Here is a 115343-nt window from a genome sequence, read left to right on the forward strand (position 1 = left end):
TCAACACGACCGGTAACAACGGTACCACGACCGGAGATGGAGAATACGTCTTCGATTGGCAGCAGGAACGGCTTGTCGATCGCACGCTCTGGTTCTGGGATGTAAGAATCCAGGAAGCCAGCCAGTTCGATGATTTTCGCTTCCCACTCAGCGTCGCCTTCCAGCGCTTTCAGCGCGGAACCACGAACGATTGGGGTGTCGTCGCCTGGGAAATCGTACTGAGACAGCAGTTCACGAACTTCCATCTCTACCAGTTCCAGCAGCTCTTCGTCATCAACCATGTCACATTTGTTCAGGAACACGATGATGTAAGGAACGCCTACCTGACGACCCAGCAGGATGTGCTCACGAGTCTGAGGCATTGGGCCGTCAGTCGCAGCAACAACCAGGATCGCGCCGTCCATCTGCGCAGCACCGGTGATCATGTTTTTAACATAGTCGGCGTGGCCTGGGCAGTCTACGTGTGCGTAGTGGCGAGTCGGGGTGTCGTACTCAACGTGAGAGGTGTTGATGGTGATACCACGAGCTTTTTCTTCTGGTGCGTTATCGATCTGGTCGAATGCACGAGCAGAACCACCGTAGGTTTTAGCCAGAACGGTAGTGATTGCAGCGGTCAGCGTTGTTTTACCATGGTCAACGTGGCCGATAGTACCGACGTTAACGTGCGGTTTTGTACGTTCAAACTTTTCTTTAGACATCGATTGTCCCTCTAAGACACGGATAAATCGGTGATATCACCACATCAACCAGGCGAAATGCCTGAATTGTTGAATACAGTAAAATTGAAACAGAGAGAAACGGGAAGGAGAAGTGAAGTGGTGCTGATACCCAGAGTCGAACTGGGGACCTCACCCTTACCAAGGGTGCGCTCTACCAACTGAGCCATATCAGCACGTATTGGAGCGGGCAGCGGGAATCGAACCCGCATCATCAGCTTGGAAGGCTGAGGTAATAGCCATTATACGATGCCCGCATCCTGAAACTCGGCTACCCAGTTCTTTCTGTAACAAAAAAAGAGATTTCTCTCTTTTTAGGTTCGAGCTGATTCAATTTTCAAACCAGCTCCGGCGGCTTAACGCTGCCAGAAAGTGGTGGTGGGGGAAGGATTCGAACCTTCGAAGTCTGTGACGGCAGATTTACAGTCTGCTCCCTTTGGCCGCTCGGGAACCCCACCGGACTTGATGGTGCCGACTACCGGAATCGAACTGGTGACCTACTGATTACAAGTCAGTTGCTCTACCTACTGAGCTAAGTCGGCATCAAGTAGCGCGCATTCTATGGAGACATGCGCAGTCATGCAACTAAAAAATTGCATAAAACGTTCTTTCGCTCACATTTTATTCGAAACCAGGGTTAACCGCTGTAAATTCATCCACTCAAGGTCAAAAATTCAACATCTACGCCCGATTTACACCACTTATACCGTATCGTGATGACTCCCGCGTAAAGCATCGCTTCCCCATATTTTTTCTTATTATTCCTGTCATCTGGTGTTAACCTCCTGCCCATTGTCCAAAATTAACTATGTTGAGCCCGGACGCGCTGTGTTGTGCTGGCTCACTGAAGCATGCTTATGAGCAAAAAAGAGCAAACGTTAATGACACCTTATCTTCAGTTTAACCGTAGCCAGTGGGCTGCACTGCGTGACTCCGTCCCGATGACGCTGACGGAAGGCGAAATCGCACGGTTAAAGGGGATAAACGAAGATCTGTCGCTGGAAGAAGTGGCAGAAATCTATTTACCACTCTCGCGCTTGCTTAACTTCTATATCAGCTCCAACCTGCGCCGTCAGGCGGTGCTGGAGCAGTTCCTCGGGACGAACGGCCAACGCATTCCTTATATCATCAGCATTGCAGGCAGCGTGGCCGTCGGTAAAAGCACCACCGCACGCGTATTGCAGGCGTTACTGAGCCGCTGGCCAGAACACCGCAGCGTGGAGCTCATCACCACTGACGGTTTCCTGCACCCGAATGAGGTGTTAAAGGAACGCGGGCTTATGAAGAAGAAGGGCTTCCCGCTCTCTTATGATATGCACCGTCTGGTGAAGTTTGTCTCTGACCTGAAATCGGGCGCGCCTAACGTGACGGCTCCGGTCTATTCGCACCTGATCTACGATCGCATCCCGGGTGGAGACAAAACGGTGGTTCAGCCGGATATCCTCATCCTCGAAGGGTTAAACGTCCTGCAAAGCGGGATGGATTATCCTCACGATCCCCATCATGTGTTTGTCTCTGACTTCGTCGATTTCTCTATTTATGTCGATGCGCCGGAAGACCTGCTGCAGAACTGGTATATCAACCGCTTCCTGAAGTTCCGTGAAGGGGCGTTCACCGATCCTGACTCCTATTTCCACCACTACGCCCAACTTTCTGAAGAAGAAGCCATTAATGTGGCGAGAGGGCTGTGGAATGAGATCAACTACGTGAACCTGAAAGAGAACATCCTGCCCACCCGTGAGCGCGCCAGTCTGATCCTCACCAAGAGTGAGAAACACGCTGTCGACCAGATCCGTCTGCGCAAGTAATCACGCAGACATAAAAAAACCGGCTTAGCGCCGGTTTTTTTATTGATGGATTACGCCATCGGCTTTTCGCCATTCTCATCCTGATCGACCGCGAAGCAGGCAACCAGCTGACCGCCATAATCCTTGAGCTGTGGCTGCAACTGGGTGCACGGGCCAAAGCGGCGACTGCAGCGGGCGTTGAATGCACAGCCTGGAGGCGGATTCAGCGGGCTGGGCAATTCACCCGTCAGCTTGATACGCTCACGACGATCGTCAGGGTTCAGACGCGGGGTCGCAGACAGCAGCGCCTGGGTGTACGGGTGACGAGGATGAGTAAAGATCTGCTCTTTTGTCCCCTTCTCCACGCAGCGCCCCAGATACATCACCATCACTTCGTCGGCAATGTGCTCCACAACCGACAGGTCGTGCGAAATAAACACGTACGACAGCCCCATGTCCTGCTGCAGATCCATCATCAGGTTCAACACCTGCGCACGCACAGAAACGTCGAGGGCTGATACCGGCTCATCGGCGATGACCACGTCAGGGTCGAGCATCAAACCACGCGCAATCGCGATACGCTGGCGCTGGCCGCCAGAGAACATATGCGGATAACGATCGTAATGCTCGGTCTTCAGGCCCACTTTCGCCATCATCGCCAGCGCTTTTTCACGACGCTGCTCTTTGTTCAGATTGCTGTTAATCAGCAGGGGCTCTTCCAGAATCTGTCCCACTTTTTTACGCGGGTTCAACGATCCGTACGGGTTCTGGAACACAATCTGGATTTTCTGACGGCGCAGTTTCTGCGCCTGCGGATCGTGCTTGAGCAGGTCCTGTCCCTGATAATGGAGTTCACCGCCGGTGGGGACTTCAATCATCGTCAGCAAACGACCCAGCGTCGATTTGCCACAGCCTGACTCACCGACCACCGCCAGCGTTTTGCCGCGTTCAAGGGTAAAGGATACGCCATCCAGCGCTTTCACCAGGCGTTCAGGCGCAAACAGCCCCTTCTTCACCGGATAGTATTTTTTCAGGTCGATAGCCTGCAACAGCGGTTGTTGCGTGGTGGCCTGTTGCGTACTCATAGTGTTGGCCTCCCGGCATCATCGAGTGGGTAGTGGCATTTCGACTGACGACCGTCAGCAAGCAGATTGAGCTCTGGCTCTTCTGCACGACATTTGTCTGTAGCATACGGACAACGCGGATTAAGCAGGCAGCCCTGCGGTCGGTCATATTTACCCGGTACGACGCCCGGAAGTGATGCCAGGCGCGCTTTGTCCTGGGCAAACTCCGGCAGCGCACGCAAAAGCGCCTGCGTATACGGGTGACGCGGCGCGCGGAAAATATCGTGCGAATGGCCAGTCTCGACCACCTGACCTGCATACATCACGATAATTTTGTGCGCCGCTTCGGCCACCAGCGCCAGGTCATGCGTAATCAGCACCAGCGCCATGTTCTCTTTCTGCTGCAGTTCCAGCAGCAGCTCGATGATCTGCGCCTGGATAGTCACGTCCAGTGCCGTTGTCGGTTCATCCGCGATCAGCAGTTTTGGCCGACAGGCAATCGCCATGGCGATCATCACACGCTGGCTCATCCCACCGGAGAGCTGGTGCGGGTAAACGTCCAGACGCGATGCCGGGTCAGGGATACCAACCTGATTCAGCAGATCGATCGCACGCTGACGCCGGGTCTTCTTATTCCCGCCCTGGTGCACCTTGATGGCTTCCATAATCTGGAATCCCACGGTGTAACAAGGGTTCAGGCTGGTCATTGGGTCCTGGAAGATCATCGCCACTTCCGCACCGACCAGCTGGCGGCGCTGCTTTTCGGAGATACGCTGCAGGTCCTGACCGTTAAACTCCAGACTTTCGGCCATGACGCGGCCGGGATAATCAATCAGCCCCATGATGGCCAGTGAACTGACCGACTTACCGGAACCCGACTCACCCACAATGCCGACCACTTCGCCCTGATTTACGCTGTAGCTGATGCGGTCCACGGCGCGAAACGGAGTGCCTTCGTCACCGAAGTGCACCGATAATTTATCTACATTTAATAACGCCATCTCGTGCCTCTTACTGCTTCAGTTTGGGATCAAGTGCATCACGCAGGCCATCACCCATCAGGTTAAATGCCAGCACCGTCAGCAGGATTGCCAGACCCGGGAAGGTCACAACCCACCAGGCGCTTTGGGCGAACTGCAACACATCGGAGAGCATGGTGCCCCACTCCGGTGTTGGCGGCTGCGCACCCATGCCCAGGAAGCCAAGAGCGGCCATATCAAGAATGGCGTTAGAGAAACCGAGTGACGCCTGAACAATCAGCGGCGCCAGGCAGTTCGGGAAGATGTTGACGAACATTTGACGCATCGCGCCAGCACCCGCCACGCGGGAGGCCGTTACGTAGTCGCGGTTTACTTCCACCAGCACCGCCGCACGTGTGAGTCGCACATAGTGGGGAAGCGCCACGAAGGTTAATGCCAGCGCGGCGTTACTGATAGACGGACCAAAAATCGCCACCAGTACCAGCGCCAACAGCAAGCTGGGCAGCGCCAGCATGATATCGACGATACGCATGATGATGTTATCGATAATGCCGCCGAAGTAGCCAGCAACCAGACCGAGTACGATCCCCATAACCAGCGACAACACGACCACCAGGCAGCCGACCAGCAGCGACAGACGCGCACCGTACATCAGACGCGACAGCACATCGCGGCCCACGTCATCGGTACCCAGCAGGTGCGACAGGCTACCGCCGTCCTGCCATGCTGGTGGTGCCAGCAACGCATCACGGAACTGATCCGCCGGGTTATACGGTGCAAGCACGTTGGCAAACACCGCAATCAGGATCATGACAGAGACATAAACCAGCCCCACCACCGCGCCTTTGTTGCGCTTGAAGTAGTGCCAGAATTCCTGCAGCGGCGTCATGGGAACCGGTGCAGTAACCACTTTATTTTCAGAAACGTGTGACATGATGGCCCCTTACTTCTTATGACGAATACGCGGGTTCACCACGCCGTAGAGCAAATCGACCAGCAGGTTGACGAGAATAATCATCGTCGCGACCAGCAATACCCCGCCCTGCACTACCGGATAATCACGGCGTTGCAGTGCGTCAATCAGCCAGCGTCCGAGGCCCGGCCAGGAGAAGATGGTTTCGGTCAGGATCGCACCCGCCAGCAACGTCCCCACCTGCAGACCAATAACGGTCACAACCGGCAGCATGGCGTTACGCAGGGCGTGAACGATAATGACGCGCATACGCGTCAGACCTTTGGCGCGTGCGGTGCGAATGTAATCCTCACCCAACACTTCCAGCATTGAAGAACGGGTCATACGCACGATAACCGCCAGAGGAATGGTACCGAGCACCATCGCAGGCAGGATCATATGTGCCACCGCATCAATGAAGTTACCCTCTTCGCCCCAGATAGCCGTATCGATCAGCATGAAACCGGTCAGAGGATTCGTATCATCCAGGAAGACCATATCGCTGACGCGTCCGGAGACCGGCGTCAGGTTTAGCTGCACCGAGACCAGCATGATCAGCATCATGCCCCACCAGAAGATAGGCATGGAGTAACCCGTCAGCGCCAGGCCAACAGCCGTATGGTCGAAAATAGAGCCACGTTTCACGGCAGCCAGGACCCCAACAGGGATACCCACCGCAGTGGCGAAAATCATGGCGCAGACACCAAGCTCCAGTGTCGCTTTAAAACGCGGCACGAACTCGTCCCACACCGGAAGACGGCTTTTCAGCGAAATCCCTAAATCACCGTGCAACACGCCCCAGATATAGTTGAGGTATTGCTGCCACAGTGGTTTGTTCAGGCCAAGCTCAGCCAGCAGCTGTGCATGGCGTTCAGGTGAAATACCACGCTCGCCCGCCATAATCATTACCGGGTCGCCGGGGATCATATGGACGAAGGCAAAAGTGAGAAGGGTGATACCGATAAACGTGGGGATAACAAGTCCCAGACGTCGGAGGATGAACTGCAACATAACCCGGATTCTCTCTGATGACGTACAACCAGTTGGCGTGACGTCTGTATTGCTCACAAATGTAAATTCCCTCTCTCTTCAGGAGAGGATTAGGGTGAGGGAATGCATGCACGCCCTCACCCCTGCCCTCTCCGTGAAGGAGAGGGAGAACACCCTACTTATTATTCAACAGAGACGTTTTCGAAGTGGTGTTTGCCCAGTGGATCAACCACGTAGCCCTTCACTTCTTTACGCACTGGTTCGTACACGGTGGAGTGAGCCACAATCAGAGCCGGAGCCTGATCGTGCATCACAACCTGAGCCTGTTTGTACAGCTCGATACGTTTGTTGTGATCGTCGGTCGCACGCGCCGGCTGGATCAGGTCTTCAAACGGCTTATAGCACCAGCGAGAGTAGTTAGAACCGTCTTTCGCGGCTGCACAGCTGAACAGGGTAGCGAAGAAGTTGTCCGGATCCCCATTGTCACCGGTCCAGCCCATCATCACTGCCTGATGCTCACCCGCTTTGGCACGCTTCAGATACTCGCCCCACTCGTAGGTCACAATCTTGGCCTGAACGCCCACTTTAGCCCAGTCAGCCTGAACCATTTCAGCCATACGGCGTGCGTTCGGGTTATACGGACGCTGTACTGGCATCGCCCACAGCTCAACGGTAAAGCCTTTCTCCTGGCCTGCTTCTTTCAGCAGCGCTTTCGCTTTTTCAGGATCGTAGGTGTAGTCTTTAACGTCGTCGTTATAGCCCCACATGGTTGGTGGGATCAGGTTCTTGGCGGCAACACCCGCGCCCTGATAGACCGCTTTAATGATCGCTTCTTTATTCACCGCATAGGTCAGCGCCTGACGGACTTTCACGTCATCAAACGGTTTCTTCTCGGTGTTGAAGGAGAGGTAACCCACGTTCAGACCAGCCTGCTCCAGCAGGTTGATGTTTTTATCCTGCTTCATGCGCGCGATGTCAGCCGGGTTCGGGTATGGCATGACCTGGCATTCATTTTTCTGCAGTTTTGCGTAACGCACAGAAGCATCAGGCGTGATGGAGAAGACCAGACGGTCGATCTGCGGCTTGGTGCCCCAGAAGCCCGGGAAGGCTTTATACAGAATACGGGAATCTTTCTGGTACTGCAGAAGCTGGAACGGACCGGTACCGATTGGGTTCAGGTCCACTTTCTCCGGGGTGCCGGCTTTCAGCATGTTGTCCGCGTACTCTTTAGACAGAATAGAGGCGAAGTCCATGGCCAGGTCAGCCAGGAATGGTGCTTCCGGACGCGTCAGCACGAACTGAACGGTTTTATCGTCCACTTTTTTCACTTCAGCGATCAGGTCCTGCAGGCCCATCCCTTCGAAGTATTCATAGCTGCCGCCAGACACTTTGTGATACGGGTTCTGAGCGTTTTTCTGACGGTCGAAGGAGAACACAACGTCATCGGCGTTAAAATCGCGCGTTGGTTTGAATTCTTTGTTGTCCTGCCACTTCACGCCCTGGCGCAGGTGGAAGGTATAGGTCTTACCGTCTTCGCTGACGTCCCACTTCTCCGCCAGACCTGGGATCACTTCCGTGGTACCGGTTTTGAATTCAACCAGACGGTTATAGATAGGCACAGAGCTTGCGTCGTAAGTCGTACCAGAGGTAAAGAGCTGTGGGTTAAAGCCTTCCGGCGAGCCTTCAGAACAGTAAACCAGGGTTTTTGCCTGTACGCTTGCTGCCACGGTCATAGCCACCAGGCTCAGACCAAGCTTCAGCATCCCTGACTTCTTCAAGGAAATACTCATTATTCTGCTCCAATGTGATGTTTTGCTTTGTTGTGTTACGCCGCCAGACCTTTATTTATTTTTTACCCGGTCCGGTCGGTGATGCCCGAAGGCGTTTAAGGGATGGAGAATCCTTTCAGAAGAGCGTTTGAGTTGCAGCGCAGATCGTCCCTGAAATGCCCCTCATGCCCTACAATCTGTCAACAGAATGTGAAAACGTCAATACAGGTGACGGGGATTTACGCTGAGTGTGAGAAACCGCAAACAAAGATTAAAAAAACTATGTATGCCAGTTTTCAGCAGGGAAATTTATGCTACTCGCTATGTTGCAGCACAATTATCTTCATATTTCGCAACAATCAGTGATTAACTTTTATTCAGATCGGGTAAATTTTCTTGCAGAACGGTGATTATCTGAGCACTAAATACCGCGAACGTTAAAACGCACAGCGAAAAATGCTGAGGTTATCCATAAGCAACGCGAAAAAAGATCAATCTATATATAAAAAAATACAATGGATTATGTCACAAAATCGTTAACAGACAGGAAGAAGGCGGGATAAGGTGCGTTTTGGTGAATCAGGATGAGTAAGCTGCTAATGCAAAAAGGGCTAACCTTGCGGTTAGCCCTTCTTTAAATGTGGTCGGCGAGAGAGGATTCGAACCTCCGACCCACTGGTCCCAAACCAGTTGCGCTACCAAGCTGCGCTACTCGCCGAATGCGGAGCGCATCTTACTGCTGAGGTGCGCCCCCGTCAATCCCTTAAATTAAAAAAGCCCTTCAACTGGCGATATTCTCGCCAGACGCGTTACTGCGCGGCTTTCGCCTTGCTATCAGGGAGTTTGCACCAGTTGTTATTTTCGTTGATACCGCCGTCAGGAGAGGTATAACCCAGGCAACCCAAAATGGTGTCGTACAGTTCAACGTGACGACGCGGCACCTTCATGTCTGCCTCTTTTTTCAGGTGGGCAAACATCTTCGCTTTCTCTGGGTCTTCGAGGTACTTGTCCGACATCCACATGATCATCGGTACACGGAATTGCTCAGGCGGTGCCAGCTTGCGCGGCGTACCGTGCAAATGCTCTTTCTCGTTGATTGACTCTCCGTGGTCAGCAGCATAAATAACAATCGCTTTCTTATCACGAAGCTGGTCAATCACCCGGCTCAGGAACGTATCCACATACAGAACCGAGTTATCATAGGCATTGATCAGTTCTTGCTTGCTGCAGTCTTTATTGATGCCTACACACTCCGGCTGCCACTTCGCAAAATCACGCGTGTAACGCTGGTAATAGCTGTAATGGGAGCCTTTAGTATGCAGGATAACCAGATGTTTACCCTGCGGATGGCTCTTCAGGGACTGTGACATCTCCTCAAGGAGCAACATGTCATCCACGTTCTTGCCGCGGTTACGTGGTTCGGCGCCAATCTGCTCGCGATACGAGATGTTGTCCGCCAGCGTGTTGGTGTAGAACCACATCTCACTTTGCATCGCGAATAAATCGGAGCTGAAACCGAGCTGCTTCAGTACCGCAAATACGTTCTGCTCTTTCAGGGTACGCTGTGGGTTATCACTGGCACCGCCTTCACGAACAAACATACAACGCAGCGAGAGCTTGGTTGCGGTATCGCAAGAATACCCCCGGTAAGCCACCAGGTTCTTTTCCTGCGCCAGTTTTGGCGTGGTATCCCGGTCATAACCGAGGATGCCCATATGATCCCAGCGCGTCGTTTCACCAATAACAAAGACAACATAGGTATCATCGAGTTGGTTACCCGGCGCTTCGTAACTGAATTTTTTCATTGGGTTGATGAGCGATTTCACATCACTTGATTCATCCGCCTGCGCCCAGGCATAAAGACCCAGCGCTGAAATCCAGTTTGATGGCAGGTAGGAGTTTGCTACCACGCCGCCATAGCTTGGCATATCCACGCCCGTCGCTTTTTCGATTCGTTTTTGCTGTTTTTCCATCAAGCGGATGGGTGCCCATACCAGCAAGGCCGCCAGCACAACGACGGCGATATTCCTGATTCGCTGCCCACGGGTGCGGAGCTGGCGCAGCAACGTATAGCGGCAGGTATTACTCCAGATAAAGAAGAGCGGGATCAGGCAGGTTAATACCGTCCAGACGATAAACCCTTTTCCGACCACCTCTTTCGAGAGGTCGATATCCGTTGTCATTACCGACGCGACGATGCCGTAGCCAATAACGACATTCATAAAGGTCATGTAATAACTGGCAGCGGCGGAAATAATTACCACCAGTGAGGCCAAAATTTGCCAGGTGCGTCGGCCGAAGAGTGAGAGCAGGCGTAACAGGAAGAATGTGGCGAGAACGGAACCGAACACTTCAATTGCGGCAAAAATTCCATTTCTTACGGTGAGATGTTCTAAATAACCTTCCACTCTTCTGAACAACACCGCGCCATTCAGAAATAAACCGATATAGACAGCCAGCATCAGACACAATCTTTGCTGGGTAAGAGACCTAATGTATTTCATGCAAACAACCCTGGGGAAAGGGGTATAGAGACCCGCTTAATCTCGATGAGAAAGCAGACAGAGTAAGTAAGTGCGTAAGAAACCGTTATCAGAAACGTCTACAAGCGCGTTAAGTAGACCACAGCGGGAGAGAAAAGTGGCAGCAGAGAATGTGATCGGTGCATTTTTTTACAAAATAACACGACCAGGCATACTTTGGACGACCATAAAAAAGAGGCCGTAAAGGCCTCTTAGCGATAATCAGGCATGCGCTTCGTTAAAGACTTCACGCTGCGGCTGGCGAATGGTGGTCGACAAGGCCAGCGAGATTATCAGCAAAGCAAATATCACGCAGAAGGTCACATAGAACCCACCGAACAGCGAGGCGATTAACGAGCCGCAGATACTGCCGATGCCAAAGCCCAGATAGATAACGCCATAGTTTTTCGCCAGATTGTTCAGGCCAAAGAACTCACTGACCAGCGACGGGAAGACGGTAATCGTGCCGCCGAAATTAAAGGCCACACAGGCAATTGCGGCGAAGAACGTGGCTTCGTTCAGTGGGGCAAACAACAGCGCCGCCATCCCCACCAGCGAAACAACCTGCCCGATAGTAATCACGCGGATACGGGCAATTTTGTCAGACAGAATCCCGAGCACCAGACGGCCAGAGAGGTTGGCAATGGAGATGACGGTGACCGCATTCGCCGCTGTTGCCGCATCCAGTTTCACCATTCCCTGAGCAATATCTTTCGCCACCCCAATCACATACAGACCGCTCATGCAGGCTGTCAGGAACATGACCGCCAGCATCCAGTACTGTGGTTGACGCATAGACTGCGCGAGGGTGAAATCATTCTCCACCACACCGTTAACGGTTTTCACCTCCTGCTGCGGCGCATCTTTCATCAGCGTGGCGCCGAACAGGATCATGACCAGAACGATAGCGCCCCAGATCATGAACGTTTTTTCGAGCCCCACGGAAGCAAGCAGGTGGGAATCAATAAATTTAAAACCAAGGCTCCCCAGGCCATAGGACCCGATGGCAAACGCAGAGATTAAGCCTTTACGTTCCGGGAACCACTTCACACAGTTTGACAGGGTCAGCAGATAACCTGCACCGTCGGCAAGTCCCACCAGCACCCCGGCGCTCAGCCACAGCATCATCAGGTTGCTGGAATGCGCCGTCAGGAAAAAGCCCACGCCCAGCAGGATACCGGATGCCATCGTCACCCGCTTCACGCCGAATCGCTCCTGCAATTTTCCCGCGACGGAAGATGAAAGCGCCAGCCCGAGGCTCAGCAAGCCGAAGGAGAACGCCACCTGGCTGACCGGTGCACCAAGCTTATCGGAAAGCGCACTGTTAAACAGGCTCCAGGTATAGACCGACCCCAGCGCAAACTGGGTCACGATGGTGCCAAAAAGCGTTAGCCAGCGCGTACGGTTGTAAGTTGATGTGTTCATGGCAGTTGTCCTGCAAGAGAAAGTAAGGGAATTCGCTGAGGACAACGATAAACAAAACCTTAATATGCCTGGGGTAAAACGGCATGAAATGCAGGAGGAATGGAATGAAATGCCATAAATCGGGAATGAATGACCTTGCCGGGGAATGAAGCGACAGCGTGTTAGTGAATGCTATCGCTACAACCCCTGCGGCTATTGTATTCAGGATGTTATCGGCACGTTTAAAAAAGTAACAACCTTAAAAATTAGCGCTCACGCCCAGGGTGTACATAAACTCCTCACCCGTGGTGGTGTATTCCCCTTGAGCCAACGACGCATAGGCCGCCATATGCGTGTTAAACGGAATATCCGTTCCGACGGTTACATCCATCCAGTTGCCGCTTTGTGTTGGTGCCGGCGTCTGTGGCATCCCAAACTGGGATTTCCACTGGTTTTCGCCAAACTGCTGGTTATAGCTTATCTGCGCCCACGGGCGAAGCTCGCCGTACTGTGTATCCACGCGCCAGCCGAGCGTGCTAACGCTGGCATGCCAGAGTGGGTCGGTAAGCCCCTGCGTCGTCGCGCTGTCACCAAATTCGTTGATCATCATCGGTGCCGTGCCGTCATAACGCCACGCCATCACCGGACCGGTCGTGATACGCCCTGACACCGGAATGTTCCAGCCCACGCTCATGGCCCCTGCCGGCGTGGAACCCGACGGTAAATTCAGCGCAAGCCCGGGGGCATTTTGTGATGACTGAATCCGCTCGGCGAGAATATCCTCATAACGCGGTTGGTGATCCGCATCCCATGTATAGCGTTCCGCCGTATTACTTTGGGCGTCTGAAACGATATATTCCTGTTGCCAGGCAAATGCTGTATTACAAAAAAACAGACAGGCTGAAATCCCCGCCAGGCCAGAAACAGCATGGCGACCACTGATTTTTTTTATCATCATCAAAGCGACTCCAGAGAGAGCCGAATTCGGCGATATTTGTCATTGTTTAGGAAGAGTTTTGCGGGCATATGGCCCTGTATTAACTATTGTCTTTATAGTAGACACGTCAAGCCTGACAGAATGAAAATTTTGCGATAACCGTTTCATTAAGGGAGATAACCGATGCAGCGTTGCGGTTGGGTAAGCCAGGATCAGCTTTATATCGACTATCACGATCGGGAATGGGGCGTACCGGAGACAGAAGGGAAAAAGCTTTTTGAGATGATCTGCCTGGAAGGTCAACAGGCGGGCTTGTCATGGATTACGGTGCTTAAGAAACGGGAAAACTATCGTAATGCCTTCCATCAGTTCGATCCGGTCGCCGTCGCTGCCATGACCGAGGACGATGTGGAACGGCTGGTCCAGGATGCAGGCATCATCCGCCATCGCGGTAAGATCCAGGCCATCATTGGTAACGCGCGCGCTTATCTGGCGATGGAGCAAAACGGAGAACCGTTCTCAGAATTTGTCTGGACGTTTGTAAACAATACGCCGCAAATTACCCAGGCCGCCACGCTCGCGGAGATCCCGGCTTCCACCCCGGCGTCGGATGCGCTCTCTAAAGCGCTGAAAAAACGCGGCTTTAAATTTGTCGGCTCCACCATCTGTTACGCCTTTATGCAGGCCTGTGGCCTGGTCAACGACCACGTTACCGGCTGCGTCTGTCATCCAGGGAGGCACCATGATCCGCAAATGGGAAAGTGATAATGCCGGGCCGCTCCTGAATCTGTGGCTTGAAAGCACCACGGAGGCGCACCCGTTTATCAGTGCAAGCTACTGGAAAGAGAACGAAGGTATGGTGCGGGATGTTTACCTGCCCGCCGCCGAAACCTGGGTATGGGAAGAGGATGGAATGCTGCGCGGCTTTATCAGCGTCATGCAGTCCCAGTTTGTAGGCGCGCTGTTTGTCTCAACTGATTTTATTGGTCGGGGGATTGGGCGTGCGCTGCTGAACCATGTTCAACAGCGCTTCCCGTATTTAAGCCTGGAGGTCTACCAGAAAAATATCCGGGCGGTGAATTTCTATCATGCACAGGGTTTTCGCATTGAAGACAGCGCCTGGCAGGATGACACTCAGCACCCAACGTGGATCATGAGCTGGCAGGCGGATCAAACGCCGTGAGCGTAAGCTCGGGTCCCTGATATTTCTCGACCCAGGCCAGCGCCGTGTTCCCCGCGCAGCCATTCCCCAGCTTCGAGCTGGGGAGATCTTTGGTCAGAACGTTTACTGCACCGTTTTTACAAATACCGCCTTCGCTCGGCTCCAGGTCTGGCCATGCCCCCTGGTGAATGCAGATAACGCCAGGTTTAATCCCGTCGCTCACCACCGCCCCTGCCAGCACCTGGCCACGCTGATTCCAGACGCGAACCACGTCACCGTCAACGATCCCACGCGCGCGCGCATCTGCGCTGTTCAGGGTCACGGGCTCCCGTCCGGCTACCGCATACCGCTCGCGCAGTGATGAATAGTTAAGCTGGCTGTGCAGACGATGGGCAGGATGGGCTGATAACACCTGCAGCTGCTCCGGCTGGGCATTACCGTGCCACTCGTCTGGCTCAAGCCACGTTGGATGCGCCGGACAGTCGGCATACTTAAATTGGGCGATACGCTTGCTGTAGATCACAATCTTCCCGCTCTCGGTTTTCAGCGGATGGTTCTCCGGGTCGCGGCGGAAATCGGCGAAGCGAACAAACTGCGCATTCTGTTCGCTCTCCGGCATCTCAATAATCTGGTTCGCTTCCCAGAACTGTGCAAATGGCGGCAGCGTCACGCCCTGCGGGGCCCCGCGCTGACCTGCAATCTGGTAGAACGTCTCCAGCCACTGCAAATCCGTTTTGCCCTCGGTAAAACGCTCGCGCCCCCCCGTTTCCCACAACTCGCTCAGCTCAGCAAACACCTCAAAATCATCACGCGCCTCATCACGCGGCGCCACGACGCGCTTCATCGGTACCATATGCTGATTGCTGTAGTCACCGGTCATGGTGAGGTCGTTACGCTCAAACGAGGTGGTCGCCGGCAGCACAATATCGGCATGTTTGGCTGAGGCGGTCCAGAAGCATTCTGAGATAACCACCAGTTCTGGCTTCTGCCAGGCGCGGATCAGGCGATTCGTGTCCTGGTGATGAGTAAAGTTCGCGCCGCCGGCCCACCAGACAAACCGGATATCCGGGAAGTGGCGATCCAGACCGTTATGCTGATAAAACCCGCCCGGGTTTTCCAGGGCTTCAACAATGCGCGCCACCGGGATTTTATCCACGGCATCCACACCGCCCTGAACCGAGCCCTGCAGAGAAGCCAGCACTGCCGCTTTGCGGGTTGGGTTGCCGCCATTGGCGAAGTGATAAGAGAGACCAAACCCACCGCCCGGCGTACCAATCTGCCCAAGCATCGCGGCCAGCGTCACGAGCATCCAGTGTTTCTGCTCACCGAACTGCTGGCGCTGCATCCCCCATCCGGACATTAACATCGTGGTGTTTTGGTGGAATAACGCCGCCAGTTCACGCAGTTTGGCCGCAGGAACCCCACAAATCTCTGCCGCCCACTCTGCCGTTTTGGCCATACCGTCTGTATTGCCCGTCAGATAGTCGGCGAAGTTGTCAAAACCGGTGGTACAGCGTGCGAGGAACCCGGTATCGTGCCAGCCGTTCTCCACCAGCGTATGGGCAATGCCCAGCATCATCGCCACGTCGGTGCCCATATGCGGGGCAATCCACTCGGCGCTGTCGCCAAAGAAATCCATGGTTTCCGAGCGCATCGGGTCAATGCAGATGATGCGCTTGCCGCTTTTACGCAGCGCATCGAAATACGGGATCCCCTGCTCGTCACTGGCATTCCACGCGATTTTCAGGGTGTTGAGCGGGTTGGCGCTCCACAGCACCACCACATCGGTGTGCTCCAGCACCAGCGGCCAGCTGGTCTGCTGCTGATACACTTCGTTACCGCCCACCACGTAGGGCATGATCGCCTGCGCTGCGCCGGTGGAGTAATCCCCAAGATGCCCGGTATACCCCCCGGCCAGACTCATATAGCGCTGAAGTAACGTTGAAGCCTTATGCAGCACGCCGTTTGAACGCCAGCCGTAAGATCCGGCAAAAATGGACGACGGGCCATACGTGTCGCGAATACGTTTGTGCTGCGCATGGATCAGCGCCAGCGCGTCATCCCAGCTCACCCGGACAAACTCATCCTGACCACGAATACCCTGCGGCTTGTCTGGCGACGCCAGAAATCCTTTACGCACCATCGGCCAGCGCACGCGCGTTTTGCTGTGCACCTGATCGCGAACGACGGTCTGTAAAGAGTTGGGATGTTGCGTTGGCAATGCCCCGCGAGACGACAGAACATTTTCGCCATCGGTTTCGACCAGCATCGGCCCCCAGTGGGCGGCGGTCAGAATCGTTTTTGTTGAGGTGCTCAAGCGTGCGCTCCTGGTTGCGTGCAGGTTTTACGGCCTTCTTAGTGAGGCAGTTTATGGTTTGTCACAAATTTCAGAGTTATACCCGGAATTTTCTCCGTATCTGGACGTCATAATCAACTGCCACGCGCGTCGTGGCAAAGAATAAAAAGGATTAAGGAAATAAGATGAAAAAACGCGTATTCGTTATTGCCGCTCTGGTGAGCGGTGCACTGGCTGTTTCTGGCTGCACAACAAACCCTTACACCGGTGAAAGCGAAGCTGGTAAATCCGGCATCGGTGCGGGTCTCGGCTCGCTGGTAGGGGCTGGTGTGGGCGCACTCTCCTCCTCCAAGAAAGACCGCGGCAAAGGCGCGTTAATTGGCGCAGCGGCAGGTGCAGCCCTGGGCGGCGGCGTGGGTTATTACATGGATGTGCAGGAAGCAAAACTGCGCGACAAAATGAAAGGCACCGGCGTGAGCGTAACGCGCAGCGGCGATAACATCATCCTGAATATGCCAAACAACGTCACCTTCGACAGCAGCAGCGCAACGCTGAAACCTGCAGGGGCGAACACCCTGACCGGCGTGGCAATGGTGCTGAAAGAGTACAACAAGACTGCGGTGAATGTGATCGGTTATACCGACAGCACCGGCCGCCAGGATCTGAATATGCGTCTGTCTCAGCAGCGTGCCGACTCTGTGGCCAGCTCGCTGATCACGCAGGGCGTTGCAGCAAACCGCATCCGCACCAGCGGCATGGGCCCTGCAAACCCTATCGCCAGCAACAGCACGGCGGAAGGCAAAGCGCAGAACCGTCGCGTTGAGATTACCTTAAGCCCGATTCAGTAAGGGCTGCCCCCCTCTTCCTGGGGGAGAGGGGGATAGGGCGTCATGCCGCCACGTCGGCATGAACCGCTTGCCATCGCTCATTTTCCCGCTAAGGTGTTCTCACTCACTTCAGGGAATTCAGCGATGAGCAAACCAACACGGGCCACAATCAGCGACGTGGCGAAAGCCGCAAACACCGGTAAAACCAGCATTTCACGCTACCTCAACGGCGAGAAACACCTGTTGTCCGATGCGTTGCTCGCTCGTATTGAACAGGCCATTGCCGATCTCGACTACCGCCCGAGCCTTATGGCGCGCGGGCTCAAACGGGGTCGTACCCGTCTTATCGGGCTTATCATCGCCGATATCACCAACCCCTACTCCGTCAACGTATTGAGCGGAATTGAAGCCGCCTGTCGCGAAAAGGGCTTTACGCCGCTGGTCTGTAACACCAACAACGAAGTCGATCAGGAGCTGCATTACCTGGATCTGCTGCGCAGCTATCAGGTCGAAGGGATTGTGGTAAATGCCGTGGGCATGCGTGAAGAGGGTTTAAACCGCCTGCAGCAATCCTCCCTGCCGATGGTTCTCATCGACCGCAAAATTCCGGAATTCGCCTGCGATGTCGTCGGGCTGGATAACACTCAGGCGGCGACAACCGCCACTGAGCATCTGATTGAACAGGGCTTTGAAGCCATCCTGTTTCTGAGCGAACCTCTGGGCATGGTCAACACCCGTCGTGAGCGACTGAGCGCGTTTCGTGCCACGCTGGAGCGTTACCCCGGCGTGATTGCCGAGAATGCCGAAACGCCCCTCCACGAAGCCGATCAGCTCGACAATACCCTGCGGCAGTTCCACACCCGCCATCGCGGAATGCGTAAAGCCGTTATCTCTGCCAACGGGGCGCTGACCCTGCAGGTCGCCCGCTCGCTTAAGCGCATCGGCCTGCACTGGGGAAGCGATATCGGTCTGCTGGGTTTCGACGAACTCGAGTGGGCAGAACTGGCTGGCGTCGGGATCACCACCCTCAAACAACCCACCTGGCAGATTGGCTATGCCGCTGTTGAACAAGTGGTTCGTCGTATTGAAGGCACCAGCGATGCCGTTCGCGAGCAGGTATTTTCCGGCGAGTTGATTGTTCGCGGCTCCACCGCCCGTTAATTTTCCCTTGTGATACCGATCATAAATTCAACATCCTGACCTTTTCTTTGGAACCGGTTCCATCTAGCGTAATAGTATTGATGTGTTGCGATGGAGTCCGACGATGGGCAGAAAAATCATGGTGGTCACCGCCGCGTATGGCGCGGAACAGGTGCGACAGGCAGGTGGTCAACGGGCAATGCTGCCCGTCATTGCGGGCGCGGGTGCCGACGGCGTCGAGATCCGCCGCGAGCTGTTCAACAGCGAAGAGCTGCTGGCGCTGCCCGCGCTGGGTGAATCCATTGAGCTGCTGGGCCTGCTGGCATGCTACTCCGCCCCTGCTGCCCTGTTTATGCCCGATGGCACCCTCAACCCTGACCTGCCCCGTTATCTCAGCGAAGCCAGTACCCTGAATGCGCTGTGGCTCAAGGTCTCGCTGGGTCATTTCAGCGACACCCAGCCGCTTCACGCCCTGCGTGCCCTGCTCGATGAAAGCGGTATGGCCCTGGTGGTGGAAAACGACCAGACCGACTGCGGCCAGCTTGCGCCGATGCAGCGCTTCAAAGCCGCCTGCCGGGACATGGCGCTGCCCGTCACGCTGACGTTCGACATGGGCAACTGGCTGTGGGTGGGCGACTCCCCGGAAGAAGCCGCGCGCCATCTAGCCTCCGCAGTGAGCTATATCCACGTTAAAGCCGCCGTGCCGCATAAAGAAAATTTCCGCGCCGTGGCGCCGGATCGGGCCGATGCGCGCTGGCTGGATCTGCTTTGCCAACTGCCCGCCGATGCCCCGCGTGGTATCGAGTTCCCGCTGGAAGGGGCGGATTTAACCGCCGTCACCCGTCATTACGTAAACCTGCTGCGTGAGGAGTAAACCATGCACAAGACGCTGGATGTGATCACTATCGGCGAAGCCATGGCGATGTTTGTCGCCACCGAAACGGGCGACCTGAGTACGGTGGAGCACTTTATCAAACGCGTGGCGGGGGCTGAGCTGAACGTCGCGACCGGCCTGGCGCGCCTGGGTCTGAATGTCGGCTGGGTCAGCCGCGTGGGTGATGACAGCTTTGGCCATTTCGTTCTCGATTCGCTGAAAAAAGAGGGCATTGATGCTTCCGGCGTCACCCTCGATGGACGCTTCCCGACCGGTTTCCAGCTTAAATCGAAAGTCGAAAATGGAACCGATCCCATTGTGGAGTATTTCCGTAAAGGGTCTGCGGCGAGCCACCTCTCAGTCGAGGATTACCACGCCCACTATTTCGCCTCCGCACGCCATCTGCATCTGAGCGGCGTGGCGGCTGCGCTTTCAGCCAGCTCGTATGCATTACTGGATCATGCCGCAACCACCATGAAGGCTCAGGGGAAAACGATCTCATTCGATCCTAACCTGCGCCCGGTGCTGTGGAAAAGCGAAGCGGAAATGATCGAGAAGCTGAACCGTCTGGCGTTTCAGGCTGACTGGGTTCTGCCGGGCGTGAAAGAAGGCATGATCCTGACCGGTAAAAACACCCCTGAAGGGATTGCCGATTTTTACCTCAACAAAGGGGTAAAAGCGGTGGTGCTGAAAACCGGCGCCGATGGCGCCTGGTTTAAAACGGCTAACGGCGAGCAAGGCGCAGTCGCGGCCGTGAAGGTCGATAACGTGGTTGATACCGTCGGCGCTGGCGATGGTTTTGCCGTGGGGGTCATTAGTGCCCTGCTGGAAGGCAAACCGCTGCAGCAGGCCGTCGCCCGGGGCAATAAAATTGGCTCGCTGGCAATCCAGGTGCAGGGCGACAGTGAAGGATTACCGACCCGCGCACAGCTGAACGAATAAATTCCGTTTCCCTCCCCCTCTCCTCAGGTAGGTCAGGGGGAAACAAAACAAACCACCGTGTACCCTACATACAACGGCGGTACAAACCTCAACAACAGAGGCAAGCCTATGAACAGTTCGACCAATGCAGTAAAACGCTGGTGGTACATCATGCCAATCGTGTTTATCACGTACAGCCTGGCGTACCTTGATCGTGCCAACTTCAGTTTCGCGTCCGCGGCAGGGATCACCGAAGACCTGGGGATCACCAAAGGTATCTCTTCGTTGCTGGGTGCCCTTTTCTTCCTGGGCTACTTCTTCTTCCAGATCCCCGGCGCTATCTATGCGGAGCGTCGCAGCGTCCGCAAATTGATTTTCGTTTGCCTGATCCTGTGGGGTGCCTGCGCCTCACTGACCGGCGTGGTGAATAATATTCCTGCTCTGGCAGCCATTCGCTTTATTCTTGGGGTCGTTGAGGCAGCGGTAATGCCCGCGATGCTGATTTATATCAGCAACTGGTTTACCAAATCCGAACGCTCACGAGCCAATACTTTCCTGATCCTCGGTAACCCGGTCACCGTGCTGTGGATGTCGGTGGTTTCTGGCTACCTGATCCAGTCCTTCGGCTGGCGCGAAATGTTCATTATCGAAGGGGTGCCGGCGGTTATCTGGGCATTCTGCTGGTGGATGCTGGTAAAAGATAAACCTGCGCAGGCGAAATGGCTCTCCGAAGATGAAAAAGCCGCTCTGCAGGCGCAGCTGGATAAAGAACAGCAAGGCCTGAAAGCGGTGCGTAACTACGGTGAAGCATTCCGCTCGCGTAACGTGATTCTGCTCTGCGCCCAGTATTTCACCTGGAGCATTGGCGTGTACGGTTTCGTACTGTGGCTACCATCGATTCTCCGCAATGCCGGTGAAAACCTTGGCATGGTGGAAGTGGGCTGGCTGTCATCCGTGCCTTACCTCGCAGCCACAATCGCCATGATCATTGCGTCATGGGCATCGGACAAAATGCAGAACCGTAAGCTGTTTGTCTGGCCGCTGCTGCTGATCGCTGCCTTTGCCTTCATTGGTTCCTGGGCCGTCGGCGCGAACCATTTCTGGGTCTCTTACACCCTGCTTGTGATTGCGGGTGCGGCAATGTACGCCCCTTATGGACCGTTCTTTGCGATCATCCCGGAGATGCTGCCGCGTAACGTCGCAGGCGGCGCGATGGCACTGATTAACAGTATGGGGGCGCTGGGCTCGTTCTGCGGCTCCTGGTTTGTGGGTTACCTGAACGGAGCAACCGGCAGCCCGTCCGCATCGTACATATTTATGGGGGTAGCGCTTTTCGCCTCCGTGTGGCTTACTCTGATTGTTAAGCCTGCTAATAATCAACAATTACCTGTCGGCGCACGCCACGCCTGAATCCTTAAAAATCAACGGAGATTAGCATGAAGCCGTCCGTCATTTTGTATAAAGCACTGCCGGAAGATCTGCAGAAACGCCTTGAGGAACACTTCACCGTTACCCAGGTGAAGAACCTCAGCCCGGAAACCGTGGCGCAGCACGCCGATGCGTTCGCCAGCGCCGAAGGTTTGCTGGGTTCAAGCGAAAAAGTGGATGTCGCCCTGCTGGAGAAAATGCCGAAACTTCGTGCTACCTCTACCGTTTCCGTGGGCTATGACAACTTCGACGTGGATGCCCTTAACGCCCGCAAGATCCTGTTGATGCATACGCCACATGCGCTGACGGAGACCGTGGCCGACACGCTGATGGCGCTGGTCCTCAGTACGGCGCGTCGTGTGGTCGAAGTGGCCGATCGCGTCAAAGCTGGCGAATGGACAAAAAGCATTGGTCCGGACTGGTTTGGGGTGGATGTTCATGGCAAAACGCTGGGCATCGTTGGCATGGGCCGTATTGGCCTGGCCCTGGCACAGCGCGCACATTTTGGTTTTAACATGCCGATTCTGTATAACGCGCGTCGTCATCACAGTGAAGCCGAAGAACGTTTTAACGCCCGCTACTGCGAGCTGGATACGCTGCTGCAGGAAGCCGATTTTGTCTGTTTGATCCTGCCGCTGACGGACGAAACCCGTCATCTTATCGGTAAAGAGGCGTTTGAAAAAATGAAGAAAACGGCCATTTTCATCAACGCGGGTCGTGGCCCGGTGGTGGATGAGAAGGCGTTGATTGAGGCTCTGCAACAGGGTGAGATCCATGCTGCCGGTCTTGACGTGTTTGAACAGGAACCGCTGCCGGTGGACTCACCGTTGCTTTCATTGCCCAACGTGGTGGCCCTGCCCCACATCGGCTCAGCAACCCATGAAACACGCTACAACATGGCTGCAACCGCGGTAGACAACCTGATCGCTGCCCTTAGCGGAAAGGTGAAAATCAATTGCGTTAACCCGCAGGTTCAGCGATAGAAATGAAAAAACCCGCCAGAAGGCGGGTTTTTAAAATTTGTGCTACTGGGTTGGAAGCTTACAGGCTTACAACGTTACCAGCTGCTGGGCCTTTAGCGCCGCTTTCGATGGTGAAGGAAACTTTCTGACCTTCATCCAGAGATTTGTAGCCTTCGTTCTGGATAGCAGAGAAGTGTACGAACACGTCTTTAGAGCCATCGTCAGGAGTGATGAAGCCGAAACCTTTATCAGCGTTGAACCATTTTACCAGACCAGTCATTTTAGCAGACATAGAATTACCTTAATTAACAAATATATTGTGCCTTCCGGCTTGATGGATTGTGTTACAGATTTTTAAGCGATGAAGGAAGGGTCACTACGAAGGGTATCTATGGATAACAATCTGGACTGCTTTACTAAACTGCTTTAGGTCTGTGTAACAAACCGACCTGTATAGTTATACCGATGTGGTAGAAGAATAACAAGCGTTATTTTCGCCCGGAATAAAAAACCCCGCCTGAGGCGGGGTTTTCCGATTTATTCTGTGGCAGCGACCGCTGCACTCCACGCCTGACTAAAGGCCTGGTGCTGGGAGGCCAGTGGTCCAATCAGCGCATTATACTGGCTTGCCTGCTGCGAGGTCGGGAACTGAATACCGTTGGCCACAAAGCTCACCTGAGTGCCCTGCTGGGAGATGAAGTCCCCCACCTGAACCAGCTGCTGCGTGAAAATTTGCGCGGCCGGGATCAGCGGTTGCATCGCTTCAGAAGGTTTCGACACCACTTTCTCATACACTTTGTCGAAGACCGGTTTGAGATCGTCGCCCTGCTTCAGCGCGGAACGTGACGCGTCCGCCTGCATTTTCGCATTCTGCAGCTGTTGGCTCAGCACGCCGAGCGCACCGTTGGACTGGCGCAGCGGTTCACGTTGCGTCATGTAATCCTGCGGGACGCGAATAGCGTTCACGCTATCCACAACCGGACGGATACCGGAATCCATCGCCTGGCTCACCTGCTGTGAATAACCATAAAGAATGGCGTAATCAGACACGAAGGGGCCAAACTGTTTTTTCTGATCCGCAGTCAGCGTCGGCAACCGTTCACCGCTGCGCATCACCGTATTCTGTAGAAAATCGATAAACGCTTTGCGCTGATCGCCTTCTTTATCAAAACACCCACTCAGGCTAACAACCATCAACAACGCCGCAATAGGCGCAAACCAGCGAGAGCAGGACTTTCCTGTCGCCATTTCATTACTCCTTTCACCCAAAAAAGCGCACACCGGCACATGCGTGCCCGACGCTGACAAGGATAGTCCAGGTCAGCCCTGCAAGATACTCTTTTCATGCAAAACGGCTATTGCCGTTTTATTTCTTACTATTTACAAAAAAATACCTGGCGAAGCCGACATAAGCGTAATCAGGTAATTAGTCTCACCGTGGCAACGGCTGAAACGCATAAAGCGATCGTTACCGCACGATTAATCACATCCGTGACGATCCGTCGTTTGTATTAGGGACTATTCTTAACAGGCTCTCTGATGTTCTTGATCCCGGTATGTGATTTAAGAGGAGTCCTCAATGGAATATAAAGATCCTGAGCTTGAGCTGCTGAGCAGCCTGGAACAGATTATTTTTAAAGATGTACCGCAGACGTTAACCCTGCAACAAAGATCCAATCCCTTTAAAGAATATGAGCAATTGCGCAAAGGGACTGGATTAAAAACTGAAGAATTCGCCAGAGCGATGGGTGTCAGCGTGGCTATGGTGCAGGAGTGGGAGTCAAAACGCGAAAAACCCACCCCAACCGAGCTAAAGCTGATGCGCCTGATTCAGGCCAACCCTGCACTCAGCAAGCATATAGCATGATGCAGTAAAGTGAGTTACCGCCCCCGCCTTTGCGGGGGCTTGTGTTTTAAAGGGGGGCACACCGCCAACCCGCCTCTTCCCAGACCAGTTCATGCGTCAATGCTAACCCCCGCAAAAAAGCCTCATCGTGAGAAACCACCAGCAATGCCCCGGGAAAACCGGCCAGTGCGGCTTCAATCGCCTCGACCGAGGCCAGATCCAGATGGTTGGTCGGTTCATCCAGCAGTAAAAGCTGCGTAGCGTCTTCACGCCACAAAACACAGGCCAGAGCAGCCTTAAGACGTTCCCCGCCGCTCAGCTCAGCCAGCGGAAGCGCCACTTTGTCAGCGCCCAACTGAAGCTGCGCTAAACGGGTTCGCAGCACACCCTCTTCCAGAGGTGTGTGACTTAGATTGAGATGCGCCATCACCGACTGCGAAAGATCGAGTTGCGACAGATGTTGATCGAGATAAGCGCAGTTTACCGATACCTTACACGTTCCTGAGAGCGGAGCCACTTCGCCGAGAATGGCTTTTAAAAGCGTCGATTTACCGCAGCCGTTTGGTCCTTTTAGCGCCACGCGCATCGGTCCGTCCATTCGCCAGTTGGTCGGCAGGAGAGTGACGTGTGGCAGCACCAGCCCCTCCATCACCAGCACCTGTTTCCCCTCAGCAATCTGGCTTCCAGGCAACGTGAACATCACCGGATTCTCCTCTTCAACTCGCTCCCGGGCCTTGTTCACCGCGGCATTCAGAGCTTCATGTTGATCGCCATGCTGTTTTTTCCAGGTGCCAATGCGCTCTTTGGCGGCCATTTTGTATCTGACCCGCTCGAACGAGGCGATATTAAGGTTATCGACCGTACGTAACGTCTTCGCCGAACGCCGCTGGCTTTCGTCATGCTCTTTTTGCATCCGCGCGCGGGTGCGTTTGCGTTCTGTTGCCGCATGTTCCAGTGCCGCACGGGCTGCCTGCTGTTCGGCGTCCCGCTGATGCGTATAGTCGTCGTAACTGCCACCGTAGTGGCGAAGACCCGAGGCGCTCAGTTCAAGAATACGCGGTACCTTCGCCAGCAGTTCACGGTCGTGGGAGGCCACCAGCACGCCCCCCTGATAACGGGCGAGTTGGTCGTAGAACCACTCACGTCCCTGCCGGTCGAGATGGTTGGTGGGTTCGTCCAGCAGCAGATAATCCGCATCAGCCGTAAACGCGCCACAGAGCAACGCGCGAATGCGCTCGCCGCCACTGAGTTCCATGGCTGATTTATCCGGGTCAAATGGTGGAAGTTTTGCGTGGAAAAACGCCTCGCTCAGACGTTCTGCCAAATCCCAGTGTCCGTCGAGTAACGCTAAATCATCGGGCTGGTAGTCACCGCTGTCGATGCGCTTACGCGCCGCAAAAATCGCCTCATACTCCAGCAGCTCAGCAAGCGTGGTTCGCGGGGAGATATCGGGCTGTTGTGCCACATAAGCGTGCGTTGCAAAACGTTCGATATGACCGCTGGCAGGTTCATCACACCCTGCCAGCAAACGTAGCAGACGTGTTTTACCGCTGCCGTTGCGGCCAACCAGCGCGCACAGTGACGGCGCCAGAGAAAGATTCAGCGGACCAAAAAGGGTATCGCCCGTCGCAAACTGACAGGTCACCTGATGCAAAATAAAAGAAGGGGATTGCGCAAAATGAGCCATAAGCACTCCTGAATGAAATCAAAACATCCCCTGCCGACGCGGTCGCGTTTAGCAAGGATCGAAATTCATCAGTCGTGTTTGTTCATTTTCGGGATGCGCTCCTGAGGGAGAAATATAACGAGAAACAGGATAACGGTAATTTGCTGACCATTTCAAGGTGAATTTTTAGGCGATTGCACTGCGCTTAGCTGGTCCACAAAAAAACGAGACATAAAAAACCCGCCGAAGCGGGTTTTTCTCATCTGCTGGCCCGTCACCGGGCACATGCACGTTACTGCAGCAGCGAAATATCCGCCACGCGCAGGAACAGCTCACGCAGTTTTTCGAGCATAGAGAGACGGTTGATACGCAGCTCTTTATCTTCCACGTTCACCATCACTTTCTCGAAGAAGGCATCGATGACATCACGCAGTTCCGCCAGCTCCACCAGGGCTTCCTGGTAGCGGCCTTCGGCGAAATACGGCTCCAGCTTGTCACGCAGTACCACAACCTGCATCGCCAGGGCGATCTCTTCTGGCTCTTTCAGCGTCGCAGCGTTGACACGCTCGTTCAGCGTTTCGTCGGATTTCGCCAGAATGTTAGAGACACGCTTGTTAGCCGCGGCCAGTGCAGATGCCGCTTCCAGCGTACGGAAGTGGGAAACCGCCTTCATACGCGCATCGAAATCTGCCGGACGGGTTGGACGACGTGCCAGTACCGCCTGAATCGTATCGACGGTGTAACCTTCGTCCTGATACCACGCACGGAAGCGACCAAGCATAAAGTCGATCACATCATCGACCACGTTGGCGTTGGTCAGCTTATCACCGTACAGACGTACCGCTTCTTCAGTCAGGGTCTGCAGATCCAGGTTCAGGTTCTTTTCAACGATGATACGCAGCACGCCCAGGGCAGCACGACGCAGCGCAAACGGGTCTTTGTCGCCTTTTGGATGCTGGCCGATGCCAAAGATACCTGCAAGGGTGTCCATCTTATCGGCAATCGCGACCGCACAGGCCACCGGATTAGACGGCAGCGCGTCACCCGCGAAACGCGGCTGATACTGCTCGTTCAGGGCCACGGCCACATCTTCCGCTTCACCGTCGTGACGCGCGTAGTGCATCCCCATCACACCCTGGGTGTCAGTAAATTCGAACACCATATTGGTCATCAGGTCACACTTGGACAGTAAACCCGCGCGCGTTGCGTGGTTCACATCCGCACCGATTTCACGTGCGATCCAGCCAGACAGCTCCGCAATACGGTCAGTCTTGTCGCGCAATGTACCCAGCTGTTGCTGGAACAGCACGGTCTGCAGACGTGGCAGGTGATCTTCCAGACGCTTTTTACGGTCGGTGTTGAAGAAGAACTCGGCATCCGCCAGACGTGGACGCACCACTTTCTCGTTACCGGAGATAATCTGGATCGGATCTTTTGATTCAATGTTCGCCACGAAGATGAAGTTTGGCAGCAGCTTGCCGTCGTTGGCGTAAACCGGGAAGTACTTCTGGTCACCCTTCATGGTGTACACCAGCGCTTCAGCCGGCACGGCCAGGAATTTCTCTTCGAACTTCGCGGTCAGTACCACTGGCCATTCAACCAGAGAGGTTACTTCTTCCAGCAGGCTGTCGCTCAGATCCGCTTTACCGCCAATCTTACGCGCCGCGTCTTCCGCATCCGCCTTGATTTTGGCTTTACGCTGTTCGTAGTCAGCAATAACTTTACCGCGCTCCAGCAGGATCTGCGGATACTGGTCAGCATTGTCGATGGTGAACTCAGGCTCGCCCATGAAGCGGTGCCCACGGATCACGCGATCGGACGCCACACCCAGGATGGTGGCCGGAATAACGGTATCGCCCAGCAGCAGCGTCACGGTGTGCACAGGACGCACGAAGTGCACGTCGCTTGCGCCCCAGCGCATCAGTTTTGGAATCGGCAGCCTGGCCAGCGACGTGGCAATCATGTCAGGCAGCAGCGCTTGCGCACTTTCACCTTTCACATGTGCACGGTACAGCAGCCACTCGCCTTTATCGGTGGTCAGACGCTCAGCCTGATCGACGGTGATACCACAACCACGCGCCCAGCCTTCAGCCGCTTTGCTTGGCTTGCCTTCAGCATCAAACGCCTGAGCAATCGCCGGGCCACGTTTTTCAACTTCACGATCCGGCTGAGACGCCGCCAGGTTCGCCACTTTCAGCGCCAGACGACGCGGAGCAGCAAACCATTCAATTTTACCGTGTGCCAGGCCAGCGTTATCCAGCTCAGCAGTCACGTTCGCAGCAAAAGATTCAGCCAGGCTGCGCAGGGCTTTTGGTGGCAGCTCTTCGGTGCCAATTTCCACCAGGAAAGTTTTCTCAGACATGGCCGCCTCTTATTTGTTTCGGTTGCACATCGGGAAGCCAAGGGCTTCACGGGACGCATAGTACGCTTCTGCAACGGCTTTGGTCAGGGTACGAATACGCAGAATGTAGCGCTGACGTTCAGTCACGGAGATGGCTTTGCGGGCGTCCAGCAGGTTGAAGCTGTGGGCGGCCTTCAGAATACGCTCGTAAGCAGGCAGCGGCAGCGGAGACTCCAGCGCCAGCAACTGCTGCGCTTCTTTCTCGTACTGCTCGAAGCAGGTGAACAAGAAGTCCACATCCGCGTATTCGAAGTTATAAGTGGATTGCTCCACTTCGTTCTGATGGAACACGTCGCCGTAGGTGGTTTTACCCAGCGGGCCGTCGCTCCAGACCAGGTCGTAAACGCTGTCTACGCCCTGAATATACATGGCCAGACGTTCCAGACCGTAGGTGATTTCGCCGGTAATCGGTTTACATTCCAGACCGCCAACCTGCTGGAAGTAAGTGAACTGCGTCACTTCCATACCGTTCAGCCACACTTCCCAACCCAGACCCCAGGCACCCAGCGTTGGGTTCTCCCAGTTATCTTCCACGAAACGGATGTCGTGAATGGTTGGATCCATACCCAGCTCTTTCAGTGACCCGAGGTACAGTTCCTGAATGTTGTCTGGCGATGGCTTAATCACCACCTGGAACTGATAGTAATGCTGCAGACGGTTCGGGTTTTCGCCGTAACGGCCATCGGTCGGACGACGTGAAGGTTGCACATAAGCAGTCGCCATTGGCTCCGGCCCCAACGCGCGTAAGCTGGTCATTGGGTGTGAAGTGCCTGCGCCTACTTCCATGTCCAAAGGTTGAACAATGGTACAGCCCTGACGAGCCCAGTAATCCTGTAAGGTCAGGATCAGGCCCTGGAAGGTCTTGGTATCAAACTTTTGCATAGTATGTCGTGCTGGATACGTGTGGTTTTAAATGGAAGGGACCAGTATACCCGCTGCCTGCAAGATATACAGTACGAAACGGGTTTGTTTAGGGAAAATTGGGGAAATAAGCCACCACGCCAGGCAGCTGCCGGCGTCTGGCTGTTGATTATGCGAGCGGCTTAGCGCATGGAGAGATGTAAAAACTGACCGTCTGCGTCAAACGAACAGACAAAGCCCTCTTTACGGGACGTATGGCCTTTCAGCTCATAACTCCCCTGGAATCGCTCAAATCCGGTGACATCAATGTTCTGCGCATCCGAGTTATAGCGGCGCGCAGCCTGATCCTTACAGAACTGCTCCATATTCAGGGAGCGTTCCGGGCTGATTTTTCCCTGCTGTGCTTTTTGCACGGGTGCAGAGGGTGGCGTACTGCATCCTGCCAGGATAAACAGCAGAAAGAGTGACGCCGCACGCTTCATCATCATTTTTATTACCGCCCTGTTCAGTGGCTGTTATTTTTAGTAGCAAAGCTTTTATAGATTATGCCCTGGCATTCTGCGAACCTCGCGGCTTTCAAACAAGGCTGCTCAATAAAACTCAGAATTTTCCAGAGAGAGGCTTCAATACAATCGCAGTCACACTGAATTTACAAGGGATGATGAGGAACTGATGTCGTCAAAAATTAGCTGGATTGATAATCTGCGAGGAATAGCGTGTCTGATGGTGGTCATGATCCACACGACGACCTGGTATGTCATCAATGCGCACAGTATCAGCCCTGTTAACTGGGATATAGCCAATATTCTTAACTCCGCGTCGCGGGTCAGTGTGCCGTTGTTCTTTATGATTTCCGGCTTTCTCTTTTTTGGCGAGCGTAGCGCGCAACCGCGTCATTTTATCCGCATCGCCGCCTGCCTGGGCTTCTACAGCGCCGTGGCCTTGCTCTATATCACCCTGTTCACCTCGATTAACGCCGGGCTATCTCTCAAATACCTTCTGCAAAAACCCGTCTTCTACCATCTGTGGTTTTTCTTCGCCATTATCGTTATCTATCTGGTTTCCCCACTGATTCAGGTGAAAACCGTGAGCGGGAAAATGCTGCTGGCGCTGATGGTGGTCATTGGCATCATAGCCAACCCGAATACGGTCTCGCAGAAAATTGATGGTTTTGAATGGTTACCGGTCAATCTCTATATCAACGGCGATACCTTTTACTACGTACTCTACGGCATGCTGGGGCGAGCTATCGGGATGATGGACACCCAAAAACGCGGCATGAACGGGCTATGTGCAGCGCTGTTTATCATCGGCGTGATCGTCATTTCGCGTGGGACGCTGCATGAACTGCAATGGCGCGGCAATTTTGCCGATACCTGGTACCTGTATTGCGGCCCGATGGTCTTCATCTGTGCCGTATCCCTGCTTACGCTCGCCAAAAACACCCTGAACGCACGTCCCCTTCCGGTGCTGAGCGTTATCTCCCGGCACTCGCTCGGTATATACGGTTTTCACGCGCTGGTGATCCACGCCCTGAGAACGAGAGGGGTGGAGTTCAAAAGCTGGCCGGTGCTGGATATCCTCTGGATTTTCACCGTCACGCTGATGGCGAGCCTGCTGCTGTCAATGCTGTTGCAGAAGGTCGACACCCGCCGCTTCGTCAGTTAACGCTGCGCTGTCGGGCACGATGATACTGGCGCGGGGAGGAAAACCCCGCGGCCAGTGAGGCCTGTTCCACGCCACGCCCTTGCAACAGCCACTGTTCAGCCACCGCCAGACGCAACTGCTCCAGATAGTCGCGAACGCTTATCCCTAAATGCGTCTGAAAAAGCCGCGTTAAATGGCGCGGGCTGACATGCGCCAGAGCGGCAATCTCGGGTAAAGCCCAGGCTTTGTGCGGCTCGGTGGTAAGCGCATCCTGCGCACGATGAATGGCCGGGTGAAGATGATTGCGGTAGCGTAACCATGGCGACAGCTGGGGATCGTCCCCGGAGCGACGAAACCAGACCACCATTTCACGCGCCACGGCCAGCGCTTTTTCTGCGCCACACAGGCGGTTAATCATATGCAGCGCCAGGTCGATACCCGAGGTGATGCCGGCGCTGGTCCAGATATTCTCATCCTGCACGAAGATCCGGTTTTCTTTGATGATTGCCGTCGGAGCCGCCGTACGCAAACGGCTTATAACGTCATGATGCGTTGTGCACTGCCGGTGGTTCAGCAAGCCCGATTTTGCCGCCAGCAACGCCCCTGAACAGACACACATGACGGTGATATCCTGACGATGAATGTGCGGCTGCAGGCGCATTAACCAGTGCTGGATCAGCTGCGCCTGCGGCGTTGAGAACTGAAAGCGGGAGTCGCTTACCCCCGGCAGCACCAGCAAACTGCCCTCAGGCAGGTTTTCCGGCAGCGGCTGAATACCGCCCATCATCAGACCAATCGACGTCGGAACCTCTGCCTGCGGACCAATGTAATGCAGGCGAAACGCGTCCCCGGCCAGCACAAAGGTCTCTGCCGGGCCCGCCATGTCTAATGACAGCACCCCGGGCAACATCACAAACCAGACGTCGATGCTCATTACAGTAACTCCAACGTCTCCGCAACCGTTTTAATGTCGGCAAACCGCCCGGCCAGTACCGTCTCGGTACGATGGCGCAGTTCCTCTGCGCTCAGGGTTATCCCCTTGTGCGTCATTGGAAACGTGAGCGTTGCCTCGCTAACGAAGGTCACAGCATAGCCCAGATCGGATGCCACCCGCGCAGTGGTTTCACAGCATTGCTCCGTGCGAATGCCGCACACGATGAGCTGATTAATGTCTCGCTCACGCAGCCAGCGGTCAAGCCCGGTATCCGTGAACGCATTATGGACGTGTTTCTGGAAGACCACGTCCGGCTGATGACGTAAAAAGGCCATCGGTTTGACATAGCCGCTTTGCAGTGTGAACGGACCGTCTTCATCTACATGGAAAATATCAACGACAGGAATGCCACGCGCCTGGCAGCCCTCAATCAGCCCCAGCATCGCCTGCTGAAAGGCAGGAATTTCGTCCTCCTGCCAGTAATCGCGGTGATGAAATGACTGCTGAGTATCGATGTTGATTAATGCAGTACGTGACATGTTGAATCTCCTCGCCAGTGGGTATGACACCATACTGGCAAGGAAATAAAGGCCCGCACAGACCAAAAAAGGACAACCTCATGCCTCTGACAGACAACCGTATTTACGACATCAGCGGCAACAGCTGTTGGTAGATTTTGCGAAAGACCTCGCGTCTTTGCGCATAACGCGCATGACGTGCCGCATCAGGCAGATGCGCCTGTTCCAGTTGAAGCTGCGGTAACAGCTGAGAAAGTGGCGCTTCCGGGTTCATGGCAATCTGCGCCAGTCGCGCTGCACCGAGCGCAGGCCCCACATCACCACCGGTACGAAAATCGAGCTGCAGTCCGCTGATATCAGACAGCATCTGGCGCCAGTAGCTGCTACGCGCACCGCCGCCAATCAGGGTGATACTCGCCGGCGTCACACCGCAGTCATGCACCACGTCCATTCCGTCCGCCAGGGCATATCCCACGCCTTCCAGAACGGCACGAGCCAGTTCCGCCGGGCCATGCTGATGGGTTAACCCAAAGAATACCCCTTTCGCTTCCGGGTTGTTATGCGGCGTGCGCTCGCCGGAAAGATAGGGTAAAAACCAGACGGTACCCGCACTTTCATCCGCCTGCTGTGCAGCAGCAATCAGTGCCGGAACATCAGCCATCCCGGTCATTTTCGCGGCCCAGTCAAGGCAAGAGGCGGCGCTCAACATAACCGACATCAGATGCCATTTTCCCGGCAGCGCATGGCAGAAACTGTGAACGGCACTTTCAGGATTACTGCGATAACCATCGCTGACTGCAAAATAGACGCCAGACGTTCCCAGCGAAAGCATCGCCTGCCCGGCTTCCACCATCCCGACCCCCACGGCACCCGCCGCGTTGTCACCGCCACCGGCCACCACCGGGACAGCGGGCATATTCCAGCGTTCTGCGACGGCAGGCTGTAAGGTACCCGTTATCTCACTGCCCTCATAGAGCGCTGGCATATGTTCGCGAGTCAGATGGCAGGCATCGAGCATGGCCTCGCTCCAGTCACGTTTGGCCACGTCGAGCCACATCGTGCCGGCAGCGTCGGACATGTCGCTGGCGAAATCACCCGTCATGCGAAAACGCAGATAATCTTTTGGCAGTAAAACTTTCGCCACCTGACGGAAAATTTCCGGCTCATGGCGGTGTACCCACAGTAACTTTGGTGCGGTAAAACCGGGCATCATCAGGTTGCCGGTAATACTGCGGGAGGTGGGTACTCGCTCTTCAAGGAGTGCGCACTCTTCCGCACAGCGACCATCGTTCCAGAGAATGGCCGGTCGCAGAACGTGATGCTGACTGTCCAGTAACGTCGCGCCGTGCATTTGCCCGGCAATGCCGAGGGCTTTGACGTCACGCAGACTGTGCTGTTCACCTAGCGCTTTGATTGCACGATCCGTTGCCAGCCACCACTGCTCCGGATCCTGCTCCGACCATAGCGGATGCGGACGTGAGACCTGCAGCTTTTCTGTCTGCGTTGCTAACACGTCGCCCTGCTCGCTTAACAGGATGGCTTTCACACCCGATGTGCCAAGATCAATCCCGATATACATTAGGTGACTCCTTTAACAGAAATGCCCGGTGGCGCGACGCTTACCGGGCTTACGTTATTATCTACTCGCTGTTATTTATCGAACAGGTAGTGATTAACCAGGTTTTCCAGCAGCTCCTGATGCCCGCTCTGATGCTGCGGCGCCAGTTGATGTTGTTCAGCGTACTTCGCGACGTCCGCAAGCGATAACTGGCCTTTTAAAATTTGCTGACCCAGCTCACTGTTCCAGCCGCTATAACGCTTCGCGACACGTTTATCCAGTTCACCGTCTTCAATCATGCGGGCGGCGACTTTCAGCGCCAGCGCCATGGTATCCATTGCGCCAATATGGCCGTAGAACAGGTCGTATTTGTCGGTGCTCTGACGGCGCACTTTGGCATCGAAGTTCAGCCCGCCGGTGGTGAAACCACCCGCTTTGATAATTTCATACATCACCAGCGCATTCTCTTCCACGCTGTTCGGGAACTGGTCGGTATCCCAACCCAGTTGCGCATCGCCGCGGTTAGCATCAACAGAACCGAAGATACCCAGCGCGATAGCAGACGCGATCTCGTGATGGAAAGAGTGGCCGGCCAGCGTGGCATGGTTGGCTTCAATGTTAACTTTGATCTCTTTTTCCAGGCCGAACTGTTTCAGGAAGCCGTAAACGGTAGCAACGTCGTAGTCGTACTGGTGCTTCGTAGGTTCCTGAGGCTTCGGTTCGATCAGCAGCGTACCGCGGAAACCGATTTTGTGTTTATGGTCGACCACCATCTGCATAAAGCGGCCAATCTGCTCGCGCTCCTGACGCAGGTCGGTGTTGAGCAGGGTTTCATAGCCTTCACGACCGCCCCACAGCACATAGTTTTCGCCGCCCAGCTGATGCGTGGCGTTCATTGCGGTAACCACCTGCGTTGCCGCCCAGCTAAACACTTCCGGATCAGGATTGGTTGCCGCACCCGCGCCATAGCGTGGGTTGGTAAAGCAGTTGGCCGTGCCCCACAGCAGCTTCACGCCGCTTTGCTGCTGTTTAGCCGCCAGCACATCCACCATCTGCGCGAAATTGTTCAGATACTCTTTCAGTGAGGCGCCTTCCGGCGACACATCCACATCATGGAAGCAGTAGTACGGCACGTTCAGTTTGTGGAAGAATTCAAAGGCGACATCGGCTTTACGCTTCGCCAGCTCGATGGCCTCACCCGGCTGCTGCCATGGACGGTCAAAGGAACCCACGCCGAACATATCGGCTCCGTTCCAGCAGAAGGTATGCCAGTAACAGGCGGCAAAGCGCAAATGATCTTCCATGCGCTTACCCAGCACCAGCTCATCCGGGTTGTAGTGACGAAATGCTAAAGGATTGGTTGTTTTCGGGCCTTCGTAACGAACACGATCGAGTTGGTCGAAATAAGCTTGCATATTGAGCTCCATAATCAGGGTATGCGGCGAGTCGTTGATACAGGAGTAATAGTGAATAGACATTTTGGCTTGCTCAATTACGTTATTTCACACTGCTATTGAGAGAATGCACAACTGTGCGCTGGCTCGCAAAATAATGTGCAGGCAAACTATTTTTCGGTCCCTCTTCCATAATCAAATGTAATTAAGACGTTAGTATTTTAAAATTCGATCGCGGTCATAAATTCAGAAATAAACCAAATATCATAATGCGAAGATAAAAATCTGTAATTGCCAGCCCGCCTTTCCCCGTTAAAAATTTGCTGCGTCCCAGCAGTGAATGTTTCTTTTATCTCAGCAACACATACCCCTACAAAAAGGCCCTATAATTATGAAGATAAAGAACCTGTCCCTTACTCTCTGCACTACGCTCCTCCTTGCAAGCTTTGCCGGACATGCCAAGGAAGTCAAAATTGGCATGGCGATTGACGATCTGCGCCTTGAACGCTGGCAGAAAGATCGCGATATTTTTGTGAAAAAAGCGGAATCACTTGGCGCGAATGTGTTTGTGCAATCCGCGAACGGCAACGAAGAAACGCAAATGTCGCAAATTGAGAATATGATCAACCGCGGCGTCGATGTGCTGGTCATTATCCCTTATAACGGCCAGGTATTAAGTAACGTCGTTAAAGAAGCCAAACAAGAAGGCATAAAAGTCTTAGCCTATGACCGCATGATTAATAATGCGGATATCGATTATTATATTTCGTTCGACAATGAAAAAGTGGGTGAATTACAGGCTAAAAGCCTGATCGACAAAGTACCTCAGGGCAATTATTTCCTGATGGGCGGCTCGCCGGTTGATAACAACGCCAAGCTGTTCCGCGAAGGGCAAATGAAAGTCCTGAAGCCGTATATCGACAGCGGTAAGATTAAAGTGGTCGGCGATCAGTGGGCGGATGGCTGGCTGCCAGAAAACGCGCTGAAAATCATGGAAAACGCCTTAACCGCCAACAACAACAAAATCGATGCTGTCGTCGCATCCAACGATGCCACCGCAGGGGGCGCAATCCAGGCACTCAGCGCCCAGGGGCTGGCAGGAAAAGTGGCTATTTCGGGTCAGGATGCCGACCTCGCGGGCGTCAAACGCATCATGGCAGGCACACAAACCATGACCGTCTACAAACCGATTACCCAGCTTGCGAATACAGCGGCGGAAATTGCCGTGGAGCTGGGAAATGGTAAGCAACCTAAGGCAGACGCGACGCTGAATAACGGGCTTAAAGATGTTCCGGCTCGTCTGCTCACCCCCATTGAAGTCAATAAAGAGAACATTGACGCCACCGTCATTAAAGACGGTTTCCACAAGAAGAGTGAACTGTAATCCAGCGCGCCCCTGCTCTGCGGGGGCGCATCGAGTTGTACTGTTCTTCCCTCGGGTCATGTGGAGCAGTTATGCCTTATTTACTTGAAATGAAAAGCATCACCAAGCGCTTTGGCGCGGTGAAAGCGGTCGACAACGTCAGTCTGCGGCTCAATCCCGGCGAAGTGGTCTCGCTGTGTGGCGAAAACGGATCGGGCAAATCGACGTTGATGAAAGTGTTGTGTGGGATCTACCCGCACGGCAGTTACGAAGGCGAAATTGTCTTTGCCGGTGAAGTGATTCAGGCGACACACATTCGCGATACCGAACGCAAAGGCATCGCTATCATCCACCAGGAGCTGGCGCTGGTGAAGCACCTCACCGTGCTGGAGAACATTTTTCTGGGGGCCGAAATTTCACGTCATGGCGTACTGGATTACGACACCATGACGCTACGCTGTGAAAAACTGCTGGCCCAGGTAAGTCTCGCGATCTCCCCGGATACGCGCGTCGGTGATCTTGGCCTCGGGCAACAACAGCTGGTTGAAATCGCCAAGGCGCTGAACAAACAGGTAAGGCTGCTGATCCTCGATGAGCCAACGGCCTCCCTCACCGAGCAGGAAACGGCCGTCCTGCTCAATATCATTCGCGATCTGCAAAACCACGGCATTGCGTGCATCTACATTTCGCACAAGCTCAATGAGGTAAAAGCCATTTCGGACACCATCTGTGTGATCCGCGACGGTCAGCACATCGGCACACGTGAAGCTGCCGGCATGAGTGAAGATGACATTATCACCATGATGGTGGGGCGCGAGCTCACGGCGCTCTATCCAAACGAACCGCACACCACGGGTGACGAAGTGTTACGCGTGGAAAACCTCACCGCGTGGCATCCCGTTAACCGCCACATCAAGCGCGTGAATAACGTCTCGTTTTCCCTTCACAGCGGCGAAATCCTCGGTATTGCGGGGTTAGTCGGGGCCGGGCGCACTGAAGCCGTCCAGTGCCTGTTTGGCGTGTGGCCGGGCCGCTGGGAAGGCCGTATTTTTATCGACGGACAGCCGGTAAAAATCGAGAACTGCCAGCAGGCGATTGCCCACGGTATCGCCATGGTACCGGAAGATCGCAAGAAAGATGGCATCGTCCCGGTCATGGCGGTGGGTAAAAACATCACGCTTGCCGCGCTTGACCGGTTCTCCGGTGCGCTGAGCAGCCTCGATGATGCTGCTGAGCAGCAGTGCATTCTCCAGTCGCTCGCCAGACTCAAGGTCAAAACATCCTCCCCGGAACTGGCCATTGGACGCCTGAGCGGGGGCAACCAGCAGAAGGCAATCCTGGCGCGCTGCCTGCTCCTCAACCCACGCATATTGATCCTGGACGAGCCGACGCGTGGGATCGATATCGGCGCCAAGTACGAAATCTACAAACTGATTAATCAGCTTGTACAGCAAGGGATTGCCGTCATTGTCATCTCGTCTGAGTTACCCGAAGTGCTCGGCCTGAGCGATCGCGTGCTGGTCATGCACGAGGGAAAACTGAAAGCCAATCTGATTAACCAGAACCTGACGCAGGAGCAGGTGATGGAAGCCGCTTTAAGGAGCGAACGTCATGTCGAAAAGCAATCCGTCTGATATTAAAGTCGCTGTTCCGACGCCCGGCGCGTTTGCCGGTCTAAAAGCGCTGAACCTGCAGGTTTTCGTGATGATCGCGGCGATTATTGCCATCATGTTGTTCTTTACCTGGATGACCGATGGCTCGTACTTAAGCGCGCGTAACGTCTCTAACCTGCTGCGTCAGACTGCCATTACCGGCATCCTCGCGGTGGGCATGGTATTCGTGATTATCTCGGCGGAAATCGACCTGTCGGTGGGGTCGATGATGGGTCTGCTTGGTGGCGTGGCGGCCATTTTTGACGTCTGGCTTGGCTGGCCACTGCCGCTGACCATTGCGGTTACGCTGGTGCTGGGCCTGCTGCTGGGCGCCTGGAACGGCTGGTGGGTTGCCTACCGTAAAGTCCCGTCGTTCATTGTCACGCTGGCGGGGATGCTGGCCTTCCGCGGGATCCTAATTGGCATCACCAACGGCACCACCGTCTCCCCTACCAGCGCAGCCATGTCACAAATTGGTCAGAGCTACCTCGCCGATAGCGTCGGCTTTACGTTCGGTGTGATTGGGTTGCTGGCGTTTGTGGCCTGGCAGTGGCGTGGGCGAATGCGCCGTCAGGCGTTGGGTCTGGCATCGCCAGCGTCAACGTCCACAGTTGGTCGTCAGGCACTCACTGCGGTCATTGTACTGGGCGCAATCTGGCTTCTGAACGACTATCGCGGTGTCCCGACGCCGGTATTGCTGCTGGCACTGTTGCTGCTGGCCGGGATGTTTATGGCCACGCGTACCGCGTTTGGTCGCCGTATTTATGCCATCGGCGGCAACCTTGAGGCTGCTCGCCTTTCAGGGATCAACGTCGAGCGCACCAAACTCGCCGTCTTCGCCATTAACGGCCTGATGGTTGCTATCGCCGGGTTGATCCTCAGCTCGCGTCTGGGGGCGGGTTCTCCCTCGGCCGGGAACATCGCCGAGCTGGATGCTATCGCCGCCTGCGTCATTGGCGGCACCAGCCTCGCAGGCGGTGTCGGCAGCGTGGCAGGCGCGGTGATGGGGGCATTTATCATGGCTTCGTTGGATAACGGGATGAGTATGATGGACGTCCCGACGTTTTGGCAGTATATCGTCAAGGGGGCCATTCTTTTGCTGGCAGTCTGGATGGACTCTGCAACCAAGCGACGAGCCTGATAACAATATTGTGACTTATTTGGGAAGTTAGCCATGTTTGAAAAGCGTCACCGCATCACGTTGTTATTCAATGCCAACAAAGCCTACGACCGTCAGGTGGTGGAGGGCGTTGGTGAATATTTGCAGGCGTCGCAATCCGAGTGGGATATTTTTATCGAAGAAGATTTCCGAACCCGTCTCGAAAACATCAAAGAGTGGCTGGGCGATGGGGTCATCGCTGACTACGACGACCCCGTCATTGAGCAATTGCTGACTGACGTCGACGTTCCGATTGTCGGCGTCGGCGGCTCTTACCATGCGCCCGAGCACTATCCGCCGGTCCACTATATCGCCACCGATAACCATGCGCTGGTTGAGACCGCCTTCCTGCATTTGAAAGAGAAAGGCGTCCATCGCTTCGCGTTTTATGGTTTACCGTCAACCAGCGGCAAGCGCTGGGCAGTTGAGCGCGAACATGCTTTCTGCCAGCTTGTCGCGCAGGAGAAGTACCGCGGCGTGGTTTATCAGGGGCTGGAGACCGCGCCGGAAAACTGGCAGCACGCGCAAAACCGACTGGCGGACTGGCTGCAAACTCTGCCGCCGCAAACCGGCATCATTGCCGTCACGGATGCTCGTGCCCGCCACGTTTTGCAGGTCTGCGAACATTTACACATTCCGGTGCCGGAAAAACTGTGCGTCATTGGCATCGATAACGAGGAGCTGACGCGTTACCTCTCTCGCGTGGCGCTCTCGTCCGTTGCACAGGGTACACGTCAGATGGGCTATCAGGCGGCGAAGTTACTGCATCGTCTGCTGGATAAAGAAGCGTTGCCGCTTCAGCGCTTACTGGTTCCCCCTGTCCGTGTAGTCGAACGCCGTTCAACGGATTACCGCTCCTTAAGCGACCCGGCAGTTATTCAGGCCATGCACTACATTCGCAACAACGCCTGCAAAGGGATTAAGGTCGATCAGGTGCTGGACTCGGTGGGCATTTCCCGTTCGAATCTGGAGAAGCGGTTTAAAGAGGAAGTGGGCGAAACCATTCATGCCGTCATCCACGCCGAGAAACTGGAGAAAGCGCGCAGCCTGCTGATCTCCACCTCATTGTCGATCAACGAAATCTCACAGATGTGCGGTTACCCGTCGCTGCAATATTTTTATTCGGTGTTCCGAAAGGAGTATGAAAGTACGCCAAAAGAGTACCGGGAGCGTCACAGCGAAGTGATGATGTAGAAAAAAGAGAAAAGAAAACGCCTTCCGATGGAAGGCGTTTTTTTGAATTACATATGTGCGGCGATTAATCGCTGGTTATCCTGGTACATCGCGAACAGATAGTTGTTATAGCTCTGTCCCTTGGTCGAATAACCTTTCAGCTTGTGGATCATCGTGCTGGCCGTCACTTCCTGATCCGCTTTACGCAGCTGAGCGCGCGATTTACGGAACGATGAGTAGGCCGGATGCGTGTTCAGATTCACCACGTAGGCATTCACGGAATCTTTCACCGATTCAAACTGAGAATAGCCTTTCACCTTACCTGGTGCATTGTTACAACGCCCCTTGATACATTTCATACCAAACAGGTTGTTGTTATTACGCGCCAGTTTCGAGGTGCCCCAGCCACTTTCGGCTGCAGCCATGGTCGCAACCATGCTCCCCGGGATAATGTCGACACGCTCTAAGAGAGAGTTCCACGGCACACGGCGCGTGTTACCGTTCCAGCTCACCTTGTAGCGTTTGGTGATATCTTTCAGACGCGCGCGTTCTGATGGCGACCAACGGCTATCGTACTGTTTGGCAATCAACCAGTTACGATCCGCAGTAATCGCGGCGTTTTGACTTGTGATGTAAGGCATTACCGTCCGGAGAAACGCTTTTTTCCTTGGTGTTCCGGAAGGGTATTTTCGCAAATCAGGAAGTGAACTACTCTTTGCACTATTGCGAGAATACTCTTGTTTACTGCTAACCTTACTACTTGTCGTCTTTATTACGTGGGCTTTCTTACTCGTTGTATCCGTGTGCGTCTTCGCAAGCACCTCACCCGAAAATGCCATGGTGAGTAACATGAGTATCGCGGCCCCATATCGTCGAATGGGAGTCGATATCATTAGGTCTCCTGGTCGGATATAAACATTCCAACACCTTATTTTTTTCACAAATTTGAGAGCGGAATCTCAAATCATAACAAAAATAGACTGCAAGAGCACGTATAGAAATAGTCCAATTCCGAAACTATGTCACCTGAAACCTGCTCACATAAGCATCAATTCTGAAAAATTGTGCGCGAACTCGCAGATAACTTCCTAATTTTGCGCGGGATCACTCATCCTCACGCGTCATCCTTGCAGAAAGCCCCGGGGGATGAGTTTTTACCCCACACCTGATGGCACACTGGTCAAAAATGCCGCGACAGGAAAATGGAATGAAACGCACCGCATTAGCTTTTCTGATGTTACCCGCACTGGCTCATGCTGACTGGTCATCACCGGGTTTCAACGCTTTTAGCGCCGAAGGTACCGGGATATTCACCAGCCAGGCAAAGCTTGCGAAGGGTACTCGCCCTCTTACGCTGAGTTTTGACAACACGTGCTGGCAGCCAACGGATGCAATAAAACTCAATGAGATGCTGTCGCTTAAAAAATGTGACGGCACGCCGCCGCAGTGGCGACTGTTCCGCGACGGCGAGTATCAGATGCGTGTCGATACCCGCTCCGGTACGCCCACACTGATGCTGACTATTCAGAGCGCAGCGGAACCGTCGGTTGCAAACGTTACCCGCCAGTGTCCGAAGTGGGACGGTAAGCCCCTGACGCTTGAAGTTGGCAACGATTTCCCAGAAGGATCGGTGGTCCGTGATTTCTACAGCAAACAGACTGCAACAGTGCAGAATGGAAAAATCACCCTGCAACCCGCCGCCAACAGCAACGGCCTGCTGCTGCTTGAACGCGCCGAGACCGACAAACCCGCGCCCTTTAGCTGGCAAAACGCCACCGTCTATTTCGTGCTGACTGACCGCTTTGTCAACGGCGATCCCTCTAACGATAACAGCTATGGACGCCACAAAGATGGCATGCAGGAGATCGGCACCTTCCACGGTGGCGATCTCAAGGGGCTTACAACCCGGCTCGATTATTTACAGCAGCTGGGCGTGAATGCGCTCTGGATAAGCTCCCCGCTGGAGCAGATCCACGGCTGGGTTGGCGGTGGCACCAAAGGTGACTTCCCCCACTACGCCTATCATGGCTACTACACCCAGGACTGGACCACGCTTGATGCCAACATGGGCACCGAAGATGATTTACGCCACCTTGTCGATGAAGCGCATAAACGCGGGATCCGCATCCTGTTTGATATCGTCATGAACCACACGGGTTACGCGACGCTCGCAGACATGCAGGCGTTCCAGTTCGGGGCCCTTTATCTGCAGGGTGATGAACTGAAAAAAACGCTGGGCGAGCACTGGACGGACTGGAAGCCGGGAGCAGGCCAAAGCTGGCACAGCTTCAACGATTACATCAACTTCAGCGACAAAGCCGCCTGGGAAAAATGGTGGGGTAAAAAGTGGATCCGCACCGACATTGGCGATTATGACAATCCCGGCTTCGACGATTTAACCCTGTCGCTGGCGTTCCTGCCGGACCTGAAAACGGAGTCGACGACCCCTTCCGGTTTACCTAATTTCTACCAACATAAACCTGATACCCACGCGAAGGCCATTTCGGGCTACACCCCGCGTGATTACCTGACCCACTGGCTCAGCCAGTGGGTACGTGACTATGGCATTGACGGTTTCCGTGTGGATACGGCAAAACACGTGGAACTCGAGGCCTGGCAGCAGTTGAAAGATCAGGCAAGCCAGGCGCTGGCAGCCTGGAAAGGCGCGAACCCCGACAAAAAACTCGACAATACCCCGTTCTGGATGACCGGCGAGTCATGGGGCCACGGCGTGATGCAAAGCGATTATTACCGCCACGGGTTTGACGCGATGATCAACTTTGATTATCAGGAGCAGGCAGCAAAAGCGGTCGGTTGTCTGGCGGACATCGACCTGACCTGGCAGCAGATGGCGGAAAAACTGCAAAGCTTCAATGTCCTGAGCTATCTCTCGTCGCATGACACACGCCTTTTCCGTGAAGGCGGCCAGCGTGCCGCAGAGCTGCTCCTGCTCGCCCCGGGCAGCGTACAAATTTACTACGGCGATGAATCCGAGCGGCCATTCGGACCGACAGGGTCCGATCCATTACAGGGCACCCGCTCGGATATGAACTGGCAGGACGTGACGGGCAAGCAGGCCTTAACCGTCGCCCACTGGCAGGTTCTGGGCCAGTTCCGCGCCCGTCATCCCGCAATAGGTGAAGGCAAACAAACCACGCTGTCGCTGAAAGAAGGCTACGGCTTCGTTCGCGAGCACAATGGCGATAAGGTCATGGTGGTGTGGGCAGGTAATCAATAACGACGCAAACCGGTTCCCTCTCCCCCTCCGGGAGAGGGATATTTCACCAGAACAATCCACTACCTAAATACCTTCCCACCACATAAAACAACAATCCCGACCGCATCTCTCGATTTGCACCAGCACGGTGCTAGCGTTATGGTTACCCACTTTCAAAATAAGCTCGACAGATCACCTGCTATGACGTTTTCACTTTTCGGCGACAAATTCACCCGCCATTCAGGCATTACTCGCCTGATGGAGGACCTCAACGACGGGCTGCGCACACCAGGCGCCATCATGCTCGGCGGCGGAAACCCGGCTCAAATCCCGGAGATGAACACCTATTTTCAGACGCTGCTGGCTCAGATGCTGGAAAGCGGGAAAGCAACCGATGCGCTTTGCAACTACGATGGCCCGCAGGGTAAAACCGAACTGCTGACACTGCTTGCTGAAATGCTGCGCAAAGAGCTGGGTTGGGATATCGAACCACAGAATATTGCACTGACAAACGGCAGTCAGAGCGCATTTTTCTACTTGTTTAATCTGTTCGCAGGCCGTCGCGCCGACGGCACCACCAAAAAAGTGCTGTTTCCGCTGGCGCCAGAGTACATCGGCTATGCCGATTCCGGCCTCGAAGAGGATCTGTTCGTCTCGGCGCGCCCGAATATTGAGCTGCTGCCAGAAGGCCAGTTCAAATATCACGTCGACTTTGAACATCTGCATATTGGTGAAGAGACGGGCATGATCTGCGTATCACGTCCAACCAACCCAACGGGCAACGTCATCACCGACGACGAACTGATGAAGCTGGATGCGCTGGCGAATCAGCACGACATCCCGCTGGTGATTGATAACGCTTATGGCGTGCCGTTCCCGGGGATCATCTTCAGCGAAGCACGTCCGCTGTGGAACCCTAACATCGTCCTGTGTATGAGCCTTTCCAAGCTGGGTCTGCCGGGCAGCCGTTGCGGGATCATCATCGCCAATGAAAAAATCATCACCGCCATTACCAACATGAACGGCATTATCAGCCTTTCCCCGGGGGGAATCGGCCCGGCGATGATGTGTGAAATGATCAAACGTAATGACCTGCTGCGCCTGTCGAACGAGGTTATCAAGCCGTTCTATTACCAGCGGGTACAGGAAACGATCGCCATTCTTCGCCGCTACTTACCGGAAGAACGCTGCCTGATCCACAAACCTGAAGGGGCAATTTTCCTGTGGCTGTGGTTTAAGGATCTGCCGATCACCACCGAGCTTCTCTACCAGCGCCTGAAAAAGCGCGGCGTGTTGATGGTGCCGGGTGATTACTTCTTCCCGGGTCTGGATAAGCCGTGGCCGCATACGCATCAGTGCATGCGCATGAACTACGTGCCCGATCCGGAGAAAATCGAAGCGGGCGTGAAAATTCTCGCCGAAGAGATCGAGTACGCCTGGCGCGAAGATAGCCAGTAACGCGTTACGCCAGATTATGCAGCCGTTCGGTGCGTAATCTGGCGGGGTCAACGCAGCGCAGCGCGTGGGTTGGGCACGCCTCCACACAGGCGGGTCCAGCCTCGCGATCTGCGCACAAATCACATTTCACCGCCTGAACGCGGTTCCCCACTCGCTGAACCTGCATTGCTCCAAACGGGCACGCTACCACACAACTTTTACAGCCAATACAGCGCGCCGGCTCCACCCGCCAGGCACCCGCGGTGTGGCGAATCGCCTGTGTCGGACAAACAGTGGCACAAGGGGCATCTTCACACTGATGGCAGCCCACAGCCGTAGTGAATGCACCGCCTTTGACCACCCGAATGCGGGGCGTAAACGCGCCTGCAGAAAGCATTCCCTGATGCGACACCACGCAGGCCACTTCGCAGGTACGACAGCCAATGCATTTTTCCGTATCAGCCAGGATAAATCGGTTCATCTGTCACGCTCCGCGCACGTTAAAACCCAACTCTTTTGAGATAGCCTCTGCCGTTTCCCGCAGCGGTTTCAGCAGGTTTTTTTCACCAATTTGCTTCATGCGGGACGTCGAGAGCGAAATGGAGATCGCGTACGGCACGCGGCCATGAATATCAAACACCGGTACGGCAAGACAGGAGACGCCCAGCTCGTTCTCTTCTTTATCCATCGCCATGCTGTGCTCGCGGATTTCCGCCAGCTCGTCATACATTGCGCTCAGTTCGGTAATCGTGTTGCGGGTGAGCGGCTGGATCTGCTCCTGATGGCTCTGCCAGTAGCTCGCCACATAGTCCTGATGACCAAACGCCATGTAGATTTTGCCCATCGCCGAACAATAAAGCGGCATATGCTGACCGATGTAAGCGCGCGTGCGCAGCATACCGGTTGTGGGCTCCAGCTTATAAATCAGAATGGCGTGATCGTCCTCGCGGCTTGAGAAGTTCACCGTCTCACCGGTGGCGATATTCAGCGTCTCAAGGTGCGGGGCCGCCACGTGAATGATATTCAGCGACGACAGCGCCTTTTGCCCGACGGCGATAAATTTGGTGGTCAGGCGGTAGCTGCCCGCCGCAGGCGCCGGGGTAACGTACCCGCACGACTGTAATCCCTGCAGTAAGCGGTGCACGGTGCTTTTATTCAGCCCTGCCAGTTCCGATAAATGGGCCAACGGACACCCGTTCGGGTAGTTGCTGAGGATCTCAATCAGCATCAGGCCGCGAAACAAGCTCTGGCTACCTGCTGGCCTCTCTTTTTCTTGCGTCATTTCGCTCTCTTTCGTGCTCATCCAATGGCTCCTTTTTATCGCGTCCTGATGGTAGCGCAAAGTGTGGTTCAGTTCACGATCTCAACAGAAAAAACACAACCAGTTGATTTTAATCGATTTTGAAAATCATTAATGTCGTTGATCTGGCAAAATTTGATCGCTATATTTGAAATCAGATTTCGCATAGTGAAATTTAGCGATAAAAAAGCACTCGCACTTGCCCCGACAAAAACAGGAGAACAGGGATGAAAGTGACCTTTGAAGAGTTAAAAGCGGCGTTCAGGCGGGTCCTGGTCGATCGCGGCGTAAAAGCGGACACCGCCGACGCCTGCGCGGAGATGTTTGCCCGCACCACGGAATCGGGCGTCTATTCACACGGGGTTAACCGCTTCCCTCGTTTCATTCAGCAGCTTGATGCCGGCGACATCATTCCTGATGCCCAGCCAACACGGGTGACCTCGCTAGGTGCCATCGAACAGTGGGATGCCCGACGTTCGATTGGCAACCTGACGGCGAAAAAGATGATGGATCGCGCCACCGAACTGGCCGCCGACCACGGTATCGGCCTTGTGGCACTGCGAAACGCCAACCACTGGATGCGCGGCGGCAGCTACGGCTGGCAGGCCGCAGAGAAGGGGTACATCGGGATCTGCTGGACTAACTCCATTGCCGTCATGCCAGCCTGGGGCTCAAAAGCGTGCTGCATCGGCACTAACCCTCTGATCGTGGCGATTCCGTCTACGCCGATCACAATGGTCGATATGTCGATGTCAATGTTCTCCTACGGCATGCTGGAAGTGAATCGCCTGGCCGGACGCACGTTGCCGGTGGATGGGGGCTTTGACGATGAAGGGCATCTCACCAGAGAACCTGGTGTGATCGAGAAAAACCGCCGCATTCTGCCGATGGGCTACTGGAAAGGATCGGGCTTATCCATCGTCCTCGACATGATCGCAACCCTGCTCTCCAACGGATCCTCCGTTGCGGAAGTGACCCAGGACAACAGCGACGAATATGGCGTGTCACAAATCTTTATCGCCATCGAGGTCGATCGTTTGATCGACGGACCCACCCGCGATGCCAAACTGCAGCGCATCATGGACTTTATCATCAACGCCGAGCGGGCTGATGACAACGTCGCGGTTCGACTGCCGGGTCATGAATTCACACGTCTGCTCGAAGAGAACCGCCGAAACGGCATCACCATTGACGACAGCGTGTGGGCGAAAATCCAGTCTCTGTAAGGAGTGGGCCATGATTTTAGGACATATTTCGCAGCCAAATCCGTGTCGCCTGCCGCAGGCGATAGAGAAAGCACTCGATTTTCTGCGCACCACGGATTTCACGGCGCTGGCACCTGGCGTGGTGGACATTGACGGACGTAACATCTTTGCTCAGGTGCTCGACCTCACCACCCAGACGTGGGATGAGAACCGTCCCGAAGTGCACCGTCGCTATCTGGACATTCAGTTTCTGGCATGGGGTGAAGAGAAAATCGGTGTCGCCATTGATACCGGCAATAACGAAATAAGCGAATCACTGCTGGAACAGCGGGATATTATTTTTTATCACGGCAGCGAAAATGAATTTTTTATAGAAATGACGCCCGGCAGTTATGCCATATTTTTTCCGCAGGATGTTCACCGTCCTGCCTGCATTAAAAATAAGGTATCGGCAATTCGTAAAATTGTGGTGAAAGTAGCAATCAGCGAAATAGATTAATTTTCTGAACTCTATTGGGAATGCGAAATGACTAATACCGGTTTTATAATTGGTGCGTACCCCTGCGCACCCTCGTTTCACCAGCAAGGGGAACAAGAAGAGCAGGACTTCTGGCGAGCGCTTTCCGATACGCCAGATATTCGCGGGCTGGAGCAACCGTATCTTGAGGATCTCCATCCGTTGGGTGACGAATGGCTGTTCCGCCATACGCCGGGAGACTGGCAAATGGTGGTTACCGCGGTGATGGAAACCATGCGCCGCCGCGGCACAAATGGCGCGTTTGGCCTGGCCTCTGCCGATGAAGAACAGCGCAAAGCCTGCGTTGACTATTACCGCCATCTGCTGCGAAAGATTGATGCCATCAATACTCGCTTTCCAGGCAAAATTATCGCTCTGGAGATGCAGGCCGCGCCGCAGGCGGGAAACCCGTCTGTTGAACAAGCTACCGCTGCGTTTTCCCGTTCTATACGTGAAATCACCTCATGGGACTGGTCATGCGACCTGGTGCTTGAACACTGCGATGCCATGACCGGCCCCGCGCCACGCAAGGGGTTTTTGCCCTTAGCGCAGGTGCTTGAGGTGGTGAAAGAAACGGATATCAGCGTATGCATCAACTGGGCGCGGTCGGCTATCGAAGGACGCAGTGCCTTGCTGCCGCCTGAACATGTTAAAGCCGCACTGGAGGCCGGGAAGCTGGGCGCACTGATGTTCTCCGGGACCTCCGTTCGCGGAGCGTACGGCGAATGGCAGGATCTGCACGCGCCATTTTCCCCGTTCTGCGCCGACAGTTTAATGACCACCGAACAGGTAAAAGCACTTTTTACTGCGGCGAGCGCCGCAACATTGAAATTCTCCGGTATTAAATTACTGGAAATAAATGCTAATGCTAACGTCAGCCATCGCATCGCTATTTTGCGCGACGGCATTAGTGAAATGAAAAAAGCAACGCAATAACAATAAAAATCTTATTCCGGTTACATTCACTGAGATATTAAATATGAATATTTCTACTCATGCTCTACAAGCGGATATTCCGCGTCAGCGCTGGTTAAGAATCATTCCGCCTATTCTTATCGCCTGTATTATTTCATATATGGACCGCGTGAATATCGCATTTGCGATGCCAGGCGGTATGGATGAAGAGTTAGGTATCTCTGCCACCATGGCAGGCCTGGCGGGTGGGATCTTCTTTATCGGTTATCTGTTCCTGCAGGTGCCCGGCGGCAAGATTGCCGTGCATGGCAGCGGTAAGAAGTTTATTGGCTGGTCACTGGTTGCCTGGGCGGTGATTTCGGTCCTGACCGGCGTTGTGACCAACCAGTATCAACTGCTGGCACTGCGCTTCTTACTCGGTGTGGCAGAAGGCGGGATGCTGCCTGTGGTGCTCACGATGATCAGTAACTGGTTCCCGGACGCCGAACGCGGCCGCGCCAATGCGATTGTCATCATGTTTGTTCCCATTGCGGGGATCATCACCGCACCCCTGTCGGGCTGGATTATCACCGCACTCGACTGGCGCTGGCTGTTCATCATTGAAGGGCTGATGTCCATTGTGGTGCTGGTGCTCTGGGTGTTCACCGTCTACGACCGCCCGCAGGAGGCTCGCTGGATCTCCGAGGCCGAGAAAAATTATCTGATACAAACGCTGGCCGCAGAACAGCAGGCTATTGCCGGAAAAGCGGTGAAAAATGCCTCGCTGAGTGCTGTTCTGTCCGACAAAACCATGTGGCAGCTGATTGCCCTGAACTTCTTCTACCAGACCGGGATTTACGGTTACACCCTCTGGCTGCCAACCATTCTCAAAGAGCTGACGCATACCAGCATCGGCCAGGTGGGAATGCTCGCCATCCTGCCTTATGTCGGCGCCATTGCGGGCATGTTCCTGTTCTCCTCACTGTCTGACCGTACCGGCAAGCGCAAGCTGTTCGTCTCCCTGCCGCTGATTGGCTTCGCGCTCTGCATGTTCCTCTCCGTGGCGTTGAAAGAGAACATCTGGCTGGCCTATGCCGCGCTGGTGGGCTGTGGCTTCTTCCTGCAGTCCGCTGCGGGTGTGTTCTGGACGATTCCGGCGCGCCTGTTCAGCGCAGAGATGGCCGGTGGCGCTCGCGGCGTGATTAACGCCCTGGGTAACCTCGGTGGGTTCTGCGGCCCTTACGCGGTGGGCGTGCTGATCACCCTCTACAGCAAAGATGCCGGGGTGTACTGCCTCGCGGTTTCGCTGGCGCTGGCCTCGCTGCTCGCCCTGATGCTACCGGCGAAATGCGATGCCGGAGCGGAACCCAACCCCGGCGTGAACCCGCATAAGCACGCAGCCTGATCCCCCCGCCCTCTCCTGAAGAGAGGGCGTAAGACAAGAGAGTCAACGATGAGTGAAAAAGAGCCCTTCTGGCTGGGTATCGATTGTGGCGGAACGTATCTGAAAGCCGGTCTGTACACCCGCCAGGGCCAGGAAGTCTGTATTGAGCGCCGCGCGGTTGACACACTCAGCCCACACGCAGGCCACGCTGAGCGGGATATGCACCAACTCTGGCAGCAGTGCCACGCCACCGTCGCCCTGCTGCTTAAGAAGGCTGGCATCGGCGGCGCACAAATCAAAGGCGTCGGGATATCGGCTCAGGGTAAAGGACTGTTTTTACTGGACAAGTATGACCAGCCGCTCGGCAACGCCATGCTCTCCTCTGACCGCCGGGCGCTGGAGATTGTACAGCGCTGGCAGCAGGACGGTATTCCTGAAAAGCTTTATCCGCATACGCGCCAGACGTTATGGACGGGGCATCCCGCCTCCCTCCTGCGCTGGGTGAAAGAGAATGAACCGCACCGTTATCAGCAGATTGGCTGTGTGATGATGGCGCACGACTACCTGCGCTGGTGCCTCACCGGCGTTAAAGGGTGTGAAGAGAGCAACATCTCTGAATCCAATCTCTACAACATGAACACCGGGCAGTACGACCCGCAGCTCACACGCTGGCTCGGCATCGATGAAATTGACGGCGCATTGCCGCCGATCGTCGGTTCAGCAGAAATTTGCGGGGAAATCACCGCTCAGGCCGCCGCCCTGACGGGTCTCGCAGCGGGTACACCCGTTGTGGGGGGGCTGTTTGATGTGGTTTCCACCGCGATCTGCGCCGGGTTACATGACGACAGCACGCTCAACGCCGTGATGGGCACCTGGGCTGTCACCAGCGGGATCGCCAACGGTATAGGCCATAACGAGCCGTATCCCTATGTGTATGGGCGCTACGTTCATCCGCAGCACTACATCGTTCACGAAGCCAGCCCCACCTCGTCCGGTAACCTCGAATGGCTGACCACACAGTGGGGCGACATGTCATTCGATGCGATCAACCAGGCCGTGGCCAGCCTGCCGAAAGCCGGAAGCGATCTGCTCTTCCTGCCGTTCCTCTATGGCAGCAACGCCGGGCTGGAGATGACCTGCGGGTTTTACGGCATGCAGGCCCTGCACACTCGCGCGCATCTGTTGCAGGCGGTCTATGAAGGTGTGGTCTTCAGCCACATGACCCATCTTAACCGCATGCTAGCGCGCTTCACGCACGTGCAGACATTGCGCGTAACCGGCGGCCCTGCCCATTCGGATGTGTGGATGCAAATGCTCGCGGACGTAAGCGGTCTGGCAATAGAACTGCCGCAGGTCGAAGAGACCGGCTGTTCCGGCGCGGCGCTGGCCGCGCTGGTGGGTACCGGCGTTTATCCCGATTTCCGCACCGCGCAGCAGGCTGTCAGACATCACATTCGCGTCATCACACCCGACAAGCATGCCCATGCGGCCTACCAGCGCAAGTATCAGCGCTACCAGCTACTGATTTCAGCACTACAGGGCTATCACGCCCATGTTAAGGAGCACGACCTATGAGCCGACCATTACTGCAGCTGGCGCTCGACCATACCTCACTTCAGGCCGCACAGCGCGACGTCGAGCGGCTTGCGGATCACGTCGATATTATCGAAGCAGGCACCATTTTGTGTCTCACCGAAGGGCTTAATGCCGTGCGCGCACTGCGCCAGCAGTGTCCGAAAAAAACGATCGTGGCTGACTGGAAAGTGGCCGATGCCGGAGAAACGCTGGCTGAACAGGCGTTTGGCGCAGGCGCGAACTGGATGACCATCATCTGCGCCGCGCCGCTGGCAACCGTCGAGAAGGGTCACGAGGTGGCTCTGCGCTGCGGCGGGGAAATTCAGATGGAGCTGTTTGGTCACTGGACGCTGGATGATGCGCGTGAATGGCACCGTATCGGGGTCACACAGGCCATTTATCACCGTGGGCGCGACGCACAGGCCAGCGGCCAGCAGTGGGGCGAGGCGGATCTCGACAGCATGAAAGCCCTCTCGGATATCGGCCTGCAGCTCTCGATCACCGGCGGCATTACCCCCGCCGACCTGCCGCTGTTTAAGCAGATCAATGTGAAAGCGTTTATTGCCGGACGGGCACTGACAGGCGCTGCTAACCCACCGCAGGTAGCCCATGCATTCCATTCACACATCCGCGACATCTGGGGGGAGTAACCATGCGTCAGCATCCGTTAGGTATCTACGAAAAAGCGCTGCCGAAAGCGCTCACCTGGCCAGAGCGCCTGGTGCTGGCAAAAAGCTGCGGATTTGATTTTGTCGAGATGTCGATCGATGAAACCGATGAGCGTTTGTCCCGCCTTGAATGGAACACCGCGCAGCGCGCCTCTCTGGTTGAGGCGATGCTGGAAACCGGGGTCGCGATCCCGTCGATGTGTCTGTCTGCCCACCGCCGTTTCCCGTTTGGTAGCCGGGACGAGACCGTCCGCGAGCGCGCACGCGCCATCATGACCAAAGCCATCCGTCTGGCGCGCGATCTCGGTATTCGCACCATCCAGCTTGCCGGGTATGACGTCTATTACGAAGAACATGACGAAGGCACCCGGCAACGCTTTGCCGAAGGGCTGGCATGGGCCGTGGAGCAGGCCGCCGCCGCGCAGGTCATGCTGGCAGTGGAGATCATGGATACCGCGTTTATGAACTCCATCAGCAAATGGAAAAAGTGGGACGAAATGCTCGCTTCACCATGGTTCAGCGTTTATCCGGACGTCGGCAACCTGAGCGCGTGGGGTAACGATGTGGCCGCCGAGCTGACGCTGGGCATCGATCGCATCGCCGCCATACACCTGAAAGATACCCAGCCCGTGACTGAACAAAGCCCCGGACAGTTTCGTGACGTACCGTTCGGCGAGGGGTGCGTCGATTTCGTGGGCATATTTAACACGCTGAATCAGCTCAATTATCGCGGCGCATTTCTGATTGAAATGTGGACTGAAAAAGCCAAAGAGCCGGTACTGGAAATCATCCAGGCACGCCGCTGGATTGAAGCCCGGATGCAGGAAGGAGGGATGACATGTTAGAACAACTCAAAGCCGAGGTCCTGGCGGCAAACCTGGCGCTGCCCGCCCACCAGCTGGTGACTTTCACCTGGGGCAACGTCAGTGCGGTGGATCGTGAACGCGGCCTGATGGTGATTAAACCCTCCGGCGTGGAGTATGACGTGATGTCCGCAGAGGATATGGTGGTGGTGGACATTGCCACGGGCCAGGTGGTCGAGGGGGTTAAAAAACCCTCTTCCGACACGCCAACCCACCTGGCGCTGTATCGCCGTTACCCTGAAATTGGCGGCATTGTGCATACCCATTCCCGTCATGCCACTGTCTGGGCGCAGGCAGGGCAGGATTTACCGGCATGGGGTACCACGCACGCTGACTATTTTTATGGTGCGATCCCCTGCACGCGGTTGATGACCCCGGCTGAAATTGCGGGTGAATACGAATACCAGACCGGCGAAGTCATCATCAAAACCTTTGAGGAGCGCGACGTAAACCCGATGCAGATCCCGGCGGTGCTGGTGCATTCTCACGGCCCGTTCACCTGGGGAAAAAATGCGGCCGATGCGGTACATAACGCTGTGGTGCTGGAAGAGTGCGCCTTTATGGGGCTGTTTTCACGCCAGCTTGCGCCACAGCTACCGACGATGCAGCAGGAACTGCTCGATAAACATTACCTGCGCAAGCATGGAGCAAATGCCTACTACGGGCAGTGATCACCCGGAATTAATATGCTCCTTACAGTACCGCCGTTTCCAGACGGCGGGCGTTAAGCCGGTATGCTTTGAAAATATCTGCCGGAAATACCCGACATCATTAAAACCGCAGCGGGTTGCCACTTCGGTCAGGGACGCGGAGTCGTTCAGCAACAGCTTTTCTGCCGCCCTGACGCGCTGGCGATGGATCGCCTCCGTCAGGGTTAAGTGAAAGGTCCGGCGAAATACGCGTCCCAGATAATCGGCATTGCAGTGCAAGGCTTTTGCCAGTTGCGATGTGGAAAGCGGCAGATGAAACTGCGTGCGAATAAGCTGTTTTGCCTTCCATGCCATGGCCGCGCCGGCTTCATCGGCTCTGTCTTCATAACCTGAGGAGATCGACACTTGCTGTAAAATCAGCAGCAAAATCATTTCCAGCGCCACGCTTCGCTGTAATTTTTCCTGCTCACTCAGGAATTGCCGGAATAGCGCAATCACATATTGAGCATCGCGCACGCAGCAATGTTGTTCAATGGCCACCGGAAAAGCATGTGGCAAAGGCGACGATTGTGCTTCGACCTCAAAATGCAGCCAGTAGAACCGCAGGTCCGCCGGGAAATCTTCTGTCCCCACGTGTCGACGCGCCGGCCAGAGCAGTAAGCTCTCTCCCGCTTTCACTTCAAAGAGCGTGTTTTCTTCCTGGATCGTTAATGTCCCTTTTTCGACGAAGATAATCTCCCACGAGGTTAATTTGCGCGCCGGATGCCGGCCCACGCCCCGGGAAATAAAGAGCCCACCATTTTGCACTTTAATCGGAAGCGCTATGGATAATTCAAGCATGGATATTCACCATTCCGCTCTGATTGCCATTAATATTCATCTTATGCTTTGATTATTAATGAATATCTTCCTGCCTTCCCGATCGAAATCACAAATTTATCATCAGGTCGGAATCGTCACCTTTTTATACTTTTCCCTTCCCTTGTTGGCCTGAGCGTTCGGTGCAGAATGAATGGGGTACCTTGCATAAATACGATAAAAATCGATTACCGAGGAGTTACCTCATGACTTCCACACCGATTACAGAATCACAGGTCGTACAAGGGGCAATGGATGACCGCCTGTCAGTCCGCGAAAAAATAGGCTACGGCCTGGGTGACGCGGGTGGCACGGTCATCACCTGCCTGATCATGAATTTTCTTACCTTCTTCTACACCGACGTTTTTGGTTTGACGCCAGCGCTCGTTGGCACGCTGTTTATTGCCCTGCGCGTGTTTGACGCCATTTCCGATCCGGTGATGGGGGTGATTGCCGACCGAACACAAAGCCGTTGGGGGCGTTTTCGCCCGTGGCAGCTGTGGGTGGCGCTTCCTGTCGGGGTTATCGGTGTACTGACCTTCACCGTGCCTGACGCCAGCATGGGGGTGAAAATCGCCTGGGCGTTTGGTACCTATCTGCTGTTGTCAGTGGGCTATACCGCCATCAACGTGCCCTACTGCGCGCTAATCAACACCATGACCACCCGCCACAGCGAGGTCATCTCCTGCCAGTCATGGCGCTTTGTGCTGTGCGGTGTGGCGGGTTTTTTGGTCTCTGTTGGCCTGCCGTGGCTGGTCGCAGCGCTGGGCGAGGGCAACGCCGCGCGAGGCTATCAGCTCGGCGTTGGGGTGTTGTGCGCCATCGCCGTGGTGATGTTCCTCTGCTGCTTCTTCTGGGTGCGTGAGCGCGTCCCGCTGGCGCTGATGGGCAAATTCACCCTACGCGAGCATCTGGCCGGCCTGCGCAACAACGATCAGCTCCTGCTGATGCTGGTGATGTCATTCCTGCTGATCAACGTCTTCAACATTCGTGGCGGCGGCTACATGTACTTCATCACCTACGTGCTCCAGGGCAGTACCGCTTATACCTCGCTGTTCTTCACGATGGTGACCTTTGCCGCCATTCTCGGCGCGGTGATCGTGAATCCCCTTTCTCGCCGGATTGATACCGTCAAACTCTATTACTACACCAACCTCGTGCTGGCCGCGCTCGCGGCAGGAATGTGGTTTCTGCCAGGCGGTCCGGCTCATCAGACGCTCTGGCTGATCGTTATTCTGAGTAACGGCGTCATTCTCGGTTTTACCCTGCCCCTGCACTTCTCGCTGATGGCATTTGCAGATGACTATGGTGAGTGGAAAAACGGGGTACGTTCATCTGGCATGAACTTCGCTTTCAATCTGTTTTTCATCAAGCTCGCCTGGGCGTCCAGCGCCGGGATCATCAGCCTGGTGTTTATCGCCGTCGCCTACCAGCCGGGCGCGGGCAACCAGACGCCAGCCTCGTTACAGGGAATTACTGCGATGGAGACACTGCTCCCCGCCCTTTTCCACCTGCTGCTGGCGGTCTCAATCCGCTGGTGCAGACTCAACAATCCCATGATGTCGCGCATTGCCACCGATCTGCGCCAGCGTCACGTATCGTCCTGAGGAGAATGACATGTCCATAATGGAAGCCGACCTGCACACACTGAACATCAACGACCCGTTTCTCGGCCAGTATCAGCGGCTGGTGCGTGATGTGGTGATCCCCTACCAGTGGGATGCGCTAAACGATCGCGTTATCGAAGCCGAACCGAGTCACGCCATCACCAACTTCCGCATTGCGGCAGGGCTGGAACAGGGGGAGTTCTATGGAATGGTGTTTCAGGACAGCGACGTGGCGAAATGGCTGGAAGCCGTCGCGTGGTCGTTGTGCCAGAAGCCCGACCCGGAACGTGAAAAAACCGCCGATGAGGTGATTGAGCTGATTGCGGCGGCGCAGTGTGACGATGGCTATCTCAACACCTACTTCACGGTGAAAGCACCCGGTGAGCGCTGGACGAACCTTGCCGAATGCCACGAACTGTACTGCGCCGGACATATGATTGAAGCTGGCGTGGCCTATTTTCAGGGGACCGGAAAACGCCGTCTGCTGGATGTGGTATGCAAACTGGCGGACCATATCGACCGGGTCTTTGGCCCCGGCGAGGAGCAGCTTCACGGTTATCCGGGCCATCCGGAAATTGAGCTGGCGCTTATGCGGCTTTACGACGTCACTCAGGAACCGCGTTACCTGGCCCTTGTGAAATATTTTATCGACACGCGCGGCACGCAGCCTCATTTCTACGATATCGAATATGAGAAACGGGGCCGGACATCGTACTGGAACACGTACGGCCCGGCGTGGATGGTCAAGGACAAAGCCTATAGCCAGGCGCATCAACCGCTTGCCGAACAACACACCGCCATCGGCCACGCGGTTCGATTTGTCTATCTGATGGCGGGCATGGCGCATCTTGCTCGTCTGAGTCATGACGAGGGTAAACGCCAGGACTGCCTGCGACTGTGGAATAACATGGCCCAGCGACAGCTCTATATTACCGGCGGGATCGGCTCGCAAAGCAGTGGCGAAGCCTTCAGCAGCGATTACGATTTGCCTAACGATACGGTATATGCCGAAAGCTGCGCCTCCATTGGCCTGATGATGTTTGCCCGCCGGATGCTGGAGATGGAAGCGGACAGCCAGTACGCCGACGTGATGGAGCGTGCCTTATACAACACGGTACTGGGCGGCATGGCGCTGGACGGTAAACATTTCTTCTATGTGAACCCGCTGGAGGTACACCCTAAAACACTGGCATTTAATCATGTCTACGACCACGTTAAGCCGGTTCGCCAGCGCTGGTTCGGCTGCGCCTGTTGCCCGCCCAATATCGCCCGCGTGCTCACTTCGCTGGGCCACTATCTCTATACCGTTCGTCAGAACGCGCTCTTTATCAACCTCTATGTGGGGAACGACGTCGCCATACCGGTAGATGAGGGCACCTTACAGCTACGGATTAGCGGTGATTATCCATGGCAGGAAGAGGTCAACATCGAGATCACCTCACCTGCCCCGGTGACCCACACGCTGGCACTACGTTTACCAGACTGGTGCACAAGCCCGGCCGTGTCACTGAACGGCGAAAGGGTCACGGGTGATGTCTCCCGGGGGTATCTGTACCTCACCCGCCGCTGGCAGGAGGGAGATACCCTTACGCTGACCTTACCCATGCCGGTCCGCCGCGTGTACGGTAACCCGCTGGTACGCCAGCAGGCCGGTAAAGTCGCGCTGCAGCGTGGCCCGCTGGTCTACTGCCTGGAAGAGGCCGACAATGGCGCGAACCTGCATAACCTCTCCCTGCCTGAGCAGAGCGAATTTCGGGTCTTTGAAGGAAAAGGGATCTTTGCGCACAAGATACTGATTCAGGCGGAGGGCATCGCGCGTCACGCTGATGAGGAAGGCACGCAGGGACTGTGGCAGTACGATCGCGCCCCGGTGCAGCGCCAGCCCCGGACGTTGACCTTTATTCCGTGGTTCAGTTGGGCAAACCGGGGAGAAGGGGAAATGCGGATTTGGGTGGATGAGGCCTGAAGGCATCTGTCCTGTCAGCCTCACCCCAACCCTCTCCCACAGGCGCGGGAGATAAAAACCGAGGCCAGGTAAGGCAATCGCCACCCGGCTTTAGATCAGAAACGCCAGGACATGCCGGTCATCAGCGCGAAACTGTCTTCGCGGTCGATCATCGGACTGTTCTTCACGTCGTCAGGTAACACGGTATAGACCGCGCTGGCGTTGATAAACAGATTCTGGGTTAACTGATATTTAGCCGCGAGACCCACATACGGCGTCCAGCTATCACCTGCGGTGTATTCATTGAGGCCTGAGCGGCGAGACTCATTGCCGGATACGCCGTAGTAGTAATCGTTATAGCTTTCGTCGCTGTAGAAAATACCTACCGATGGCGTCAGCGTCAGACGTTCCATCCGAACCGGACGGAAGTATGAGATTTCACCGATCACGCCGCCACTCTCATCCATCGCATCACCCGAGACCGCCACTTTCAGCGAGCCCCAGTGTTCATGGCGGTAGTACGCCCCGCCGAGAAACGCTGATGCTTTACGCTCATCGAGGTGTTTCATCTGAGCGTCGTCGTTATCTTCAGGATCAAATCGCAGTGGCATCCACGATGCGGTCATGCTGAATTCATTTTTTTCGTCTTTCCACAGGATCCATCCGCCGGTGGTCTGGCGAATATAAAACCGGTCGCCTTCATAGCTAATTAACGGTACCGCCGTGGTATTTTCGTTATAACCTTTATAAGGCGACTCATTAAATACAGCCCCCGCCCCAAGTGAAAAGTCACCAGCCATTGCAGATGATGTTGCAAATAACGTGGCTGCGATGAGTAAATTGTATTTAATAGTCATTACATGTAATCCATTTAGACGCCAAACAAGCGAGGCGAATAATAATGGTTACAAATTTGCCAATGCAACGCTGCAGTTTATATAATATTATATATAAAAACATATAGATGGGTGCGCATGATGAATAAGTTCCAGCTAAAACCACGCGAGTTAAAAATTATTTCCGTCATCGCAGCCACCCACAGTATTGGCGATGCCGCAGCCCTGCTGGGCATGGCACAGGCTAACGTCAGTAAATACCTTTCTGACTTTGAAACGCGTGTCGGTCTTAAGGTATTTGAGCGCACGACCCGTCAGCTGGCGCTAACCCAGTTTGGCGAAGCGTTACTCCCCTACATTGACGCCACACTGGATAAAAATAGCCAGCTCATTAATTTCATTGCTGATTATAAGCATGAGAAGCGCGGAAAAGTGACCATTTACGCCCCAACGGGTATCGTGATGTATCTGGCGAGACACGTGATCCATCAGATTGAAGACATCGGTGATATCCGCATCTCGTTAAAAACATACAACCTGGATCGTAATGAATATTCCGAAGGGGTCTCGTTCCCCGATGATTGCGATATTCTCATTACCTATGCTCAGCCGAAAGATGAAAGTCTGGTCGCCAGTGTGTTAACGAAATATTCCGTCACGGCATTTGCCACAGAAGAATATTTGAAAAACCACCCCTTAACCGGACCTGAAGATTTAATTAATCACTCCTGTATTTTAATAGACTCGATGCTGGTGGATGAGGCGAACATCTGGCGTTTTCGCGTCCACGGTAGTGAGACCGTATATGATTACAGAGTGACCGGAAATTATATTTGCGACAATACACAGACGGCGCTGGAACTGGCACGAAATAATCTCGGTATTGTTTTTGCGCCGAAAGAAAGCCTGAAAAAAGAGCTTAAGAGTGGTTCTCTTGTTCCCTGCTTCCCCCATCAGGAAGAGTGGTGGCTCGACCTGACGGCGATATTCCGCAAACGTGAATACCAGCCCTGGGGCGTGCAGTACATTCTGGACGGCGTACTGAACTGCCTGCGTCAGCAAATTGCTCAGGCTGCCCAGGGGCAGCCTGAGCTGGAGGGTTAGAACAGCCCCAGAGGTTTATCGGAATAACTCACCAGCAGGCATTTCGTCTGCTGGTAATGCTCCAGCATCATCTTGTGGGTTTCACGCCCGATGCCCGACTGCTTATAGCCCCCAAAGGCCGCGTGCGCCGGATAAGCATGGTAGCAGTTGGTCCACACGCGCCCGGCCTGAATGCCCCGCCCCATTTTATAAGCCAGATTACCGTTGCGGCTCCAGACGCCAGCCCCGAGGCCATACGGCGTATCGTTAGCAATCTCCAGCGCCTCTTCCATCGTTTTGAAGGTGGTGACGGCCAGCACCGGTCCGAAAATTTCCTCCTGGAAGACGCGCATGTTGTTTTTGCCGAACAGGATCGTCGGCTCCAGGTAATACCCGTCCTGCAGATCGCCGCCCAGCATTTTACGCCGACCGCCGGTCAGGACATCCGCCCCTTCTTTCTTGCCGATATCAATGTAGTTGAGGATAGTGTCCATCTGCCCGTGCGAGACCTGCGCGCCCATCTGGGTCACGTTATCAAGCGGGTTACCGCTGCGGATAGACTCGACGCGGCGAATGGCTCGCTCCATAAAGCGCTCATAGATAGACTCCTGCACCAGCGCGCGGCTTGGGCAGGTACAGACTTCACCCTGGTTAAAGGCAAACAGCGCAAAGCCTTCCAGGGCTTTATCGAAGAAGGCATCCTCTTCCTCCATGACGTCGGCGAAGAAAATGTTCGGCGATTTACCGCCCAGCTCCAGGGTCACTGGAATGATGTTCTGGGTCGCGTACTGCATGATCTGCTGACCCACTTCCGTCGACCCGGTAAACGCGACTTTGGCGATCCGTTTTGAGGTCGCCAGATATTCCCCTATCTCACCCCCCGCACCGTTCACCACGTTAATCACGCCTGGCGGGAGAAGGTCGCCAATGACTTCCATCAGCAGCAGGACTGACAGCGGGGTCAGGCGGGCCGGTTTGAGCACAATGCAGTTACCCGCCGCCAGCGCGGGCGCCATTTTCCAGCTCGCCATCAGCAACGGGAAGTTCCACGGAATGATCTGCCCCACCACGCCCAGCGGTTCGTGGAAGTGGTACGCCACGGTGTCGCTGTCTACCTCGCTAATTCCGCCCTCCTGAGCGCGAATACAGGAGGCAAAATAGCGGAAGTGGTCAATGGCCAGCGGCACGTCTGCCGCCATTGTTTCACGGATTGGCTTGCCGTTATCCCAGGTTTCCGCCGTTGCCAGCAGCTCCAGATTCTGTTCCATCCGGTCAGCGATTTTGAACAATATCGCCGCTCTGTCCTGAACAGAGGTATGCCCCCATTTGTCTTTGGCTTTGTGCGCGGCGTCCAGCGCCAGGTCGATATCCCCCTTGCCGGAGCTGGCTATCTCACACAGCGGCTGGCCGGTAACGGGCGTCAGGTTGGAATAGTATTCGCCGCCGACGGGTGCAACCCAGTCGCCGCCGATAAAGTTTTCATAACGGGGCTTCAGCTTGAGGGGAAAACCATACTCGCCAGGCTGGATACGCGATGAGGGAGGATTGTTTGTCATGACCGTCTCCTTGCTGTTGGTGTACAACAAGGGTAGTTCCGGCTGGCGATTTTCTCGCCAGCCGGTAACGGTGTTTACGACGGGGGTCACGGAGTTTCAGGAAATAATAACGAATCCCGCAATAAATGATCGTTGCCACGACGACGGGTAAAACCGATGCGGTTGAAATATTCCAGGATCTGAATCGCCAGCTTGCGCCCGACGTTCAGCCGATCGCGGAAATCTGCTGCGCAGGTCGTGCCTCGCGCCTGATCCAGCTCGCGGATCAGGTTAGCAAACGCCACAATGCGATCGTTACGGTAATAACGATCTTTCACGATCGCGACGATTAACCCCTGCTGCGCCGCATGGCGCAACACCTGGCGCATCACCTGTTCGTCGGTATTCGTTTCACGTGCGAGATCGCGAACCCACCACGGCTCGTCGCCAAACAGCGGGGCCACTTTCTGCCATATCGCCTCTTGCCCGGCGTTGAACCCGGCTTTGTGATCCGGCAGATGCAGCCAGCCGTGGTGGCTTTTTATCAGCCCACTTTCGCGCATGTTTTCAATCAGCAGCAGCACCAGCGCATCGTTTTCCATCGGCAACGCCATGCGTCGCAGGCGTTCACGTCCCGGGCCGGGTTCATCCTGATGCTGTTCATGGTAAGTGGCGAGCGTGGTCAGTACCTTGCGCTGCCAGCATGCTGCGACCGGGGCATTCAGTAAATTGTTACCCGCCTGAATAAAACCGGGCTCCTGGGTCAGCAGGCGTAATCCTTCCGCGCTGAGCTGACGAGCCCATGCGAAATCGTTCAGATTGACGGCACCACGCTCAAGATGAACAAGCAACGCGGCTTTATCATCCGCGGCCTGCGCCAGCGCTCCCAGCCATTGCAGATACTCCGGCTTGCGCTTGCCGCGACGCGGCGGGTTGAGCGTGACCACCCGCGCCCCGGCCAGCGTCTCCCGGGCCGAAATGTCACGCAGTACCAGACGGTCATTATCCGCGAGCCACAGTGGCGAATCGAAAACCAGTTCGGCAAGGTCGTTTTCCAGCAGTGACACGCGCCCGGTGATATGGCTGGCCGCGTGGTGGATATGCAGCGGCTGCCATTGGGTCAGCGGCACATGCGTCTGCAGGGCGACGATTGCCCGCTCAGAAGGCTCTGGCGGTGCACCGGCCAGCAGCCAGTCGCCACGGTTAAGCTTCTCTTTTTCCGCATCGCCCGCAATATTGAGCGCGATCCGCTGCCCGGCATGGGCATGCTCTACGGGCTGGTTCTGCGCATGCAAACCGCGCACACGCATCGGGGCGTTGGCACCCGTGAGCCATAAGGTATCGCCCACGTTCACTTCACCGCTCAGCGCGGTACCGGTGACCACCAGCCCCGCGCCTTTAACGGTAAAGGCCCGGTCGATCGCCAGACGGAAACGATGATGGCTGGCATGCTCGCGTGAAGTAAGCTGCTGCAAATGGTGGCGAAATTCGTCAATACCGCGCCCTTCTGTCGCCACGGTGACGAACAATGGCGCATCGGCAAATCCATACTCCCGCAAGGTCGCCTGCACGGTTTCACGCACCGCGTTGAGTCGCGCCTCATCGACGCGGTCAGCTTTGGTCAGCGCAACGGTCAGCTGCGGGTTGCCCGTCAGCTGTAAAATTGCCAGATGTTCACGCGTTTGCGCCATCACGCCGTCATCACAGGCCACCACCAGCAGAGCATGATCGATGCCACCGACACCCGCCAGCATGTTAGAAAGAAACTTCTCGTGTCCCGGTACATCAATAAAACCCAGCACCCGGCCATCAGGCTGAGGCCAGTAGGCATAGCCCAGATCGATGGTCATGCCGCGTTTTTTCTCTTCCGGCAGACGATCGACATTCACCCCGGTCAGGGCCTGTAATAAGGTGGTTTTTCCGTGGTCGACGTGACCGGCGGTGGCAATAATCATTTCAACAGCATCTCCAGAAATCGCGCTTCATCTTCAAGACAGCGTAGATCCAGCCACATTCGGCCATCGTAAATGCGCCCGATAACCGGTGCTGGCAAGGCACGCCAGCGCGCCGACAAAGCGTCAAGCTGGCTGCCGCGCCCGTCACGGGGTGTAAACGTGAGCGCTGCGCTGGGCAGCCTGTCCACCGGCAGTGAACCGCTGCCGATCTGCGACTGACAAGCTTCAAGGCGCACGTCAAAATCGGGGTAGTGCGGCGCAACGTGTGGCAAGAGCAGCTCACCCTGGGCGCGAATTGAGGCGGCATCTCGGGCCAGCAGGCGCAGCGTGGGCAGACGTTCAGCCAGTTTTTCCGGGTGGAGATAAAGGCGCAGCGTCGCTTCCAGCGCGGCAAGCGTCATTTTATCGGCTCGCAGTGCACGCTTGAGCGGGTGCTGCTGCAGCTTCGCAATAAGCGCACGTTTACCCACGATAATCCCCGCCTGCGGGCCGCCAAGCAGTTTGTCGCCGGAGAAACTCACAAGACTGACGCCCGCCGCAATCATCTCCTGCGGCATGGGCTCTTTTGGCAGACCGTACTGGCTCAGATCGACCAGCGAACCGCTACCGAGGTCGGCCACCACTGGCACACCCAGCTCACGGCCCAGCTCCGCCAGCTCCGCCTCTTCAACGGTTTTGGTGAATCCGGCTATCTGGTAATTACTGGTGTGGACCTTCATCAGCAGCCCGGTATTTTCATTCACTGCCGCGCGATAATCTTTTGCATGCGTGCGGTTGGTGGTGCCCACTTCATGCAGGGTACAGCCCGCCTGGCGCATAACATCCGGAATGCGAAACGCACCGCCAATCTCGACCAGCTCGCCACGGGAAACCACCACCTCTTTACCGCTGGCGGTCGCTGCCAGCATTAACAGTACCGCCGCCGCGTTGTTATTCACGATGCAGGCATCTTCTGCGCCGGTCAGCTCGCAGAGCAGGTCCGCCAGCGCCCGATCGCGATGTCCGCGCCCTGCGCCGTCCAGATCGTACTCAAGCGTCACGGGGGAACGCATGGCCTGCACGACCGCAGCGACGGCCTCTTCTGCCTGTTGAGCGCGACCAAGGTTGGTGTGCAGCACGGTTCCCGTCAGGTTGATGACCGGGCGTAACGCGCTTTGTGCTTTCTCCTCGAGCCTCAGTTCCACTTCCAGCCCCCACGCCGCACACCAGTCCGGCAATGCATTTTCTGTCTGAATATGGCTGCGGGCTTCGTCCTGAAGCAGACGTAATATTTCAACCGTCGCGGTATGGCCGAACCGCGCAACGGCAGCATGCACGCGCGGCTCGCGAAGAAGACGGTCGGTTGCAGGGATCTGGCTGTACAGGGAGTGATGAGTTGTCATGAAAGCGCCTGGCGAGTAAATATCATCCCCCCTCCCGACGGGAGAGGGAGTCAACATAAGAAGGGATTGTACCGCCTCCTGCTGCGAAGTGTTATAACCCGCATCAAGCCTTTGGCGGTTCGGTACGGGCAAAGCTCTCGCGCTGAAAGAGCGTTTCTGCAAGCTTCACCAGCAATGGACGGTCGACGCACCAGCCGGGGGAAACGTGCCGGAAATTGAGATAACCGATGGCGCAGGCAATGGCTATCGTTGCCAGGTTCAGGCTATCGGGTTGAATTTTTCCCTCCCGGATAAGCTGTTCGCACCAGTCCAGGCTGCGGCTGATTTTTTCACGCTGGCGTAACAGTTCCGTTTCAGACTGCTGGGCGGCGGGTCTTGCCTGCTCGCGTACGGACGTTAACGCCGCATCCATAATACCGTCGGCCAGCGCTTCAATTTGCTTCATTGCCAGCGCCGCGTTTGGATCGGCCGGTAACATCGCCGGGGCCACGCCGAGCAGCTCGATGTACTCCGCAATAATGGGGGAATCAAACCAGTACTGGCCTTCGTCTGTTACCAGCGCCGGCACTTTTCCCAGCGGGTTGTACTGCGCCACACCGTTTTCAGCGTGATAAGGCTGTTCATTGACGAACTCGAATTCAATCCCTTTCTCCAGCAGGAGAATCGAGATTTTTCGCACGAAGGGACTGGTGTAGCTGCCGATAAGTTTCATTGCCTGATCCTTGATGCCGAAAAAAGTCAGTATGGATCAAGCGATGAAAAAAGGGCAGGTATGCGTGTCGCATTCCTGCCCTGAAGAGGTTAGTGATCGAGATAGAGGTAGTGCATCCAGCTGGTCATACGCAGCAGCACCTTACGCATTACCGAGACGTGAGCAAAGTGATCCGAATAGACCGCCACCTGAGCATAAATGCCGTCGGGCAGCGCATCGACATCAGCATTCGGCTCCAGCTCGATAGTGCCTAATACGCCATCGGTACCAGGGATCACGGTCAGCGACTGCAACGCACCCTGCGCCTGGTATGACCCCCCCGGCACCACCGGCAGAATACTGGTGAGCTTGCCGGAGAAGACCTGGCCCGGCAGCGCGTTGAAGACCACTTCCGCTTCGTCGCCCGGCTTCAGACGCAGCAGCGAGTTCTGACGGAACTGGGCCACAATCTGGCGTTTCTGTTCAGGAATAAAGACCATGACCGGGCGCAGCGGCAGCGCGGCAGCATAGGTCCCCGGACGAATCAGCACCTGCGTGATATAGCCATTGCTCGGCGCACGCACCACGGTCTGATCCAGGTTGTATTTCGCTTCAGCAAGCTGAGCACGCAGGGAAGCAACCTGGGATTGCTCACCGTTGACCATACTGTCTAACTGACTTTGTATTTGCGTCTGTTCAGCCACCGAGCCTTTTACCAGCGCATCCTGCGCCAGATAGTTTTGCCGTGCGTTGTCGATATCGCTTTCAGAGAACGGGTTAACCTTTGCCCGGCTGCCTTTCAGGTAGCGCTGGTAATCTTTATACAGGCGGTCACGTTCAGCGGACACGCGCGTGGTATTGGCGACCGCTTCCGCAAGCTGCGCTTTGAGATTGTCGATATTGTGCGTGGCGGTGACCAGGTCGGCCTGCAGTCTGTCGACGCGCGCCTGATAGCGGCCCGGATCAAGTTTAAATAACACTTCGCCTTTTTTAATTAGCTGGTTATTTTTATCGGTAACTTCACTCACTACCCCAGTAACCTGCGGCGTAATCGGAATGGAAATAACCGCTTTTTGCGCCGTAAAGGTATAGGGATGGTTATAGTTCATCAACAGGATAAGCCCGGCGACAATAAACACCCCACCTAATGTTGCGGTCGCGAGGGTCCACTGGTTTACCGGAATACGGAATATTTTAAAAATGGCCCATGCAAAGGCCACATAGGTCAAAATAATCAGCAGATCCATGATTAGTGCTCCAGCGTATTCTTGTCAGCCGTGGGAGATACTGCTGCCAGTTTTTGTTCTAATTCGGCCACACGTTTAGTCAGAGCATCCATACCCGGGACCTCATCAGGTTTTGAGATGTGGTTCTGCATCCCCCAGCCGCGATCTTCACGGTACAACGTGGCCCAAATCCACAGGAACGGCCAAATCGCATGGAGCGTAAACAGGCTAATCCATCCTGCCGTATGAATGGCATCCGCATGGGGATGATTCCGTTTTTTGGCCATATTATAAGGAATATCATGGATGGCGATGATTCCGTAAAAAAGAACCAGAAATACAAAAATCAATACGCCCAGCGCAAAATAGTTGAGAAACATATTCTCCTCACTTAAACAACGTCAACTCATTAAATTAATAAAACGGTACGCAACCTAATTAATTTTTTATAAATACGAGGTGTACTTATATTTCAGAGCCGGGGAGTATCGTTTTTTATAATATCTCCATGCAAGTTTATAAGCGTGTCAAAATATATCCTGAACAATAATAGACTTAACCTTACAATATGAGCGTAACGTACCTTATTGCTTTTCGCCATACCACACATGAAAAGTCATTTTTTAGCTTTATGTGTGACTTCATGACATCCTGGCGTTGAATCGCCAGGCAGAATTTGTCGCCGATCACATCCGGAGAATTCTGCATAAAAATTTTTTGTGAAATTAGTCACAATCCAGAAACAAACTCACGACAACCAAATGTGATTTACATCACAGAAGTGGGTGGTTTTTGCTTTATTTATCGCCATCGTATTTTTTTTATCCACTATTTTTGTGATGAAGATCACTTCATTTATGTCTGCACCCCCTACATTTACGTGATTCATATCACACAAATTTCCGTCGTCTGGACAGTTGAACGATTCAGTGCCAGATTTCACAGCATCAGAACAGGGCCCGGCTACCTCTGCCGCCTCATTAACAATAAACCTCGGGCCGCAAGCCTAAGCGTAAACAGAAGAAGGGGTGTTTTATGTCATCCGATTTCAAGATCAAAGTTCAAAGCTTTGGTCGTTTCCTCAGCAATATGGTGATGCCAAATATCGGCGCGTTTATCGCGTGGGGTATCATCACTGCGTTGTTCATTCCGACAGGGTGGTTGCCTAACGAAACGCTGGCGAAACTTGTTGGCCCAATGATTACCTACCTGCTGCCGCTGCTTATCGGGTTTACCGGTGGTCGTCTGGTGGGTGGAGACCGTGGTGGCGTTGTGGGTGCCATCACGACGATGGGGGTTATCGTCGGTGCGGATATGCCGATGTTCCTCGGTGCAATGATTGCGGGCCCTCTGGGCGGCTGGGCAATTAAGAAATTCGACGTCTGGGTTGATGGCAAGATCAAATCCGGCTTCGAAATGCTGGTGAACAACTTCTCTGCGGGCATCATCGGTATGATCCTCGCGATTCTGGCGTTCCTCGGTATTGGCCCTGCGGTTGAAGTGCTGTCCAAAGTTCTGGCGGCAGGCGTTAACTTCATGGTTGCGCACGACATGCTGCCGCTGGCGTCTATCTTTGTTGAACCGGCGAAAATCCTGTTCCTCAACAACGCCATTAACCACGGTATCTTCTCACCGCTGGGTATTCAGCAGTCTCATGACCTCGGCAAGTCCATCTTCTTCCTGATTGAAGCCAACCCGGGCCCGGGCATGGGTGTTCTGCTGGCGTACATGTTCTTTGGTCGCGGCAGTGCGAAACAGTCTGCGGGCGGCGCGGCTATCATCCACTTCCTGGGCGGTATCCACGAAATTTACTTCCCTTACGTGCTGATGAACCCACGTCTGATTCTGGCCGTTATCCTCGGCGGTATGACGGGCGTGTTCACCCTGAGCGTGCTGGGCGGTGGTCTGGTTTCTCCGGCCTCTCCAGGCTCCATCCTGGCGGTCCTGGCGATGACCCCGAAAGGTGCCTATTTCGCTAACATCGCAGCCATCTGTGCGGCAATGGCCGTCTCCTTCGTGGTCTCTTCTATCCTGCTGAAAACCAGCAAAGTGAAAGAAGATGACGATATCGAAGCGGCAACCCGTCGTATGCATGACATGAAAGCCGAATCAAAAGGCGCAACGCCGCTGGCGGCGGGCGATGTCTCTAACGACCTGAGCCACGTACGTAAAATCATCGTGGCCTGTGACGCGGGTATGGGTTCCAGCGCCATGGGTGCCGGCGTGCTACGTAAGAAAGTGCAGGATGCGGGTCTGACCAACATCTCCGTCACCAACAGCGCCATCAACAGCCTCCCTGCAGATGTTGACCTGGTGATTACGCACCGCGATCTAACCGAACGTGCGATGCGTCAGGTTCCTCAGGCACAGCACATTTCGCTGACCAACTTCCTGGACAGCGGCCTGTACACCAACCTGACCGAACGTCTGGTGGCCGCGCAGCGTCATGAAGATAACGAAGTCAAAGTCCGCGACAGCCTGAAAGACAGCTTTGACGCGAACGACAGCCACCTGTTCCGCCTGGGCGCAGAAAACATCTTCCTGGGCCGCACGGCGTCCCACAAGGAAGAGGCGATTCGCTTTGCCGGTGAACAGCTGGTGAAAGGCGGCTACGTGCAGCCTGAATACGTTGACGCGATGCTGGAGCGTGAAAAGCTGACCCCAACCTATCTGGGTGAATCCATTGCGGTTCCACACGGTACGGTTGAAGCGAAAGACCGCGTACTGAAAACCGGCGTGGTGTTCTGCCAGTATCCGGATGGTGTACGCTTCGGTGAAGAAGAAGACGACATCGCCCGCCTGGTGATTGGTATCGCCGCTCGCAATAACGAGCACATCCAGGTGATTACCAGCCTGACCAACGCGCTGGATGACGACTCTGTCATTGAACGTCTGGCCAACACCACCAGCGTGGAAGAAGTGCTGGCGCTGTTGAACAAGTAACGGAACCTCTTCCCTCTCCCCCTGTGGGGAGAGGGTTAGGGTGAGGGCAAAGCCTCACCCCAGCCCTCTCGGGTAAAAACATTGATTAAGGTTAATACTATGAAAGCATTACATTTTGGCGCAGGTAATATCGGTCGTGGCTTTATCGGTAAACTGCTGGCAGACGCAGGCATTACGCTGACATTCGCCGATGTGAATCAGGTAGTCCTGGATGCCCTGAATGCCCGTCATAGCTATCAGGTACACGTGGTAGGCGAAAACGAGCAGGTTGAGACGGTGTCTGGCGTTAATGCGGTAAGCAGCATTGGCGAAGACGTTATCGACCTCATCGCCAGTGTCGATCTGGTGACCACGGCCGTTGGTCCGGTGGTGCTTGAGCGCATTGCCCCTGCGGTGGCGAAAGGCCTGGCAAAACGTAAAGCGCAGGGCATCGACACACCGCTGAACATCATCGCCTGTGAAAACATGGTGCGCGGCACCACGCAGCTGAAAGGCCATGTGCTCGCCGCCGTCGCGGACGAAGATAAAGCCTGGGTGGAAGCGCACATCGGCTTTGTGGATTCCGCCGTTGACCGTATCGTTCCGCCATCAGAATCCGCCACCCACGATCCGCTGGAAGTGACCGTGGAAACCTTCAGCGAGTGGATCGTCGATAAAACCCAGTTTAAAGGCGCGCTGCCAACCATTCCGGGGATGGAATTAACCGATAACCTGATGGCCTTTGTCGAACGTAAACTCTTCACGCTGAACACCGGGCATGCTATAACCGCGTACCTCGGAAAATTGGCCGGTCATCAGACCATTCGTGACGCGATCCTCGATGAGAGCATCCGTGCGGTGGTTAAAGGGGCAATGGAAGAGAGCGGCGCGGTGCTGATCAAACGCTACGGTTTTGATGCTGAGAAACATGCAGCATACATCCAGAAAATCCTCGGTCGTTTTGAAAACCCGTATCTGAAAGATGACGTTGAGCGCGTAGGCCGTCAGCCACTGCGTAAACTGAGCGCGGGCGATCGCCTGATTAAACCGCTGCTGGGCACGCTGGAGTATGGTCTTGCGCACGCCAACCTGGTGAAAGGGATTGCCGCCGCGATGCATTACCGCAGCGAACAGGATCCACAGGCGCAGGAGCTGGCTCAGCTGATTAACGATAAAGGCCCGCAGGGTGCGCTGGCGCAGATCTCTGGTCTGGATGCCAACAGCGACGTGGTTGTGGAGGCGGTGAACGCTTACAACGCAATCAAATGATGCAGAGTGCGGCGCAGGATAGCCTGCGCCCAAATAACAGATTGTCAGATATGCAGGCAATAATGGAACAAACCCAGGCCTTTGAAAATCGTGTGCTTGAGCGTCTGAATGCTGGCAAAACCGTACGAAGTTTCCTGATTGCCGCCGTCGAGTTGCTAACCGAGGCGGTGAATATTCTGGTACTTCAGGTGTTTCGCAAAGACGACTACGCGGTAAAATATGCTGTAGAACCGTTACTGGACGGAGACGGACCGCTGGGCGATTTATCGGTACGTCTGAAGCTGATTTATGGTCTTGGCGTGTTGAACCGACAAGAGTATGAAGATGCCGAGCTGCTGATGGCGCTGCGCGAAGAGTTAAATCATGACGGTAATGAGTACACCTTTACCGATGATGAGATCCTTGGCCCCTTCGGCGAGCTACACTGCGTCACCGCGCTTCCCCCTGCTCCCCATTTTGATAACAGTGACCCTGAGCTATACGCGATGCAAAAGCTGCGTTATCAACAGGTTGTCCGTTCCACGATGGTCCTTTCCCTGACTGAGCTGATTTCCCGAATCAGCTTAAAAAAAGCGTTTCAGAAGTAAGCCTGCTCACATTGGTGTATCCTTCCCTGTAAATTCCCCGTTTTCAGAGTTATTTGTCATGAAAGAAGTCGAAAAGAACGAAATTAAACGCCTGAGCGACCGCCTGGATCTGATCCGCCACCAGATGGCTGGTCTCTCGCTGGTTGAGTCCGCCGAGAAATATGCCGAGCTGGAGAAAGAGAGTGAGAAGCTTGAAGCGGAAATCGAGCGTCTGCGCGAAGTCAAAGGCCAGAAGCTGAGCAACGAAGCCCAAAAGCTGTTGAGCATGCCGCACCGTCGCGCCATCACTAAAAAAGAGCAGGCCGACATGGGCAAGCTGAAGAAAAGCGTCCGTGGCCTGGTGGTGGTTCATCCCATGACCGAGCTTGGTCGCGAAATGGGTCTGAAAGAGATGACGGGTTTTTGTAAGACCGCGTTTTGATCGTCCCCCGCCCTCTCTCCCAGGCGAGAGGGCGAAAACCACACCGCGTCGCCCCCCTCACCGCTTAAAATTGGCCCAACCAATCTCCCGGTAATCACTTTCCTGGTTCACAATTCCACTAATTCCCCTCACAAAATCATTGCCGACTCATAACAACTGGTTAACCATTTATTGTCATTCACCCTACAACACAATATTGGCAGGACCACTTTTACACAGTTTGTGACGCAGAGATGAGCGGAGACTCACCCGCTACGCAGACTGTCTGGTCCTCAGGAGACCTGCATGAGCCTCTGGCAACAAAACTACGATCCGGCTGGCAATATCTGGCTGTCGAGCCTGATCGCATCGCTTCCGATCCTGTTCTTCTTCTTTGCGCTGATTAAGCTTAAGCTGAAGGGATACCTTGCCGCGACGTACACCGTTGCCATTGCGCTGATGGTGGCACTGTTCTTCTATAAAATGCCGGTCGATCGCGCGCTGGCCTCCGTCGTCTATGGTTTCTTCTACGGCCTGTGGCCGATTGCGTGGATCATTATCGCGGCGGTCTTTGTCTACAAAATCTCGGTGAAAACCGGGCAATTCGACATTATCCGCTCATCGATACTTTCCATTACTCCGGACCAGCGTCTGCAGATGCTGATTGTCGGTTTCTCCTTCGGGGCTTTTCTGGAAGGGGCGGCCGGGTTTGGCGCACCGGTTGCCATCACCGCGGCGCTGTTAGTCGGGCTGGGGTTCAATCCGCTTTACGCCGCAGGTCTTTGTCTGATCGTTAACACCGCGCCGGTGGCGTTTGGTGCGATGGGGATCCCGATTCTGGTCGCCGGGCAGGTCACCGGTCTGGACAGCTTTGAAATTGGCCAGATGGTTGGCCGTCAGCTGCCGTTCCTGACCATCATCGTGCTGTTCTGGATCATGGCGATTATGGATGGCTGGCGCGGCGTGAAAGAGACATGGCCTGCAGTGGTCGTCGCTGGCGGCTCGTTTGCCATTGCCCAGTATCTCAGCTCGAATTTCCTCGGCCCCGAATTGCCGGACATTATCTCTTCACTGGTGTCGCTGGTCTGCCTGACGCTGTTCCTGAAACGCTGGCAGCCAGTACGCATCTTCCGTTTCGCCGATATGGGTGCTTCACACGTCGATCAAACCCTGGCACGTACCGGTTATACCGCGGGACAAATCATTCGCGCATGGTCTCCGTTCCTGTTCCTGACCGCCACGGTTACGCTCTGGAGTATTCCACCGTTTAAGGCCCTGTTCGCACCGGGTGGCGCACTGTATGAGATGGTCATTAACATCTCCGTGCCGTTCCTCGACAAGATGGTCGCCCGTATGCCGCCCGTGGTGCACGCCGCCACGCCGTATGCCGCGGTGTATAAATTTGACTGGTTCTCAGCAACCGGCACCGCAATACTGTTTGCCGCTATCCTGTCTGTGGTGTGGTTACGCATGAAGCCAGCGGCTGCAGTACAGACTTTTGCGGCTACCATTAAGGAGCTGATGCTGCCGATCTACTCCATCGGCATGGTGCTGGCGTTCGCGTTTATCTCGAACTATTCCGGCCTGTCATCGACACTGGCGCTTGCGCTGGCGCATACCGGCCACGCCTTCACGTTCTTCTCGCCGTTCCTCGGCTGGCTGGGGGTGTTCCTGACCGGTTCAGATACCTCATCTAACGCCCTGTTTGCGGCCCTGCAGGCGACGGCAGCCCAGCAGATTGGCGTGTCGGACATCCTTCTGGTGGCCGCCAATACTACCGGCGGCGTGACCGGCAAGATGATCTCACCGCAATCCATCGCCATTGCCTGTGCGGCGGTGGGACTGGTCGGTAAAGAGTCGGACCTGTTCCGCTTTACCGTGAAACACAGCCTGATATTCACCTGTATGGTCGGGGTGATCACGACCCTGCAGGCCTATGTCTTAACCTGGATGATCCCATGATAGTCATGCCCAGACGCCTGTCCGACGAGATTGCCTCTCGCGTACGGGCGCTGATTGAAGAACAACAGCTGGAAGCGGGCATGAAATTGCCCGCCGAGCGCCAGTTCGCCGCCCAACTGGGTGTATCTCGTAACTCACTGCGCGAGGCGCTGGCGACGCTGGTCAGCGAAGGGGTACTGGTAAGCCGTCGGGGCGGCGGCACCTTTGTCCGCTGGCAGCACGATGACTGGTCCGAGCAAAACATCGTGCAGCCGCTTAAAACACTGATGGAAAACGACCCGGACTACAGCTTCGACATCATTGAAGCGCGGCACGCCATCGAAACCAGTACCGCCTGGCATGCGGCCATGCGGGCCACTGAAGCCGACAAAGAGAAGCTCAAAGCCTGCTTTGACGCCACCCAAAGCAGCGACCCGGACATCGCCTCGCAGGCGGACGTGCGGTTTCATCTGGCGATTGCCGAAGCATCGCACAACGTCGTTCTGCTCCAGACCATGCGCGGTTTCTTCGACCTGTTGCAATCCTCCGTGAAGCAGAGCCGCCAGCGTATGTATCTGGTCCCGCCGGTATTTGCCCAACTGACCGAACAGCACGAGGTGGTACTCAACGCCATTCTGGCCGGGGATGCTGAAGCCGCGCGCAAAGCGATGATGGCGCATCTGGGGTTCGTGCACACCACCATTAAACGATTCGATGAAGATCAGGCCCGACAGGCGCGTATTACCCGTCTGCCTGGCGACAGTGATATTTCCAGGGAGAACAAAGCATGATTATTTCAGCAGCCAGTGACTATCGCGCCGCGGCGCAGCGCATTTTGCCGCCGTTCCTGTTCCACTATATCGACGGTGGGGCATATGCCGAATACACCCTGCGCCGCAACGTGGAAGATCTGTCGGAAGTGGCGCTGCGCCAGCGCGTGCTGAAAGATATGTCTGAGCTGAGCCTTGAGACAACGCTGTTTAACGAAACGCTTTCCATGCCGGTGGCCCTTGCACCAGTCGGTTTGTGCGGCATGTACGCCCGCCGGGGTGAAGTCCAGGCGGCAGGGGCAGCGGATGCTAAAGGTATTCCGTTTACCCTCTCCACCGTCTCCGTCTGCCCGATTGAAGAAGTGGCCCCGACCCTCCAGCGTCCGATGTGGTTCCAGCTGTACGTCCTGCGCGATCGCGGCTTTATGCGCAACGCGCTGGAGCGTGCCAAAGCCGCGGGCTGTTCAACGCTGGTCTTTACCGTTGATATGCCGACGCCTGGCGCCCGTTACCGCGATGCCCACTCCGGGATGAGCGGCCCAAATGCTGCCCTGCGTCGCTACTGGCAGGCGGTAACGCACCCGCAATGGGCCTGGGATGTCGGTGTGAATGGTCGCCCGCACGATCTGGGGAATATCTCGGCCTATCTCGGTAAACCCACCGGGCTGGAAGATTACATCGGCTGGCTGGCGAATAATTTCGATCCGTCCATCTCGTGGAAAGACCTGGAGTGGATCCGCGAATTCTGGGACGGCCCGATGGTGATCAAAGGGATCCTCGACCCGGAAGATGCCCGCGATGCCGTGCGCTTTGGCGCTGACGGTATTGTGGTCTCTAACCACGGCGGACGTCAGCTTGACGGGGTACTCTCTTCCGCACGCGCACTGCCGGCGATTGCCGATGCGGTGAAAGGTGATATCGCTATCCTCGCCGACAGCGGTATCCGCAACGGGCTTGACGTGGTGCGTATGATTGCCCTTGGCGCAGACAGCGTATTGCTCGGACGCGCATATCTTTATGCACTGGCTACGGCTGGTCAGGCAGGGGTGGCGAATCTGCTCAACCTGATCGAAAAAGAGATGAAAGTGGCGATGACGTTGACCGGCGCAAAAACGATTCGCGAAATCAGCAAGGACTCCCTGGTGCAGGAGTTGGGTAAATTACCCGCCGCACTGGCACCGCTTGCCCAGGGTGACGCAGCCTGACGCCCGTCTGATACCCCTTCCCCCTCTCCTCGCGTCCGAACTCCCCTCGGGCGCTTTTTTTTGTCAAAAATAACATCCAGGTAACATATTGGATAAGAAAATTTGACATACCTGTGCCGCACGCAATTGTATAGACAAGCAAATACAAGAACACAAAAACACCATAACATCAGAGGGGAGCGTATGAGATATTCAGGTCAGGTGGATATTCAGCAGGTGATCGACGACAGTCCCTTTTCCGGGTTTCACTGGGTGCTCATCGTGCTGGGCTTTCTGGTGCTGGCGATCGATGGTTTCGATACCGCAGCAATGGGCTACATTGCGCCCACGCTGTCGGCGGAATGGGGCATACACAAACAGGATCTGGGACCGGTACTGAGCGCAGCACTGCTCGGGCTGTCGCTGGGAGCACTGGTCGCAGGCCCGGTATCGGACCGGATAGGCCGCAAGCGCGTACTGGTCTTTTCTTGTCTGTTCTTCGGCCTTTCAAGCCTGGGGACGGCCTGGGCACAAAGCCTTAACACCCTGACGCTATGGCGGTTTCTGACGGGCCTGGGGCTGGGTGCCGCCATGCCGAACGCCATCACCCTCATCTCAGAGTTTGCCCCTCAGCGCTGTCGCGCCATGGCGATTAATACCATGTACTGCGGCTTCCCGCTGGGCGCGGCCGGCGGTGGGGCGATATCGTCCTGGCTTATCCCGCATCATGGCTGGCGAAGCGTACTGCTGACCGGCGCGATAGCACCGCTGATATTAACGCTGCTGCTGATGCTGTTTTTACCGGAATCGGTGAAATACCTGGTGCAGCGCGGGAAAGACGTGATGCAGATCCGCCGTATCGCCAGCCGTTTCGCCCGCACGACCCTCGATGGCGTCACCGGTTTCTTCCTTGCAGAGGATCGGGTCGCCGCCAAAAAAGGGAGCGTAGCACAGCTGTTTTCACAGCCCTGGCTGCCCGGCACCCTGATGCTATGGGTAACCTATTTTATGGGGCTGGTGATTTATTACGTCCTGCTTAGCTGGATGCCGACACTGATGCTGGGGATGGGCTATCCCCTCGCGGAATCCGCATGGCTCACCTCGCTGTTCACCTTCGGCGGTACCGCAGGCATCCTTCTCGCGGGCTGGATGATGGATCGCTGGGAGGCACACAAAGTGGTCGCAGGTGGCTTTGTCCTGACCATGCTGCTCATTCTGGCGCTCGGCATTGAACATAACCATATCGCCCTGTTTGGCGGCTTGATTTTCCTGATGGGGATCGCGATGAACGGCGCACAATCGGGAATGCAGACGCTGGCAGCCACCTTTTATCCTACCGAGTGTCGCGCAACGGGCATTGCCTGGATGCAGGGCATTGGCCGCTTTGGTGGCGTGGCGGGCACCATGACCAGCGCGCAGCTTCTCTCCATGCAGTGGCAGGCAGACAGCATTTTGATGATCCTTAGCCTGCCCGCCCTGCTGGCGGCCGCGGCAACCTTCTACAAAATGCTGCGTTGCCGCTCGCAGGATCTCGGCGTCGCATAAGCGGCCCGGTTTCTGCTATTCTGCCCCCGCAATTAAGGGGGCAGCATGCTTAACATCGTTTTATTCGAACCAGAAATTCCGCCGAATACCGGCAATATTATCCGCCTGTGCGCCAACACCGGTTTTCGTCTGCATATCATCGAGCCGATGGGTTTTACGTGGGACGACAAACGTCTGCGCCGCGCGGGGCTGGATTATCATGAATTTACGGCCGTGGTTCGCCATCATGATTACGCCGCGTTTCTGGAAAGCGAAAACCCACAGCGCATGTTCGCCCTGACCACCAAAGGTACGCCGGCACATAGCGCCGTGCGCTATCAGGACGGTGATTATCTGATGTTTGGCCCGGAAACGCGCGGCCTGCCGGCCACCATTCTTGATGCCCTGCCCGCTGAGCAGAAGATTCGTATTCCGATGATGCCGGACAGCCGCAGCATGAACCTGTCAAATGCGGTGTCGGTGGTGGTGTATGAAGCATGGCGCCAGCTGGGATACCCGGGCGCCATTCTCAGAAGTTAAATACCGTCACCATACTCAAACGTATGGTGAATACCGTTGAAGTGCTGATCCATATCCATCGACGGTTTGTCGCTGTCTGGTTTACCGACAATACGAGCCGGTACGCCAGCGGCGGTCGTGTGCGGCGGAACAGGCTGCAGAACAACCGAACCGGCGCCAATCTTCGCACCACGACCCACTTCGATGTTGCCGAGGATCTTGGCGCCCGCGCCAATCATCACCCCTTCACGGATTTTCGGATGGCGATCCCCGCTGGTTTTACCGGTACCGCCTAACGTGACCGACTGCAGAATCGAAACGTCATCTTCAATCACCGCGGTTTCACCGACGACAATGCCGGTGGCATGGTCTAGCATGATCCCGCGGCCAATTTTCGCGGCCGGGTGAATATCCACCTGGAAGGTCACGGAAACCTGGTTTTGCAGGAAGATAGCCAGCGCGCGGCGGCCTTCATTCCACAGCCAGTGGCCGATGCGATACGCCTGCAAGGCATGAAAGCCCTTCAGATACAGCAACGGCGTAGAGTATTTGTCCACCGCCGGGTCACGCGTGCGCACGGCCTGGATATCACAGGCAGCAGAAGCGATCATTTCAGGGTCAGCGGCATAGGCCTCTTCCACCACTTCACGAATGGCGATGGCGGGCATAATCGAGGAAGCCAGTTTATTGGCGAGCATATAGCTCAGGGCGCTGCCGAGGTTTTCGTGCTTGAGTAGCGTCGCATGATAGAAACTGGCCAGCATTGGCTCGCAGTCAGCCAAAGCCCGGGCTTCAGCTTTAATATTGTTCCAGACTATATCCAGTTCTTCACACGGCATTGCTTACTCCAGACGACATGTTAATGACCGGCCAGTTCTGTGCTGGCCGGGTCATAGTGCTAACAAGAATCCCTGCGACTAGTTACTGCTGCGCTCATCCTTGCGCGAACGACCTAATAAGGTCAATGCTGCCTCGCGCGCATTTTTTCCGCAATACAATACCTGATAAATTTCCTCGGTTATTGGCATTTCGACACCAAAACGGTGCGCCAATTCGCGAACTTCTTTGGTATTGCGATAGCCTTCAACCACCTGACCAATCTTCTCCTGCGCGCCTTTCACATCCATGCCCTCACCGAGCATCATGCCAAAGCGGCGGTTACGGGACTGGTTGTCGGTACAGGTCAGCACCAGATCGCCCAGGCCCGCCATGCCCATGAAGGTGGTCGGATCGGCACCCAGTGCTGCGCCAAGGCGGGACATCTCGGTTAAGCCGCGCGTAATCAGTGCGGTACGTGCGTTGGCACCAAAGCCAATCCCGTCGGACATTCCGGCGCCGATCGCAATCACGTTTTTCACCGCACCGCCCAGCTGTACGCCGATAAAATCGGGGTTGCTGTAAACACGGAAGCTTTTGCCGCAGTGCAGCAGATGCTGAAGATCGTCGGAGAAGGCCTGATCGGTTGATGCCAGCGAGATCGCCGTCGGCAGGCCAGCGGCCAGCTCTTTAGCAAACGTCGGCCCCGAGATAACCGCCAGCGGGATGTCATCACCCAGCGCTTCGCGGGCGACATCCTGCAACAGGCGTCCGGTTTCGGCTTCCAGCCCTTTGGTGGCCCATACAATGCGCGCATCAGGGCGCATCAGCGGCTTGATCTGACGCAGCACTTCGCCAAACACATGGCTCGGCACCACAATCAGAATGTTGCGGCTGGCCGCCAGCGCGGTCGCAAGGTCACTTTCAAGGTGCAGGGAGTCTGGGAACGGAACGTCCGGGAGGAACGCCACGTTGCAACGGTCGCGTTGCAGCGTCGCGATATGTTTTGGGTCGTGGCCCCAGAGAACCACTTCGTGACCATTTCTTGCCAGCGTGATGGCAAGAGCGGTGCCGTATGAGCCGGCACCGATCACAGTCATTGACGCATTAAGATTGCTCATCAGGCATCCTGATGTTGTTCAGTACCTTCGCCAGCTTGCTGCTGCAGATAGTTCATGAACAGCGCATCAAAGTTAACTGGCGCAAGGTTCAGTTGCGGGAATGTACCGCGAGAAACCAGGCTGGTGATGCATTCGCGAGCATACGGGAACAGAATGTTCGGGCAGTATGCACCCAGGCAGTGCGCCATCTGGTTGCCTTCGATGCCGCCGATGGAGAAGATGCCGCCCTGCTGAACTTCACACAGGAATGCAGTCTCTTCGCCCAGAGAGGCAGTAACAGTCACACGCAGTACGACTTCATACACGTCATCCGCCAGTTGGGTAGATGCGGTATCAAGATCAAGTTTAACCTCTGGCTGCCAATCTTTCTGGAAAACGTGTGGCGCATTTGGCGCTTCGAAAGAGACATCCTTGGTGTAGATACGCTGGATCTGGAAAGTCATTTCGGTGTTGTTTTGTTCTGACATGGAAAAACCCTTTTTAATTGTCCTAAAGTCTCTTAGCTCAGCAGCGGATCGAGTCCACCACGGGCATCGAGCGCATACAAGTCATCACAGCCGCCAATGTGCTGCGCATCAATAAAAATCTGCGGAACCGTCGTACGACCACTACGTTGGATCATCTCTTCGCGTTTAATCGCGTCACCGTCAATCGGCAGTTCTTTGAACGCTACGCCTTTGCTGTTCAGAAGCGCTTTTGCACGGTGGCAGAACGGGCACGTTGCTTTGGTGTAGATCTCGATATTGGCCATTACTGAACTCCTTATTTACCGCGAACCAAAGGAAGATTTTCCCCGCTCCAGCCGGAAATACCTTCTTTCAGAACCGTTACGTTTTCGAAGCCTGCTTTATGCAGCGCGCTGGCAGATTCCTGCGCCTGCATTCCGGTCGCGTCAACAACGATAATCGGCTGGGCTTTATGTTTCTCAAGCTCACCAACGTTGTTTGCTTTGATTTCAGCAGGTAACAGGTTGATAGCACCAGCAATGTGACCTTTACGGAAATCGTCACGCTGACGCAGATCGACCACGACGGCATCTTCTTTGTTAATCAGACGCGTCGCTTCACCACGGGTGATAACCTTAATCTTAGACGTCAGGCCTTTAAATGTGGTGAACAGCACAGCAGCCAGCAGGCCAATCCACGCGATGCTCAGAACCGGATGGCGGCTAACGAATTGCATAATTTCTTGCATGGAGGGTAACTACTCCGACTTAGTGATTAAAAAAACCAGGACAGGAGTATACCTGTGCGTTGTGGCAAATACAGCCAGCGACCATAACCTAATCCATTTTCTGAGGCCTGCCACCTAAAAAATTGCCTCAAAAGCGTCCGCTAAGCACCTTGCCCCTGCGCTTTCTTTGATCTTCTGCGGCTATTTGATCGATTCAGCTGTAGTAAAATTACGCAAATTTTGACTCTTGAGCATGAGGTTGTCGCAATGTCGGTTTCTAAAAAACCTATGGTACTGGTGATTCTGGATGGCTATGGCTACCGTGAAGATCAACAGGATAACGCCATTTTCAACGCCAAAACGCCGGTGATGGACGCGCTGTGGGCAAAACGTCCCCACACCCTGATTGATGCGTCCGGGCTGGAAGTGGGTCTGCCAGATCGTCAGATGGGCAACTCCGAAGTTGGCCACGTAAACCTGGGTGCAGGTCGTATCGTGTATCAGGACCTGACGCGTCTGGACGTTGAAATCAAAGAACGTACCTTCTTCAACAACCCAGTACTTTGCGGCGCGGTGGACAGAGCCGTGGCGGCCGGTAAAGCAGTTCATATCATGGGTCTGCTCTCCGCCGGTGGCGTACACAGCCACGAAGATCACATCATGGCGATGGTTGAACTGGCGGCTGAGCGCGGCGCAGAAAAAATCTATCTGCACGCTTTCCTGGACGGTCGTGATACGCCACCACGCAGCGCAAAAGGTTCACTGGCCTCCTTCGAAAACAAATTCGCCGCGCTTGGCAAAGGACGTGTGGCCTCTATCATCGGGCGCTACTACGCAATGGACCGCGACAACCGTTGGGATCGCGTTGAACAGGCCTATGACCTGATGACGCTGGCAAAAGGTGAATTCCAGTTCGCGACCGCGGTGGAAGGTCTGGAAGCCGCTTACGCGCGTGATGAAAACGATGAATTCGTGAAAGCAACCGTCATTCGTGCTGAAGGCCAGGCTGATGCCGCCATGGAAGACGGCGATGCGCTGATCTTCATGAACTTCCGTGCTGACCGCGCGCGTGAAATCACCCGTGCGTTCGTGAACAGTGATTTCGACGGTTTCACCCGTAAGAAAGTGGTGAAGATCGACTTTATTCAGCTGACCGAATACGCCGCTGACATCAATGCGCCATGCGCTTATCCACCCGCATCACTGGCCAATACCTTCGGTGAGTGGATGGCGAAGAACGACAAAACACAGCTGCGTATCTCCGAAACCGAGAAATATGCCCACGTCACCTTCTTCTTTAACGGCGGTGTTGAAGAGCCGTTCAAAGGCGAAGATCGCATTCTGATTAACTCACCCAAAGTGGCCACCTACGATCTGCAGCCAGAAATGAGCTCTGCCGAGCTGACTGAAAAACTGGTTGCGGCAATCGAAAGCGGCAAATACGACACCATCATCTGTAACTACCCGAACGGCGACATGGTGGGTCATACCGGCGTGATGGAAGCCGCCGTAAAAGCGGTTGAAGCGCTGGATCACTGTGTTGAGCAGGTCGCGAAAGCGGTTGAATCCGTTGGTGGCCAGCTGCTGATCACCGCTGACCACGGTAACGCAGAACAGATGCGCGACCCGGCAACCGGCCAGGCGCACACGGCTCACACCAACCTGCCTGTTCCGCTGATTTATGTGGGTGATAAATCACTGAAAGCAGTGGAAGGCGGCAAGCTTTCCGACATCGCGCCAACCATGTTGTCGCTGATGGGCATGGAGATCCCTGAAGAGATGACTGGTAAGCCGCTGTTCATCGTGGAATAATCGCTCCCCATGAGGGGAAAGGCGATTTTTTCAATCACATGGGTCGTGAAGCCGCTTAGGTTATCAGTCAGACCTCTGCTTTGCGCCAGCGCACTCAGCGCTGGCGTATTGCTGTGCGCCGCATCCGCCCACGCGGATGACCGTGACCAGCTGAAATCCATTCAGGCCGATATCGCCGCGAAAGAGCGTGCGGTACGCCAGCAACAGCAACAACGCTCTGCTCTGCTCGCTCAGCTTAAGCAGCAGGAAGAAGCCATCTCCGCTGCCGCACGTAAATTACGTGAAACGCAAAACACCCTCGCCCAGTTGAATAAACAGATCGACGAAATGAACGCGTCGATTGCCAAACTGGAACGCCAGCGTGATGCCCAGGAACGCAACCTTGCCGCACAGCTTGATGCTGCTTTCCGCCAGGGTGAGCACACGGGCCTTCAGTTGATCCTCAGCGGTGAAGAGAGCCAGCGCGGTCAGCGTCTGCAGGCCTACTTTGGTTATCTGAACCAGGCGCGTCAGGAGACTATCGCGCAGCTGAAACAGACGCGCGAAGAGGTCACCACGCAAAAAGCCGAGCTCGAAGAGAAGCAGAGCCAGCAACAGACGCTGCTCTACGAACAGCAGGCGCAACAAGCGAAGCTCGAGCAGGCCCGCAACGAGCGCAAGAAAACCCTTTCCGGTCTCGAGTCCTCAATTCAGCAAGGCCAAAGCCAGCTGAGCGAAATGCGCGCCAACGAATCGAAACTGCGTAACAGTATCGCCCGCGCGGAAGCGGCGGCGAAAGCGCGCGCCGAAAAAGAGGCCCGCGAAGCGCAGGCCGTACGCGACAAGCAGCAGGAAGCCTCACGCAAAGGTACGACCTACAAGCCAAGCGAAAGCGAACGCTCCCTGATGTCACGTACCGGCGGTTTAGGCTCCCCTCGTGGTCAGGCTTACTGGCCCGTGCGCGGTACAATTCTGCATCGCTATGGCGAACAGCTGCAGGGTGAACTACGTTGGAAAGGGATAGTTATCGGTGCGTCTGAAGGTAGCGAAGTAAAAGCCATCGCCGATGGCCGTGTGATTCTGGCCGACTGGCTGCAAGGTTACGGGCTTGTGGTAGTGGTGGAACACGGTAAAGGCGATATGAGCCTTTACGGCTACAACCAGAGCGCACTGGTCAGCGTTGGTACTCAAGTGCGCGCCGGCCAACCCATCGCCCTCGTGGGCAGCAGTGGCGGTCAGGGCCGCCCGTCACTCTATTTCGAAATTCGTCGCCAGGGTCAGGCGGTCAATCCACAGCCGTGGTTGGGAAGATAAGTTTTGCTTCAATTTCGTCGAATTGTTCTCTCCTTCGCCAGTGCACTGGCGCTGGCAGCACCGGTCTACGCTGGCAAACTCGCGATAGTGATTGATGACTTCGGTTATCGTCCGCACACCGAGAATCAGGTGCTGGCGATGCCGGCCGCCATCTCTGTTGCCGTCCTCCCGAATGCGCCGCACGCGCGTGAAATGGCGATCAAAGCGCATAACAGCGGCCATCAGGTTCTCATCCATCTGCCGATGGCACCGCTCAGCAAGCAGCCGCTGGAAAAAGATACTTTGCGCCCTGATATGAGCAGCGATGAGATCGATCGCATCATTCGCGATGCTTACAATAAAGTGCCGTACGCCGTCGGGCTGAACAACCACATGGGCAGCGCGATGACCTCCAGCCTGTACGGGATGCTCAAAGTGATGCAGTCGCTGGAGCGCTATAACCTCTATTTCCTCGACAGCATGACCATCGGCAACAGCCAGGCGATGCGTGCCGCGCAGGGTACAGGCGTGAAGGTAATAAAGCGCAAGGTGTTCCTCGATGACACCCAGAACGACGCGGATATCCGCGGACAGTTCAATCGCGCCGTACAGCTAGCCCGACGCAATGGCTCGGCTATTGCTATCGGCCACCCACACCCGTCTACCGTTCGCGTTCTGCAGCAGATGCTGCCGACATTGCCCTCTGATATTACGCTGGTTCGTCCTGGCGATCTGCTGAATGAGCCACAGGTTGATACGTCGCGTCCTGGCAATGCACAGCCACCGGTAACGCAGCCGCGCAATCCATTCAGGGGTGTGACGCTGTGTAAAACGAAACGCCCGCCGGAACCCGTCTACGCGACGCGGTTCTTTGCCGTGCTTAGTGAGAGCGTGAGCCAGAGTACACTGGTGCAATATTTCCAGCACCAGTGGCAGGGCTGGAATATTACCCGGCAACAGACTGTGAGAGGCGATTAAGGTAGAACGATGCTGCAACGACACAAAATACTGCTCCTCGATACCGGCAAAGAGTGGGGCGGTGGCACCAACAGCATGCTCGAACTTCTGAAGCGGATTGACCGCGAGAAGTTTGATATCACCTGCTGTTTTTACAGTGATTACAGCCGTGCCGAAGGGCAAACGATCGGCCAGGTGCTGGACAGTATCGGCATTCCCTTAATTGTGATCCCTCAGCCACGGCAGCCCGTATGGGCGAAACTTGCGAAAGAGCTGGGCCGCAGTCTCCTTTTCTTCTCGCGCAGGGGGCGTAAGGCCTTTACGCGCCATATCGATACGCTCTGGCGTATTCGGCCCAATGTTCGCAGAATTGCAACGCTGCTCAGTGAAGGCGGATTCGATACGCTGTATATGAACAATCAGCCTGCCTCAAATGAAGAAGGGTATTTAGCCGGTGCAAAACAGCATGTGCGGTTAATTCAGCACTGCCGCATCGAACCTGTCATGACACCGCCGCTGGTCAGGCTGGTTAATGACCATGCCACAAAAATCATCGCGGTCTCCCACGGCGTTGAGCGTGTTTTACTTCAGAATGGGGTTCGCCCTGAGCTCTGCACAACCGTAAACAATGCAATCGACATCCACCAGCCCCTGCCGGACCGAAGTGCAATGCGCCAGCGGCTGAACATTGATGACGATACTTTCGTTTTCGGTAGCGTGGGGTCACTGATCCCCCGCAAAGCAAACCATCATACTCTGGAGGCGCTGGCGCAGTTCAGTCAGAAGAACCCTGACGCAAAATGGAAGATGGTGTTAGTCGGTGAAGGTGGCGAACGCGACGCATTAATTGCCCAGGCCACCGCATTGGGTATTGAGAAGCAGGTCGTCTTCACGGGGTTCCAGAATACCCCCTTTGATTACCTTGCGACATTTGACGCTTTTATTTTAGCCTCACAGAGCGAAGGATTACCTCGCGTCGTGCTGGAAGCCATGTTGCTTAATATCCCTGTCATTGGCTCGCAGGTGACCGGGACAGCGGAATTAATTGACCCAGGGTCGACGGGACTCTTGTTCCCCTGGGGCGACGTTTCACAGCTTGCCGCGCATCTTGAGAGCATCTGGAAAGATGCCGATCTGCGCGCACGCCTGGCTTTGGCTGCCCGTCAGAATGTCTGTGGAACCTATGCCATTGAACAGTATGTTAGCGGCGTCGAAGCGGTACTTGGCGCAAAATAATCACACGAGATGAACATGTTTAAATTCCTTAACGCTCGCTATCGTCATATTACCGGACGACACAACATTCCGTACCGTTCCCTACTGGTAACGGGCAATCTTGTTGCCGTTGACTCCATCGTCATTCCTTGCACCGGCGCTGATTTTGTTGAAGAGGCGTTACTGTCGGCAACTTTTGCTGAGCGTTATGCCACCGGCGTCAGCGAGATCGTGATTGTCAGCGATCAGCCAGAATCTGCTTTCGGGGTGCTTCCCCCTAAAACTCGCGTAGTGACACTCACGCTTCCTAAACGAGAAGAGAGTTACCGCTACAAGCAGATCTATCTTAGCCGTCTGGTGAAGCTCAATGCGCCGCTACAGGCCCGGGGTGAAGGCGTTTTGATGATCGACTCCGATCTCAATCTGCTCAAAATGCCTGAGATCAACATGGCCGATATGCATATCTACTCCAGCTTCCGTCAGGGTAAGATGATCGCCAAACTCGATGGCGCTCCCGCGGAGAAAGTGCCCGCCTATTACAAAGAGACGGTGCGCCCTTATCTTGTCGATCACGTGAACGGCGCTTTCCTCGCAGCAACCCAAAAGACGTGGCGACGCATTTGCCCGCTGTGGTTGACCCTGTTCCAGGATACCTGGGAGCTAATGGAAGATAATCAGCCCCCAACCGATCAGCTTCCGCTCGCCGCACTTCTGGATATGCTGGATGTGAAAACGGTCAATCTGGGTGACTGGATGAACTGGCCGGTCTCTAAGAAAATTGGCGGACAAGAGGCTGTGGTACCGAAAGAGGTCATTGGTGCACACGGCGGTTTCCCGCTATCCGAATGGCAGAAGTATCTTGAGTCACCAGACAATAAGCTGCAGTTCAAAGGTCAGGATTACACGCGAAAGGTGCGTTACCTGACAGACGAAGAGAAGAAGAATCAGTAAAAAAAGGGGCCTGAGGCCCCTTTTTTATGACTAATCCCAGCTCAGGATAACCTTCCCGGACTGGCCAGAGCGCATCGCGTCAAAGCCTTCCTGGAACTCATCGATGGAGAAGCGATGGGTGATAATCGGAGACAGGTCCAGACCAGACTGGATCAGTGCCGCCATCTTGTACCAGGTTTCGAACATCTCGCGGCCGTAGATACCTTTGATGAACAGCCCCTTGAAGATAACTTTGTTCCAGTCGATAGACATATCAGACGGTGGAATGCCCAGCATCGCAATACGTCCGCCGTGGTTCATGGTGTCCAGCATGGTGCGAAACGCCGGTGGTGCGCCGGACATCTCAAGACCCACGTCAAAACCTTCGGTCATGCCCAGCTCTTCCATCACGTCGCTCAGGCTCTCTTTTGAGACATCCACCGCGCGGGTCACGCCCATTTTGCGCGCCAGGGACAGGCGATACTCGTTCACATCGGTAATCACCACATTGCGGGCACCAACGTGCTTCGCCACCGCAGCAGCCATAATCCCGATGGGACCCGCGCCGGAAACCAGCACATCTTCGCCGACCAGGTCGAAAGAGAGCGCGGTGTGTACCGCGTTGCCGAAGGGATCAAAGATAGAGGCCAGATCGTCAGAAATGTTGTCCGGGATTTTGAACGCGTTAAACGCCGGGATCACCAGGTATTCTGCGAAGCAGCCCGGACGGTTCACGCCCACGCCGATTGTGTTGCGGCACAGGTGCGTGCGTCCACCACGGCAGTTACGGCAGTGACCACAGGTAATATGACCTTCACCCGAAACGCGGTCGCCAATGTTGAAGCCTTTTACTTCCTGACCCATGCCCACCACTTCGCCGACATATTCGTGGCCCACGACCATCGGTACCGGAATGGTTTTCTGCGACCACTGGTCCCAGTTGTAGATATGAACGTCAGTGCCGCAAATGGCGGTTTTACGAATTTTGATCAGCAGATCGTTATGACCGACTTCCGGCTCCGGCACGTCGGTCATCCAAATCCCTTCTTCCGCTTTCAGTTTGGATAACGCTTTCATCACACGTCCTCAGGCAATTACGCCCAGCTGTTTGCCGATGCGGGTAAAGGCTTCCACCGCACGTTCAATTTGTTCAGGCGAATGCGCCGCAGACATCTGGGTGCGGATACGCGCCTGGCCTTTTGGTACCACCGGGAAGAAGAACCCGGTAACGTAAATTCCTTCTTTCTGCAGCTCGCGGGCAAAATTCTGCGCCACAACCGCATCGCCCAGCATCACCGGAATAATGGCGTGATCGGCACCGGCGAGCGTAAACCCTGCGGCACCCATTTTTTCACGGAACAGGCGGGCGTTTGACCACAGACGGTCGCGCAGCTCAGCGCCAGACTCCACCATTTCCAGGACTTTAATGGATGCGGCAACGATCGCCGGCGCCAGCGAGTTGGAGAACAGGTATGGACGGGAACGCTGGCGCAGCCACTCAACCACCTCTTTACGCGCAGCAGTATAACCCCCTGACGCGCCGCCCAGCGCTTTACCCAGCGTACCGGTGATAATGTCCACGCGGCCCATTACGTCACAGTATTCGTGAGATCCACGGCCGTTCTCACCAACAAAGCCGACGGCGTGTGAATCATCAACCATCACCAGCGCATCGTATTTGTCTGCCAGGTCGCACACGCCCTTCAGGTTGGCAATCACGCCATCCATAGAGAACACGCCGTCTGTGGCGATCAGCACATGGCGGGCACCTGCTTCACGTGCTTCTTTCAGGCGCGCTTCCAGTTCAACCATGTCGTTGTTGGCGTAGCGGAAGCGCTTCGCTTTACACAGGCGCACACCGTCAATGATAGAGGCGTGGTTCAGGGCGTCGGAGATAATGGCATCTTCTGCGCCGAGCAGCGTCTCAAACAGACCACCGTTGGCGTCGAAGCACGAGGAGTACAGGATCGCATCTTCCATCCCCAGGAAGTCCGCCAGCTTTTTCTCAAGCTGCTTATGGCTGTCCTGCGTACCGCAGATAAAGCGTACGGAGGCCATACCGAAACCGTGGGTGTCCATGCCTTGTTTTGCCGCGGCAATCAGCTCAGGGTGATTCGCAAGACCTAAGTAGTTGTTCGCACAAAAGTTGATCACATGGCTGCCATCGGCAACGGTGATGTCCGCCTGCTGAGCAGACGTGATAATACGCTCTTCTTTGAACAACCCTTCCGCACGTGCGGTGTCGAGGTCGCTGTTTAACTGTTTGTAAAAATCACCACGCATTGCAATTCTCCAGACTCGGCAAATTTTGGCACATATTACCCAACCCTGGCCGCCATGACGAGATGACACATTATCTCTTCTCGTTTTTGCAGCATAAATCACGTGTACCCTTGCGCTATGTCGGTGAATGGCTGAAGGGCAGCCATACTAATGATATGATAAGAACATTAGCGTCCGGGATTGTCCCCGGACTCCACACTTCAAAGGTTACAGTTATGATCATCGTTACCGGCGGCGCGGGCTTTATCGGCAGCAACATTGTTAAGGCCCTCAATGACAAAGGCATCACCGACATTCTGGTGGTGGACAACCTGAAAGACGGCACCAAGTTTGTAAACCTGGTGGATCTGAACATCGCTGACTATATGGATAAAGAAGACTTCCTTATCCAGATTATGGCAGGTGAAGAGTTCGGCGAGATCGAAGCCATCTTCCACGAAGGTGCATGCTCTTCCACCACCGAGTGGGATGGCAAGTATATGATGGACAATAACTATCAGTACTCCAAAGAGATCCTGCATTACTGCCTGGAGCGTGAAATTCCGTTCCTGTACGCCTCTTCTGCAGCAACCTACGGTGGCCGTACGTCAGACTTCATCGAATCCCGCGAATATGAGCAGCCGCTGAACGTCTATGGCTACTCCAAATTCCTGTTCGATGAATACGTGCGTCAGGTTCTGCCTGAAGCCAATTCCCAGATTGTGGGTTTCCGTTACTTCAACGTGTACGGACCGCGCGAAGGCCACAAAGGGAGCATGGCGAGCGTCGCGTTCCACCTGAACACGCAGCTGAACAATGGCGAAAGCCCGAAACTGTTTGAAGGCAGTGACGGCTTCAAGCGTGACTTCGTCTACGTAGGCGACGTGGCGGCAGTGAACCTGTGGTTCTGGGAAAACGGCGTCTCCGGTATCTTTAACCTGGGGACAGGCCGTGCGGAATCCTTCCAGGCCGTGGCAGACGCCACCCTGGCGTACCACAAAAAAGACAGCATTGAATACATTCCGTTCCCGGACAAACTGAAAGGTCGTTACCAGGCCTTCACGCAGGCGGATTTGACCAACCTGCGTGCGGCGGGTTACGACAAACCGTTCAAGACCGTTGCCGAAGGCGTAACGGAATATATGGCCTGGCTGAACCGCGACGCGTAAGTATGAAAATTCTGGTGATCGGCCCGTCATGGGTGGGCGACATGATGATGTCGCAAAGTCTCTATCGCACGCTCAAGGCGCGTTATCCCCAGGCGATAATTGACGTGATGGCACCTGCCTGGTGCCGTCCGTTGTTATCGCGTATGCCGGAAGTTAACGAGGCGATCCCAATGCCGCTCGGCCACGGCGCGCTGGAAATTGGTGAACGTCGCAAGCTCGGCCATAGCCTTCGCGAAAAGCGCTATGACCGCGCCTATGTCCTGCCTAACTCCTTTAAATCCGCCCTGGTACCCTTCTTTGCGGGCGTCCCCCATCGCACCGGCTGGCGTGGAGAAATGCGCTACGGTCTGCTGAACGACGCGCGCGTGCTTGATAAAGACGCCTGGCCACTTATGGTCGAGCGCTACGTCGCGCTGGCCTATGACAAAGGCGTGATGCGCAGCGCAAAAGATCTGCCGCAACCGCTGCTCTGGCCCCAGCTCCAGGTCAACGACGGTGAGAAATCCCACACCTGCAACGCGTTTGGAATTTCATCAGAACGCCCCATGATCGGTTTCTGCCCCGGAGCAGAGTTCGGCCCGGCAAAACGCTGGCCGCATTATCATTACGCTGAGCTGGCAAAACAGCTGATCGATGAAGGTAATCAGGTCGTGTTATTTGGCTCGGCGAAAGACCACGAGGCGGGTAACGAAATTCTGGCTTCGCTGAATACAGAACAGCAGGCATGGTGCCGTAATCTGGCAGGGGAAACCCAGCTGGAACAGGCGGTAGTTTTACTTGCCGCCTGTAAAGCCGTCGTCACCAACGACTCAGGCCTGATGCACGTCGCCGCTGCGCTCAACCGGCCGCTGGTTGCTCTGTATGGCCCAAGCAGCCCTGACTTTACGCCACCGCTTTCTCATAAAGCGCGCGTCATACGTCTGATCAGCGGTTATCACAAGGTGCGAAAAGGCGATGCGGCTGAAGGCTATCACCAGAGCCTGATCGACATCACGCCCGAGCGTGTCCTTGAAGAGCTCAACGAGCTGCTGTTGAGTGAAGAAGGATAACGGATGCGGGTATTGATCGTTAAAACCTCTTCCATGGGCGATGTCCTGCATACTCTGCCGTCGCTCACCGACGCCATGCAGGCCATTCCCGACATTCGTTTTGACTGGGTGGTGGAGGAGGGCTTCGCACAGATCCCCACCTGGCATGAAGCAGTAGACCGCGTGATCCCGGTTGCTATCCGCCGCTGGCGTAAAGCGTGGTTCTCGGCACCGATTAAGGCTGAACGTCAAGCCTTCCGTGATGCGGTGCAAGCGCAGCGTTACGATGCCATTATTGACGCACAGGGTCTGGTCAAAAGCGCCGCGCTGGTCACGCGTCTGGCGCACGGCGTTAAGCACGGTATGGACTGGCAAACCGCCCGCGAGCCGCTGGCGAGCCTGTTCTATAATCGCCGCCACCATATCGCGAAACAGCAGCACGCCGTGGAGCGCACCCGTGAGCTGTTTGCGAAAAGCCTCGGCTATGCAAAACCGGACACGCAGGGTGATTACGCTATTGCGCAGCATTTTTTGCGCGATGCGAAGACGCACACACCGCCCTATCTGGTCTTTCTGCATGCCACAACGCGCGATGATAAGCACTGGCCGGAATCACACTGGCGAAGACTCATTGAGCTAATGCAACCGACCGGCATCCATATTAAACTCCCGTGGGGCGCAGAACACGAAAGGCAACGCGCAGAGCGTTTGGCCGCGGGTTTTTCAAATGTGGAAGTGTTACCTAAACTCACGCTGGCTCAGGTTGCCGCGCAACTGGCAGGCGCCAGCGCCGTCGTATCCGTGGATACCGGATTAAGCCATTTAACCGCAGCGCTGGACCGCCCCAATATCACCCTTTTCGGTCCGACCGACCCGGGGCTGATCGGGGGGTACGGTAAAAACCAGCATCAAATGGTCAGTCCGACGCAGCAGATGAGAGACATTACCGCAGATGCGATTTTTTCGTTTTTACAGGGCAGCCATCGGCTTTCTAACAGGGATATTTAACCCATGAGTTATGTATTTCTGCTGATTTTACTTTTTCCGGTGAAACTCATCCGGAAGCTGTTTCGCAAAGACACGGGCAGAAACCTTGTCATTCAGACAGCCAAAATCGGTGACTTTATCAATGCAACGCCTCTACTGGCGTATCTGCAAAAAAGCGATGTGCTGATCAGCCGCAGCGTTAACGCATTGGCTCAGCATGACGACAGTATCGAAGAGATCTTTTTTGTGGAGCAGCAAAAGCGCAACCTGTGGCGTAAGCTCTGCTTCGCCTGCCGGATCATGAATCGCTACGACAATGTCTATCTGCTGCAGCCCAACAGTGTGAATCTCTTTTTCGCCTCAGCCTGTAATGCAAAAAACAAAAAATTTTTAAGCACTTATACGCGCAGGTGGTATCACGGAATTTTTTATGCCACGGCTGATGGTACCGTTGAGCATGGCAAAAAGACGCTGTCCGTCACTAACTATCTCAAGCTCGCCGATCGCGCGCTCACCTGGCAGGACGCACCCAAGCACGCCACAAAGCCCCTGTTCAAGCCTGCGGTTTACCCGCAAATTCTCGATAAACCCGGGGTTATCCGAATTGGTATCAGCATTTCTGCCGGTAACAAAGCAAAGACGGTTCCCCCGGCAATCTGGAAACGTATTGTCGATCATCTTGCCGACCTGCCCTGCGAGTTTTATGTTTTTGGCGCACCGAACGAACAGCCGTGGATGGATGACATCACCCGCACTTACGGTGAAATTCCCAATTTTATCAACCTCATTGGCAAAATATCGCTCGAAGAACTGCCGTGGGCGATATCCAAAATGGATTGTTATATTGCGTCAGATTCAGGGAATATCTACATTGCCGATGCGGTGGGCGTCCCGGTGGTGTTGCTGTTTGGCCCTTGCTGCCATTATGAACAACGTCCGCTTGGCAAAGTATTGCTGATTGGGAATGATGCGCATATTTGCTCGTATGTGTTTGAAACACGATATTATTTCTCTCAAGAGCGGGAAGAACTTTTCGCTGTGACAGACAAATCACTACGTGAGCTTAAAGATTTTATTCGCGAATTACCAAAAGCTAACACAATCACATCTCTCACTGATGCCCAGGGAAACTAATTTTTATGGCTTTTCTAAGCATCATTATTGCCGCGCATAATGCCGAAGATACCCTTCATGCCACTTTAGAAAGCCTGCAGAATGCGATTGGGAGTGCAGGCGATGCTGTTGAGATCATCATCTTTAATGACAGCTCAGATGATGGCACACAGGATATTATTGAAGCGTGGTTACCAAAATTACCTCATGCAACAACGCGATGTGTGGATTACCGTAACGTGGGTCGGGTCCGAAACAGTGCTGTTACGCTGGCATCAGGGGACTATATTACGATGCTGGACAGCGATGACCGGCTAAAACCGGGCAGCATTCAGGATGCCGTGGATTTTCTGCAAGCACAGCGTCCAGATATGCTACTGACGCGCTTACGTGAAATTCGTGATATTCAAAAGATCACCTCAACCTGGCAGGGTTTCGACCCTGTGGCAATCTCACAACAAGACGCGACCTCCCGTTTTTTGCGACATAAAGACTTTCAGGCACATCTGATCGGCCAATTTATTCACAAAGACCTATATAAAGCTAACCCTATACCTTCGATGGTCTGTTACGAAGATTTCGCTGTGTTCCCCGGAATGATTATGCAAGCGCATAAAATATTTTATCAGCGTCAGGGGCATTATTATTACATCAAACGTCATGGAAGCTTATCCAGCGAACTTGATGCCAGCAAAGTCTCTTCACTTGTTGATTGCACGCTTCGCATGGAAGAAACCTTCCCGCGCAGTTTTAAACATCTCATCAATTGTCACTGGTTTGATATATACAGTAACCATAAAAAGTATCTCTCGACGCCACACTTAAATCTGGTAAAAGATCGGGTGAGCCAGCTTTATTCGATTTCGTTCTTTATGGACACACATATTCGGTTTAGTTATAAGAAAAGGGTTATTGAGGCATTATGGAAAAAATAAAACTTCGACTTTATCAACTGACACTTTTTCTGAGCTTCATCTCTTTGATGCTTGCATTAGTCAATTCAGGGAAGCAACGTGAGTTTTTCTATATTGCAATTTATATCGCTATTCTCGGTTTAGCGTTTGAATATAAAAAAATTACGCTAAAACCATTCTCAATAGCACTACCCATACTTCTTATTGGATTACTGAATTTTGTCTGGTATATGGTCTACGAGTACCATAGCGAAGGCTTAAACATGTACAGCGATTATCTCGGTGCAAGTAAAAAATTACTTTTGGCGAGTATTCTCGTTTTCTATATTGACCGTTTTAAAGATTATATCGACAGAGAAAACTTTAAGAAATATTTTCTTTTAGCGACTGCGACAGGATTTGCTCTCGCAACCGGTTATGGATTGTGGCAGGCATCGCAAGGTATGGCTCGTGTTGAAATGGCAATCAATCGAGCCACGGTCTCTGCCTATGTTTACTCCGTGCTGTCACTTGCCTTTGTGTACAGCCTTTACCTTCAGAAAAATGTAAAGCTCTATGTTCTGGCCGGTTTTACCATTTTGGTATCGTTCTTTGTTATTCTTTTAACCGGAACGCGTGCTGCAATGGGGCTCTATTTACTTCTTGCTATCGTCATGACGCTTTATCATTTCAGAAGAATTCATCTGAAATCGACTCTGATCTTTTTATGTATTGTGGCGGGTATTGTAGTCGTAAGCTACAAGCCTCTGATTTCACCTAAGATTATGCAAACGCAAATCGAAGTCGATAAATATCAGAAAGGTTACGATCGCACTTCTCTCGGCGCACGTTTTTCCATGTGGACTATCGGTATTCAAAATGGTCTGGCGCATCCGTTAGGTCAGTCAGTCGAAGAGAGAGAAACATGGACAAAAAAATATATTCAAAATGGGCATCCGCATCTCGCAACGGCTCTCGTTTACATCAAAGTGCATCTACACAATGAATTCATTGAAAAGTATTCATTACAAGGAATACCTGGCCTGGCAATACTGCTCTTTTTCTTCGTGTCGATGATGGGCTACGCCATCAGAAACAAAAATGGTCTGCTATTGACTGCCATGCTTCTATTATTGCTCTATGGCCTGACAGACGTCATATTGTTGAGTTCAGAGGCATTGATATTCTTTATGATCCTGTTTGCTCTGAGTACACCTTTCTCTCAGACAAAACAACGATGATAAATAATGCCCGCCTGGCGGGCATTATTATTTCTGGTGTTGATAAAACTCCGCCAGCGTCATCCCCACCGTCTTGTCCGACAGCCATGTAAACAACTGTTCCAAATCCTGGTACAACCCTTCAATGGCCGCATCATCTTTGAACGTAGGACTTCCGCCGGGCATAAATTCTGAAGAATGGAGCATAAACTCCACATAATCATTGCCCTGCGACAAGCACTGTTGTGCGACCTTAATCATCTCAGACGCATTTCCACCGGACGGACGCAGCCAGTTAACTGACGGGGAACGATATTTCCCACGCAGCCGATCGTAGCCCTGTTTAACGGTGTTCAGCCAGGCCGGGTGTTTATACTGAATACTCATCGGCACTTCGAGCAGAGGGCTCTTTCCCGGGCGGGAAATATCCTCTGTATCGATAAAGTAGGCATGGTCAGGGAAATGCTGGTAATTCGTTCCTCCGTGACCCTGCGGTGCCCCTTTGGCATTTCGCCAGTTCACCCGTGGGGTGACGGAACAGTCAACCTGATAACCCAGCTCTATCAGCAAGTTTGCGTAGCGACGATCAAACGCCCAACGCCCGGCACGGTGGCTCAGCATTTTGGTCTGGAAGGTCTCTTCCAGTAAGTGCGTCATAAAAAGCACTTTCTCGCGCATAATTTCATCTGAAAACTCAATCAGATAAGGTTGCCAGCGCCAGTCATCACCGGTGAGGTCATGTTCAGGTGGGCTGTTCCACGCATGAAGATGCATGCCAACCTCGCCCTGGCCGCGGGCAATCACATCTTTTGCGAACTCAATGAAAACCGGTTCGATCGCCATCTCATAGTTGGTCAGCCAGACCGGCTTAAAACCAAAACGCTCGCATAGCGCCTGAAATCGTGCCAGGTAACGTGCGTTTTCCGTTTTGATAACACGGTGGTTTTGCCAGAGATTATCGCCTTCTGTATCAATGGTGATGATAAACGCTGGTTTTTTCATAATGAGTCCGTAAGACGTAAGAGTGAGGGCTATGTTACGCACTCTGCGAAGCAGGAGTAAACCCTTCCAGGGAAATTCCTGACATTATGGAGAAAGAGTGCAAGTCGCCATCAGGTCTATTAGAATTGCTGACAGTATACCGCTGATAAGATGATGATGATTAACCTACTCGACACGCCTGATTTACGTATTTTACTTATCAAACTTCGACATCATGGCGACATGTTACTCACAACTCCGGTCATTAATTCGTTACGTCAAAAATGGCCCACGGCGCAAATCGATGTTCTTCTTTATGAAGAGACACGCGATATGCTCGCCGCGCATCCGGCGATCGGCACCATCTACGGTATAGATCGTAAATGGAAGCAGCTCGGCACCCTGAAACATCTGCAAAAAGAGTGGCAGTTACTCTGTGCCTTAAGAGCGCAGCGTTATCATCTGGTGATTAACCTCGCCGATCAGTGGCGCAGCGCCATTGTCACCCGTTTCACCGGCGCGCCAGTACGCCTTGGGTTCGCGTTTAACAAGCGAAAAAACGCGTTCTGGCGTTTTTGTCATACCGATTTGGTTTCGGTCACCAATCACCCGTCTCTCCATACCGTTGAGCAAAATCTTTCTATTCTTTCACCGTTGCCCGCCCCGGCTCAGCCAGACGTCACTATGGCCTACCGCGCAGAGGACTGGGATCGTGCGCGCCAGCTACTGACACAACAGGGTGTGGCTGATAACTACGTGGTGATCCAGCCAACGTCACGCTGGTTCTTTAAGTGCTGGGACGAAGGCAAGATGGCGCAAACCATCACGGCACTCCAGCAGGATGGCCACACTGTGGTTCTCACCGCAGGCCCGGATAAAAAAGAGCTGGCGATGATAGACCGCATTCTCGCCGCGGCGCCAAAAACGGGCGTAGTCTCACTGGCCGGTCAACTCACGTTGCGCCAGCTGGCATCACTTATCGATCATGCGCGCCTCTTTATTGGCGTCGATTCCGTTCCGATGCACATGGCCGCCGCGCTTCAGACGCCGTGCATTGCTCTCTTCGGCCCGTCAAAACGGGTGTTCTGGTCGCCATGGCAGGTCAACGGTGAAGTCATCTGGGCTGGCGAATTTGGCCCACTTCCCGACCCGGACGCCATTGATACCAAAACAACTGAACGCTATCTCGACGCCATTCCCGTTGATGTCGTGGTCTCCGCCGCCAGGAGATACCTGTAATGAAACACCATCGTCTGGCGATTGTTCGCCAAAAATACCGTCCTGATGGCGGGGCGGAACGCTTCGTTTCCCGGGCACTTACCGCACTGAGCAACCAAAACCTGGAGCTCAACGTCATCACGCGTGAGTGGCAGGGGGAGAAGCAGGACGACTGGCATATCCATATTTGCGACCCACGTAAATGGGGTCGAATCAGTCGCGAACGCGGGTTTGCACATGCTGCGCGTGCGCTGTGGGAACAGCAGCAGTTTGACATTGTGCAGAGCCACGAGCGTATTCCTGGCTGCGATATTTACCGCGCAGGGGATGGCGTGCACCGGCGTTGGCTGCTGCAGCGTGCGCGCATTCTGCCTGCCTGGCGTGCACAACTTCTGATGCACGATCGCTACCATCGCTACGTCATGCACGCCGAACGTGAAATGTATCAGGCTCCTGAATTGAAAGCCGTTATCTGCAATGCGGAGATGATCAAACGCGAAATCATCGAAGACTTTGATATTGACGCAAAAAAGATACATGTGATTTATAATTCAATAGATTCCAGCCGCTTCGTTCCGGCAACCAAAGGACAGCGCGCTGCACTGCGTCAGCAGCTCGGATTGCCTCTCGATGCCGTGGTGTTGTGTTTCGTCGGGTCAGGTTTTGAACGTAAGGGGCTGGCCAGCGCTATCCGCGCTATTGCGGGCACACCCGCGTGGCTGATTGTGGTTGGACAGGATAAAGCAGAAAGTCGTTACCGTGACCTTGCCCGTTCATTGGGCTGTGAGGGGCAAATTCGCTTCCTGGGGATGCAAAAAGAGACACTGCCATTTTACCAGGTATCCGATGGATTACTGCTGCCAACGCTGTATGATCCTTTTCCAAACGTCATTCTTGAAGCGATGGCCTGCGGTTTGCCCGTCATTACTTCAGTGAGTTGCGGTGGTGCAGAGTTTATTGAGCAAGGTCAGAATGGCTTTTACTGTGATGCACTTGATATCAGCAGATTGAAGGAGGCAGTCATGACCCTTCCATCTTTGGATAAGAATAACGATATGGGGCGGGCAGCGCGTGAGCGCGTAAAAGAAGCGACCCCAGAAAAATTATCAAGTCAGCTTATTTCGCTTTATCAAAAATTACTGGATTAAAAATGCGCATCCTAATGATTATTGATGGTTTGCCCGGTGGAGGAGCCGAAAAAACGGTTCTCACCCTCTCCAGCGGATTGATAGAAATGGGGCATCAGGTCTCCCTTTTCTCCCTGCGAAAGGTGTGCGACTACGCCATCCCGGCAGGCATTGATTATCAGGTCATTCAGGATACGTGTAAAAAGCCCTGGAGAAAGCTCACCGAGATCCCGCGCCGGGCGCAGCTGCTGGACAATGCCATTGAACAGGCTGAGCGCAGCGGGAAGTTCGACGTCATATTCTCGCACCTGCATAAAACCGATCGTATTGTGGCGCACAGTCGTGCGCTGGATCGCGATAAGGTCTGGTTCTGCGTGCATGGCATGTTCTCATTCTCCTACCTGCGTCATCGCCACGGCCTTTCACGCTGGTTTAAGCATTACAAAATTCGTCATACCTACGAAAACCGAAACGTTGTCGCCGTCTCCGCCGCCGTGCTGAAAGATCTCTCAGAGACGCTGTCCATCGACCTTCGTCGCAAAGCGGTTATCCATAATCCCTTTGATATTCCTGAAATCCAGCGTCTGGCGGATGCGCCTTTTGAGATGCAGGGGCAGGATTACATTATTCACGTGGGTCGTTTTCATGAACATAAACGCCACGACCGCCTTCTGCGTGCCTATGCGCAGAGCAAAATAGACGCATCGCTGGTGATGATGGGCAACGGTTCTGACACCAAAATTCAACAGCTTAAACAGTTAGCGAAAGAACTCGGGATCGAAGACAAGGTTATTTTCCGCCCCTTCGAGTCCAACCCTTATCCGTGGATTAAAGGCGCACGGCTTTTAGTGTTAAGTTCTGACTGTGAAGGTTTTGGTAACGTACTGGTAGAATCCATCATCTGCCAGACGCCGCCTGTCAGTACGAACTGTCCTGGCGGGCCTGCTGAAATCCTCACGGGTACGCTGGCGCGCGGGCTGTCGGAGATGAATGATGAATCACTGGCGAAAACACTGGCCGATCTCTATACCTCCCCGCCTGTCGTTGATAGCGCAACGATCGCGTCGTTCGGGATAAATGCCATTTGCCAGCAATATGTTGCGTTGGTAGACAATCAATAATAATCAGGTTTCTTATGCAAAATTCAGCGCCATTATTAAGCGTAGTGGTTGCCGTTTATAACGGCGAAGCTTTCCTGGATCAGTTCTTTACCTGCCTTGCGAATCAACGGATCGACAGTATGGAAGTCATCATCGTCAATGATGGCTCCACGGACAGTTCGATGCAGATAGTCGAAACCTGGCGTGAAAAACTGCCACAAATGCAGGTTATCGAACAGGAAAATCAGGGTGTATCCATTGCGCGCAATACCGGTCTGGCCGTCGCTACCGGCCAATATCTCTCTTTCCCGGATATTGATGATGTCTTTAAGCCCGGCATGTATCAGCGCTTGCTTGATATGGCCGTCACACAGAATCTGGATGTCGCCACCTGCAACGGAAACTACGTCTGGGAAAACAATAAGAAGCCTTCACGGCCGATTTTCCCGGAAGACAAGCTGGCCTCGACAGACGTCATGACCGGTGCGGCCTGGTTAAAAAAAGCGCTCGACTCACGCAAGTTTCTGCATGTGACCTGGCTGAATATCTATCGCCACGACTTTATTCGTCAGAACGGTTTTCGTTTTGAGCCCGGCCTGCGTCATCAGGATATCCCGTGGACTACCGAAGTCTTGCTCGCAGCTGACCGCGTGCAGTACACCAGTGAACGTTTTTACGACTATTACATTCACTCCGCATCGGTTTCCCATATGCCGGACAATGATGACACGCTGATTCGCTCGGCGCGCCATTACATGAAAATTCTGCAGATGCTGGATGCCATCAACCAGCGTTACCCGGAAAAAGTGAAAGATATCCCCGCCTGCCACTGGCAAATCGCCAAAGAGGGGCTTGGGATCATTCATACCTTCGACAATATGAAGGATGTGCAGAAGAAGTCGATGATAATAAAAGAGTTCTTCGACACGGGTATCTGGAGGCTTATCTGGAAAAGTGCCAAAAGCCCCCGTTTGCGCTGGCGCCTGGGCCGACGCTACTTCCGTTTAAAACGGTATCTGGCATAAGAGATAGCTTTACCCGGCTTAAATGCTTAGAATTTCCCCGCCGAAACTAAAAAACGGATAATCGCTTGGAATTGTTGTATACCGCCCTGCTCTACATCATCCAGCCACTGGTGTGGCTGCGACTGTTGCTTCGTAGCCGTAAAGCGCCTGCGTATCGTAAACGCTGGGCTGAACGCTATGGTTACTGCCGCAATAAAGTCGTGCCGGACGGTATTTTGCTGCATTCCGTTTCTGTGGGCGAAACGCTGGCGGCGATCCCGCTGGTTCGCGCCCTTCGTCACCGCTATCCGTCACTGCCGATCACGGTCACGACCATGACGCCGACGGGATCTGAACGCGCATTATCGGCGTTCGGTAAAGACGTTCAACACGTCTATTTGCCTTACGACCTGCCTTGCGCCATGAACCGCTTCCTGAATACCGTTCGCCCGAAACTGGTGATCGTCATGGAAACCGAGCTGTGGCCAAATATGATTTCCGCCCTGCATGCCCGTAAAATTCCGCTGGTGATTGCCAACGCGCGCCTTTCAGAGCGCTCGGCGAAAGGTTACGGCAAGTTAGGTAAATTTATGCGCCGCCTGCTCAGCCGAATTACACTGATTGCCGCGCAGAACGAAGAAGACGCGGCGCGCTTTCTCGCTCTGGGCCTGAAGCGCAACCAGCTTGCGGTGACGGGTAGCCTTAAGTTCGATATCTCCGTCACGCCTGAACTCGCCGCCCGTGCGATTACGCTACGTCGCCAGTGGGCACCGCGTCGTCAGGTGTGGATTGCAACCAGCACCCATGACGGCGAAGAAGCCATTATCCTGCAGGCCCATCGTAAGCTGCTGGAAAAATTCCCCGATTTGCTGCTGATTCTGGTCCCCCGTCACCCCGAACGTTTTAAAGATGCGCGTGAGATGGTGCAGAAAGGCGGCTTCAGCTTTACCCTGCGCAGCAGCGGTGAGATCCCCTCCGGCAGCACTCAGGTGGTGATTGGCGATACAATGGGCGAGCTGATGCTGCTTTACGGCATTGCCGATCTGGCTTTTGTCGGCGGAAGCCTTGTGGAGCGCGGCGGCCATAATCCGCTTGAGCCGGCCGCACACGCCATTCCGGTGCTGATGGGTCCACACACGTTTAACTTCAAAGATATCTGCGCTAAATTGCAGCAAGCCGACGGGTTAATTACCGTGACCGACGCGGACTCGGTGGTCAAAGAGGTCTCAACCCTTCTGACCGACGAAGACTACCGCCTCTGGTATGGTCGCCATGCTGTCGAAGTGCTGCATCAGAACCAGGGCGCACTCACTCGTCTGCTGCAACTTCTGCAACCTTATCTGCCTCAGCGGAGCCACTAATGTCAACGCGTCTGTCGGTCGTGATGATCGCCAAAAACGCCGCCGACCTGCTTCCGGACTGCCTGGCCTCCGTCGCCTGGGCTGACGAAATTGTCCTTCTCGACTCCGGCAGCGAGGACAACACGGTGGATGTCGCCCGTGCCGCGGGTGCAAAGGTCTTTATCGATACCGACTGGCAAGGCTACGGCATCCAGCGACAGCGCGCGCAGCGCTATGCTACTGGCGATTACGTGCTGATGCTGGACACTGACGAGCGCATCACACCTGAGCTCCGCCAGGCCATTCAGGCGGTGCTGACAGCACCTCAGCCTGGCGCGGTATACAGCATTGCACGTCGCAACTATTTCCTTGGCCGTTTTATGCGCCACAGCGGCTGGTATCCAGACCGCGTAATGCGCCTCTACGAGCGTGAGCGATATCAGTACAACGATAATCTGGTCCATGAATCCCTGGCATGCGACAGTGCCCCCGTCATTCCTCTGACAGGCGATCTGCTGCATCTGACCTGCCGGGATTTCGCCAGCTTCCAGCGCAAACAGCTTAACTATGCCACCGCATGGGCACAGGAGCGCCACCTGCGCGGCAAGAAGGCCACGCTGACCGGCATTTTCACCCACACTCTGGGGGCATTTCTGAAAACACTGCTGCTGCGAGGCGGCGTGCTGGACGGTAAACAGGGGTGGTTACTGGCGGTGGTGAATGCCCAGTATACTTTCAACAAATACACCGAGCTGTGGGCGCTTTGCCGCGGCTACTCAGAGAAAACGTGAGCCATGAGCACAAAAGCGATTTATCCGGGTACCTTTGATCCCATCACCAACGGTCATCTTGACATCATTACCCGTGCGGCATGCATGTTTGATAAGGTGATTCTGGCGATCGCCGCCAGCCCCAGTAAGAAACCCATGTTCGATCTCAATGAGCGCGTTGCACTTGCCACTGACGCTATCTCACATCTGCCAAACGTCGAGGTGGTGGGCTTCAGCGATCTGATGGCCAACTTCGCCCGTGCCCGGCAGGCTAACATTTTGATCCGCGGGTTACGCGCGGTGGCTGACTTCGAATACGAAATGCAGCTGGCACACATGAACCGCCACCTGATGCCAGAGCTGGAGAGCGTGTTCCTGATGCCCTCCAAAGAGTGGTCGTTTATCTCTTCCTCGCTGGTCAAAGAGGTGGCGCGTCATCACGGTGACGTGACCCATTTCCTGCCGGCTAACGTCCATCAGGCGTTGATGGAAAAATTAAAGTAGCCCTATTTCTGGCACTGACGGCAATAGAACGTGGCGCGCTGGGCGTGCTTCGTTGCAATAATCGGTGTCCCACAGACTCTGCACGGCTCACCCTTACGGCCATATACCTGCAGCTCCTGGGCAAAATAGCCGGGTTTACCGTCGCTCTGCAGGAAGTCCTTCAGGGTGGTCCCCCCTTGCTCAATAGAACGCAACAGCACCGCTTTAATCACCCGGACCAGCAGTTCACACTCCTGGGATGACAGCGACGAGGCCAGCCGATCGGGATGGATCCCGGCGGCAAACAGCGATTCGCTGGCATAAATATTCCCTACTCCCACCACCAGCTTATTGTCCATCAGCCACGGTTTGATCGGGGTTTTCTTCTTTGCACACTTCGTTTTCAGGTATTCCGCGTTAAACGCCTCAGCAAGCGGCTCTGGCCCCAGATGCGCCAGAACGCTGTGTCCTTCAAGCTCTTTGGTCCACAGCCATGCGCCAAAGCGTCGTGGGTCGGTGTAACGCAGCACTTTACCGTTGCTCATCACCAGATCGACATGGTCATGCTTTTCCGCGGGCAGTTCTTCGGTAAGGATGCGCAGACTACCAGACATACCGAGATGGATGATAATCCAGCCGTCGGGCAGCTCCAGCAGCAGATATTTGGCGCGACGCTGGACGCTGAGAATCGGTTTATCGCTTAACGCATGGATTTCATCGGACACCGGCCAACGCAGGCGACCGTTGCGAACGATAGCATGAAGAATAGTCGCGCCGACCAGATGCGGCTCAATACCGCGGCGGCTGGTCTCTACCTCAGGTAATTCAGGCATGGTTCCTCCGGAGTAAGATGCAGAATGCAAAAAACCCCGCAGTTGCGGGGTTTTTCAATACAAGGAGGCTAAAATTATTTGATTTTAGCTTCTTTGTACAGTACGTGCTGGCGTACAACTGGATCGAATTTTTTCAGTTCCAGTTTTTCCGGCTTAGTACGTTTGTTCTTCGTGGTGGTGTAGAAGTGACCTGTACCAGCAGAAGAAACCAGCTTGATTTTCTCGCGAATACCTTTAGCCATGATTTATTTCCTCTTTAAGTACTTAGTACTTTTCGCCACGGGCACGCAGTTCGGACAGAACTGTATCAATGCCTTTCTTATCGATTACACGCATACCTTTAGCAGATACGCGCAGGGTGACAAAACGCTTCTCGCTCTCAACCCAGAAACGGTGAGAGTGCAGGTTCGGCAGGAAACGGCGTTTAGTCGCGTTCAGTGCGTGGGAACGGTTGTTACCGGTCACCGGACGCTTGCCAGTAACTTGGCAGACTCGGGACATGTCTATTCTCCAAAAATCAAATTAGCTCGAGCTTCGTATGGGGTATCGGCGCCTCGTCAGGCTTTACAGCCCGGTCATCGCATAGTTCTATGGAACTCTCGATTGCCAGGCCCAAATGCCAAACCCGAGATTCTCAAAGGTGGCGTAGTATACGCTGACTCGGCGGTGTGCTCAAGTCCCGAACAGACAAAGATCCCGATGGATCGCGAGAAATAGCCTAAATCCAGCCATGTTCTGCAAAAGAAATGTACTCGCCGCGACCAATTATCAGATGGTCGAGCACACGAATGTCCATGAATTGACAGCATTTGATAATGCGTTCGGTCATCTCTTTGTCAGCTCTGCTTGGTTCTGCACAGCCAGAGGGGTGATTATGCGCGAGTATCACGCCGGCTGCATTCACTTTTATCGCTTCCCGCACAATTTCTCGTGGATGAACTTCAACGTGGCTCAGTGTTCCGGAAAAAAGACGGCTATGTTTTAGTACCCGGTTCCTGTTATCAAGAAAGATCACCATAAAGATCTCGCGCTCCAAATCTGATAACTGGCTCTGGAGAAATACGCGTGTCATATCCGGGGTGAGTATGGGATCTTCCTCTTCCATACGGACGTCGTAAAAACGGCGGGCCAGTTCAGCAATCCCCCTCAGTTGGGCGAACTTCGCCACGCCAATTCCTTCGACGTGCCTGAATTCCGTCAGATCCGCCGTCAATAAGCCATACAGCGAACCAAAATGGTCGATAAGCTCTTTTGCCAGCGTAAATACCGTTTTGCCGGGCGTTCCGGTGCGTAAAAAGAGTGCCAGCAACTCGTCGTCCTTTAACAACGTGACGCCATAGCGCAGCATTTTTTCACGCGGTAGCAGCAGTTCAGTCTCTTCCATGCCTGTCTCCTTCGGTTTGCCATCATGCTGCCACAGCCACCCCCGGCGCTCGACGCCCACTTTTCATTCCTGCGTAACGCCTCGCAAACTGACCGAAGGACAAAATCACCCCCTTTTTGGGATTGTGATAAAATGCCCGCTCTCTGGTGAAACCCAACAGGAAAGAATCATGATGAGCCTGGCCGGTAAAAAAATCGTTCTTGGCGTGAGCGGCGGTATCGCTGCCTATAAAGCGCCAGAGCTGGTGCGTCGTTTGCGCGAGCGCGGGGCGGATGTGCGGGTCGCGATAACGGAAGGTGGCAAAGCCTTTATCACGCCTCTGAGCCTGCAGGCCGTTTCAGGGTACCCCGTCTCTGACAGCCTCCTTGATCCGGCCGCCGAAGCCGCGATGGGCCATATTGAGCTGGGAAAATGGGCAGACCTGGTTATCCTTGCCCCCGCCACAGCAGATTTAATTGCCCGCGTAGCAGCCGGCATGGCAAACGATCTGGTCTCGACCATTTGCCTGGCCACGCCCGCACCTGTTGCCGTCGTCCCCGCGATGAACCAGCAGATGTACCGCAACGCCGCCACCCAACATAATCTGACGACGCTGGCCTCACGCGGCCTGCTCATCTGGGGGCCGGACAGCGGTAGCCAGGCGTGTGGTGATGTGGGTCCTGGTCGTATGCTTGACCCGCTGACCATCGTTGAGCTGGCCGCCGGCCATTTTTCACCTGTCAACGATCTGCAACATCTCAACATCATGATTACCGCGGGCCCAACGCGCGAGCCGCTGGACCCGGTGCGTTACATTACCAACCATAGCTCCGGTAAAATGGGCTTTGCGATTGCTGCCGCGGCGGCAAAACGCGGTGCAAAGGTCACGCTGGTGAGCGGCCCGGTCTCGTTACCGACACCGCCATTTGTGCAGCGTATTGATGTCACCACCGCCCTGGAGATGGACGCCGCCGTACAGGCGCATGCGCAGAACCAGCAGATTTTTATCGGCTGCGCGGCTGTTGCAGATTACCGTGCCGAAACCATTTCCGGGTCAAAAATTAAAAAGCAAGGCGATGAATTAACACTAAAAATGGTGAAAAATCCGGACATTGTTGCGGGTGTCGCCGCACTGAAAAGCCATCGTCCTTACGTTGTTGGGTTTGCCGCAGAAACAAATAATGTGGAAGAATATGCCCGGCAAAAACGTACCCGCAAAAACCTCGATTTGATTTGCGCGAACGACGTATCGCTGGCCACGCAAGGATTTAACAGCGACAGCAACGCACTGCACCTTTTCTGGCAGGATGGAGATAAAGTCTTACCGCTTGAGCGCAAGGAACTCCTGGGCCAACAATTACTGGACGAGATCGTTACCCGTTATGATGAAAAAAATCGACGTTAAGATTCTGGACCCGCGTGTTGGTAAGCAATTTGCGCTGCCAACCTATGCCACCTCCGGCTCTGCCGGTCTTGACCTGCGCGCCTGTCTCGATGACGCCGTAGAGCTGGCTCCGGGTGCAACCACCCTGATCCCAACCGGCCTGGCAATCCACATTGCTGACCCGTCGCTGGCAGCGGTGATCCTGCCGCGTTCTGGTCTGGGTCATAAGCATGGAGTGGTACTGGGTAACCTGGTCGGCCTGATCGACTCTGACTACCAGGGTCAACTGATGGTTTCCGTCTGGAACCGTGGTCAGGACAGCTTCACCATTGAACCGGGCGAGCGTATCGCACAGATGGTCTTTGTACCGGTGGTTCAGGCAGAATTTAACCTGGTGGAAGACTTTGACGCCACCGACCGTGGCGAAGGCGGCTTCGGCCATTCCGGGCGCAAATAACCGCCCGACCGACACGTATCCCACAGCGCCATAATGCAATAACAAACCGCAAACGTCAGTTTGCGGTCGCTGTGTGGATGCCAGCCTGGCAAGTGCTTATTTTCAGGGGTATTTTGTAACATGGCAGAAAAACAAACCGCGAAAAGGAACCGTCGCGAAGAAATACTTCAATCTCTGGCGCTGATGCTTGAATCCAGCGATGGTAGTCAACGCATCACCACCGCAAAACTGGCCGCCTCCGTGGGCGTGTCTGAAGCGGCGTTGTATCGTCATTTTCCGAGCAAAACCCGGATGTTTGACAGTCTGATCGAATTTATCGAAGACAGTCTGATCACTCGCATCAACCTGATTCTGAAAGACGAAAAAGACACGACTGCGCGTTTGCGTCTGATTGTGCAGCTCATTCTGGGCTTTGGTGAGCGCAATCCGGGCTTAACCCGTATCCTGACTGGCCATGCGCTGATGTTCGAGCAGGACCGATTGCAGGGCCGTATTAACCAGCTCTTCGAGCGTATTGAAGCACAACTGCGCCAGGTACTGCGCGAGAAAAAAATGCGTGAGGGTGAAGGTTACAGCACCGATGAAACGCTGCTGGCAAGTCAGATCCTGTCGTTTTGCGAAGGCATGCTCTCCCGCTTTGTACGCAGCGAGTTTAAATACCGTCCAACGGACGATTTTGACGCCCGTTGGCCGTTAGTGGCGGCACAGCTGCAATAATCTTCAGGCCCGGTAAGCAGAACGCCACCGGGCTTGATATTACACGCCGAAAGCTTCGCGATACCCACGTACCGCAGCCAGATGATCCGCCATCTCAGGCTTCTCTTCCAGATACGCAATCAGGTCTTTCAGGGTGATGATTGAGGTCACTTTACAGCCGTAATCGCGCTCAACTTCCTGGATAGCAGAGATTTCGCCACGCCCGCGTTCCTGACGATCCAAAGAGATCAGCACGCCAGCAAGCGTAGCGCCGTTGGCCTGAATAATCTCCATCGATTCGCGAATAGCGGTACCGGCGGTGATCACATCGTCCACCAGCATAACGCGACCCTGCAGCGCGCTGCCTACCAGATTACCGCCTTCACCGTGGGTTTTAGCCTCTTTACGGTTAAAGCAGTACGGTACGTCGCGGTCGTGGTGTTCCGCCAGCGCAACCGCAGTGGTAGTGGCAATCGGAATGCCTTTATAGGCCGGGCCAAACAGCAGGTCAAAATCAATGCCGGAGTCCACCAGCGCTTCGGCATAGAAACGGCCTAACAATGCCAGATCGCGCCCGGTATTAAACAGTCCGGCGTTGAAGAAATAGGGGCTCTTACGCCCGGATTTCAGCGTAAACTCGCCAAATTTCAGGACCTGCTTGTTAAGCGCAAACTCAATAAACTCACGCTGCCAGGATTTCATGGGCTTACTCCTCCGACTTTTGCTTTTGTACGAACAAAAAAAAGGCGACTCATCAGTCGCCTTTAAAATCAATTTTCTAACGCCGCCTTCTGCGTCGTTACGATAGATTCAATTCCCCCTCGGGCCAACGCCAGCAAGGTAAGAAGTTCTTCATGGGTGAACGGCTCACCTTCTGCCGTGCCCTGCACCTCAATGATGCGACCGTCTTCAGTCATCACCACGTTCATGTCAGTCTCGGCAGCGGAATCTTCGACGTATTCCAGATCGCAAAGCGCTTCACCGTTAACGATACCCACGGAAACAGCCGCGACCATCCCTTTCATCGGATTCGTTTTCAGCTTACCGGCTGCAAGCAGCTTATTCAGGGCATCAGCCAGCGCCACACATGCACCGGTAATCGACGCCGTACGCGTACCACCGTCTGCCTGAATGACGTCGCAGTCCAGAGTAATGGTAAATTCACCCAGTGTTTTCAGATCAACGGCGGCGCGCAGCGCACGTGCGATCAAACGCTGGATTTCCATGGTACGGCCGCCCTGCTTGCCTTTTGCCGCTTCGCGGGCGTTACGGGTATGGGTTGCACGCGGCAACATGCCATATTCCGCAGTGATCCAGCCCTGGCCCTGACCTTTCAGGAAGCGTGGAACGCCCTCTTCGATGGACGCGGTGCACAGCACTTTGGTGTCACCAAACTCAACCAGTACGGAGCCTTCTGCGTGTTTTGTATAGTTACGGGTCAGGGTGACGGGACGCACCTGATTGGCGCTACGACCTGCTGGACGCATGATGAAATCTCCGGCTTGAAACGAATGTGGCTGCGCATTATACGGATAAAGGACGCTTATTCCTATCCTGAGAAGCCCCCGAAAGCTATAATCCCCCCATCTCTCCTTTAAAAACGGGAATGTCTATGATCCGCAGTATGACCGCCTACGCCCGGCGTGAAATCAAGGGTAGCTGGGGTAGCGCTACATGGGAAATGCGCTCGGTAAACCAGCGCTACCTGGAAACGTATTTCCGTATGCCGGAGCAGTTCCGCAGCCTTGAACCTGTTGTACGCGAGCGTATCCGTGCTCGTCTGACGCGCGGTAAAGTGGAATGTAACCTGCGTTTTGAGCCTGATGCCAGCGCCCAGGGTGAGCTGATTCTCAACGAAAAACTGGCGAAACAGCTCGTCACTGCAGCGAACTGGGTCAAGATGCAAAGCGATGAAGGGGAAATCAACCCGGTCGATATTCTGCGCTGGCCTGGCGTCATGGCCGCCGGTGAGCAGGATCTGGACACGATTGCCGCTGAAATTCTCAGTGCCCTCGACAGCACGCTGGATGACTTTATCATTGCCCGCGAAACTGAAGGCCAGGCCCTCAAAGCGATGATTGAGCAGCGTCTGGAAGGCGTGACCACCGAAGTGGCTAAAGTCCGTACCCATATGCCTGCGGTCCTGCAATGGCAGCGTGAGCGCCTGGTGGCCAAACTGGAAGAAGCGGAAGTTCAGCTGGAAAATACCCGTCTGGAACAAGAACTGGTGCTGATGGCACAGCGCATTGACGTCGCCGAAGAGCTGGATCGTCTGGAAGCGCACGTTAAAGAGACTTACAACATCCTGAAGAAGAAAGAAGCCGTAGGGCGTCGTCTCGACTTTATGATGCAGGAGTTCAACCGCGAGTCGAACACCCTGGCCTCTAAGTCGATCAATGCTGAAGTGACCAACTCCGCCATTGAACTGAAAGTGCTGATTGAGCAGATGCGCGAGCAGATCCAGAACATTGAGTAATGTCTCAGACGATCTCACCTTGTCCCACCCAAGCTAAGACCACCTCTAATAGCCCGTTAATACGGGCTATATCTTTATCATCTTGTCTCATCATGTATCACTACAGCGCATGTTTAGCGTGTACTTAACTATGTACATAATGACTTTTATGGCATCATGATTATGTACACACAGAACATAAGCAGAGTCATATATGGCAAAAATGACAGACATACAAATCAAGGCATGGATCAGAGCTGACGAACGCTTCGAAGCAAGGTCAGATGGCAATGGTTTATCTCTCTGTTTTCCAAAGAAATATGCTGCTCCATTCTGGCGTTTTCGCTATCGTTTCTCTGGAAAACAGCGGGTAATGGGTATCGGTTCCTATGCTGAACTCTCACTAGCAAAAGCGCGAGAGACCGCCAAAGAACTCTCTGCACGTGTAGCATTGGGTTATGACGTTGCCGGAGAGAAGCAAGAACGGAAAGCTGACGCCCTCAAAAAAATAGAGTCTGAAAAACATGCACTTCGGGTATCCCAATTAGCCAGCGAATATTTTGAACGCCAGATACTTAAACGCTGGAAGCACCCCGACATACTGCGCCGCCGAATCGAAAAAGATATAAATCCAAACATAGGCAACCTGCGAATAGAGGACGTTCGCCCCTATCATATTGATGATATGTTGCAAAAGATCCTTAAACGAGGTGCGCCTACCGTTGCCAATGACGTCCTCAGATGGACTCGACGGATCTTTGATTATGGAATCAAGCGGCACATGCTGGCTGCTAATCCAGCAAGTGCATTTGACATCTCTGATGCCGGAGGACAAGAACAAAGCCGTGAACGCTGGTTAAGTCGAGAAGAGCTGGTACAGCTTTTTCAGGTAATGCCTTTGACCAAAGGGTTTTCCCGTCAAAATGAACTAACTATGAAGCTCATTTTAGCCCTATGCTGCCGTAAGATGGAATTGTGTGGTGCCAGATGGTCAGAATTTGATCTGGATGAAGGCGTCTGGCATTTACCTGCTGAGCGCGTTAAAAACGGCGATGGTATTGATATCCCGCTGGCGGTACCCGTTGTTGGCTGGATTAAAGAATTAAAAATCATGTCCGGCAACAGTGAATGGGTTCTCCCAGCAAGAAAAATGCAACATCGCATGATTCCTCATATTCAGGAAAGTACATTACCAGTAGCGTTGGCTAAAATAAGATCAAATATGCCAGATGTGCCAAATTTCACGATTCATGATTTTCGGCGAACAGCCCGCTCCCATTTAGCTGCGCTGGGGGTAGATCCGGTGATAGCAGAACGCTGCTTAAATCACAAAATCAAAGGCGTTGAAGGTATATATAATCGCTATCAATACTTTGAAGAACGTAAGCAAGCTTTGACTGTATGGGCTGAGCTACTTACAACATTGGAAAAGGGTAATAATTACAACGTAGAACCAATAAAAAAAGAAATAGCGTAATATTGTAATCTATTAATATTTACTTTAGCCTGATTAGTTTCAGGCCAAAGTAATCTTTCATTTATTATATGTGCCGTTTATAGAACCTATAGATGTTACACTACAGTGTTTATCACAATCCTTCGAGATAACCTGCATGGCACCATTATCTAATTCACTAATCAACACAACACACATGCTTGACTGATCACTATAAACCCAACGGTTACGTTGCCCTTTACGTGCATCAATAAGTGTTAATTCACCTCCTATTTCACATACTCCCGATGTAGTGCCAAGTGAAGAATTAATACTGAAGGCGGTGTGATTTTTGCTTTGATACAAAGAGAGTGTTCCATTTATTTTTTTGAAATCACTCGCTTTGGTTGAAAAACACAAAATCATCAGTGGTAGAGCCGTCAAAAGTTTCATATCTGCATCTATATATAAAATTAATATTTAACACCATTCTTATTAAATACAACAAAAGCGACTGAATAATATGAGTTAAATACCAGCCCCTCCTCTTCTATATTCTCAGCCGCAATAAGTCCTTTTTCATTTATAACCCCCTTCAAGAAAAACTCATTATCCTCTTGATAAAGTGCAAACCCTGTTGCAGGACGTCCAGCAAGTTTTACTTTGAAACCTATATAATTATCATACTTAACAACTTTGACTGACTGAAGATTTGGAAGGTCGTAAAACACAGAGATAAACTGTTTCAGATTCGAGAAAAATAAAAAGTTATCATTCAAGCTTGCGCGAACATAAACATTAGAGTTGAGTTGCTTATCTGTAAGTCCCAAGCTTGAGATTTCATTACTGTATTTTTCAGATAAGTATTTTAATACATCATTATTTGTCACTCCATCTTGCTGAGTTGACACTGAACTTGCAGTCTCTTGTAAATGTAAATTATGCGAAGATGAATAGACAATATTACAAGAAAACAACAACGAGATACTTAATATTTTAGCGATAGATGAATTGTTCATATTACCTCTCAATTATCATAGATTCTTAGAAAAAGTTATTGCTTGCTAGTGTTAATGAAGCCAGACCAAATTTCAGTTAAGTTCCTTTTATGGAAGCTGAATGATAGAAAAATGGACTTCCTTGAAGCCGAATCATCCATAAAGGAGTAAAAATCAATTTATAATCCATTATCGACGTTCATGCAAGAGTAAAACACCCGCAAAATGTCTTTTATAGACATATACGTTGGAAACAAGGCGGGAAAATGGCGAAGCTTACATCCGAAGTCACTGATAAGATGGTTGGTCAGCGTATCCAGATGCGCAGAAAAGAACTTGGTATGACTGCACAGCAATTAGCCGAGTATGCGGATATTTCCCAGCAACAACTTTCACGTTATGAAAGAGGAGCCAATAAAATTAATGTCGCGCATCTTGTAAATATTGCCATAAAAATGAATACTCCTATTGGTTGGTTTTTCATCGATTGCTTTGATGAGAACTCCTCTGGTAATAACGAACAACCAGAATTTGTTCCAGTGAAAGATGTAGACCTAAAGAATAGATTTGAACAAATTTGGCCTCGTTTAACACATGAACAACGCAGGGTTCTAATCATGTTCCTAGATGAATACAAATAATTAATCTATCTTTCAAGAAGATTTTTAGACATAAATATGTATATGCCATGAAATCTCCTTATTTTAATTCCATAACATCTATATCATTTCGAGTTAATTGATTAAAAATCACTCCTTAAAAACCAATCTAATGTAGTAAAAATAGTCATTATTTTTATCATAGTATCCGCTGAGAGCAGCCCAAAAAGGCTGTTCTCAAGATCTACCAAACTCACCTATTTTGCTCAGTAGGTGCGAAACTTT

General features: G+C 54.2%; 108 protein-coding genes and 5 tRNA genes. 61 read left to right on the forward strand and 52 right to left on the reverse strand.

Features of this window, described 5'->3' with window-relative positions:
• From QMG44_RS16510 to QMG44_RS16530, 5 genes are all read right to left on the reverse strand, one after another.
• A partial coding sequence (locus QMG44_RS16510) for an elongation factor Tu (RefSeq protein ID WP_281853208.1) occupies positions 1-698 on the reverse strand: 698 nt, incomplete at its 3' end.
• Between the two features lie 118 nt (positions 699-816).
• Positions 817-892: transfer RNA gene (locus QMG44_RS16515), tRNA-Thr, on the reverse strand.
• Between the two features lie 6 nt (positions 893-898).
• A tRNA-Gly gene (locus QMG44_RS16520) sits at positions 899-973 on the reverse strand.
• Positions 974-1089: 116 nt separating this feature from the next.
• Positions 1090-1174 (reverse strand) — tRNA-Tyr (locus tag QMG44_RS16525).
• Positions 1175-1182: 8 nt separating this feature from the next.
• Positions 1183-1258 (reverse strand) — tRNA-Thr (locus QMG44_RS16530).
• 315 nt (positions 1259-1573) lie between these two features.
• Here QMG44_RS16530 and coaA point away from each other — a divergent pair.
• Positions 1574-2524: a type I pantothenate kinase gene (gene coaA / locus QMG44_RS16535; RefSeq protein ID WP_025206418.1), complete on the forward strand. Its 951-nt coding sequence runs from the start codon at positions 1574-1576 to the stop codon at positions 2522-2524.
• Between the two features lie 50 nt (positions 2525-2574).
• On the opposite strand, the gene dppF is transcribed toward coaA, so the two are convergent.
• The 9 genes from dppF to QMG44_RS16580 all read right to left on the reverse strand — a co-directional run bounded on the left by dppF (position 2575) and on the right by QMG44_RS16580 (position 13142).
• Positions 2575-3588, reverse strand: coding sequence for a dipeptide ABC transporter ATP-binding subunit DppF (gene dppF / locus QMG44_RS16540; protein WP_232937815.1), 1014 nt, complete (start codon positions 3586-3588; stop codon positions 2575-2577).
• Positions 3585-4568 carry a dipeptide ABC transporter ATP-binding protein gene (dppD, locus tag QMG44_RS16545; protein ID WP_014168148.1) on the reverse strand — a complete coding sequence of 328 codons (984 nt, stop codon included), beginning with the start codon at positions 4566-4568 and terminating at the stop codon, positions 3585-3587. Before dppD ends, dppF begins: the two co-directional genes overlap by 4 nt.
• A gap of 10 nt (positions 4569-4578) precedes the next feature.
• Complete coding sequence (gene dppC, locus QMG44_RS16550; protein ID WP_014168147.1) at positions 4579-5481, reverse strand: dipeptide ABC transporter permease DppC; 903 nt, start codon at positions 5479-5481, stop codon at positions 4579-4581.
• Between the two features lie 9 nt (positions 5482-5490).
• Positions 5491-6510: a dipeptide ABC transporter permease DppB gene (gene dppB / locus QMG44_RS16555; RefSeq protein ID WP_020882632.1), complete on the reverse strand. Its 1020-nt coding sequence runs from the start codon at positions 6508-6510 to the stop codon at positions 5491-5493.
• 161 nt (positions 6511-6671) lie between these two features.
• Positions 6672-8279, reverse strand: coding sequence for a dipeptide ABC transporter periplasmic-binding protein DppA (dppA, locus tag QMG44_RS16560; RefSeq protein ID WP_014168145.1), 1608 nt, complete (start codon positions 8277-8279; stop codon positions 6672-6674).
• A gap of 620 nt (positions 8280-8899) precedes the next feature.
• A tRNA-Pro gene (locus QMG44_RS16565) sits at positions 8900-8976 on the reverse strand.
• 91 nt (positions 8977-9067) lie between these two features.
• A complete protein-coding gene (gene eptB, locus QMG44_RS16570) occupies positions 9068-10762 on the reverse strand; it encodes a kdo(2)-lipid A phosphoethanolamine 7''-transferase (RefSeq protein ID WP_020882633.1) in 1695 nt (564 codons plus the stop codon).
• A 240-nt stretch (positions 10763-11002) separates the two neighbouring features.
• Positions 11003-12205: an MFS transporter gene (locus QMG44_RS16575; protein WP_025206420.1), complete on the reverse strand. Its 1203-nt coding sequence runs from the start codon at positions 12203-12205 to the stop codon at positions 11003-11005.
• Between the two features lie 238 nt (positions 12206-12443).
• Positions 12444-13142 carry an autotransporter domain-containing protein gene (locus QMG44_RS16580; protein ID WP_059305629.1) on the reverse strand — a complete coding sequence of 233 codons (699 nt, stop codon included), beginning with the start codon at positions 13140-13142 and terminating at the stop codon, positions 12444-12446.
• Positions 13143-13304: 162 nt separating this feature from the next.
• On the opposite strand from QMG44_RS16580, the gene tag reads away from it, so the two are divergent.
• Both tag and QMG44_RS16590 read left to right on the forward strand, forming a co-directional pair.
• Complete coding sequence (tag, locus tag QMG44_RS16585) at positions 13305-13886, forward strand: DNA-3-methyladenine glycosylase I (RefSeq protein ID WP_014168140.1); 582 nt, start codon at positions 13305-13307, stop codon at positions 13884-13886.
• A complete protein-coding gene (locus tag QMG44_RS16590) occupies positions 13864-14304 on the forward strand; it encodes an N-acetyltransferase (RefSeq protein ID WP_086533123.1) in 441 nt (146 codons plus the stop codon). The genes tag and QMG44_RS16590 overlap by 23 nt, the downstream gene beginning before the upstream one ends.
• On the opposite strand, the gene QMG44_RS16595 is transcribed toward QMG44_RS16590, so the two are convergent.
• Positions 14273-16552 carry a molybdopterin guanine dinucleotide-containing S/N-oxide reductase gene (locus tag QMG44_RS16595; protein ID WP_232937823.1) on the reverse strand — a complete coding sequence of 760 codons (2280 nt, stop codon included), beginning with the start codon at positions 16550-16552 and terminating at the stop codon, positions 14273-14275. The genes QMG44_RS16590 and QMG44_RS16595 overlap by 32 nt on opposite strands.
• 212 nt (positions 16553-16764) lie before the next feature.
• Between QMG44_RS16595 and QMG44_RS16600 the strand changes: the two genes are divergently transcribed.
• The 6 genes from QMG44_RS16600 to ghrB all read left to right on the forward strand — a co-directional run bounded on the left by QMG44_RS16600 (position 16765) and on the right by ghrB (position 22752).
• Positions 16765-17427, forward strand: coding sequence for an OmpA family lipoprotein (locus QMG44_RS16600; RefSeq protein WP_086533121.1), 663 nt, complete (start codon positions 16765-16767; stop codon positions 17425-17427).
• Between the two features lie 123 nt (positions 17428-17550).
• The gene (locus QMG44_RS16605; RefSeq protein ID WP_014168136.1) at positions 17551-18567 is read left to right on the forward strand and encodes a LacI family DNA-binding transcriptional regulator; all 1017 of its coding nucleotides are present in this window, start codon (positions 17551-17553) and stop codon (positions 18565-18567) included.
• A gap of 103 nt (positions 18568-18670) precedes the next feature.
• Positions 18671-19420 carry a sugar phosphate isomerase/epimerase gene (locus QMG44_RS16610; RefSeq protein ID WP_032679355.1) on the forward strand — a complete coding sequence of 250 codons (750 nt, stop codon included), beginning with the start codon at positions 18671-18673 and terminating at the stop codon, positions 19418-19420.
• Between the two features lie 3 nt (positions 19421-19423).
• Positions 19424-20362, forward strand: coding sequence for a sugar kinase (locus tag QMG44_RS16615; protein WP_025206424.1), 939 nt, complete (start codon positions 19424-19426; stop codon positions 20360-20362).
• Positions 20363-20470: 108 nt separating this feature from the next.
• A complete protein-coding gene (locus tag QMG44_RS16620) occupies positions 20471-21751 on the forward strand; it encodes an MFS transporter (protein ID WP_020882640.1) in 1281 nt (426 codons plus the stop codon).
• A gap of 26 nt (positions 21752-21777) precedes the next feature.
• Positions 21778-22752, forward strand: coding sequence for a glyoxylate/hydroxypyruvate reductase GhrB (gene ghrB / locus QMG44_RS16625; RefSeq protein ID WP_086533120.1), 975 nt, complete (start codon positions 21778-21780; stop codon positions 22750-22752).
• A gap of 58 nt (positions 22753-22810) precedes the next feature.
• Here the strand turns inward: ghrB and cspA are convergent, their stop codons facing one another.
• On the reverse strand, positions 22811-23023 hold the full coding sequence (gene cspA, locus QMG44_RS16630; RefSeq protein ID WP_014168131.1) for an RNA chaperone/antiterminator CspA: 213 nt from the start codon (positions 23021-23023) through the stop codon (positions 22811-22813).
• Positions 23024-23268: 245 nt separating this feature from the next.
• Positions 23269-23979, reverse strand: coding sequence for a DUF3053 domain-containing protein (locus tag QMG44_RS16635; RefSeq protein ID WP_020882641.1), 711 nt, complete (start codon positions 23977-23979; stop codon positions 23269-23271).
• 331 nt (positions 23980-24310) lie between these two features.
• On the opposite strand from QMG44_RS16635, the gene QMG44_RS16640 reads away from it, so the two are divergent.
• Entirely contained in the window at positions 24311-24598 is a 288-nt protein-coding gene (locus QMG44_RS16640) for an HTH-type transcriptional regulator (protein ID WP_014168128.1), read from the forward strand.
• 46 nt (positions 24599-24644) lie between these two features.
• Here QMG44_RS16640 and QMG44_RS16645 read toward each other — a convergent pair whose 3' ends face one another.
• From QMG44_RS16645 to QMG44_RS16660, 4 genes are all read right to left on the reverse strand, one after another.
• A complete protein-coding gene (locus QMG44_RS16645) occupies positions 24645-26264 on the reverse strand; it encodes an ABC-F family ATP-binding cassette domain-containing protein (protein WP_086533119.1) in 1620 nt (539 codons plus the stop codon).
• Positions 26265-26535: 271 nt separating this feature from the next.
• Complete coding sequence (gene glyS, locus QMG44_RS16650; RefSeq protein ID WP_014168126.1) at positions 26536-28605, reverse strand: glycine--tRNA ligase subunit beta; 2070 nt, start codon at positions 28603-28605, stop codon at positions 26536-26538.
• A gap of 9 nt (positions 28606-28614) precedes the next feature.
• A complete protein-coding gene (glyQ, locus tag QMG44_RS16655; protein ID WP_014168125.1) occupies positions 28615-29526 on the reverse strand; it encodes a glycine--tRNA ligase subunit alpha in 912 nt (303 codons plus the stop codon).
• Between the two features lie 161 nt (positions 29527-29687).
• Positions 29688-29993 carry a YsaB family lipoprotein gene (locus tag QMG44_RS16660; RefSeq protein ID WP_014168124.1) on the reverse strand — a complete coding sequence of 102 codons (306 nt, stop codon included), beginning with the start codon at positions 29991-29993 and terminating at the stop codon, positions 29688-29690.
• A gap of 184 nt (positions 29994-30177) precedes the next feature.
• Between QMG44_RS16660 and QMG44_RS16665 the strand changes: the two genes are divergently transcribed.
• The gene (locus QMG44_RS16665) at positions 30178-31173 is read left to right on the forward strand and encodes an acyltransferase (RefSeq protein WP_086533118.1); all 996 of its coding nucleotides are present in this window, start codon (positions 30178-30180) and stop codon (positions 31171-31173) included.
• Here QMG44_RS16665 and QMG44_RS16670 read toward each other — a convergent pair.
• The 4 genes from QMG44_RS16670 to xylA form a co-directional block, all read right to left on the reverse strand.
• Positions 31166-32086 (reverse strand): GlxA family transcriptional regulator, encoded by a 921-nt coding sequence (locus QMG44_RS16670; protein WP_086533117.1) that lies wholly within the window; start codon positions 32084-32086, stop codon positions 31166-31168. The genes QMG44_RS16665 and QMG44_RS16670 overlap by 8 nt on opposite strands.
• Positions 32086-32625, reverse strand: coding sequence for an isochorismatase family protein (locus QMG44_RS16675; protein WP_086533116.1), 540 nt, complete (start codon positions 32623-32625; stop codon positions 32086-32088). The genes QMG44_RS16670 and QMG44_RS16675 overlap by 1 nt, the downstream gene beginning before the upstream one ends.
• Before the next feature lie 103 nt (positions 32626-32728).
• Positions 32729-34183 (reverse strand): xylulokinase, encoded by a 1455-nt coding sequence (xylB, locus tag QMG44_RS16680; protein WP_232937817.1) that lies wholly within the window; start codon positions 34181-34183, stop codon positions 32729-32731.
• Positions 34184-34254: 71 nt separating this feature from the next.
• Positions 34255-35577: a xylose isomerase gene (gene xylA, locus QMG44_RS16685; RefSeq protein ID WP_086462926.1), complete on the reverse strand. Its 1323-nt coding sequence runs from the start codon at positions 35575-35577 to the stop codon at positions 34255-34257.
• Between the two features lie 370 nt (positions 35578-35947).
• Between xylA and xylF the strand changes: the two genes are divergently transcribed.
• From xylF to xylR, 4 genes are all read left to right on the forward strand, one after another.
• Positions 35948-36940, forward strand: coding sequence for a D-xylose ABC transporter substrate-binding protein (gene xylF, locus QMG44_RS16690; RefSeq protein WP_020882647.1), 993 nt, complete (start codon positions 35948-35950; stop codon positions 36938-36940).
• Positions 36941-37011: 71 nt separating this feature from the next.
• Positions 37012-38553, forward strand: coding sequence for a xylose ABC transporter ATP-binding protein (locus QMG44_RS16695; protein ID WP_086533114.1), 1542 nt, complete (start codon positions 37012-37014; stop codon positions 38551-38553).
• The gene (gene xylH, locus QMG44_RS16700) at positions 38531-39712 is read left to right on the forward strand and encodes a xylose ABC transporter permease XylH (protein ID WP_014168116.1); all 1182 of its coding nucleotides are present in this window, start codon (positions 38531-38533) and stop codon (positions 39710-39712) included. The genes QMG44_RS16695 and xylH overlap by 23 nt, the downstream gene beginning before the upstream one ends.
• A gap of 33 nt (positions 39713-39745) precedes the next feature.
• Entirely contained in the window at positions 39746-40924 is a 1179-nt protein-coding gene (gene xylR, locus QMG44_RS16705; RefSeq protein WP_020882649.1) for a D-xylose utilization transcriptional activator XylR, read from the forward strand.
• 47 nt (positions 40925-40971) lie between these two features.
• On the opposite strand, the gene QMG44_RS16710 is transcribed toward xylR, so the two are convergent.
• Entirely contained in the window at positions 40972-41796 is an 825-nt protein-coding gene (locus tag QMG44_RS16710) for a protein bax (RefSeq protein ID WP_020882650.1), read from the reverse strand.
• A 314-nt stretch (positions 41797-42110) separates the two neighbouring features.
• Here QMG44_RS16710 and QMG44_RS16715 point away from each other — a divergent pair, with 314 nt between their 5' ends.
• Both QMG44_RS16715 and avtA read left to right on the forward strand, forming a co-directional pair.
• Positions 42111-44141 carry an alpha-amylase gene (locus QMG44_RS16715; protein WP_044866230.1) on the forward strand — a complete coding sequence of 677 codons (2031 nt, stop codon included), beginning with the start codon at positions 42111-42113 and terminating at the stop codon, positions 44139-44141.
• Between the two features lie 180 nt (positions 44142-44321).
• Complete coding sequence (gene avtA / locus QMG44_RS16720; protein ID WP_020882652.1) at positions 44322-45578, forward strand: valine--pyruvate transaminase; 1257 nt, start codon at positions 44322-44324, stop codon at positions 45576-45578.
• 4 nt (positions 45579-45582) lie between these two features.
• Here avtA and QMG44_RS16725 read toward each other — a convergent pair whose 3' ends face one another.
• Complete coding sequence (locus QMG44_RS16725) at positions 45583-46038, reverse strand: 4Fe-4S binding protein (RefSeq protein WP_032679988.1); 456 nt, start codon at positions 46036-46038, stop codon at positions 45583-45585.
• Between the two features lie 3 nt (positions 46039-46041).
• A complete protein-coding gene (yiaJ, locus tag QMG44_RS16730) occupies positions 46042-46860 on the reverse strand; it encodes an IclR family transcriptional regulator YiaJ (RefSeq protein ID WP_020882654.1) in 819 nt (272 codons plus the stop codon).
• Between the two features lie 224 nt (positions 46861-47084).
• Between yiaJ and yiaK the strand changes: the two genes are divergently transcribed.
• Genes yiaK through araD form a run of 8 tightly spaced genes read left to right on the forward strand, consistent with a single transcriptional unit; the run spans position 47085 to position 54634 of the window.
• Positions 47085-48083: a 3-dehydro-L-gulonate 2-dehydrogenase gene (gene yiaK / locus QMG44_RS16735; RefSeq protein ID WP_014168108.1), complete on the forward strand. Its 999-nt coding sequence runs from the start codon at positions 47085-47087 to the stop codon at positions 48081-48083.
• A 10-nt stretch (positions 48084-48093) separates the two neighbouring features.
• Positions 48094-48561, forward strand: coding sequence for a YhcH/YjgK/YiaL family protein (locus tag QMG44_RS16740; RefSeq protein WP_086533112.1), 468 nt, complete (start codon positions 48094-48096; stop codon positions 48559-48561).
• Positions 48562-48588: 27 nt separating this feature from the next.
• Positions 48589-49515 carry a DUF4862 family protein gene (locus QMG44_RS16745; RefSeq protein ID WP_086533111.1) on the forward strand — a complete coding sequence of 309 codons (927 nt, stop codon included), beginning with the start codon at positions 48589-48591 and terminating at the stop codon, positions 49513-49515.
• 43 nt (positions 49516-49558) lie between these two features.
• Positions 49559-50878: an MFS transporter gene (locus tag QMG44_RS16750; RefSeq protein ID WP_014168105.1), complete on the forward strand. Its 1320-nt coding sequence runs from the start codon at positions 49559-49561 to the stop codon at positions 50876-50878.
• A gap of 48 nt (positions 50879-50926) precedes the next feature.
• The gene (locus QMG44_RS16755; RefSeq protein ID WP_086533110.1) at positions 50927-52432 is read left to right on the forward strand and encodes an FGGY-family carbohydrate kinase; all 1506 of its coding nucleotides are present in this window, start codon (positions 50927-50929) and stop codon (positions 52430-52432) included.
• Complete coding sequence (gene ulaD / locus QMG44_RS16760) at positions 52429-53082, forward strand: 3-keto-L-gulonate-6-phosphate decarboxylase UlaD (protein ID WP_086533109.1); 654 nt, start codon at positions 52429-52431, stop codon at positions 53080-53082. The genes QMG44_RS16755 and ulaD overlap by 4 nt, the downstream gene beginning before the upstream one ends.
• Positions 53083-53084: 2 nt before the next feature.
• A complete protein-coding gene (locus tag QMG44_RS16765) occupies positions 53085-53945 on the forward strand; it encodes an L-ribulose-5-phosphate 3-epimerase (protein ID WP_014168102.1) in 861 nt (286 codons plus the stop codon).
• The gene (gene araD, locus QMG44_RS16770) at positions 53939-54634 is read left to right on the forward strand and encodes an L-ribulose-5-phosphate 4-epimerase (RefSeq protein ID WP_014168101.1); all 696 of its coding nucleotides are present in this window, start codon (positions 53939-53941) and stop codon (positions 54632-54634) included. Before QMG44_RS16765 ends, araD begins: the two co-directional genes overlap by 7 nt.
• Here the strand turns inward: araD and QMG44_RS16775 are convergent, their stop codons facing one another.
• Positions 54635-55453 (reverse strand): helix-turn-helix domain-containing protein, encoded by an 819-nt coding sequence (locus QMG44_RS16775; protein ID WP_025206441.1) that lies wholly within the window; start codon positions 55451-55453, stop codon positions 54635-54637. It lies immediately after the preceding gene.
• A gap of 224 nt (positions 55454-55677) precedes the next feature.
• On the opposite strand from QMG44_RS16775, the gene QMG44_RS16780 reads away from it, so the two are divergent.
• Together QMG44_RS16780 and QMG44_RS16785 are read left to right on the forward strand one after the other, a co-directional pair.
• Entirely contained in the window at positions 55678-57078 is a 1401-nt protein-coding gene (locus tag QMG44_RS16780) for an MFS transporter (protein ID WP_047355987.1), read from the forward strand.
• A 10-nt stretch (positions 57079-57088) separates the two neighbouring features.
• Positions 57089-59044, forward strand: a complete 1956-nt coding sequence (locus QMG44_RS16785) for a glycoside hydrolase family 127 protein (RefSeq protein ID WP_086533108.1) — start codon at positions 57089-57091, stop codon at positions 59042-59044.
• A gap of 95 nt (positions 59045-59139) precedes the next feature.
• On the opposite strand, the gene QMG44_RS16790 is transcribed toward QMG44_RS16785, so the two are convergent.
• Positions 59140-59880, reverse strand: a complete 741-nt coding sequence (locus tag QMG44_RS16790; protein WP_014168097.1) for a MipA/OmpV family protein — start codon at positions 59878-59880, stop codon at positions 59140-59142.
• A 117-nt stretch (positions 59881-59997) separates the two neighbouring features.
• On the opposite strand from QMG44_RS16790, the gene QMG44_RS16795 reads away from it, so the two are divergent.
• Positions 59998-60963, forward strand: coding sequence for a LysR family transcriptional regulator (locus tag QMG44_RS16795; RefSeq protein WP_232937819.1), 966 nt, complete (start codon positions 59998-60000; stop codon positions 60961-60963).
• On the opposite strand, the gene QMG44_RS16800 is transcribed toward QMG44_RS16795, so the two are convergent.
• The 6 genes from QMG44_RS16800 to QMG44_RS16825 all read right to left on the reverse strand — a co-directional run bounded on the left by QMG44_RS16800 (position 60960) and on the right by QMG44_RS16825 (position 68111).
• Positions 60960-62498, reverse strand: coding sequence for an aldehyde dehydrogenase family protein (locus QMG44_RS16800; protein ID WP_020882663.1), 1539 nt, complete (start codon positions 62496-62498; stop codon positions 60960-60962). The two genes, QMG44_RS16795 and QMG44_RS16800, sit on opposite strands and share 4 nt — an antisense overlap.
• An 86-nt stretch (positions 62499-62584) precedes the next feature.
• On the reverse strand, positions 62585-64432 hold the full coding sequence (selB, locus tag QMG44_RS16805) for a selenocysteine-specific translation elongation factor (RefSeq protein WP_281853209.1): 1848 nt from the start codon (positions 64430-64432) through the stop codon (positions 62585-62587).
• Positions 64429-65814 (reverse strand): L-seryl-tRNA(Sec) selenium transferase, encoded by a 1386-nt coding sequence (gene selA, locus QMG44_RS16810; protein ID WP_020882665.1) that lies wholly within the window; start codon positions 65812-65814, stop codon positions 64429-64431. Before selA ends, selB begins: the two co-directional genes overlap by 4 nt.
• 103 nt (positions 65815-65917) lie before the next feature.
• The gene (locus tag QMG44_RS16815) at positions 65918-66526 is read right to left on the reverse strand and encodes a glutathione S-transferase (RefSeq protein ID WP_014168092.1); all 609 of its coding nucleotides are present in this window, start codon (positions 66524-66526) and stop codon (positions 65918-65920) included.
• An 89-nt stretch (positions 66527-66615) separates the two neighbouring features.
• Positions 66616-67752 (reverse strand): HlyD family secretion protein, encoded by a 1137-nt coding sequence (locus tag QMG44_RS16820; RefSeq protein WP_014168091.1) that lies wholly within the window; start codon positions 67750-67752, stop codon positions 66616-66618.
• 2 nt (positions 67753-67754) lie between these two features.
• Positions 67755-68111, reverse strand: coding sequence for a DUF3302 domain-containing protein (locus tag QMG44_RS16825; protein WP_086533310.1), 357 nt, complete (start codon positions 68109-68111; stop codon positions 67755-67757).
• Positions 68112-68766: 655 nt separating this feature from the next.
• Here QMG44_RS16825 and QMG44_RS16830 point away from each other — a divergent pair.
• The 9 genes from QMG44_RS16830 to trmL all read left to right on the forward strand — a co-directional run bounded on the left by QMG44_RS16830 (position 68767) and on the right by trmL (position 78868).
• The gene (locus QMG44_RS16830; RefSeq protein ID WP_014168089.1) at positions 68767-70674 is read left to right on the forward strand and encodes a PTS mannitol transporter subunit IICBA; all 1908 of its coding nucleotides are present in this window, start codon (positions 68767-68769) and stop codon (positions 70672-70674) included.
• Positions 70675-70773: 99 nt separating this feature from the next.
• Positions 70774-71922, forward strand: coding sequence for a mannitol-1-phosphate 5-dehydrogenase (mtlD, locus tag QMG44_RS16835; RefSeq protein WP_025206445.1), 1149 nt, complete (start codon positions 70774-70776; stop codon positions 71920-71922).
• On the forward strand, positions 71922-72509 hold the full coding sequence (gene mtlR / locus QMG44_RS16840; protein ID WP_025206446.1) for a mannitol operon repressor MtlR: 588 nt from the start codon (positions 71922-71924) through the stop codon (positions 72507-72509). Before mtlD ends, mtlR begins: the two co-directional genes overlap by 1 nt.
• Positions 72510-72567: 58 nt before the next feature.
• Complete coding sequence (locus QMG44_RS16845; protein WP_014168086.1) at positions 72568-72930, forward strand: YibL family ribosome-associated protein; 363 nt, start codon at positions 72568-72570, stop codon at positions 72928-72930.
• 285 nt (positions 72931-73215) lie between these two features.
• On the forward strand, positions 73216-74871 hold the full coding sequence (gene lldP / locus QMG44_RS16850; RefSeq protein WP_032680001.1) for an L-lactate permease: 1656 nt from the start codon (positions 73216-73218) through the stop codon (positions 74869-74871).
• Positions 74868-75641 carry a transcriptional regulator LldR gene (gene lldR, locus QMG44_RS16855; protein WP_086533107.1) on the forward strand — a complete coding sequence of 258 codons (774 nt, stop codon included), beginning with the start codon at positions 74868-74870 and terminating at the stop codon, positions 75639-75641. Before lldP ends, lldR begins: the two co-directional genes overlap by 4 nt.
• Complete coding sequence (gene lldD, locus QMG44_RS16860) at positions 75638-76825, forward strand: FMN-dependent L-lactate dehydrogenase LldD (protein WP_014168083.1); 1188 nt, start codon at positions 75638-75640, stop codon at positions 76823-76825. The genes lldR and lldD overlap by 4 nt, the downstream gene beginning before the upstream one ends.
• Before the next feature lie 183 nt (positions 76826-77008).
• Positions 77009-78349 (forward strand): aromatic acid/H+ symport family MFS transporter, encoded by a 1341-nt coding sequence (locus QMG44_RS16865; RefSeq protein ID WP_047954885.1) that lies wholly within the window; start codon positions 77009-77011, stop codon positions 78347-78349.
• Positions 78350-78394: 45 nt separating this feature from the next.
• Positions 78395-78868 carry a tRNA (uridine(34)/cytosine(34)/5-carboxymethylaminomethyluridine(34)-2'-O)-methyltransferase TrmL gene (gene trmL, locus QMG44_RS16870; protein WP_014168081.1) on the forward strand — a complete coding sequence of 158 codons (474 nt, stop codon included), beginning with the start codon at positions 78395-78397 and terminating at the stop codon, positions 78866-78868.
• On the opposite strand, the gene cysE is transcribed toward trmL, so the two are convergent.
• The 5 genes from cysE to QMG44_RS16895 form a co-directional block, all read right to left on the reverse strand.
• Positions 78865-79686, reverse strand: a complete 822-nt coding sequence (gene cysE, locus QMG44_RS16875) for a serine O-acetyltransferase (RefSeq protein WP_008502718.1) — start codon at positions 79684-79686, stop codon at positions 78865-78867. The two genes, trmL and cysE, sit on opposite strands and share 4 nt — an antisense overlap.
• A gap of 78 nt (positions 79687-79764) precedes the next feature.
• The gene (gene gpsA / locus QMG44_RS16880; RefSeq protein WP_086533106.1) at positions 79765-80784 is read right to left on the reverse strand and encodes an NAD(P)H-dependent glycerol-3-phosphate dehydrogenase; all 1020 of its coding nucleotides are present in this window, start codon (positions 80782-80784) and stop codon (positions 79765-79767) included.
• Positions 80784-81251: a protein-export chaperone SecB gene (secB, locus tag QMG44_RS16885; protein ID WP_014168079.1), complete on the reverse strand. Its 468-nt coding sequence runs from the start codon at positions 81249-81251 to the stop codon at positions 80784-80786. Before secB ends, gpsA begins: the two co-directional genes overlap by 1 nt.
• A gap of 32 nt (positions 81252-81283) precedes the next feature.
• Complete coding sequence (gene grxC, locus QMG44_RS16890) at positions 81284-81535, reverse strand: glutaredoxin 3 (RefSeq protein WP_014168078.1); 252 nt, start codon at positions 81533-81535, stop codon at positions 81284-81286.
• 11 nt (positions 81536-81546) lie between these two features.
• Positions 81547-81978 (reverse strand): rhodanese-like domain-containing protein, encoded by a 432-nt coding sequence (locus QMG44_RS16895; protein ID WP_014168077.1) that lies wholly within the window; start codon positions 81976-81978, stop codon positions 81547-81549.
• A gap of 246 nt (positions 81979-82224) precedes the next feature.
• Here QMG44_RS16895 and gpmM point away from each other — a divergent pair, with 246 nt between their 5' ends.
• Genes gpmM through QMG44_RS16920 form a run of 5 tightly spaced genes read left to right on the forward strand, consistent with a single transcriptional unit; the run spans position 82225 to position 88164 of the window.
• On the forward strand, positions 82225-83769 hold the full coding sequence (gene gpmM, locus QMG44_RS16900) for a 2,3-bisphosphoglycerate-independent phosphoglycerate mutase (RefSeq protein WP_020882671.1): 1545 nt from the start codon (positions 82225-82227) through the stop codon (positions 83767-83769).
• Positions 83770-83802: 33 nt separating this feature from the next.
• The gene (envC, locus tag QMG44_RS16905) at positions 83803-85062 is read left to right on the forward strand and encodes a murein hydrolase activator EnvC (protein WP_025206449.1); all 1260 of its coding nucleotides are present in this window, start codon (positions 83803-83805) and stop codon (positions 85060-85062) included.
• Between the two features lie 3 nt (positions 85063-85065).
• The gene (locus QMG44_RS16910) at positions 85066-86019 is read left to right on the forward strand and encodes a divergent polysaccharide deacetylase family protein (protein WP_014168074.1); all 954 of its coding nucleotides are present in this window, start codon (positions 85066-85068) and stop codon (positions 86017-86019) included.
• A 9-nt stretch (positions 86020-86028) separates the two neighbouring features.
• Positions 86029-87234 (forward strand): glycosyltransferase, encoded by a 1206-nt coding sequence (locus tag QMG44_RS16915; RefSeq protein ID WP_086533105.1) that lies wholly within the window; start codon positions 86029-86031, stop codon positions 87232-87234.
• A gap of 15 nt (positions 87235-87249) precedes the next feature.
• Complete coding sequence (locus tag QMG44_RS16920) at positions 87250-88164, forward strand: hypothetical protein (RefSeq protein ID WP_086533104.1); 915 nt, start codon at positions 87250-87252, stop codon at positions 88162-88164.
• Between the two features lie 30 nt (positions 88165-88194).
• Here QMG44_RS16920 and tdh read toward each other — a convergent pair whose 3' ends face one another.
• Positions 88195-89220, reverse strand: a complete 1026-nt coding sequence (tdh, locus tag QMG44_RS16925; protein WP_020882675.1) for an L-threonine 3-dehydrogenase — start codon at positions 89218-89220, stop codon at positions 88195-88197.
• Positions 89221-89229: 9 nt separating this feature from the next.
• Positions 89230-90426, reverse strand: coding sequence for a glycine C-acetyltransferase (gene kbl / locus QMG44_RS16930; RefSeq protein WP_020882676.1), 1197 nt, complete (start codon positions 90424-90426; stop codon positions 89230-89232).
• 215 nt (positions 90427-90641) lie between these two features.
• Between kbl and rfaD the strand changes: the two genes are divergently transcribed.
• Genes rfaD through QMG44_RS16960 form a run of 6 tightly spaced genes read left to right on the forward strand, consistent with a single transcriptional unit; the run spans position 90642 to position 96836 of the window.
• The gene (gene rfaD / locus QMG44_RS16935) at positions 90642-91574 is read left to right on the forward strand and encodes an ADP-glyceromanno-heptose 6-epimerase (RefSeq protein ID WP_086533103.1); all 933 of its coding nucleotides are present in this window, start codon (positions 90642-90644) and stop codon (positions 91572-91574) included.
• 2 nt (positions 91575-91576) lie between these two features.
• Positions 91577-92623, forward strand: coding sequence for an ADP-heptose--LPS heptosyltransferase RfaF (gene rfaF, locus QMG44_RS16940; RefSeq protein WP_020882677.1), 1047 nt, complete (start codon positions 91577-91579; stop codon positions 92621-92623).
• 3 nt (positions 92624-92626) lie between these two features.
• Positions 92627-93610, forward strand: coding sequence for a lipopolysaccharide heptosyltransferase RfaC (gene rfaC / locus QMG44_RS16945; protein WP_086533102.1), 984 nt, complete (start codon positions 92627-92629; stop codon positions 93608-93610).
• Between the two features lie 3 nt (positions 93611-93613).
• A complete protein-coding gene (locus QMG44_RS16950; RefSeq protein WP_086533101.1) occupies positions 93614-94723 on the forward strand; it encodes a glycosyltransferase family 9 protein in 1110 nt (369 codons plus the stop codon).
• 5 nt (positions 94724-94728) lie between these two features.
• Entirely contained in the window at positions 94729-95637 is a 909-nt protein-coding gene (locus tag QMG44_RS16955) for a glycosyltransferase family 2 protein (RefSeq protein ID WP_086533100.1), read from the forward strand.
• Positions 95625-96836 (forward strand): O-antigen ligase, encoded by a 1212-nt coding sequence (locus QMG44_RS16960; protein WP_086533099.1) that lies wholly within the window; start codon positions 95625-95627, stop codon positions 96834-96836. Before QMG44_RS16955 ends, QMG44_RS16960 begins: the two co-directional genes overlap by 13 nt.
• A 27-nt stretch (positions 96837-96863) precedes the next feature.
• On the opposite strand, the gene QMG44_RS16965 is transcribed toward QMG44_RS16960, so the two are convergent.
• On the reverse strand, positions 96864-97817 hold the full coding sequence (locus QMG44_RS16965) for a polysaccharide deacetylase family protein (protein ID WP_059305848.1): 954 nt from the start codon (positions 97815-97817) through the stop codon (positions 96864-96866).
• A gap of 150 nt (positions 97818-97967) precedes the next feature.
• Between QMG44_RS16965 and rfaQ the strand changes: the two genes are divergently transcribed.
• From rfaQ to coaD, 7 genes are all read left to right on the forward strand, one after another.
• Positions 97968-99035 (forward strand): putative lipopolysaccharide heptosyltransferase III, encoded by a 1068-nt coding sequence (gene rfaQ, locus QMG44_RS16970; RefSeq protein WP_086533098.1) that lies wholly within the window; start codon positions 97968-97970, stop codon positions 99033-99035.
• Positions 99035-100162: a glycosyltransferase family 4 protein gene (locus tag QMG44_RS16975; protein WP_086533097.1), complete on the forward strand. Its 1128-nt coding sequence runs from the start codon at positions 99035-99037 to the stop codon at positions 100160-100162. Before rfaQ ends, QMG44_RS16975 begins: the two co-directional genes overlap by 1 nt.
• 2 nt (positions 100163-100164) lie before the next feature.
• The gene (locus QMG44_RS16980) at positions 100165-101262 is read left to right on the forward strand and encodes a glycosyltransferase (RefSeq protein WP_032679322.1); all 1098 of its coding nucleotides are present in this window, start codon (positions 100165-100167) and stop codon (positions 101260-101262) included.
• 14 nt (positions 101263-101276) lie between these two features.
• Positions 101277-102266, forward strand: a complete 990-nt coding sequence (locus tag QMG44_RS16985) for a glycosyltransferase (RefSeq protein WP_086533096.1) — start codon at positions 101277-101279, stop codon at positions 102264-102266.
• A gap of 65 nt (positions 102267-102331) precedes the next feature.
• Positions 102332-103606 (forward strand): lipid IV(A) 3-deoxy-D-manno-octulosonic acid transferase, encoded by a 1275-nt coding sequence (waaA, locus tag QMG44_RS16990; RefSeq protein ID WP_014168058.1) that lies wholly within the window; start codon positions 102332-102334, stop codon positions 103604-103606.
• Entirely contained in the window at positions 103606-104376 is a 771-nt protein-coding gene (locus QMG44_RS16995) for a glycosyltransferase family 2 protein (RefSeq protein WP_047954874.1), read from the forward strand. Before waaA ends, QMG44_RS16995 begins: the two co-directional genes overlap by 1 nt.
• A gap of 3 nt (positions 104377-104379) precedes the next feature.
• Positions 104380-104859 carry a pantetheine-phosphate adenylyltransferase gene (gene coaD / locus QMG44_RS17000; protein WP_014168056.1) on the forward strand — a complete coding sequence of 160 codons (480 nt, stop codon included), beginning with the start codon at positions 104380-104382 and terminating at the stop codon, positions 104857-104859.
• A gap of 2 nt (positions 104860-104861) precedes the next feature.
• On the opposite strand, the gene mutM is transcribed toward coaD, so the two are convergent.
• The 4 genes from mutM to radC all read right to left on the reverse strand — a co-directional run bounded on the left by mutM (position 104862) and on the right by radC (position 107055).
• Positions 104862-105671, reverse strand: a complete 810-nt coding sequence (gene mutM / locus QMG44_RS17005; RefSeq protein WP_047954873.1) for a bifunctional DNA-formamidopyrimidine glycosylase/DNA-(apurinic or apyrimidinic site) lyase — start codon at positions 105669-105671, stop codon at positions 104862-104864.
• 74 nt (positions 105672-105745) lie between these two features.
• Positions 105746-105913: a 50S ribosomal protein L33 gene (rpmG, locus tag QMG44_RS17010; protein ID WP_003024094.1), complete on the reverse strand. Its 168-nt coding sequence runs from the start codon at positions 105911-105913 to the stop codon at positions 105746-105748.
• Positions 105914-105935: 22 nt separating this feature from the next.
• Positions 105936-106172, reverse strand: a complete 237-nt coding sequence (gene rpmB, locus QMG44_RS17015) for a 50S ribosomal protein L28 (RefSeq protein WP_002436699.1) — start codon at positions 106170-106172, stop codon at positions 105936-105938.
• A 217-nt stretch (positions 106173-106389) separates the two neighbouring features.
• Positions 106390-107055, reverse strand: a complete 666-nt coding sequence (gene radC / locus QMG44_RS17020) for a DNA repair protein RadC (RefSeq protein WP_020882690.1) — start codon at positions 107053-107055, stop codon at positions 106390-106392.
• A gap of 172 nt (positions 107056-107227) precedes the next feature.
• On the opposite strand from radC, the gene coaBC reads away from it, so the two are divergent.
• The 3 genes from coaBC (at position 107228) to slmA (ending at position 109592) form a co-directional block, all read left to right on the forward strand.
• Positions 107228-108439 (forward strand): bifunctional phosphopantothenoylcysteine decarboxylase/phosphopantothenate--cysteine ligase CoaBC, encoded by a 1212-nt coding sequence (coaBC, locus tag QMG44_RS17025; protein ID WP_025206464.1) that lies wholly within the window; start codon positions 107228-107230, stop codon positions 108437-108439.
• On the forward strand, positions 108417-108875 hold the full coding sequence (gene dut, locus QMG44_RS17030; protein ID WP_014168052.1) for a dUTP diphosphatase: 459 nt from the start codon (positions 108417-108419) through the stop codon (positions 108873-108875). The genes coaBC and dut overlap by 23 nt, the downstream gene beginning before the upstream one ends.
• A 120-nt stretch (positions 108876-108995) precedes the next feature.
• A complete protein-coding gene (slmA, locus tag QMG44_RS17035) occupies positions 108996-109592 on the forward strand; it encodes a nucleoid occlusion factor SlmA (protein WP_020882692.1) in 597 nt (198 codons plus the stop codon).
• A 39-nt stretch (positions 109593-109631) separates the two neighbouring features.
• Here the strand turns inward: slmA and pyrE are convergent, their stop codons facing one another.
• Together pyrE and rph are read right to left on the reverse strand one after the other, a co-directional pair.
• Positions 109632-110273, reverse strand: a complete 642-nt coding sequence (gene pyrE, locus QMG44_RS17040; protein WP_014168048.1) for an orotate phosphoribosyltransferase — start codon at positions 110271-110273, stop codon at positions 109632-109634.
• Between the two features lie 68 nt (positions 110274-110341).
• Positions 110342-111058 (reverse strand): ribonuclease PH, encoded by a 717-nt coding sequence (rph, locus tag QMG44_RS17045; RefSeq protein ID WP_086533095.1) that lies wholly within the window; start codon positions 111056-111058, stop codon positions 110342-110344.
• A 125-nt stretch (positions 111059-111183) separates the two neighbouring features.
• Here rph and QMG44_RS17050 point away from each other — a divergent pair, with 125 nt between their 5' ends.
• Complete coding sequence (locus QMG44_RS17050; protein ID WP_020882693.1) at positions 111184-112047, forward strand: YicC/YloC family endoribonuclease; 864 nt, start codon at positions 111184-111186, stop codon at positions 112045-112047.
• Positions 112048-112240: 193 nt separating this feature from the next.
• On the forward strand, positions 112241-113503 hold the full coding sequence (locus QMG44_RS17055; protein ID WP_086533088.1) for a site-specific integrase: 1263 nt from the start codon (positions 112241-112243) through the stop codon (positions 113501-113503).
• A gap of 57 nt (positions 113504-113560) precedes the next feature.
• Here QMG44_RS17055 and QMG44_RS17060 read toward each other — a convergent pair whose 3' ends face one another.
• Entirely contained in the window at positions 113561-113914 is a 354-nt protein-coding gene (locus tag QMG44_RS17060) for a hypothetical protein (protein ID WP_072032704.1), read from the reverse strand.
• Positions 113915-113934: 20 nt separating this feature from the next.
• Positions 113935-114480: a hypothetical protein gene (locus QMG44_RS17065; protein ID WP_127341061.1), complete on the reverse strand. Its 546-nt coding sequence runs from the start codon at positions 114478-114480 to the stop codon at positions 113935-113937.
• A gap of 245 nt (positions 114481-114725) precedes the next feature.
• Here QMG44_RS17065 and QMG44_RS17070 point away from each other — a divergent pair, with 245 nt between their 5' ends.
• Positions 114726-115100, forward strand: a complete 375-nt coding sequence (locus tag QMG44_RS17070; protein WP_228176234.1) for a helix-turn-helix domain-containing protein — start codon at positions 114726-114728, stop codon at positions 115098-115100.
• Positions 115101-115343 lie beyond the last annotated feature (243 nt).

It is taken from the genome of Enterobacter sp. 200527-13, assembly GCF_027924865.1.
In the GTDB taxonomy this organism is placed as follows: Bacteria; Pseudomonadota; Gammaproteobacteria; order Enterobacterales; family Enterobacteriaceae; genus Enterobacter; species Enterobacter ludwigii.

Excerpts from the sequence above, each read along its gene's own strand:
- dppC (WP_014168147.1), bottom strand. The coding sequence starts at position 5,481 with ATGTCACACGTTTCTGAAAATAAAGTGGTTACTGCACCGGTTCCCATG.
- QMG44_RS16920 (WP_086533104.1), top strand. The coding sequence starts at position 87,250 with ATGTTTAAATTCCTTAACGCTCGCTATCGTCATATTACCGGACGACAC.
- rpmB (WP_002436699.1), bottom strand. The coding sequence starts at position 106,172 with ATGTCCCGAGTCTGCCAAGTTACTGGCAAGCGTCCGGTGACCGGTAAC.
- coaBC (WP_025206464.1), top strand. The coding sequence starts at position 107,228 with ATGAGCCTGGCCGGTAAAAAAATCGTTCTTGGCGTGAGCGGCGGTATC.
- gpsA (WP_086533106.1), bottom strand. The coding sequence starts at position 80,784 with ATGAGCAATCTTAATGCGTCAATGACTGTGATCGGTGCCGGCTCATAC.
- lldD (WP_014168083.1), top strand. The coding sequence starts at position 75,638 with ATGATTATTTCAGCAGCCAGTGACTATCGCGCCGCGGCGCAGCGCATT.
- mutM (WP_047954873.1), bottom strand. The coding sequence starts at position 105,671 with ATGCCTGAATTACCTGAGGTAGAGACCAGCCGCCGCGGTATTGAGCCG.
- dppD (WP_014168148.1), bottom strand. The coding sequence starts at position 4,568 with ATGGCGTTATTAAATGTAGATAAATTATCGGTGCACTTCGGTGACGAA.
- QMG44_RS16590 (WP_086533123.1), top strand. The coding sequence starts at position 13,864 with ATGATCCGCAAATGGGAAAGTGATAATGCCGGGCCGCTCCTGAATCTG.
- QMG44_RS16775 (WP_025206441.1), bottom strand. The coding sequence starts at position 55,453 with ATGCTTGAATTATCCATAGCGCTTCCGATTAAAGTGCAAAATGGTGGG.
- tdh (WP_020882675.1), bottom strand. The coding sequence starts at position 89,220 with ATGAAAGCGTTATCCAAACTGAAAGCGGAAGAAGGGATTTGGATGACC.
- QMG44_RS16955 (WP_086533100.1), top strand. The coding sequence starts at position 94,729 with ATGGCTTTTCTAAGCATCATTATTGCCGCGCATAATGCCGAAGATACC.
- trmL (WP_014168081.1), top strand. The coding sequence starts at position 78,395 with ATGCTTAACATCGTTTTATTCGAACCAGAAATTCCGCCGAATACCGGC.
- secB (WP_014168079.1), bottom strand. The coding sequence starts at position 81,251 with ATGTCAGAACAAAACAACACCGAAATGACTTTCCAGATCCAGCGTATC.
- selB (WP_281853209.1), bottom strand. The coding sequence starts at position 64,432 with ATGATTATTGCCACCGCCGGTCACGTCGACCACGGAAAAACCACCTTA.
- QMG44_RS17055 (WP_086533088.1), top strand. The coding sequence starts at position 112,241 with ATGGCAAAAATGACAGACATACAAATCAAGGCATGGATCAGAGCTGAC.
- rpmG (WP_003024094.1), bottom strand. The coding sequence starts at position 105,913 with ATGGCTAAAGGTATTCGCGAGAAAATCAAGCTGGTTTCTTCTGCTGGT.
- mtlR (WP_025206446.1), top strand. The coding sequence starts at position 71,922 with ATGCAGAGTGCGGCGCAGGATAGCCTGCGCCCAAATAACAGATTGTCA.
- QMG44_RS17060 (WP_072032704.1), bottom strand. The coding sequence starts at position 113,914 with ATGAAACTTTTGACGGCTCTACCACTGATGATTTTGTGTTTTTCAACC.
- pyrE (WP_014168048.1), bottom strand. The coding sequence starts at position 110,273 with ATGAAATCCTGGCAGCGTGAGTTTATTGAGTTTGCGCTTAACAAGCAG.
- rfaQ (WP_086533098.1), top strand. The coding sequence starts at position 97,968 with ATGATGATGATTAACCTACTCGACACGCCTGATTTACGTATTTTACTT.
- QMG44_RS16765 (WP_014168102.1), top strand. The coding sequence starts at position 53,085 with ATGCGTCAGCATCCGTTAGGTATCTACGAAAAAGCGCTGCCGAAAGCG.
- QMG44_RS16960 (WP_086533099.1), top strand. The coding sequence starts at position 95,625 with ATGGAAAAAATAAAACTTCGACTTTATCAACTGACACTTTTTCTGAGC.
- eptB (WP_020882633.1), bottom strand. The coding sequence starts at position 10,762 with ATGAAATACATTAGGTCTCTTACCCAGCAAAGATTGTGTCTGATGCTG.
- yiaJ (WP_020882654.1), bottom strand. The coding sequence starts at position 46,860 with ATGAGCACGAAAGAGAGCGAAATGACGCAAGAAAAAGAGAGGCCAGCA.
- QMG44_RS16670 (WP_086533117.1), bottom strand. The coding sequence starts at position 32,086 with ATGAGCATCGACGTCTGGTTTGTGATGTTGCCCGGGGTGCTGTCATTA.
- grxC (WP_014168078.1), bottom strand. The coding sequence starts at position 81,535 with ATGGCCAATATCGAGATCTACACCAAAGCAACGTGCCCGTTCTGCCAC.
- QMG44_RS16575 (WP_025206420.1), bottom strand. The coding sequence starts at position 12,205 with ATGAACACATCAACTTACAACCGTACGCGCTGGCTAACGCTTTTTGGC.
- QMG44_RS16895 (WP_014168077.1), bottom strand. The coding sequence starts at position 81,978 with ATGCAAGAAATTATGCAATTCGTTAGCCGCCATCCGGTTCTGAGCATC.
- QMG44_RS16725 (WP_032679988.1), bottom strand. The coding sequence starts at position 46,038 with ATGAACCGATTTATCCTGGCTGATACGGAAAAATGCATTGGCTGTCGT.
- tag (WP_014168140.1), top strand. The coding sequence starts at position 13,305 with ATGCAGCGTTGCGGTTGGGTAAGCCAGGATCAGCTTTATATCGACTAT.
- xylF (WP_020882647.1), top strand. The coding sequence starts at position 35,948 with ATGAAGATAAAGAACCTGTCCCTTACTCTCTGCACTACGCTCCTCCTT.
- QMG44_RS16675 (WP_086533116.1), bottom strand. The coding sequence starts at position 32,625 with ATGTCACGTACTGCATTAATCAACATCGATACTCAGCAGTCATTTCAT.
- dppB (WP_020882632.1), bottom strand. The coding sequence starts at position 6,510 with ATGTTGCAGTTCATCCTCCGACGTCTGGGACTTGTTATCCCCACGTTT.
- avtA (WP_020882652.1), top strand. The coding sequence starts at position 44,322 with ATGACGTTTTCACTTTTCGGCGACAAATTCACCCGCCATTCAGGCATT.
- QMG44_RS16710 (WP_020882650.1), bottom strand. The coding sequence starts at position 41,796 with ATGATATCGACTCCCATTCGACGATATGGGGCCGCGATACTCATGTTA.
- ulaD (WP_086533109.1), top strand. The coding sequence starts at position 52,429 with ATGAGCCGACCATTACTGCAGCTGGCGCTCGACCATACCTCACTTCAG.
- QMG44_RS16915 (WP_086533105.1), top strand. The coding sequence starts at position 86,029 with ATGCTGCAACGACACAAAATACTGCTCCTCGATACCGGCAAAGAGTGG.
- QMG44_RS16605 (WP_014168136.1), top strand. The coding sequence starts at position 17,551 with ATGAGCAAACCAACACGGGCCACAATCAGCGACGTGGCGAAAGCCGCA.
- QMG44_RS16595 (WP_232937823.1), bottom strand. The coding sequence starts at position 16,552 with ATGCTGGTCGAAACCGATGGCGAAAATGTTCTGTCGTCTCGCGGGGCA.
- kbl (WP_020882676.1), bottom strand. The coding sequence starts at position 90,426 with ATGCGTGGTGATTTTTACAAACAGTTAAACAGCGACCTCGACACCGCA.
- QMG44_RS16610 (WP_032679355.1), top strand. The coding sequence starts at position 18,671 with ATGGGCAGAAAAATCATGGTGGTCACCGCCGCGTATGGCGCGGAACAG.
- QMG44_RS16635 (WP_020882641.1), bottom strand. The coding sequence starts at position 23,979 with ATGGCGACAGGAAAGTCCTGCTCTCGCTGGTTTGCGCCTATTGCGGCG.
- radC (WP_020882690.1), bottom strand. The coding sequence starts at position 107,055 with ATGGAAGAGACTGAACTGCTGCTACCGCGTGAAAAAATGCTGCGCTAT.
- QMG44_RS17070 (WP_228176234.1), top strand. The coding sequence starts at position 114,726 with ATGGCGAAGCTTACATCCGAAGTCACTGATAAGATGGTTGGTCAGCGT.
- QMG44_RS16795 (WP_232937819.1), top strand. The coding sequence starts at position 59,998 with ATGATGAATAAGTTCCAGCTAAAACCACGCGAGTTAAAAATTATTTCC.
- cysE (WP_008502718.1), bottom strand. The coding sequence starts at position 79,686 with ATGCCGTGTGAAGAACTGGATATAGTCTGGAACAATATTAAAGCTGAA.
- QMG44_RS16825 (WP_086533310.1), bottom strand. The coding sequence starts at position 68,111 with ATGTTTCTCAACTATTTTGCGCTGGGCGTATTGATTTTTGTATTTCTG.
- slmA (WP_020882692.1), top strand. The coding sequence starts at position 108,996 with ATGGCAGAAAAACAAACCGCGAAAAGGAACCGTCGCGAAGAAATACTT.
- QMG44_RS16740 (WP_086533112.1), top strand. The coding sequence starts at position 48,094 with ATGATTTTAGGACATATTTCGCAGCCAAATCCGTGTCGCCTGCCGCAG.
- QMG44_RS16665 (WP_086533118.1), top strand. The coding sequence starts at position 30,178 with ATGTCGTCAAAAATTAGCTGGATTGATAATCTGCGAGGAATAGCGTGT.
- lldR (WP_086533107.1), top strand. The coding sequence starts at position 74,868 with ATGATAGTCATGCCCAGACGCCTGTCCGACGAGATTGCCTCTCGCGTA.
- gpmM (WP_020882671.1), top strand. The coding sequence starts at position 82,225 with ATGTCGGTTTCTAAAAAACCTATGGTACTGGTGATTCTGGATGGCTAT.
- QMG44_RS16965 (WP_059305848.1), bottom strand. The coding sequence starts at position 97,817 with ATGAAAAAACCAGCGTTTATCATCACCATTGATACAGAAGGCGATAAT.
- QMG44_RS16755 (WP_086533110.1), top strand. The coding sequence starts at position 50,927 with ATGAGTGAAAAAGAGCCCTTCTGGCTGGGTATCGATTGTGGCGGAACG.
- QMG44_RS17065 (WP_127341061.1), bottom strand. The coding sequence starts at position 114,480 with ATGAACAATTCATCTATCGCTAAAATATTAAGTATCTCGTTGTTGTTT.
- QMG44_RS16815 (WP_014168092.1), bottom strand. The coding sequence starts at position 66,526 with ATGAAACTTATCGGCAGCTACACCAGTCCCTTCGTGCGAAAAATCTCG.
- QMG44_RS16845 (WP_014168086.1), top strand. The coding sequence starts at position 72,568 with ATGAAAGAAGTCGAAAAGAACGAAATTAAACGCCTGAGCGACCGCCTG.
- dut (WP_014168052.1), top strand. The coding sequence starts at position 108,417 with ATGATGAAAAAAATCGACGTTAAGATTCTGGACCCGCGTGTTGGTAAG.
- QMG44_RS16820 (WP_014168091.1), bottom strand. The coding sequence starts at position 67,752 with ATGGATCTGCTGATTATTTTGACCTATGTGGCCTTTGCATGGGCCATT.
- dppA (WP_014168145.1), bottom strand. The coding sequence starts at position 8,279 with ATGAGTATTTCCTTGAAGAAGTCAGGGATGCTGAAGCTTGGTCTGAGC.
- QMG44_RS16580 (WP_059305629.1), bottom strand. The coding sequence starts at position 13,142 with ATGATGATAAAAAAAATCAGTGGTCGCCATGCTGTTTCTGGCCTGGCG.
- xylB (WP_232937817.1), bottom strand. The coding sequence starts at position 34,183 with ATGTATATCGGGATTGATCTTGGCACATCGGGTGTGAAAGCCATCCTG.
- QMG44_RS16600 (WP_086533121.1), top strand. The coding sequence starts at position 16,765 with ATGAAAAAACGCGTATTCGTTATTGCCGCTCTGGTGAGCGGTGCACTG.
- yiaK (WP_014168108.1), top strand. The coding sequence starts at position 47,085 with ATGAAAGTGACCTTTGAAGAGTTAAAAGCGGCGTTCAGGCGGGTCCTG.
- rfaC (WP_086533102.1), top strand. The coding sequence starts at position 92,627 with ATGCGGGTATTGATCGTTAAAACCTCTTCCATGGGCGATGTCCTGCAT.
- xylA (WP_086462926.1), bottom strand. The coding sequence starts at position 35,577 with ATGCAAGCTTATTTCGACCAACTCGATCGTGTTCGTTACGAAGGCCCG.
- lldP (WP_032680001.1), top strand. The coding sequence starts at position 73,216 with ATGAGCCTCTGGCAACAAAACTACGATCCGGCTGGCAATATCTGGCTG.
- QMG44_RS17050 (WP_020882693.1), top strand. The coding sequence starts at position 111,184 with ATGATCCGCAGTATGACCGCCTACGCCCGGCGTGAAATCAAGGGTAGC.
- glyQ (WP_014168125.1), bottom strand. The coding sequence starts at position 29,526 with ATGCAAAAGTTTGATACCAAGACCTTCCAGGGCCTGATCCTGACCTTA.
- QMG44_RS16830 (WP_014168089.1), top strand. The coding sequence starts at position 68,767 with ATGTCATCCGATTTCAAGATCAAAGTTCAAAGCTTTGGTCGTTTCCTC.
- dppF (WP_232937815.1), bottom strand. The coding sequence starts at position 3,588 with ATGAGTACGCAACAGGCCACCACGCAACAACCGCTGTTGCAGGCTATC.
- QMG44_RS16615 (WP_025206424.1), top strand. The coding sequence starts at position 19,424 with ATGCACAAGACGCTGGATGTGATCACTATCGGCGAAGCCATGGCGATG.
- rfaD (WP_086533103.1), top strand. The coding sequence starts at position 90,642 with ATGATCATCGTTACCGGCGGCGCGGGCTTTATCGGCAGCAACATTGTT.
- ghrB (WP_086533120.1), top strand. The coding sequence starts at position 21,778 with ATGAAGCCGTCCGTCATTTTGTATAAAGCACTGCCGGAAGATCTGCAG.
- QMG44_RS16645 (WP_086533119.1), bottom strand. The coding sequence starts at position 26,264 with ATGGCTCATTTTGCGCAATCCCCTTCTTTTATTTTGCATCAGGTGACC.
- rfaF (WP_020882677.1), top strand. The coding sequence starts at position 91,577 with ATGAAAATTCTGGTGATCGGCCCGTCATGGGTGGGCGACATGATGATG.
- QMG44_RS16790 (WP_014168097.1), bottom strand. The coding sequence starts at position 59,880 with ATGACTATTAAATACAATTTACTCATCGCAGCCACGTTATTTGCAACA.
- mtlD (WP_025206445.1), top strand. The coding sequence starts at position 70,774 with ATGAAAGCATTACATTTTGGCGCAGGTAATATCGGTCGTGGCTTTATC.
- QMG44_RS16745 (WP_086533111.1), top strand. The coding sequence starts at position 48,589 with ATGACTAATACCGGTTTTATAATTGGTGCGTACCCCTGCGCACCCTCG.
- xylH (WP_014168116.1), top strand. The coding sequence starts at position 38,531 with ATGTCGAAAAGCAATCCGTCTGATATTAAAGTCGCTGTTCCGACGCCC.
- QMG44_RS16620 (WP_020882640.1), top strand. The coding sequence starts at position 20,471 with ATGAACAGTTCGACCAATGCAGTAAAACGCTGGTGGTACATCATGCCA.
- QMG44_RS16660 (WP_014168124.1), bottom strand. The coding sequence starts at position 29,993 with ATGATGATGAAGCGTGCGGCGTCACTCTTTCTGCTGTTTATCCTGGCA.
- QMG44_RS16695 (WP_086533114.1), top strand. The coding sequence starts at position 37,012 with ATGCCTTATTTACTTGAAATGAAAAGCATCACCAAGCGCTTTGGCGCG.
- xylR (WP_020882649.1), top strand. The coding sequence starts at position 39,746 with ATGTTTGAAAAGCGTCACCGCATCACGTTGTTATTCAATGCCAACAAA.
- rph (WP_086533095.1), bottom strand. The coding sequence starts at position 111,058 with ATGCGTCCAGCAGGTCGTAGCGCCAATCAGGTGCGTCCCGTCACCCTG.
- QMG44_RS16950 (WP_086533101.1), top strand. The coding sequence starts at position 93,614 with ATGAGTTATGTATTTCTGCTGATTTTACTTTTTCCGGTGAAACTCATC.
- QMG44_RS16800 (WP_020882663.1), bottom strand. The coding sequence starts at position 62,498 with ATGACAAACAATCCTCCCTCATCGCGTATCCAGCCTGGCGAGTATGGT.
- QMG44_RS16780 (WP_047355987.1), top strand. The coding sequence starts at position 55,678 with ATGACTTCCACACCGATTACAGAATCACAGGTCGTACAAGGGGCAATG.
- QMG44_RS16985 (WP_086533096.1), top strand. The coding sequence starts at position 101,277 with ATGCAAAATTCAGCGCCATTATTAAGCGTAGTGGTTGCCGTTTATAAC.
- QMG44_RS16980 (WP_032679322.1), top strand. The coding sequence starts at position 100,165 with ATGCGCATCCTAATGATTATTGATGGTTTGCCCGGTGGAGGAGCCGAA.
- QMG44_RS16975 (WP_086533097.1), top strand. The coding sequence starts at position 99,035 with ATGAAACACCATCGTCTGGCGATTGTTCGCCAAAAATACCGTCCTGAT.
- coaA (WP_025206418.1), top strand. The coding sequence starts at position 1,574 with ATGAGCAAAAAAGAGCAAACGTTAATGACACCTTATCTTCAGTTTAAC.
- QMG44_RS16640 (WP_014168128.1), top strand. The coding sequence starts at position 24,311 with ATGGAATATAAAGATCCTGAGCTTGAGCTGCTGAGCAGCCTGGAACAG.
- araD (WP_014168101.1), top strand. The coding sequence starts at position 53,939 with ATGTTAGAACAACTCAAAGCCGAGGTCCTGGCGGCAAACCTGGCGCTG.
- coaD (WP_014168056.1), top strand. The coding sequence starts at position 104,380 with ATGAGCACAAAAGCGATTTATCCGGGTACCTTTGATCCCATCACCAAC.
- QMG44_RS16995 (WP_047954874.1), top strand. The coding sequence starts at position 103,606 with ATGTCAACGCGTCTGTCGGTCGTGATGATCGCCAAAAACGCCGCCGAC.
- QMG44_RS16785 (WP_086533108.1), top strand. The coding sequence starts at position 57,089 with ATGTCCATAATGGAAGCCGACCTGCACACACTGAACATCAACGACCCG.
- QMG44_RS16865 (WP_047954885.1), top strand. The coding sequence starts at position 77,009 with ATGAGATATTCAGGTCAGGTGGATATTCAGCAGGTGATCGACGACAGT.
- QMG44_RS16750 (WP_014168105.1), top strand. The coding sequence starts at position 49,559 with ATGAATATTTCTACTCATGCTCTACAAGCGGATATTCCGCGTCAGCGC.
- glyS (WP_014168126.1), bottom strand. The coding sequence starts at position 28,605 with ATGTCTGAGAAAACTTTCCTGGTGGAAATTGGCACCGAAGAGCTGCCA.
- cspA (WP_014168131.1), bottom strand. The coding sequence starts at position 23,023 with ATGTCTGCTAAAATGACTGGTCTGGTAAAATGGTTCAACGCTGATAAA.
- QMG44_RS16715 (WP_044866230.1), top strand. The coding sequence starts at position 42,111 with ATGAAACGCACCGCATTAGCTTTTCTGATGTTACCCGCACTGGCTCAT.
- selA (WP_020882665.1), bottom strand. The coding sequence starts at position 65,814 with ATGACAACTCATCACTCCCTGTACAGCCAGATCCCTGCAACCGACCGT.